Source organism: Aquisalimonas sp. 2447 (assembly GCF_012044895.1).
Classification (GTDB): domain Bacteria; phylum Pseudomonadota; class Gammaproteobacteria; order Nitrococcales; family Aquisalimonadaceae; genus Aquisalimonas.
Map to the genome: position 1 here is coordinate 3,691,576 of NZ_CP050695.1, position 113,140 is coordinate 3,804,715.

Genomic DNA, 113,140 nt, shown 5'->3' on the forward strand with positions numbered 1-113,140 from the left:
CGCCAAGGGATCAACGGGGCTCGATATCCGCCAGGTGCCGGCCCACGGCCAGCCAGGAGCCGCAAAGGCCCAGCGCGATCCCGGCCGCCCACAGGGCCAGCGTGCCCTGCAGCCCCAGTCCGGTGAGCAGCGGGCCGGTCTGATACAGGGATGCCAGGCGCTCCAGCGGCCCACTGAGCAGCAGGCGGCCACCCTCCACCAGCACCGTTGCCAGCACGCCGCCGATGATTCCGTACCAGGCGCCCTCGTAGAGGAACGGCCGGCGGATGAACGCGTTGGTGCCACCGATGAGCTTGGTGACCACGATCTCCTCGCGCCGGTTCTCGATGGCCAGGCGAATGGTATTGCCCACGACCATGATCACCGCCGCGGCCAGGAGAATGACCACCAGCCACGCGGCCCGCCGTGAGAGCTCCATGATCGCCTGCAGCCGCTGCACCCACTCCAGGTCCAGCCGCGCCGTGTCCACGGCCTCGTGCTCCCCCATCTCCGCGGTGAGTGCCTCGATCTCGTCCGCCGGCGTCCCGGTGACGGGGTAGACGATGACCAGCGGCGGCAGCGGGTTCTCGTCCAGGAACGCCAGTGCGTCGTCCATGCCGGCCACCGCCTGGAACTCCTCCAGCGCCTCGTCCGGGCTCACCACCTCCGTGCGCCGGATCGATGTGCGCTCGGCCAGGGAAGCGGCCAGGGCGGCCTGGTCCTCCGGGGACACGTCGGCCTGGAGGAACAGCGACACCTGGGCGCCGTCGTCCCAGTCGCCGGCGTGGCGCTCCAGATTGTCCAGCAGTAACAGGAAGGCGGCAGGCAGTGCCAGGGCGATGCCGAGCACGCCGGCGGTCATGATGCTGGCCACGCGGCTACGGGCCAGCCGCCCCAGGGCACCTACCGCGGCGCGGCCATGATCCGACGCCCATACGGTCAGGCGCGCCCCCATGCGGCTGCCGCTGCGCTGCTTGCGTGCCGGTGCCCCCATGGCTCAGCCCCCGCCCCCGGTGTCGCCCACCAGCCGGCCTTCGGCAAGACTCAGATAACGGTGGCCAAGCCGGCGGATCAGCCCCAGGTCGTGACTGGCGATGAGCACCGTGACACCGACGCGGTTGAACGCCTCGAAGAGCCCCATGATCTCCTCGGAGAGTTCGGGATCCAGATTCCCGGTGGGCTCGTCGGCCAGCAGGATGGGCGGGCGGGTGACCACCGCCCGGGCAATACCGACGCGCTGCTGCTCGCCACCTGACAGGGTGATGGGATAGGCGGTCTCCCGGTGCAGCAGGCCCACCTTGTCCAGCGCCGCGCGTACACGGCGCCCCAGGTCCCGGTGCGGGACCCCTGCAATCACCAGCGGCAGGGCCACGTTCTCGAACACGGTGCGATCGTAGAGCAGGCGGTGGTCCTGGAAGATCATGCCCACGCGCCGGCGCAGGTACGGGATGCGACGGCTGGACAGGCGGCCGAGATCGATGCCATTGAGCACGATCTGGCCGCGGCTGGGCCGCTCCAGCACCGGAATGAGCTTCAGCAGCGTGCTCTTGCCCGCCCCGGAGTGGCCGGTGAGAAACACCAGCTCGCCCTGCTCGATGCGGAAGGACAGGCCGCTCAGGGCCTCGTAGCCCCCCGGATACTGCTTACCGACGCTATCAAACTGGATCATCGCCTGTCCGATCTACCTTCCATGGCCGGTCACTGCTCCAGCGCCTCGCCCAGCAGGGCATCCACGAACTCTTCGGCGTGGAACGGCCGCAGGTCCTCCGGCCGCTCGCCGACGCCGACGTAACGGATGGGCAGGCCAAGCCGGTGGGCGATGGCGAAGATGACCCCGCCCTTGGCGGTGCCATCGAGCTTGGTGAGGATGATGCCGGACACACCCACGGCGTCGTGGAAGTGCTGGGCCTGGGACAGCGCGTTCTGGCCGGTACTGGCGTCCAGCACCAGCAGGACTTCGTGGGGCGCTGTCTCGTCCAGGCGACCCAGAACACGACGGACCTTGCGCAGCTCCTCCATGAGATTGCCCTGGGTGTGCAGCCGCCCGGCGGTATCGGCGATGAGCACGTCCACCCCGCGGGCCTGGGCGGCCTGATGGGCGTCATAGATCACCGAGGCGGAATCGGCACCGGTGTGCTGGGCGATCACCGGGATACCGGTGCGCTCGCCCCACTGCTGGAGCTGTTCCACGGCGGCGGCACGGAAGGTGTCACCGGCGGCGAGCAGCACGGAGCGGCCTTCCTCGCGGTAGCGGCTGGCCAGCTTGCCAATGGTGGTGGTCTTGCCGGCGCCGTTGACGCCAACGGTGAGCAGCACGAAGGGTCCGCCGTCATGTTCCGGCACCAGTGGCGCTTCGCAGGGGGCCAGCACGCCGATCATGTCCTCGCGCAGGGCCTGCATGAGCGCATCCAGGTCCGTCAGCTCCTTGCGGCGGACACGCTCGGTCATGCTCTCGATGATGCGGGTGGTCGCTTCCACACCGACGTCTGCCATGAGCAGCCGCGTCTCCAGCTCCTCCAGCAGGTCATCGTCGATGGTCTTGCGGCCGAGAAAGGCATTGGCCAGCCCCTCGGTGAGTCCGGAGCGGGTCTTGCCCAGGCGCTCGCGCAGACGCCCGAACAGGCCCGGCTTCGCCGCCGCCTCGGTCTCCCCGGAGTCAGGGCGCGCGTCGTCGCCCTGTTTATTCTTTCTGAACCCGAACATGGTTGTGATGGTCACTCCATGAGTGAGTGGTTGGCGTACGCGCCCGTGGCAGATAACTTACCATTGTGCGCGCCACGAAAGGTCGCCTCCAACGCCGCAGGCGAAGCGTGACCCTACCACTCATGACGCCGTCGGCTCACCACGTGTGAGCCACTGACAACGAACACCAACGAGCGACCCTGACCATGATGCGATCCTGCCTCGCCCTGCTCACCGGGGCTGCCCTCTACGCCGGCGCCGCCGCGGCGACCACGCCGGACATCCACAGCTTCGAGCTGGACAACGGCATGAAAGTCATCGTCAAGCCCGACGAGCGCGCACCGGTTGTCATCAACCAGGTCTGGTTCCCGGTGGGCTCCAGCCATGAGCAGCCGGGCACCACCGGCGTGGCCCACGCCCTGGAGCACATGATGTTCAAGGGCACCGAGACCCGTGAGACCGGCACGTTCTCGCGCACCATCTCCGAGGAGGGCGGGCAGCTCAACGCCTTCACGGGTCGGGACTTCACCGGCTACTACGAGGAGCTTGGCGCGGACCGCCTGGAGATCGCCATGGAGCTGGAGGCGGACCGGCTGGAGAATATCGTCTTCGACCAGGACGAGTTCGAGCGCGAGATGGAGGTGGTCCAGGAAGAGCGCCGCCTGCGGGTGGACGACAACCCCATGGGTGTGCTCCGCGAGCGCTTCAACGCCGTCGCCTGGCATCACAGCCCCTACCGCCAGCCCATCATCGGCTGGAAACGGGACATCGACCAGCTGACCCTGGACGACATCGAGGCGTTCTACGACGACTGGTACGGGGTGAACAATGCCATCCTGGTGGTGGTCGGCAACGTGGATCCGGACGAGGTGCGCGCTCTTGCGGACAAACACTTCGGCCCGCTGGAGCCCCGGCCGACGCCCGACATCAAGGATCGCGAAGAGGTCGAGCCACTGGGCGAGCGCCGGTTGACCGTTCACCACGACAACGCCAACCCCTTCCTGATGATGGGCTATCACGTCCCTTCACTGGCGACCACGGACGACCCGGGCGAGACCTACGCGCTCAGTGTACTCAGCCAGGTGCTGGACGGCGGCCGCAGCGCCCGACTGCCCACCGAACTGGTGCGCGGACAGGAACTGGCCGCTGGCATCGGCACCAGCTACCGCAGCATGGCCCGGCTGGATACGCACTTCGCCATCCACGCACGGCCCACGGGAGAGGTGGAACTGGACGAGCTGGAAGAGGCGGTGCGCGCGGAGGTCGAGCGCGTCCGCGAGGATGGCATCACCACCGAGGAGCTGGAGCGGGCCAAGGTGCAGCTGCGCGCCGACTACGTCTACCGCCTCGACTCCCTCTCCGGTCAGGCCATGGAAATCGGTCTGCTGGAGACAACCGGCATCGGCTATCAAGCCATGGAGGAGTTCGAGGAGCGTCTGGAAGCCGTCAGCCGCGAGGATGTCCAGGAGGTCGCGCAGCGCTACCTGCAGGACAAGCGGCTGACCGTCGGTCATCTGCTGCGCAGCGAGGACGCGGACGACACCCCCACGCTGCCCGGCATGACCCCCGGCGCCGACGCCACCGACGACACCACCGGATACTGAGGAACCGACATGCTCGCGATCCGACACACCCTGCGCCGTTCGCTGCTGCCGCTTCTGGGCCTGGCCGTCACCACAATGGCGAGCCCTGCGCATAGCGGCCCCGACATCGAGCACTGGACCACCGACCAGGGACTGGACGTCTACTACGTGCACAGCCCCACGCTGCCCATGGTGGATTTGCGGCTGACTTTCGACGCCGGCTCCGCCCGTGACGGCGACACGCCCGGCCTGGCTTCGCTGACCAGCAATCTCCTCAGCGAGGGCGCGGGAGGCCTCGATACCGGCGAACTGGCACGGCGCTTCGAGGATCAGGGCGCCCGCTTCTCCACCGACAGCGGCCGCGACACCGCGAGCATCAGCCTGCGAAGCCTGAATGACCCGGACACCCTGAGCGCCGCGGTGGAGGCACTGACCCTGGTGATCAGCGAACCGGACTTCCCCGAGGCCGCCGTGGACCGCGAGCGGCGGCGCATGCTGGTGAGCCTGCGCAACAGCCGCCAGGATCCCGGGTCTCTGGCCCGGGAGACGTTCTGGGAGGCGCTCTACGGCGACCACCCCTACGCCAGCCGCCCCGGCGGCAGCGAAGAAAGCCTGGAGGCCATGGACCGTGACCAGGTAACGGCCTTCTTTGATGATTACTACGTGCGCGAGAATGCCGGCCTGGCCATCGTCGGCGACCTGAGCCGCGCCGAGGCCGAGGCGGTGGCCGAGCATCTGGGCGGTAGCCTGCGCAGCGGCTCCGCCCCGGAGCCACTGCCGGAACCGGAACCCTCGGCGAAGGCCGGGGAGACCATCCACATCCCCTTCGGCACCAACCAGAGCCACGTGCTCATGGGCCAGGTGGGTTACCCCCGTGGTGACGACGACCACTTCGCCCTGTACACCGGCAATCACATCCTCGGCGGCGGCGGGCTGGTCAGTCGCCTGGCCGAAGAGATGCGCGAGGAGCGGGGCCTGTCCTACAGCATCGGCAGCCGCTTCTCGCCCATGAAGCAGTCCGGTCCGTTCCTGATCAGCACCCAGATCCGCAGTGACCGTACCCAGGAAGCGCTGGACGTGTTGCAGAACACGGTGAACGATCTCCGGGACAATGGTCCCGGTGAGGACGAATTGCGACGCTCGGTGCGCAATATCACCGGTAGCTTCCCGCTGCAGCTCGCCGACAACCGCAGCATCCTCGGCTACGTGGCTACCATCGGCTTCCACGGGCTGCCCCTGGACTACCTTGACCGTTTCCCGGAGCGCATCGAGGCCCTGGATGGCGAGACCATCCACGACGCCCTGCAGCGCCGGCTGCAGCCGGACGATTTCGTCACCGTCATTGTCGGCCCCCAGGACGAAGACGGCGAGGAAGCCGACGAGGACGAACTGGAAGGCGCGGATTGATCCCGCTACAGTCCGCCCATGGCAGCCAGGGCGCGTAACGAACTGCGTATCATCGGCGGCGAATGGCGGGGCCGCCGGCTGCGCTTCGCCGACGGTGCCGGCCTGCGTCCCACGGCGGACCGCAACCGCGAGACGCTGTTCAACTGGCTGCAGGCCGTGGTGCCGGGGAGCCACTGCCTGGATCTCTTCGCCGGCAGTGGCGCCCTCGGCTTCGAGGCGGCGTCCCGGGGCGCCGCGTCCGTGCTGCTGGCCGAGCGCAATCGCAATGCCATTGCCCGGCTGCGGCAGAACATCGGCTTGTTGCAGGCCGAGGCGCGAATCCACGTCCATGCCGGTGACGCCCTGTCGTTACTGCGACAACCGCCGGACCGGCCAGTAGACATCGTTTTCCTGGACCCACCCTTTACCGGCGGCCTTCTCGAGCCGGCATGCCAGGCACTGAGCGCTGGCGACTGGCTTCACGCGGACAGCCGTGTGTACCTGGAACATGCCCGGCAGTCGCCGCCGCAGCTGCCGCCGGGCTGGAAGATTCTGCGGGAGCGCACCGCGGGCGATGTGTGCTTCCTGCTGGTCGCGCCCGAAGGCCGCCAGATAACAGCTTGATTGATTGCGGGCGCGGCCAATGGTTTGATGTGTTGCTCCTTACAAGAAACAACCTCACAGGACCGCGAGATGACCGTCACAGCCATTTACCCGGGAACCTTCGACCCCATCACCAACGGCCATATTGACCTGGTGGAGCGGGGCGCGAAGCTGTTCGATCGCCTGATCATCGGCGTGGCCGCATTTCCCAGCCCCAGCAAGAAGCCGGCGTTCTCCAATGAAGAGCGGCTGGAAATGGCGCGCACTGCGTTGGCACACGTTCCCAACGTCGAGGTCACGGGCTTTGACACCCTCCTCGCACATTTCGTCGCCGCGGAAAACGCTCAGGTCATCCTGCGCGGGCTGCGCGCCGTCTCCGATTTCGAGTACGAGTTCCAGCTCGCCAGCATGAACCGCCAGCTCATCGAGAATGTGGAAACGGTGTTCCTCACCCCGTCCGAGCAGTACGCGTTCATTTCCTCCAGCCTGGTGCGGGAGGTCGCGGCACTGGGCGGCAACGTCGACAAGTTCGTGCACCCGCAGGTGGCCGAAGCCCTGGCCGCACGCCTGCAGAAGTAATATCCGGAGCTCCCAATGCTGCACCGTTTCACCGGGACGATTCTTGGTCTGTGCCTGCTGCTGACCTCCCTGACCGCAGCGGGCCAGACGCCACCCGGCGCCGCCGTGGCCACCGCGCATCCCCTGGCCACCGAGGCAGGCATCGAAGTCCTGGACCAGGGTGGTAACGCCTTCGATGCCGCCGTTGCCGTCAGTGCCGCCCTGGCGGTGGTGGAACCCTACGGCTCCGGCATCGGCGGCGGCGGCTTCTGGCTGCTGCACCGGGAAGCGGACGACCAACAGGTCATGGTGGACGGTCGCGAAACGGCCCCCGGCGAGGCGACCCGGGACATGTACCTGGACGACGAGGGCGAAGTCCGCGACCGGGACTCCCTGGACGGCCCCAGGGCGGCAGGGATCCCGGGCACCCCCGCCGCCCTGGTACACCTCACCGAGGAGTACGGTGAGCTGAACCTGGCCACCAACCTGGCGCCGGCGATCCGTTATGCCGAGGAAGGCTTTCCGGTGGGCCCCCACTATCAGCGCATGATCCGCTTCCGGCTGGATGCACTCCGCGAGTCGCCGGCGGCCGCTGATATCTTCCTCGACGACGGCGAGATTCCCGAGGAAGGCGAGCTGATTGTCCAGACGGACCTGGCCTTGACGTTGCAACGTCTGGCCGATGAGGGCTTCGACGGCTTCTACCGTGGTGACGTCGCCGAGCGCCTGGTCTACGGCACCAACGAGGCCGGCGGTCTGTGGCGCATGGACGATCTGACGGACTACGAAATCCGCGAACGGGAACCGGTCCGGGGCACCTACCGCGGCATGCGGATCACCAGCGCTGCGCCGCCGTCGGCGGGCGGCATCGGTCTGGTGACGATGCTCAACATCCTCGACCAGCACGACCTGCACAACCAGCCCGAGGCGCAACGGATTCACCTCAAGGCCGAAGCCATGCGCCGCGCCTACCGCGACCGCCCCGTCTACCTGGGCGATCCCGATTTCGTCGACATCCCCGTGGACAAGCTCACCAGTCGGGAGCACGCCGAGACCGTTGCCGCGGACCTGGACCCGGAGCGGGCAACTCCCAGCGAGGACCTGCCCACAGGGCGCATCGGCGGCGAGGACACCACCCACTTCTCCGTGATCGACGCCGACGGCAACCGGGTGGGCGCAACCCTGTCCATCAATTACCCGTTCGGCTCCGGCTTCATGCCGCCGGGCTCCGGGGTGCTGCTGAACAACGAAATGGACGACTTCGCCAGCCAGCCCGGCAAGCCCAACGCCTACGGCCTGGTGGGCGGCGAGGCCAACGCCATCGAACCCGGCAAGCGCCCACTGTCCAGCATGACGCCAACCTTCCTGGAGACCGAGGACCGCGTTGCCGTGCTCGGCAGCCCCGGTGGCAGTCGCATCATCACCCAGGTGCTGCTGGGCACCATCAGCTTCGTCGACCGCCTTGAACCGGAGCAGTGGGTGTCACGGCCGCGCTTCCACCACCAGTACCTGCCGGACCGCATCCAGCACGAACCCGGCGCCATCTCCGTGGAAACCCGCCGTGCACTGGTGGCCAAGGGCCACACCGTACGCCCCATGATGCGGCGTTACGGTGACATGCAGGTGGTGTTCTGGGACCGGGACGAGGATCGCATGGAGGCAGTAAGCGACGAACGCGGCGGCGGTGAAGGCCGGGTGACGCAGGAGTAGTCACTCGCCGGCGGGATTCAGGCGTAGGTATCGATGTGATGCTCCCCCGGCGGGGTATCGTTGCCCCCGGTCCGGTCCTGATCATCCCGGGGCGCACCGGCATCCCGGTCTGGAACCTCCTGCCGCCGCTGCTGCGGCTTCTGCAGGACATCGCGGACGCGGACATCCACCGCATCCCGGCCCGGGGTATGATCGCGTTCCTGCAGCCCCTGATCCGCGTAGCGATAGGGCTGCTTCACCTGCCCCACCTGGCGCGGTGGCTGCAGCGAGGGGCTGCGCGGGTAGTATACGTAGACGTCGAGCATGCCCGTCTTCCTGCTGTTGGTACTTGACGTCAGTATAGATCGATCCAGTCACACATGATATCCAGGGGAAAAGCTTTTGGATCAAATGGATAATGGCGAATGAACACCATGTTTCGTAACGGCGTGGTCACACTGGCGGTGCTGGCTGCACTGCTGCTGACACCATTGCAGGCCGACACCGCCACGCCCGAGCGCGTCGTCCGGGATACCTTCGATGCGTCCCTGGATGCCCTCCTGGAGCACCACGAAGCCATCGCCGAGGACCCCCGCCTGGCAGAGGAACTCATCGACGAGATCCTCGCGCCCAGAGTGCATTTCGAGCTCATGAGCCGCCTCATCCTCGGGCGCTACTGGGGCGAGGCGGACACGGAGCAGCAGGAGCGCTTCGTCAAGGCGTTCCGCGAGAATCTCATCCGCACCTATGCCCGCATGCTCGCCAACAACATCGATGACGCCCTGGCCATGGTGGAGGGGCAGGACAACATCCTGCGGGTAGACCGGGTCACGGAGCCCGACGACCGCGGCCGCGTCACCGTGCAGACCCGCCTGCAGTTCCGCGACCAGTCTCTGCCGGTGTATTACCGGCTGATCCGCACCGGTGATGACTCCTGGAAAGCCTACGACGTGGTAGTGGAGAACATCAGTTTCGTCACCAATTACCGCCAGGAATACGGCAGTGCGATCAGGCGCGGCGGCGTCGAGGACCTGATCCAGCGCCTGGAGGCCCGCACCCGTGGCGGCGGGTCCGCGGAGGAGTGATGGGGCGCCTGCTGATGTTGCTGCTACTGCTGGTCACCCTCGCGTGGCTCACCGGTTGTGCCGCGTCGCAGCCCCAGCGTGCCGACAACATCTGCACCATCCTGGACGACAATCCGCGCTGGTACGACTATGCCCGCGAGAGCGAGGAACGCTGGGGCACCCCCATGGCCACCCAGTTCGCGTTCGTACGCCAGGAGTCCTCGTTCCGCCACGACGCGCGACCGCCACGGACGCGACTGCTGGGTTTCATCCCCTGGCGGCGGCCGTCCACCGCCTACGGCTACGCCCAGGCCCAGAACCCCGTCTGGGGCGAGTACCTGGAGGCCGAAGGCAGCTTTTTCGCGCGGCGCACGCACATGAAACATGCCCTGGATTTCATCGGCTGGTACAACAACAACACCCACCAGCGCCTGGGCATCAGCAAACAGAACCCCCGCCACCTGTACCTTGCCTACCACCAGGGCCACACCGGATACCGGCGGCGGAACTGGGAGAACAACAGCACTCTGCTGCGCGCGGCAACCCGCGTGGAGCGCACCGCGCAGAACTACGCGGCGCAGCTGCAGGAATGCGAGGAACGCTTCCAGTGCCGCCGCTTCTGGCAGTTCGGCCCCTTCTGCGACGCGTGACACGCCGGCCCGGCCTTTCCCTCCTGCGGCTCCGGTGTGCGGACAAAAAAAACCCCCGGGAAACCCGGGGGCAAGGTTCACGCGTCAGGGTGGGCAGACGCGCTGCCTGACGGCCACCGGTGATGGGTGCGCGGGACACCGATGGCCGCGCTGTCGTCGTGGTAGCAGGGCACACGCTGAGGCAGGCCACGACGACCAGGCGATGGCACGACAAAGAGTGCATTGGTCGTGCCACCTGGAGCATAGACTATGCAATCAGGCAGTTACAGAATGGACGAACGCAATCGGCACAGAAAACCGTAACCACCTGGCGACACCTTAGCGGCAAAATAACGCAAAATACTGATAAAAAAGAAGAAAAAGATGTCTCTTCATGGCAACAGTCGCCATACGGGTCAGTCGTTGTCAGGCGAACTCTCGCGATAGGCGATCTGGAGCCGCTGCAGGTACCGTTGCAGCAGGGTACTGCCCCGGGTGGACAGGCCCTGAAAAGCGACTCCGAGCCGGCGCCCCACGGTGCCATCCCGAAAGATGTGCCGTGACACGTTGCGGACTTCCAGCCCCACCGCCAGGGGCGTCTGCCCCGGAACCCGAAGCTCCGCATCATTGAATACGTCTCCGATCCGCAGTGACAGCTTCATGGTCGCGTCAACGATGCCGACTCCGCCCAGACTCATGTCCGTGACCCGGAATTCATGCACCTCCCCGGTATCGTTGGCAATCCGGCAGAGCACCGGACTGGACACCGGCATGGGCACGCGGAAAAACTCCCGGCGCTGAAGGCGGTACAGGCTCTCGGGCAGGGGCGCCCGGAACACCGGCCCGTCATCGCGACTTGCGCGCTGCAACCCCTGCAAGCGGAATTTGACGCTGACGTTGTTCTCCCGGGTCATGCAAACCAACTGGCCCGCCGCCAGGGCGCGTCGGTTGATGGCGTCATCAGGCCCGTGATCCAGAATCAACTCCGCGGTCTCGTGATCCACGTCCAGCACGGCGGTCACGAGGCTTTCGCGGCCCTGATTGAAATAGGCGGTGATCAGTTCCGGGCGCCGGCCGAGCTGGCGCAGCACAGCGACAATGTCACGGCGGCTGGTGAGCTGGAACTGGTTGTCATCGTGCTGGTGGCCGGAGTCCGACACGCCATCTCCCCGTTTGAGCGCTACTACGCCTTGCAGCCAGAGTTTTCCCCGGCCGCGGACAGCGCCTATACTCTTGTTAGCAACGTCGACGAACGACAGAGCCATGATAAACGATTCGGGAGAGGGCATGTTGCAACGACTGACAGGCAGAACGGTCACCCTGGGGCTGCTCACCGCGGCACTCGGGCTTGGGGCACAGGCGGCATTCGCGGACGAGGCCGCGTACGAGATCTGGGCACTGGACCAGGGAACACACAAGGCCCACATCTACGACCAGGATCTCAAGGAGGTCGCGCGCATCAACCTGGGCGCCCACGGCGTGCGCGTCCCGCACATGGTGGAGTTCAGCTCCGATCACCGCTACGCGGCGGTGGCCAACGTCGGCACCGGCAACGTGGCGGTGATCCGCACCGAGGACTACCGGGTAGTGGATATCATCGAGACCGGCCCGCGCACGCACATGGCCGGCTTCACTCCGGATGACAGCGCCATTCTGGTGGACGTCATCGGCTCGCCGGACGTGGACCGGGACGGCATGGTGGTCGAGGTCAGCGCCGATCTGGATGCCGAGGAGTTCCGCGTCAGCCGGGAATTGATCATTGCCAATGACCCGGTTTTCGAGGCCCGCGCGGACGACTTCAACGACGTCGCCGCCATCTGCCACGACACCACCGCCGACGGCGGGCGCGCCTTCGTCACCCTGGGGCCGAGCCTGGACGACGGCGGACTGGTGGTGGTGGATACCGAGAGCATGACCCTGGACGAAGTGTTCTCGCCCAATGAACTGCAGACCAACTGCGGCACCATGCTTACACCGGACGGCGAACACATGATCGTCAACGGCGGCGGTCCGCAGACAGGGATCTGGTACGCCCTGGACGTGGAGACGCTGGAGGTGGTGGCGTCCGACGTGAGCCAGGGCATCGACGCCCACGGCGTGCGCAACGTCCCCAACGGCGAGGCCATCTGGATGGTCAACCGCGGCTCCTCGGACGGTATCGTCATCGACCCTGAGTCGTTCGAGATCACCGCGACTATCCCGGACACCGGGCCCACACCGGACATTCTCGACTTCTCGCCGGACTCCCGCTACGCGTTCATCACCCTGCGGGGCCCGAACCCGGTGTCCATGCCTCACATGGCCGAGGGCGAAACCCCCGGGTTCTCCGTGCTGGACGTGGACACACGGGAAATCGTCGACGTTGTCGAGCCGGCGCAGGGCAATCCCGACAGCGATTTCCACGGGATTGCCGTGCGCGTACTGGATTGAGCCGGATCGTGTCGTGTCCTGCAGCCCCGGGGGGCCCGCGCGCGGCGGGCTCCCCCGGGGGCGCTTGCTGATCCATGAGTCGTTACCGCCCCCCACAACCGAAACGGTCCGCGTACATCACCCGCGAGGGTTGGCGTACGCTGGAGCGTGAACTGAACTGGCTGTGGCGCGTACGCCGGCCCGAGGTCACCCAGGCCGTCAGCGAGGCGGCTGCCATGGGCGACCGCTCCGAGAATGCGGAATACATCTACGGCAAGAAGCAGTTGCGGGAAATCGACCGGCGCGTGCGCTATCTCAGCAAGCGCCTGGACGAACTCACCGTGGTGCAGGAGCGCCCGTCAGACCCGAGTCGCATCCGCTTCGGCGCCTGGTTCACGGTGGAGGACGATGCCGGACAGGAGACGCGCTACCGCATCGTCGGGCCCGACGAGTTCGATCCCGGCCAGGGCCTGATCAGCGTGGACTCACCCATGGCCCGGGCCGTGCTCGGCAAGACGGAGGATGACGGGGTGAACGTGGCGCTTCCGGCAGGCACTACGACCTTCGTGATTACCCGGGTATGGTACACAACCGGCGAACCGGACGGAGGCTGACCCCGTCCGGTTCACGCCTTACACCGCCGCCGTCAGTCGTTGCCGTAATAGTCGCCGGATGCCCGTTCGCCCGAATTCCGGGCGGACTGATCGAAACCGCCACTGGGCGCCTGGTTCGCCGCATCGGTTCCAAAGCCGGCACCGGTGGTCGTCTGCGCTTCGGGTTGGGCGTCATTGGTCTGGAACGTGCCCCAGGCCACGTAGCCGCGGGCGTTGGCAGTCACCGGGTCGTTGACAACCACGCTCTGTGGCACCTCCGGCCGGAGATAGCGCTCCAGCACATGGGCGCCACCGCCGGTGAGCAGCACGGAGTCATAGTCGGTGAGCTGCCACAGGGACTGCATCTCCACCATCAGCTTGGTGGCCACCTCGCCGAGGATCTGATCCCGCAGGTCGGTGATGTCCACGCGCCGCCCGGAGACATTGATCTCGCCATCGATGACGGCCTGGTCCAGCGTGTAAGTCTCGCGTTCAAGACCGTACTGGGTGGCCAGGGCCGATGACAGGGCGTCATACCCGGTGGAGATGCCCAGCGGGACCGTGCGGCTCCAGGCCGGGGCGTACTCGCCCTCGACGATAGTGGCAAAGTCGCTGGTGCGGAAGCCGACATCAATGATGCCGACACGCCCCTCCAGCAGCCGGGAGTCACCACGCAGTTGGCCGCGGCCATCCAGCACTTCGGCCCAGAACGTCCCCAGGGGCTGCGGCACGACCTCGATGTTGTTCAGGCGAATGCTGAGATCCTGGCGATTGCGCCCGACATGGCGGGTCACGGTATGGTCGCCACGCATGCGCGAGACCAGGTCATCCGCCAGGTGCATACGCCCCGGCGGCAGGCCCGTGACCACGGAGAAGTCGTTCATGGATTCGCGGCAGAACATGCTCAGTGCACCGAGGAACAGGATGCGCAGATCATCCCCTTCGGCGCGGGTTGCCGAGAGGCCGCGGTGGGCGATGCGGGAATGACGGATGGCCAGATCCCCCAGGAAATAGGTCTTGCCACCCACGGTGATGCGAATGTCGCTGGTCGGATCCGGCTTCTGGAAGCCCAGCGACATGGGGCCGCCGCCACTGCCATCACCGACCACACTGGGGAAGCGTACCCCGTCACGGCCATCGTTGGCCTTGACGAAGCCGTATCCCATATCGAGTCCGATTACACGTTCCACAGCGCTACCCCCTGCATTGGTCTGCTTCCGTTATCTCTCGCGACGGCGCACGGGAAGCCCGCGACACTGAAGGCCGGGAGCAAATGGGCCCTGACGCCGATCCTAAACCCCAGTGCCGCTCAGCGCCACCGCCGCTGATTCTCTGCCACCCGGTCCTGCCGGTGTTCGGGTTCGCTCTGCTCGAAGGCCACCGTCGGTTCACGACCGTCGTGTTCGTCGTCGGAGCCGGCAACCTGCTCGTCGATCCCGGTGACCACCGGCTCGTCCCCATCGAACTCGTCCGTGGTGGCGTGCACCACCGGCTCGGGCTCAGGTTCAGGCTCGGGTTCCGGCTGGGCCTCGGCCCGGAAAGCCGGTTGATCCGCGCCGACACCTTCCTGGCTTTGCCAATGGCCGAGCTGCGCCACGGATTCCTCGTCGGTGGAGCGGCTTTCGCCGACAAACTGCCCACCGGGCTCAATGACGAAGCTGCGGCTGGAGACCTCCCCCAGAACACGTCCCTTGTTGACGATCTCCAGGCTGTCGCACTCGATGCGACCGCGTGCATAGCCGCTGACCACCATGCGGTGCGCCCGGATCTCGCCTTCAAAGCTGCCCTCGGCACCGATGGAAACGTCACTGGCAGAGTCGATCTGACCCTCGATACGGCCATCGATATGGACGTTGCCCTCGGGCGACAGGTCACCCACCAGCGTGGTACCCGCGGCAATGATGGTGGTGCCGCCACCGCGGCGCTTGGCCGGTTTGCTCTTGCTTCCGAACAATCCCATGCTGTTTCGGCTCCTCACATCGTGCGACCCGTTCTCCCCCGCGGGCGACCGGTCGGCGCAGTCGTTAGTTCCCCACACGGTACGCGCTTTGCAGCGTCCGGACTGTGGAGTACATCACACGCACCCCCGACCATTGCCCCGGCCGCCCCTCCCTAATGTTTCCCTAACGCTGACACCCGGAACAATAGCAGGTGCTGCGCTGGCCCACTTGAATCAGGCGCAGCGGGGCGCCACAGGCACGACAGGGTTGGCCGGCGCGGCCGTACACGGACAGCGACTGACGGAAGTAGCCGGGACGACCGCCACTGCCGACGAAATCCCGCAGCGTGGTCCCACCGGCATCGATGGCTTCGGTCAGCACGGCCTGCACCGCAGCCGCCAGTTCCCCATAGCGCCGGCGGCTGACACGCCCGGCAGCCCGGGCCGGGTGGATGCCCGCACGAAACAGGGCCTCGGCGGCATAGATGTTGCCAACACCGACTACCGTCGCTGCATCCATGATGAAGGCCTTGACCGCCTGTCGCCGCCCACGGGAGCGCTGGTAAAGCCACTCCCCGGTGAAGCCGTCGCCCAGCGGCTCCGGCCCCAGCCGGGCCAGCAGAGGGTGGCTGCCGCCATCGCCGGGGGCCAGGTGAACGCTGCCAAACCGACGGGGGTCGGTGAAGCGAAGCACCTGACCGTGCGAGAAAACCAGATCCAGGTGCGCATGGGGCTCGGGGGGCGTTCTGGCAGGGACCAGGCGGAGACTGCCGGACATGCCCAGGTGCAGTAACAGGGTGTCAGCGTCGAGCCGGAACAGCAGGTACTTGGCGCGCCGATCGACTGCGCTGACCTGGCGCCCCCGCAGCCGCTGCGGCAGGTCCTCCGCCACCGGCCAGCGCAACCGGTGGTCGCGGACCACGACGTCGCTGATGGTGGCGCGGCTCACATGGGGCGCCACGCCCCGGCGCGTGGTCTCCACCTCGGGCAGTTCGGGCATGGTGATGGCTTTCCTTTCAGGGCTCCCGCCCGGTGACCAGGTATTCGCGCAACTCCTGGTTGAAGACGTAGGCGACCCCGGAGTCCAGGTCCACCAGGCGGATCTCGCCATCCTCCTCGGCCCGGACGAAACGCCGCTGGCTACCGTCCGCCATGGTGATCGTGACCTCCGGTTCCGCCTCCGGCGGCTCATCCAGCGGGCGTGCCACCAGAGCCTCGACACTACGCCAGTCCGACATCAGTTCGGCAGCGTCCACACCGACGGCATCGCCTTCAGTGCGCCAACCGTCACCGTCCTGACGAATACCGAGCCCCGGCGCTTCCAGCGCCACCGGCTCACCGCGGTCGCCGATGACATGGCGGTCGAGGAAATTCCACCACGGCCCGCCGATCAGCGGCATCAGATCGTCCGGCACCAGGTGGATCCGCTCATCCACCATGGCGTAGCGCAGCCCGTCCACCGCATCCGTCTCGCCCAGGCCGACCCCGGTGCCGTTGAAGGCCAGCTTCACCTCCGGGGGGAACAACCCCACCCGGTCCGGATCGATCTCGTCCATGGCGTAACTGGCCTGGGCCGGGGCCCGGGTGAGCTCCAGCAGTTGCTCGACATGGAAATCGCTGGCGCGGGTCTCCACTGGTTCGGTAATCCACCAACCCTCATCACGACGCTCCATGCGCAGGGTGCGGCCGTCCTGTTGCTGCAGGCGGACGACCTGAACCTCTGCCGGCGTGAGCTCCGTCAGGCGCGGCGTGGCGTTGTCGCGCTGCAGATCCAGCCAAGCCACCGCTGCGAGCCCCGCCGCCAGCAGCAGGATGACAAGATTGATGGCCAGCCGGCGCCGCATGTCCGCCTCAGCCGCGCCGGCGGCGCCACCAGGCCCAGCCGGCGGCGCCCAGCCAGACCGCGGGAATGGCGACAAGAAAACCGAAACCGATGACGATCATTTGCGCGCTGCTGAGCTCCAGGGTCTGGTCGGGCGCGGCACGGGCGGGTACAGCGCCGGCGCCGGAACCGTCGGTGAGCCAGTCCACCAGCTGCAGGCCCAGTTCCATGTTGGCACCGTTGCCTACATAGGCGTTGGCGAGGAACTCGGCGTTGCCCACGACGGCCACCCGCTGTTCCCGTGTCTCATCCAGGGCGCGTGTCAGGGTGAGCCCCAGAGTGACCGGGCCCCGCCGGTCTCCGGCATCGGCGTCGAACTCGGGGCTGTCCGGGTCACCCGTCTCGACCCAGTGGCGTTCCTCGCTGCGCAGCAACTGACTGATCTGCCAGCGCTCGTCGGCGGCGTCGGTGAGTTCCAGGGCGCGGGCACCTACGAACAACGACACGCCTTCCAGGTTGTCTACCACCGGATGCCGCGGATGATCGCCGAGGACCAGCAGGCGCGGATTATCCACGCCCAGCAGCTCCTCGGCCCGCGGCTCCACCACCTGACCGGGCAGAATCTCGATGGCCAGCGCCTCGGCCAGGAAGTCCAGCCGCTCGCGGTCGCCATCGTCCACCAACCAGAGCAGATTCCCGCCCTGCTCCACCCAATCGGTTACCGCAGCTTCGGCGCCGGGAAGCCAGTCACTGCGCGGCCCGGCGATCACCAGCACACCGGCCTCCTCGGGCACCCCGTCCTCCAGCGCGGTAATCGCCTCCAGTGCGTGTCCCTGGTCACCCAGGTGCTGCCCGAAACTGCCCAGATCGTGATTCGCCTCCCCCCGCAGGTCCCGCTCCCCATGCCCCTGCGGATAGACCACTGGCCGGCCGTCGGTACCGGCAAGCGAGGCAATGGCTGCACTCAGGCGCGGTTCACTCGGCGCGGCCACGCGCTCCTGGCGGCCCTGGTACTCCACCACCATCTCGCCCTGCCCTTCGACGCCGAACTGGCGCACCAGATCCGGGCGGGCATCGGGGTTGATGGCGCGAAAGCGTAAATCGGAGTGATGGCGCTGATAGCGCTCCACCAGTCGCTCGATGTGGCCGGCGAGGAAGTCGTCAGGGCGCACGAAGGCAACGATGTCCAGCCGGTCGTCGAGCTCCTCCAGCAGTTCGATGCTGCCATCCGCCAGCTCACCCCGGCCGGCGGTGGACCACTCCGTGGCCAGGGTGTAACGGGTGCTGAGCCAGGCAACCAGCGCCAGCACCAGGACCAGGGCGATGCCGGTGGCGGCGCTGTTGAGATGCAGCCACAACCGGGTGTGTCGATCAATACGCATATACGAACCTGTCCCTGTTCATCCCGCCTGCAGCCGCAGCCCGTCCAGACGCTTGATGGTAAAGCCGAGAAAGCCGGTGACCAGCACCAGGAAGTAGACAATATCGGTGGACACTACCCGGCCCTGCACCAGCGTTTCGTAGTGAGGTAGCAGCGCCAGATAGCCGGTGAGCGGGTCGTCGCCGTCCACCACTGCGTTGATACCGAGCAGCGCCAACATGATTCCCGCCGTCAGCACCACGGCCACGGGCGGCTGAATGGTGATACTGGAGGCGAACAAGGCCACGCTGGCCATGGTGGCTGCCAGCAGCAACAGCGCCAGGCCGGCGGCCGCCAGACGGCCGAGATCCAGCTCGGTGCCCAGCATCAGGGCCAGCGGCATGAGCAGCCAGGTGGCCACCAGCACCAGCAGGAACGCCAGGGCCGCCAGGTACTTGCCCAGCACCATCTCGGTGACCGAAATCGGTGAGGAATACAGCAGCCGCAAGCCTCCACTGCGCCGCTCCTCGGCCAGCAGCCGCATGGCCAGCAGCGCCGCGGCCAGCAGCAGCATACCCAGCACCACGACACTGCCGAAGAACGGCATGAGCACCAGATCGGTAACACCCATGGGGCTGTTGGTGCGCACCAGCATGGGCTGGTAATGGGCCTGGAACTGCTCCACCAGCGACAGGAACCACCAGGCACTGACCGCCTGGCTCACCGCCAGCACGATCCACGGCAGCGGTGAGGCGAACAACATCCGGAGTTCCCGGGCAGCCAGGGAAAACGTCATCATGCGGCTGTCTCCTCTGCCGCCTCGGTGAGGTCCAGGAACACCTGCTCCAGCGTGCGGCGCTCGCGGCCAAGTTCCCGCAGCCCCCATCCCTGGCGCACACTCTCGGCCAGCACCCGGTCCAGCACCTCCTCGCCGGCAAGCTCCAGCAACACCCCGCCGACGGGGGCCGCCTCCACTGAAAGGACGCCGTCCACGGCGGCCAGAACCTGCTGATCCGGTGTCGCCTGGAAACGCGCGAGGTAGCGCGGTTGGCCGCCCCCGGTCTCGGTGGCTGCACCACTGTAGATGGCCCGGCCGTGGTGCAGGATCGTGACCCGATCCGAGACCGCCTGCACCTCCGCAAGAATATGGCTGGAGAAGATAATGCCATGTTCCTGCCGCAGATCGGCGATCAGCTCCCGAATCCCCTGGACCTGACGCGGATCCAGGCCCACCGTAGGCTCATCCAGCACGATCAGCGCCGGCTCGTGAACGATGGCCTGGGCAATGCCCACCCGTTGCTGGTAACCCTTGGAGAGGTTGCGGATCACACGGTCAGCAACGCTCTCCAGGGCGCAGCGCGCGAGCACGCGCTCCACCGCCCCGGCGATCCGTGCCCTGGGCAAGCGGCGCAGCCGCGCCGTCCAGGCAAGGTAGTCACGGACCCTGGCGTCGGCCTGCAGCGGCGGAAGCTCAGGCAGGTAGCCCAGGCAGGCCTTGGCGCTGCGCGGGCTGTCGAGCAGGTCGTGACCCGCGACAACGATGCTGCCCGCGGTGGGCGCCAGCACGCCACAGAGCATCTGCAAGGTGGTGGTCTTGCCGGCACCGTTGAGGCCCAGCAGCCCGAGCACTTCCCCTCGGCACAGCCCCAGATCCACGCCCGCAACGGCGGTACGGGGCCCGAATCGGCGTTCCAGGCCGCGGGCCTTCAGCAAAATATCGGACATACGGTCACCGTTCCCTCTGGTGCATGTCACCGGTGGCAGGTCGGCGCTACCGCGGCGAGCCACCGGTTCAGGCGCTGTACTGCTCGAGCACCGTGCGCGTCCAGTCAATGGCGTCCAGATAAGCCTGCAGCACGGTGTCCGGTGTATGCTGCCGGAGCTCCAGCCAGTCCCAGTCGCCAGCCTCGTAGTGGAGGACGCAATCGAGCACCTGCCCGGCAGGGCCCTGACGGTGCAGCAACGCCTGGTGGACATCCTGACTCAGGGGCAGTTCCGCGACCACTTCGGCCAGAGGCACATCCAGCACCGCGTCCAGCCCGGAGAACAGGCCGACGGTGAAGAATGTATCCCCGTCGCCACCATGGAGCTGGCGCCCGAGCAACTCGCACATCCGCGCACGAACGGTGAGCATGGATATCAGTTCCGAGGGCTTGTCGTCCACTGCCGCGATGGCCATGAGAGACGCCCAGCGGCGCAGCTCGTTGAGCCCGAGATAGAGAATGGCCTGGCGTATGGAATCCAGCGGGCGTTGCAACTGATAGTAGGCGGAGTTGAGGTAGCGCAGCAGACGGTAACTCAGCCCCACGTCGGTACCGATGATGCGCTCGAGCTCGGCGACCTCCAGTTCCGGCTTCTGGATCGCCGCCAGCAGGCGCACGGTGGGCAGTCGGCTCGACGGAATCGCCGCGCCGCGGACGGTGCGCGGCCGGCTGAGGAAATAGCCCTGGAAATACTGGAAGCCGAGGTCCAGACAGTCCCGGAACTGTTGCCGGTCCTCGATCTTCTCCGCCAGCAGCCGCACCCCCGGGCGCTTGATCTGCTCAACGATCCGGGCAATCTCCCGCGCCGAGCGCCCTTCCACCTCGATCTTGACGATATCGGCGTACTCCACTAGGGGCAGGGTCTCGGGCGTGGGCTCGAAGTCGTCCAGGCAGATGCGCACCCCCGCCTTGCGCAGGGTCGCCAGCGCAGCCAGCACCTCCGGGTCCGGTGTTACCGTCTCCAGCACCTCAAGGATAACGCCGCGGGTCGGGAGCGAGCGGTTCGCGGCCTCCTGCAGCAGGAACGCGCGCCCCACATTGACAAGCGCCGGATTGTGGCCGACCAGCTGCTCCAGACCGATGACCGTGAAGGTATTCATCAGCAGCTGCCGGGTGGCGACGTCCTCGTCCAGCACCTCGGCGCGCTGATCACCTTCCGCCGCGCGAAACAGGAGCTCGTAGCCGAACAGCCGCATATCACGGGTAAATACAGGCTGACGGGCAACAAAGACCGGCGTCATTGCCACCCTCCGGGGCTCCGTCCCGGGCGGACAGGCCGCGGCCGGCGCCCGCCGTCAGTCACCCGGGAGAAGCGGCATTTGTACACTGCCGGTACGGCCATGATCGAGGGACATCCTTCGGAACCAGGCGTCAGTACACTCGCCGGGCCTGCCCATTGCAACGGGGCGGGCCGACTTCAACGAGGGTTCAACCGTACCACGGCTGACAGGATCTGCATCCCTGCCGGTGCCGGAAAATCCCGGTGACCGCCCAAACGAAAGGGCCCGCATCCACCAGGGACACGGGCCCTTCGCCGTCAGGAGACCGCTATCCTGCCTGACGTTACTTGATCTTGGCTTCGCGGTAGAGAACGTGCTTGCGCGCTTTCGGGTCAAACTTTTTCATTTCCAGTTTGCCCGGGGTGTTGCGCTTGTTCTTGTCGGTCGTATAGAAGTGACCGGTTCCCGCAGTGGATACCATCCGGATCTTGTCGCGCATGACCGACCTCCTCAGACCTTTTCGCCGCGACCGCGGAGCTCGGCCAGCACCGTGTCGATGCCCCGCTTGTCGATGGTCCGCAGCCCCTTGTTGGAGACGCGCAGACGCACCCAGCGCTGCTCGCTCTCCACCCAGAAACGATGAAATTGCAGATTCGGCAAGAACCGACGCCGCGTCTTGTTGTTCGCGTGGGAAACATTGTTCCCCACCGCCGGGCGTTTGCCCGTTACCTGACACACCTTGGACATTGGGATTCCGCCTCCTGAATTCGGCACGCCGCCCCTGCGGGCGGAGAGTCGCGTTTTATACCAGTAACGACCTTCGGGATCAAGGCGAGCGGTATTTTTTGCCGGGCACTTGAAACCCGCCCGAGCGCCCACATCTAAGGCAGCAGAGGTAAGTGTTTCGACAGACAAATCAGGAGGTTGACCATGAACATCCGTCGCTATGAACCCTGGAGCGTGCTGAATCAGCTCAGCAACGAAATGAACTCCCTGTTCGCCAACAGCGGCCAGCAGCTTGGTGATCCGAGCACCATGGCCACCAGTGACTGGGTACCGGCAGTGGACATCCAGGAAGAGCAGGACCGCTACCTGATCAAGGCGGACGTCCCCGGTGTGAAACCGGATGACATCGACGTGCAGATGGAGAACGGCATACTCACCATCAAGGGTGAGCGTAGCGCCGAAGATGTCCGCGAGGACAACGGCTACCGCCGGGTCGAGCGCATCCGGGGCGCATTCCATCGCCGCTTCACCCTGCCCGACACCGCCGATGCCGAGAACATCACCGCCACCAGTCGGGACGGTGTGCTGGAGGTGGTGATTCCGAAACAGGACAAGGTGCAGCCACGGCGCATCACGGTGAAGGGGTAATGCGACACGGCGTACGCCGCGGGCTCCCTGCGGCGTACGCGGTAACGCACCTGGAACAATGAACCGGCACGTAACGACGGCTGCGAGGTGATGCGCGCGTATGGAATACAAGGATTACTACAAGACGCTGGGCGTTGACCGCAACGCCGGCCAGGACGAGATCAAGAAGGCGTACCGGCGTCTTGCGCGCAAGTATCACCCGGATGTCAGCAAGGAAAAGGACGCCGAAGCGCGGTTCAAGGAAGTCAGCGAGGCCTACGAGGTGCTGGGTGACCCGGAAAAGCGGGCCACTTATGACAAGCTCGGCAGCAGCTGGCACCAGGGCCAGGACTTCCGGCCACCGCCCGGCTGGGAATACCGCACTGGTCGCGGCGGTGCCGATGCGGACTCGGTGTTCAGCGATTTCTTCGAGTCCATCTTCGGCGGCGGCGACCCGTTCGGGGCGGGCGATCCCTTCGGTGGTGGCGGCCGTGCCCGGGGATTCCATGCCCGTGGCGGGCCAGGGGGACGCAGCCAGGGGTTTCGTACCCGCGGCGAGGACCAGCACGCCACCATCACCATCTCGCTGGAGGATGCCTACCACGGCGCCGCCCGGACCCTGAACCTGCAGACGCACAAGGAGGACGGCACCGTGGAGCCACGACAGGTGCGGGTGAAGATCCCGCCGGGGGTGACCCAGGGCAAGCAGATCCGGCTCGCCGGCCAGGGCCCGCCCGGCATGGGCGGCGGCCCACGGGGTGATCTGTACCTGGAGGTCAACATCGCCCCGCATCGGCAGTACGAACTGCGGGGCAGGAACATTCACCTGCAGTTGCCCATCACGCCCTGGGAAGCGGCCCTGGGCGCCACGGTGAAGGTGCCGACGCTGGGCGGATGGATTGACATGAAGATCCCTCCCGGGTCGCAGAACGGTCAGCAGCTGCGGCTCAAGGGCCGCGGCCTGCCCGGGAAGTCACCGGGGGATCAGCATGTGGAGTTGAACATCGTGACACCGAAGGCGGACACCGAAGGCGCCCGGGAGCTCTATGAACGCATGAGCCGGGAGATGCCCATGAATCCGCGCGAGAATCTGACCGTCTGAGGCAGGTGAGGCCATGAGGACATTCGAAGAACTGAGGCAGGGACTGGAACACGCCTGGGATCAGGTCACCGAGGGTTGGCGTGACCTGCGGGAGCGCGCCGGCGCGGCGCTGACCCGGTTCTATCCACTGCGCCGGGAGGGCGAGGTGCAAACCCGCGAAGAAGCGCATGCCCGCAGGGGCGCGGCCTGGGGCCTGATGGCCGCCGAGGTGCTGGAGGACGACCAGGCGGTGGAGGTCCGCCTGGAGGCACCCGGCATGCAGGCGGATGACTTCGACCTCTCCGTTCACGAGCAGACGCTCATCATCCGGGGTGAGAAGCGCGTGAACCGGCAGATCGACAACGGCCGCTTCCATCTCATGGAGCGTGCCTACGGCGCCTTCCAGCGCAACGTGCCGCTGCCTTCGCCGGTGGACGACAGCCACGCGGAGGCCAGCTATCACGACGGCGTGCTGGTGGTGAGGCTGCCGCGCACGGAGAATACACGGCGGCGGCGAATCGCCGTCAGGAGCGGGCAATGAAGGCGCTGCGGCGGGTTACCGCCGCTCTGCTGCTGATCTACGCCACCACTGCCGCGGCACAACTCCCCGCCGAAGTGGAGGGCGAACCCCTGCCCTCCCTGGCGCCCATGCTGGAGCGCACCACGCCGGCGGTGGTGAACATCGCCACCACCGGGCGCGCCCTGGTGGCGGAGAACCCGCTACTCCAGGACCCGTTCTTCCGCCGCTTCTTCGACCTGCCGGAACGGCCCCGGGAGCGCCGGACCCAGAGCCTGGGCTCCGGCGTCATCGTGGATGCCGAGGCGGGCTACATCCTCACCAACCACCACGTCATACGGCGCGCGGACCGCATCACGGTCACCCTCGCCGACGGGCGTGAACTGCCCGCCACAGTGGTGGGCAGTGACTCCGAGACCGACGTGGCGGTGATCCAGGTGGAGGCCCGCGATCTGCAGGCGCTGCCCCTGGCCGATTCGGATCAACTGCGGGTAGGGGATTTCGTGGTCGCCATCGGCAACCCCTTCGGCCTGGGGCAGACGGTGACGTCGGGCATCGTCAGCGCCCTGGGGCGGTCCGGTTTGCGGCTGACCAGCTACCAGGATTTCATTCAGACGGACGCCTCCATCAACCCCGGCAATTCCGGCGGTGCGCTGGTGAACCTGCGCGGTGAACTGGTGGGGGTCAACACCGCCATCCTCAGCCCTGCCGGGGGCAACGTGGGCATCGGCTTTGCCATCCCCACCAACATGGCGCGCTCGGTGATGGAGCAACTGATCGAGCACGGCGAGATCCAGCGCGGTCAGCTGGGCGTCAGCGCCCAGGATCTCACCCCGGACCTGGCCGAGGCCTTCGACCTGCGCGAGCGCTCCGGCGTGGTGATTACCCGGGTGGAAAGCGGTTCACCAGCGGATCAGGCCGGCATCGAGACCGGGGATATCGTGCTGGCGGTCAACGGCCGCGGTATTCGCCAGGTCAGTGATCTGCGCAACGCCATCGGGCTGCTGCGGGTGGGTGAAACAGTCACCCTGCGGGTTAGCCGCGAAGGCGAAGTGATGGAACTCGCCGTGCCGATCCAGGAGCCAGCCCTGACCACGCTGGACGGGGGTCGCATCCACACCCGCCTGGAAGGGGCCACTTTCGGCGATGTACAGCAGCGCGTACGCGCCGACAGTGTGCAACGGGTGGTGGTGCGCAACGTGGAACCGGGCAGCCCCGCCCAGCGGGCCGGACTACGGGACGACGACATCATCCTGTCGGTGAACCGGCAGTCCGTGGGCACGCTGGAGGAATTCCGCGACCGGGTCCGCGGTGCCGGCGAGCTGCTGCTGCACATCCAGCGCGGCAGCGGCGCCCTGTTCCTGGTGCTGCGGTAGCGTCAGCGGCTGAACCGGACCGGCAGCTCGAATTCGTAGCTGTCGTCCGGCAGGTCATCAGGAACCCCGGGCAGCGGCGAAGCCCGGCGCAGCAGATCCTCCACTTCATCGTCCAGCAGGCTGTAGCCGGATGATTCGAGGATCTCGTAGTCGAGGACTTCGCCGTCACGGGTGACGGTAAAGCGCACCAGCACCTCACCCTCCTGGCGCCGCATCTGCGCCTGGCGCGGGTAGTTCTTGCGTCGGTCCAGATACGCACGCAGTTCGTCGCCGTAAGAGGCGATGGCATCGGGGTCGCCCTGGATCGCCGCCTCGGTCTCGGTCTCGTCGTCCTCGAGTTCGGCGTCCTCGTGCCCTTCCGGAGCCTCGTCCTCCGGTTCTGGTTCCGGTTCCGGTTCTGGTTCCGGTTCTGGTTCCGGTTCTGGTTCCGGTTCTGGTTCCGGCTCTGGTTCCGGCTCTGGTTCCGGCTCTGGTTCCGGCTCTGGTTCCGGCTCTGGTTCCGGCTCTGGTTCCGGCTCTGGTTCCGGCTCTGGTTCCGGCTCTGGTTCCGGCTCTGGTTCCGGCTCCGGTTCCGGCTCTGGTTCCGGCTCTGGTTCCGGCTCTGGTTCCGGCTCTGGTTCCGGCTCTGGTTCCGGCTCTGGTTCCGGCTCTGGTTCCGGCTCTGGTTCCGGCTCTGGTTCCGGCTCCGGTTCCGGCTCCGGTTCCGGCTCCGGTTCCGGCTCCGGCTCGGGCTCTGGTTCGGGCTCCTCGGCACCGTCCGGCTCGCCGGCCGTCGGGGTCAGGGTGACTTCGATACCGGCGGGCTGCTCCTCCTCCGGTTCCGGGCTCGCCTGACGATACAGGCCGAGCACCGCCAGGTGCAGGAGACCAGCGACAAGCAACGCGAGCAGCCAGTGATGCCAGCGCAAACGCCCCATTACTCCGGCGCCTCCGTCGTGAGCAGCAGCAGGCGCTCCGCGCCGGCGTCGCGGAGGCGATCCATAACGTCCAGCAGTCGACGCGATGCGGCATCACCATCGGCCTTGAGCCGCAGCTCCAGCTCCGGCGCGCCCTCCAGGCGACGCGCCACCGTACTCTCCAGTTCGTCCAGCCCCGCCAGTTCCTCGCCCTCGAAAGCCAGCGCGCCATCGGCGCCGAGCAGCACGATGCCTTCATCGTCGTCGGCGGCGGCACCGCTGCGCGCCTCCGGCGGATCCACCGCAAAAGGCTCCGGCGTGGTGAAGGTGCCGGCGAGCATGAAGAAGATGAGCAGCAGGAAGACAATGTTGATCAGGGGGATGACCGGTTCGCCCACCTGTCGGCGTCTGGGTTGCGGAAGGCGCATGGTCACTCCTCCCGCTGCAGGCTGATACGGGTGCCCCCCGCTGCGTTGAGCCGCTCCATCACCGTCACCACCCGCTGCAGGCGGACGTCGTCTCCGGGCCGCACGATGATGCCCCGTTCCGGTTCGGCGTCCACGGCGGCGCCAACACGCTCCACCAGGGCGTCCAGGCTCAGGGGTTCGTTATCCAGCCGCAAACCGTCAGCCACCACGCTGACAACCAGCGGCGCCGGTCGATCCGGATCCGGCGCGGTCGCCTCGGCGGGCACGGCCAGTTCCATGGCGCGCCATTGGGTGAAGGTGGATGCCAGCATGAAGAACACCAGCAGGATGAACACCACGTCGATCAGCGGTGTCAGCGAGACCAGCCGGCGGCGGCGGGGCGAGGTGCTTTCAAGTTGCATCGGCGCTGCGGCGGCCCTCCAGCCGGGTCACTTCTCCCTGCTGTGCAGATTCACTGTGCATGGCCACCGGCCTCTGGGTGAACACCCGGGTCACGGCATCTTCCATCCGGTGGCGGAACCGCTCCACCCGCCCTTCCAGCCAGTTGAGCAGGATCACGGCGGGGATGGCCACGGCGAGACCCACGGCGGTGGTCAGCAGGGCCTCCCAGATGCCACCGGACAGCAGCGCGGGATCCACCTGACTGCCGGCACCCTCGAGCTGGCGAAAGGCATCGATCATGCCCAGCACCGTGCCCAGCAGCCCGAGCAGAGGGGCCAGCGAGCCCACGACTTCCAGACCGCGCAGGTAGCTGCGCAGGGAATCCAGATAGCCGGTGGCAACGCGGGACACTTCCTCGCGCACCAGCTCCTGGGGCATGTCCGGGTCACGGCGACCGCGCACGGCCACTTCCATGACCCGGGCAATGGGATTGCGCTCGGTGGCCAGACGCTTGAGCGCTGCGTCGTCATCACCCTGGCGGAGGGATTCCAGGCACCCGGAAACAAAACCCTGCCGCCCGAGCCGGAGTGAGTGGAACTGCCAGAGCTTGAGCAGGGCGATGGCGATGGCGACCACCGACATGAGCATCAGCAGCACCACCACCGGCCCACCCAGGTCCAGGAAGGCCTCCAGACGGCCGGCAAAATCGGCAAGTGACCCGGCGTCGACCATGACGCGTTCAACTCCGTAATAATGTAACGCAGGGGGATCTGATGCTAATCTAATTGCGAATCATTTGCAACGGGGCAGCTCCTACGTCTCTCCCGCCTCAATCGCACGGGCGGCATCATACTGTTCACCGGTGAAGAGTTCATTTCTGAGCATCGCATCCTGCTCCCGGATCAACGCCTTCTCCTCCTCGCTGAAGCGCTCGGGATGGTCGCGGATTATCCGTGGCTCCGGTGCCCCGGGGCCAGCAACAAGGCGCTGCCGTCATCCATCCTGGATAGCCGGCTGACCGGGCTGCAAGACGCACCGAGGAATGCGTTACTCCAGAACTTCCACATCGGCTGGAATCGCGCCTTCCTCGCGGAGTTCGGCGGTCCTTTTCGTATACCGCCCCGGATCCCCGTCGGCCTCCTCGGCCTGGGCTTCGCGGACGATGGGAAAGTAGAGCGGCTCGTCCTCGTCACAGAACGGGCCTCCGCACCATACCTCCCACCACAACCGGGCACGACCGTCTCCGGAGTACCCCGCAAGCAGCATATGCTGGTAGTGCTGACTACGCGGGTAGTCCCGGTACCACTGCAGCACACGCTCCTCCAGATCCTCCGGCAACTCGATGTCGAGTTCGTAGAACGTCTGCTCGCGAAACGAGAACCAGCGTGCTGTCAGCCGATCGGGAATGGGCACGTCGCCCAGAACGGCTGTCTTCCCACCGTCAGGCGGCTCGTCCCAGGAGCGATCACTGACCGATCCCCCGGAGATGCTAAACGCGCCCCAGAAGATCTGGTCCTCGACCCACACCGGCCAGCCATCCGGTCCGCCGCTGATGGCAATTGAATACGGGTAGGTCCTTGGCTCCTGGTACTTCCCCCACCCCCACCAGCCGAGCCACACAAGCCCCACCGCCAGCATCAGCAGAAGAACCACGTGCCCCGGCCCAAGCCGGCCACGCCACTCGGCCAGGCTCACTTCAACGACTCCCGCCGCAGCATCGCATCCTGCTCGCGGATCAACGCCTTCTCCTCCTCGCTGAAGCGCTCGGGATGGTCACGCAATACGCGGGGATCTGGTGCACGCTTCCCGGGCATTCGGCCGGCCAGCTCCGGGCGGTTGAAGTGCTCGGTGCGTTCGAACTCCGGCGCCGGGGCATTCACTACGTCACCAAAGCGGTGCGAGGTATGGATGTAGTGCCCCAGCAACCACCGCTCCCGCGCTTCATCCAGTGGCTCGCCGGCGTTCTGCCAGACCTCCAGGGCCCACTGGAAGTGCTGCGGCAGCCGATAGCCGGGCTCGGTGGGATCAAGCGCCCGTAAAGGCACACCAGCAGCCTGCGCCTCGTCATACATCCGGTGTAGGTAATAGATTGAGAGCGCCTTATGGGTATGACGCTGCTCCGTTCGCACCTCGATCAGTTCCGAACCCAAGGCGTAGAGGGTGTGCCCCTCGCGCTCCGCCCGATGTTGAATGATCTGCCTGCGGTCTCGCTCCCACGGGGCCACCGGATGCCGGGCGACGAGGACGGGGACATGCTCGATATTGTCACTGTCCTCCACCGGGTTCTCGTAGCCACCACCCACGTTGGCGTGCACGCCGGGCACTGCGATCTCGGTGCAATTGTCCGGCAGGTTGCCGTGGGCATCCGCGATGCGCGTCAGCGGGAAAAAGCGGCGGATCTCGTGGTGGGCGGTGAAATGCACCACCCGCTCGGCGCTGCCCGCACCCAGGTTGAGATTGAACGCGCCATGACGCCCGTTGGCCGGCCAGTAGAGACTGGCCACGGTATCGAACAGGCCCACGAAGCGCACCTCCATGGGGATCTCGTGGGGCCAGCGGTCCGGGTGCCAGTCGGTGGGCGCACCCGTGCCCAGCACGTTCACCAGGTGGCGGGCTATCGCGGCACCCCGACTGAAGCCGAACACGTCGAACACCACGCGCTCGTGCTGGTCCGGATCCAGACGGCGCCGAATGTCCTGCATCGCATCATCAACACGCGCACGTGCGCCGGTGCCCCCGATCCCCATTGCGCCACCGGGGGCGTCGGTATCCGCTTCGATCTCGCCGTTGTCATCGAGTTCTCCGGGCTCTATGCCGACTCCCGGGACGTAGACGGCCTCCTGGTTATCTGGCCTGTCGTCGTAAAGGTCCCACAGCTTCACGACATTGGAGACATCGCGGTCCGTCCGGTTGCGGTCCACGTCCCGGTGCTGCCAGGTGCCGTCACAGAACACGCCGATGTAGAGCGTCTCCTTGACGATCTCCTCCTCTTCTTCCTCCTCCACGGGCATAGCGTCCTGTTGTGCTGCCCGGAGTGCTTCCGGTACCTCGGCGGTGTCGGGCGTGGGCGGGTGCTTCGAGCGCAGCTCCTTCTTGTAGAACGCTTTCCAGGATTCGAACCACCCCGCCTCGCCACGGAACTCGAAGGCCACCTCGGCGGCAAGACGCTGCCTGGCGTGCAGGTCGAACCCCTTCATGGGGGTCTGGAAGATGCGCGCCATGAGCGCCTCGCTCTCACCGGGCGCGGGCTGGTTCTCGACCCGAGTATTGTCACCAATGCGCACGTTCCCCGAGCCACTGATGATGGTCCCGCCGCAGTGGATGGCGTCACCCATGCGGGCCGCCGGCAGGCCGTTGATCCGCACCGCCTTCGAGCCTTCGGCCACAAAGCGGTTGTGGGTGCTGGCACCGGACTTGGTGTGGGGCACGGCCTCGTCGGTGACCCGCGCCGCCGGCTGGCCGTTGACGGTCACATTGGGGCTGCCCGTCATCAGCGGGGTGTCGGGATAGCCGTTGTGGCCGCCGGCGATGTCCTTCAGGGCACGCCCAGCGGGGCGTCCGGTCCCTTTGCCTGCCATGGATCACATCTCCCTGTGCAACTGCCGGTGACTTGCCTAACTGTTGAGATCGGTCTGACCGGTCGCCACGGCAAGCCGGCTATCGTGACGGGTCTCGGAGAACGCGGTGAGGGTGTAGCTGAAACCCCCGGAGAGCGTCTCCGCGCCCTGGAACCCCTCGGCGATCAGGACATCGTCACCGAGATGCGTCTGGATGCGGTGCAGCAGAGTGGTCTGGCTCGAGCGCGCGTCGGCGAGCGACATGGGCAACCTCCGTGTGCCGGGGCATGCATACTCCCTATGCATGGTGGTCTGGGAAACGGCAAGGCCGTAGTCGCGGAATTCTGTTCGGGGCGCCGGCGCCTGTCAATGCATTGGCCCCATGAGGGTTACACCTCGTGATCAACGGGTCGCCGCCACATCACTGGGCGAGCCCGGTGAATGCCAAGGGCATGATCACGCAGCAACGGAACCTGGCAAAGTACCGAAGATAATGAGTAGTATTGCGTTGCCCGGGATCAGCAGACGGAGTGTGGGATGAGCGACATGAATGTGGAACAGGCGCGCTTCAACATGGTGGAGCAGCAGATCCGCCCCTGGGAGGTCCTCGACCCCCGTGTGCTGCAGGTGCTCGAGGAGACGCCACGGGAGCGTTTCGTGCCCGACCACCTGCGCAATCTCGCCTTTTCGGACATGAACTTGCCCATCGGCCACGGCGAGGTAATGCTGTCACCGAAACAGGAAGGCCGCATGGCCCAGGCCGCCGAGCTCGACGAGTCCGAGCAGGCGCTGGAGGTCGGCACCGGCAGCGGCTATTTCACCGCATGCCTGGCACGCCTGTGCGCCCACGTGACCAGCGTCGACATCCACCAGGATTTCCTCGATACCGCCGCCGAGCGGCTCAAGCGCGAGGCCATCCGCAACGTCACTCTCAAGCAGGGCGACGCGGCCCGGGGCTGGGACGATGGCAAGCGCTACGACGCCATCGTGGTCACCGGCGGGCTACCGGAGCTGCACCAGGGCTTCCATCACTCGCTGACCGTGGGCGGGCGACTGCTGCTGATTGTGGGCGAAGCGCCCATCATGGAAGGCCTGCTGATCACCCGCGTGGGTGGCGATCAATGGTCCACCGAAAGCCTGTTCGACACCTGGCTGCCACCCCTGGTGAACGCACCCCGGACCCGCCGGTTCGATTTCTAAGGCGTTCCCGGGACAACGCCCGGAAGCGGCCGCCAGGCCACCCCGAGCACAGCGGGAGGCAGCCATGAACGACGAGGCAGAGGTCATCATTGTCGGCGGCGGCATGGTCGGGGCCAGCCTCGCCTGCCTGCTGGGCCGCGAAGGGGTGGATGTCGCCCTGGTGGAGGAACACCCCCCGTCCGACGACGATCCCACCAATGCACCACCGGACCTGCGCGTCTCCTCCGTGAACCTCGCCTCCGCGGAGCTGTTCCAGCGCGCCGGCGCCTGGGACGGCATGACCCGCCGCCGGGTATGCCCCTTCCGCGGTGTACTGGCCAGGGACATGAGTGGCGCCGAAACGCGCTTCGATGCCCGGGAAACCGGCCACGACTGGTTCGGCTGGTTCATCGAGAACCAGGTCATCCTGGCGGGGTTGCACGAGGCGCTGGCGGAACTGCAGAGCGTTCGGTGGATCACCCCCGCCCGCCCCGACGCCATCGCCACGGGCTCCGGTGGAGCGACCCTGACCCTGGACGATGGCAGCCGCCTGAGTGCCCGCCTGATCATCGGCGCCGACGGGGCCGGCTCGACGGTGCGCCAGCTCGCCGGCATCGACACCACGGGCACGGATTACGGTCTGCGCGCGCTGGTCACCAACGTCGCCACGGAACTGCCCCGGCAGGACGTTACCTGGCAGCGGTTCACCCCCACCGGCCCCCAGGCCTTTCTGCCGCTGCCCGGTCACCGGGCGTCACTGGTCTGGTACAACGACCCGGACACGGTGGCGCTGCTGGAAACCCTGGATGACGAGACCCTGGCGGGTGAGATTGTTGACGCCTTCCCGGAGGACCTGGGCGGCATCACGGCGATACTCGGCCGCGCCAGCTTCCCGATACGTCGGCAGCACGCCGCAAGCTACACGGCCAGCCGCCTGGCGCTGGTGGGTGATGCCGCCCACGCCATCCACCCGCTGGTGGGCCAGGGGCTGAACCTGGGCCTGCAGGGCGTGGAGACGCTGGCCGGCACGCTCCTGGGCGCACGTACCCGCGGGCGCGACCCGGGCACGGGAACGGTGCTGGCCGAGTACGAGCATCGCCACCGTCCCAGGGTACTGGCGATGATGGTGGCGACGGACAGCTTCCATCGCCTGTTCACCCGCGAACCCGGTCCGTTGACGCGGCTGGCCAGCGGAGTACTCAGGCTGGCGGACAAGGTGCCAGTGGGTCGCCGCCAGGTCATGCGCCACGCCATGGGATTGCCGCTGTGGAGTGACGGCCGCGGGTAATCCGTCGCCGGCAGGCAACCTGCCGCCGGCGACCACCCGCGGGCATCGGCCCGTCGCTCACCCTGCAGGCAGGAACTCTTGCACCAGCGCCAGCACCTCCTGGGTCGCGCCGCGATTGGCCTCAATGAGCGCATGGGCCCGGCGCCCCATCTCCGCGCGACGCTCGGGGCGCTCCAGAAGCTCGATGACGGCATCCGCCAGATGATGGTGATCCGCCACCTGATAGGCGCCACCGCGGGTGACCAGCTGCTGCACGATCTGCTCGAAATTGAAGGTGTGCGGGCCCACCACCACCGGCAACGCCAGGGCGGCCGGCTCCAGCACGTTCTGGCCACCCAGAGGCACCAGGCTGCCGCCCACGAAGGCAACATCCGCGGCAGCGTAGAACACCGGCATTTCGCCCATGGTGTCGCCAAGTAGAATGTGGGTATCCGGGGTACAGGCGTCGCCGCCACTGCGGGTAACGTATACGTAGCCGCGCTCCCGGCAGAGGCTGCCGACCCGCGAGAAGCGATCCGGATGGCGTGGGACGAGCAGCAGCAACGCGTCGGGGATGCTGCGGCGGACTTCCTCGAAGGCATCCAGCACCTGCTCCTCCTCGCCCTCCCGGGTGCTGGCCGCGATCCACACCGGCCGCTCAGGGCCCAGCGTCGCCCGCAGCGCCTCCCCCTGCTCCCGGGCACTGGCAGGCACCGTGACGTCGAACTTGAGGCTGCCAGTCACCGACATGCGCTCCGCCGGCGCACCCAGGTGGATCAGTCGCCGGGCGTGTTCGCGGCTCTGGGCGGCAATGGCATCGGGGCATTGCAGCACGCCGGCCATGAGCCGGCGCAGGCGGCTGTAGCCACGGGCGCTGGCGGCGGACAGGCGGGCGTTGACCAGCAACAAGGGAATTCCGCGGCGACGGATGGCGGCGAACAGGTTCGGCCACAGTTCCATTTCCACGATCACCGCCATGCGCGGCTGCACGGCGCGCAGGAACAGCGCCACGGCGTGCGGGTAATCGAACGGCAGGTAGGCGTGGTGGACGCCTTCCCCGAACAGGCGCTGCACGTGGGCGGCACCGGTGGGCGTCATGGTGCTCACCACCAGGGGGACATCGGGGTACGCGGCACGGAGCTCCCGTATGAATACCGCCGAGGCCTGGACTTCCCCCATGGAGGCCGCGTGCAGCCAGATCGCTCCCTTTGGCACGCGCGGTGCCCGCAGGCCGAAGCGCTGGGGCCACTGCTCGCGGTATGGTGGTTCGCGCCGGGCACGCCAGGCGAGATAGGCCAGAAGTCCTGGCGTAACCAGATACCACAGCACGCTGTAGAGGTGTCGCATCAGGCCTCCGGCCGACTCCGCTCTGGGGGCAGCAGCCGCTGTCCGGCTGGTGTCTGCAGCAGTGTAGCCAGGCGCTCGAGGACGTCATTGACCTGGATCAGGGCCATGGCATCCGCCTTGCGGACCCGCCGGCCCCAGGAAATGTCGCTGACGTCCCGGCCCAGCTCCGCGCGCACGGCGTCCGGGTAGCGGTTCACCACCCATTCGCGGCCCAGATACGGCCCGGTGCGGTCCGGGTTGGAGGTGGCGTAGAGGCCGATCACCGGCGTCCCGGCGGCCACGGCCATGTGCGCGGGCCCGGAGTCCGGCGAGACCAGCACCGTGGCGCGTTCCAGCAGGGCAAAGAGCTCCTTCAGTGACGTGCGGCCAATACAGTCGGTGACCGGCACCCCGGCACGAGCCGTGATCGCCTCGGCGTAAGCGCGCTCCTCGTCGCTGGGGCCACCGGTGAGGATCACCCGCATCCCGTGACGGCGCACCGCCTCGGCAGCCACGGTGGCGTAGCGGTCCGCCGGCCAGTTGCGGAAATTGTTGAAGCGCTGGCTGCTGCAGGGGCTGATGAGCAGCGTGGGCTGGTCGTCGGGGATCAACTCCTGCGCGCGGACACGGGCAGCATCGGGGATCGGCACATCCCAGCGCAGGTGGCGCTCGGTCACGCCCAGGGCCTGGATGAAGTCAAAGAAACCCTCCATGACGTGGGCCTGCGGGCGTGCAGCGATGCGGCGGTTCACGAACAGGCCGTGGAGGTCCTTGCTGCGGGCGCGATCGAACCCCACCCGCAGCGGCGCGCGCACGGCGGTGGACGCCCAGCCGGCGCGCAGGGCCACCTGCATGAGCAGGAGGGCGTCGAACCGGCAGCCGCCGAGCTGGGCCCGCAACGCCCGGCGGCCGGCACGCTTGTCGAAGGTGATACACTCCACGCCGTCGAGATCACCAAGCAGGGCCGCCTCGGTGCGGCCGATGATCCAGGTCAGCCGCGTCTGCGGCCACACGGCCTGGAGGGTCCGAATCACCGGCACCAGGTGGCAGCAGTCACCAATGGCGGAGAGGCGGAACAGGCACAGCCGCTCAGGGGGTTCAGCAACGGGTACCGACGGGTTATGAACCATCAGGTTGTGCAACGCCATGGCTCGGATCATTCCATTCACGACCCACGGTTCGTGGATCCCCTGCCGACCTGGCTGTTCGACGCGGACGCACTCGCGGCCGAAGGCCTGGTTGCCGGCACCAGCGCGGGTCGCAGCAGCGCCTGGTTCTTCACTTGGGCAGGCGAGCCCCTGGTGCTGCGCCACTACTGGCGGGGAGGCATCGTCGCGCGTTTCTCCAGGGATGTCTATGTCTGGACGGGGCGCGAGCGCACGCGGGCGTTCCGGGAGTATCGCCTGCTGGCCCGACTGCGGACACTCGGCCTGCCGGTGCCGGCCCCCGTCGCGGCCCGGGCGCAACGTCGAGGCCCCGTCTACCGTGCCGATCTCGTCACCGCTGCGATCCCGGAGTCCGAGCCACTGGATGACCGACTCCGCAGCGGCACCGTCGCCACGGAAGCATGGCAACGCGTGGGCATTGCCATCCGTCAGTGCCATGAAGCAGGCGCCTGCCACGCCGATCTCAACGTCCGCAACATCCTGCTCGACAGCCGCGACACCCCCTGGATCATCGACTGGGACCAGGGCCGGCTGAGGCGGCCCGATCCGCGCTGGCAGCAGGAAAACCTGGACCGGCTACGGCGCTCGCTGGCCAAGGATCCGGCACTGGACGCGGCGGCTGACAATGGCTGGGAGGAATTGCTGGCGGGGTATCGGGGCGAATAGCGGTGACGCACGGTGCACCCAGCCAACCGTAGGGCGGACCTTCAGACACGTAGGGTGCATCTTGATGCACCTTCTCGTACCGAGATGCCGCCCGAGGTGGTTCATCGAACGCCGTTTGCGGTGCATCAAGATGCACCCTACGCGCCGCTACGGCCCTCGTGCACCCCCCCGCGTGTAGGAGCGGCGCAAGCCGCGACCCACCCACGCCTACGCCGGATCCACCCCGCTCCGGATCCGCGCCACGATCCCGGTGGTCGACACCCCGTCGACGAAATCCAGCACCACCACCTCGCCGCCATGGGCGCGCACCACGTCCGCACCGATAATGCTGTCCGGATCGTAATCCCCGCCCTTCACCAGCACATCCGGTACGATGTCCCGGATCAGCCGCTCCGGCGTGTCCTCGCCAAACGGCACCACATAATCCACGGCGGCCAGCGCCGCCAGCACCTCCATGCGCTGCTGCAGCGGCGTCACCGGGCGCTGCGGACCTTTCAGGCGGGCAACGGAATCATCATCGTTCACGGCAACGATCAGTCGATCCCCCAGTTCCCGGGCCTGCTGCAGATAGGCCACGTGACCGGCGTGCAGCAGATCGAAACAGCCGTTGGTAAACACGATGCGCTCGCCCCGGGCGCGGGCGCCTTCCAGCAGTTCCCGCAGGCGCTCGTCGGTGACCGGCCCCTGATCGGCCTCGCGCAGGCCGTGCAGGGCGTGGCGCAGCTCGGCCTGCGTCACCGTGGCCGTGCCCACCTTGGCCACCACAAGGCCGGCGGCGATGTTCGCCAGCGCCGTGGCCACCGGAAGCTCCGCCCCCGCCGCCAGGGCGGCGCCGAGCACGGAGATCACCGTATCGCCGGCGCCCGTCACGTCGTAGACCTCGCGGGCATGGGCGGGCAGGTGGAGCGCCTCCGCATCCGCGGCGACCAGGCTCATGCCGTGCTCACCGCGGGTCACCAGCAACGCGCCGAAGTCGAGCTCCTGCAGCAGGGCCAGCGCACGCTCCTCCAGGGTGGCGTTATCCGGACACGACCCCGCCACCGCCTCGAACTCAGCCAGGTTCGGGGTGACCAGATCCGCACCCCGGTACCGCGAGAAGTCCGTGCCCTTCGGGTCCACAAGCACCCTGCAGCCGGCGGAACGGGCCGCATCGATCATGACGGAGGCCTCGGTAAGCGCCCCCTTGGCGTAATCCGAGAGAATGACCACCGAGGCGTCACTCAGGGCGGCCTGGAACGGCGCGACCAGGCCGGCCCGATCACCGACCGCAAAGGGCTCTTCGAAATCCATACGCAGCAGCTGCTGGCGACGGCTCAGCACACGCAGCTTGCAGATCGTCGGGTGCCCAGCGACGCGTTGGAGCAGACACCCCACGCCCTGCGCCTGGAGCGACTGCTCCAGCGTATCCGCGGCGGTGTCATCCCCGGTGAGCCCCAGCACCCGGGCATGCCCCTGCAGCGCCGCGACGTTCAGGGCCACGTTCGCCGCCCCGCCCGGGCGCTCCTCGGTACCGCCCACGTGCACCACCGGCACCGGCGCCTCCGGCGAGATACGGCTGGTCTGCCCGTACCAGTAGCGGTCCAGCATCAGGTCCCCGGCCACCAGAACGCGCGCCTGGGAGAAATCCGGTAATGTGAGTTGCATCCGCAGGTTCCAGCCGTGGAAAATACGCAGCATTTTACAGAAACGGACGCCTCGCTGGGCGATCCTTGTATCTTCCCGGATCGAATCGGAGCCCGTGTGGCGAAACGCAAGCGCAAGAAGCGCCAGCATTACCCCGAACACCCCGCGCACCCGCACAACTGGTCGCAGACGGTCACGGTCACGGCCCTGTGGCTGCTGGCAAGGCTGCCGTACCAGGCGGGGTTCGTCGTGGGCGGCGCCCTCGGCGGTCTGGGCTATTATCTGGCCCGGGAGCGACGCGCCATCGCCCGGCGCAATCTGGAGCTGTGCTTCCCGGAGAAAAGCGCGATGGAGCGGGAGGCGCTGGTGCGGGAGAACTTCCGCGCCACCGGCCGCTCGGTGGTGGAAACGGCCCTGGCCTGGTTCGGCGGACCACAGGTGGAGCGCATCCCGGTGGAAATCCGCGGGGAGGAGCACATCCGGCAGGCACTGGAATCCGGTTCTCCGGTGATCGCCCTCTCCGGGCATTTCCTCAGCGTGGAACTGTGCGCCCGGCGCCTCCCGGATGACCTGCCGATGGTGGCCATGTACAAGCCCATGAACAAGAAGAAGGTCATGGACCGGGCCATGCTGAACGCCCGGCGCCGCAACGTCACCGATGCCGTGTCCAAGGACGACATGCGCGGCTTGTTACGCACCCTGAAAAAGGGATTGCCGGTCTGGTACGCCGGCGACCAGGACTACGGCCGCAAGCACAGCGTGTTCGCGCCGTTCTTCGGCGTGCCGGCCGCAACCATCACCGCGCTGAGCCGGCTGGCGAAGATGAGCAAGGCCACCGTCGTGCCGCTGTTCTTCTTCCGACAGGCCGACGGCAGCTACCTGATCGAGTTTCAGCCGGCCCTGGAGGGGTTTCCTTCAGGGGACGACATCGAGGATGCAACGCGGATGAACCGGATCGTCGAGCAGGCGGTGCGCCGCTACCCTGAGCAGTACCTGTGGATGCACCGGCGGTTCAAGCGGCAAGAGTCACGAGGCACAACGTTGTATGACTAATAGTCCGCCCTCTCAAACAACGACTCCAGCTGTTCCGGGCATCCGTCGATGGATCGGGATCCTGGGGCTGTCGCTGCTGGCGCTGGGTATCGGCCCTTCAACGGCGGCAATCAGTCTTGGCTACGGACTGCTGCTCCTGTTCGCACTGTCGAGCTGGCGGGAAATCACGGTTCTTTGGCATGCGGGATGGGCCTCGAAAGCGCTCTTGCTCCTTACGCTGTATGTGCTCATCCAGGGAGTGACGATCGGTCTCGCCCAGGATCGACCGGCGTTCTCAGGCGATGATCTTCAGCATGTGGTCCGTACGGTGTCTTTGGGCACCGTGCTGGCGGGCTGGGCGATTTACGCCTGTCGCGTATCACCGCGACTGCTTTGCGGCCTCTTTGTCGCCGGCCTTGCAATTGTCACCGTGGAAGCATTCCTGGAGCACGGCTGGAACCTCTTCAGCATGCGGCGGATGCACTATCTCCGTAGCCCGAATGAAGTCGGGCTGTTCGGCGGCACGATCTTCCTTGTGGGGTTATTGGTCGCCGGCGCGGCCTCGCTTCACTATTGGCATCATCGGCGCAAGCCTGTCCTCCCTGCCACGCTCGGACTTCTCGCCTTCCTGCTGGTGCTCAGTGGCCTCTGGTTATGGCTGCAGTCCGGATCACGTTCAACCTGGGTCGGCCTGGTCGTCGCACTCAGCCTCGTCACCGCAGCCGGCGGTTTCATGGTTCTGCGGCAGGGGCGTGGCGCGGTGCCTTTTGCCGTGGGGGCCGTCGTCGCTGCAACAGTCATCGCAGTCCTTGGTACCTACTACGCGGACGACATCCGGCCGAGAATCGAACGTGAGCTGCCCAGCATCGCAGCGATCGCTGAAGGTGATACGGAATCCCTGATGGCAGGCCGGGACGCCGGTCACAACGCCCGCTTCAAGATCTGGGCAGTCGCCATCAACGAAATCCGGGAACGCCCCTTGGTCGGCTGGGGCAGCGGATCGGTCACCTCCCACTTCGATAACGCCGTGGAAGACGGGAAACTTCGCGACGGCAGGGACCACTATCACAACCTCTATCTGCATCTTGCGGTTTTCATTGGCCTGCCCTTTGCCGCCCTGGGGCTCGCCGCTTACGGCTCCGTATTCGGGCGAGCGGCGGCTTCGCTGATCCGCGAATCAGGCAGCAGAGCAGGTGTCGGCTGGTTCATCATAACGTGGGGGATATTCTTCGCGGTCACCAGTCTGTTTCAGGTACGCATGCACAGCGCATACGGGGCTGCGTTCTTCATCCTGTTCACCGGGATGGCGTACGGCCTGTATCTGCAGACACGATTGTCCGAACAAAGACGTGCAACCGAGCCCGAGACCGATTGACATGAGCGCCATCGTCCACATCGGCTACCACAAGACGGGGACAAATTGGTTTCAGCGCCACTTCTACCCGCACGCCAGCAGCCACACCTATATCAGGCGCCCCGTGGTCCGCGACGCGTTGCTGGATGTTGGCGCGTTCAAGTTCGATCCCTCCCGGGCCGCAGACATTCTGGGTTTGGACGACGGGGTTCCCTCCATACTATGCGAGGAGGAACTCAGCGGTAACATCCACACCGGAGGTCTTGCAGGTTGCCTGAGCAAAGACATGGCGTACCGGATTCACTCCGTACTGCCGGAAGCAACCGTGGTGATATTCATCCGCAATCAGGTCTCCATGATCGCTTCGGCATACAAGCAGTACGTGCGCGAAGGCGGGACTTACAACGCCGAACGCTACCTGAACGCGCCGCGCTACTGGCACAACTCCGGCTTCCGTCCGGCCAAGGCGCCCCATTTCACGTTCGACCACTTCGACTACCTGCCGCTGATCCGCCACTACCGCGATGTGTTCGGCGCACACCAGGTACGTGTATACCCATTTGAACAGTTCGTCACGGACGGAGAGGGATTCGCGCAGCGCTTTGCCGAGGAGCAGGGACTGGAGGTGAACTGGAGCGCTGTACGTTACGAGACGGTGAACGCCCCGTATCGTTCCACGGCCTTCCGGCTGGCAAAGATGCTAAACCGATTCACGTACCGGGATGTCGCCTACAAGCGCTACTGGATCAACGTCCCGGGCCTCTACCGCAAGCAGGGCAAGCTGCTGCGCGCCCTGAACCGCACGCGCCTTGCCGGCAGCAACCTGCCGCCGCACAAACTCCTGACTCCGCAGCAGCTCGAACAGATCAACACCCGGTACCGGGATTCCAATCGAACGCTGGCGGAGTTGCTGGAGTTGCCACTGGCTGAACTCGGATACCCCGTATGACGACCCGGACATCCCCTGCCACGTCCGGGTTCGGTATTGAGTTTCTGGGATTGCCCGGAAGCGGCAAAAGCACGCTCGCCGGGCACTTCATAGCCAGCGCGCGACAATCCGGCCTGGCTCTGGACACCGTCCGCGCGGCCGGGCGCCGCGCCATGCGCCAGAGATTGCGCCGATCGCACGCGCGCTTTAGGACACTGCTGACCTTCGCCGCCGGAGCCGCATTCCTGCGCTCCGTCTACCCGGTGTCCAAGTACGAGATCGGCGCATACAACCGCTTCTGCATCCTTCACCCGGAACTGGCCCATGCCGCGCTCCAGGCCATGTCCTTGCACGCGGCGGACCCCGCCAGGCAGGACAAGGCCGGCAAACTCTGGTTCAAGCATTGTCTGCGGTTCCAGCTTATCCGCGAAGAACAGGGAGACGCGAACCACGTGGTCGCTCCAGAAGGGTTTCTGCAGAAAGCCCTTTCCCTATTCGGCTACGGCGCAGAACCGACCTTGGGGCTGGAGACCTATCTGAAGTTGGCCCCCCTGCCGGCAGCGCTTGCGGTACTCCGGCTGGATCCGACAGAGGCTGCCCGCAGGCTCACTGCGCGGCCGCGACAGACACCCTACCCCCTGTCGAGCATGCCCCCTGATCAGCAGTTCAGCACACTGGCCCGCTGGGCAGAATTGCAGGAGCGCGTGGCGGCTGACGCTGCATCACGAGGCGTCACTGTCATCGACGTCCCTTCGCACAGGGAGTCTTCAGAAGGGGCTCGAATTCTGCTTGAGCAGATCCCGGAGGATGCGCTTTGCTCACAGGGCAGGGACAAGCGGCCATGAACACGCCGAAGAAAAAGCTGATCCTGCATCTCGGGCTGCACAAGACCGGCACGACCTACCTGCAGCGCGCGGTCTGGCCACGGTGGTCCGGCGTTACCTACGTGGGGAAACCGGCGCCGCGACCATTCGCAAACCCCTGGGACGCGCTGGACCAGCTGCCCGGAGACACGTTCCTGCTATCCAGCGAGGGGCTCACCGGCAGCCTGACCCGTTCTTATCTCCAGGGCGAATCCTGGCTGGCGCTCTGCCGACGGAACCTCGAGACGCTCGCCGAGCGAATTCGGGGGCGCTTCGACGTGCGCCCGATCCTGTCTCTGCGCTACCCGGAGGCGTGGGCGCTTTCCATCTACAAGCATTACCTGAAGTACGGGGGCGTGGATGACATCGACGAGTTCTTCGGTGTCGTCGAGGGTCGACCGGCAACCCTGCCTCTTGAGGAACTGCGACTGGAACCACGGCTGGACGTGATCGCGCACTGCCTGGGTAGACGGCCCTTCACGTTTCACGTGGAGGACATCCGCCACCGGCCAACGGACCTCGGGCGCGATCTTTCGCTATTCTGCGGCGTACCGACAGAACCAGGGTTCCCTGAGATCTCGTACAACGAAGGCGTGGGACAACGCGGCAAGGCATTCTGCCTTGCCTACAATCGCTGGATCAGCAACCGTGGCCACAGAGGCACCGGACACCTTGCCCGGACGTCGTCAGGGGCGGTGAGGTGGCTGCGTATCGGTCGAGCACTCGGACTCCTCAAGGGCGAGCAAGCGTTAGAGCTTCCTGCCGCAATCAGACAGCGACTGGAACTCAACGACCGGAACTGAAAGGGTGACAGGCATTGAGCGCCCACTCCATCAACCTCGTTGACTGCACGCTTCAGGACGGCGGCTATCACAACGACTGGAATTTCGATCGTGATCTCGTCGTGCGCGACTCGGAGGCCATGGAAAGGAAAAGACGTTTACTGCGACATCGAAGCAAGTCTGCATCTACGCCGGCCCTCCGGATGCTCTGCGCGCCTACTCAGCATTTACTGACAAGACGCCCCTGAAGCGATTGAAGATATCGAGATTCTCCGCTTTCTCGAACTCGGACACGAGGTACGCATGATCGCGGTCTCCCGAAGCTCGGTGGCAGTGGATGCGCCGGAAGACGTGGGTCGCGTGCTCGCTCCGGGCATCCACCGGGATCTTCTCCCTAATTTTCGCCATCACCGAAATCGGCACCCCAAGTTCATCAGGTTGGCCCGGATTTTCCGTTGTGAACGGCCCCTTGGCATGGGCAAATCAGTTGGTTACGTTCGTAATTCCCGAGAAGGCCTGTTGTGCCAACTCTTGCGCTCCTGGACACTCGGCCCCGTTACTGGAACCATTAGGCGAAGTCACCGGTAAAACCGAAAAACGGCGGCTTACGGGCTTTTACTCCAGCCTTGAAAGGCGCTGTCGTGCCAACTCTCACCCTACGCCCCGCCTAATCAATGGTTTATCGCTGCGGCCTATGAACTTCGGGGCACCGCAGCCGAATACGTCATCAGTGGTATAGGCCTTATGGACCGTCACAAGTACCTGAACACGGAGTTCGTCAAGGGACAAAAAATGAAAGCTCATCTCTATGCTGATGAGAGATTGCTGCGACTGTTGTCGAATCGCTACCGCACATTGACAACAGAGACGGAGTTGATACACATCGTGTCACCCGTTTCAGACAGCAGTCACGCTCACGCCTGATCCCTACCACAGCCGGTCGAGACTCGACCGAACCGGTTGTATCGACTCGAAAGAATACCCAAAAATCTTTAGGTCCTTATGGAAGAGGGTCGCCACCATCTCCACATGCCGCTCACTGTAGAGGTTACGGTAATCGCTCTCGGTGTTCTTCGAACGGTTCGTGTGCTCCAGCTCAACAGAAACCCCGAGCAGCTGCGACACCCGCTCCAGGTGGCCCTGAAAGCACTCGTACCTGCCGACAAGCGCGGCGCCGTAGACCTGTTCGCCCCCCGCGAAGAAATCAATCTGTGGCTTCATGAGCGCAAGGCCTGCCAGCCAAGTGTCGCCGTCGTACGCTCGCTCGACGTAATCCTGGAATGTCCCCAGTTGCGGAATATCGCGACGGGAACGCCGCTTGTCAACGAGATAGTAGTAACTTGACGCCATCCGATCCCATGGGTCTCTGACAAAGCCAAACAGGGTAAAGGATTCCAGAGAACGGACGTTGCGTCGAAACAGGGACGCGCGCTTTCTCCAGTAACGACCAAACTCCCCCGCGGTCTCGTGTTTGGTGCCGGACCGCTTGAGATCCTTCCTGTTGCCAGGCAACCGCTTTAGGGCATTGGCAATGCTCGTGCCCGCCACCTTGGGAACATGAACGAACACGAAACAATACCTATCATTCACAACCATGGGATATGCGCTCTTGCGGCCTCATTGGGTGACGCTCATTGTCACATCGAACAGGTCGTCGATGGACGCTTCAGCGGTTGCTAGGTATTCGTTGATCCGCCGCAACTCCTGATCCGAGTAACCGGGAGACTCTGTCGACGGAGCTGTTGTAACAAGGCGCTCACGATTAATACCCACATCGAATAATAGGGCTTCCGACTTCCAGGTATTCGACGAAATGACGAAAACGGGAACCCCTGCCCTAAGGCAGAAACAGAAAGCATGGAAACGGCCTGTCACCACATACGGAGCACTCGCGAGGAATGAGCCAAAGGAAGAAAAATCCGCGATGGAACAGAGGCCGGCTCCCGCTGTTGGTACTCGAGAAAAAAACCTCCGCAAAAAACTTCGGCGCGGATAATAACGCGCACACCCGCCACCCCCCTTCTTCATGGTAACGAATATGCCGCTCGCCTTTGCAGCCCAAGCCTCTACTTTTTGATTATCTCTCTTGTTAACAGAATCGACAAAAACTGGATTTTTCCTTTCGGGACTCCAGTGCGGCATCGACTGATAAAGAGAGAAATCAGGGCAGAGAGACGCCTCTATTCCGAAAAGCGCCATCTCCTTTACGGAGTACGATTCTCGAGCCCAGACACCGGAAAAATCCCCGATATCCCGCATGATTCGCTCGGAGTTGGACTGTACCGTGCAGTTCACGAGGAAGCCCGGAATTCCGTGCTTGCGGCAGTATGGACCAATCCTGGCCAGACTGGCTGCCCGCTCGGAAGAGTGATGGATACTTCCCTCGCCGTTCACAAGCACGACATCGGCGGCTTTGATCGCCGCTAGCGCGTCCGCGTCTTCTTCCCAGCCCCGACCCACCGGGTGACGATAGACAATCTCGCCACCACGTCGGGTAACGGAATCCTCGATTGTCTTGATCACCGCATCACACCCGAAATGCCCCGATGAGGACGTGTCGTTGAACAGCGCTACCTTAGTTGGCAATCCCATACGCGATGATCTTTTCTAGGAGTCCCTGCCTACGGCGGACCAAGAGGGAGTGTCGCCATACCGGAAGGTCTCGAAATCCACCGCGTACAGGCGCCGCACGATATCCAGACTTTCCGGGCAATATACGTTCGTCAACTGATCTTGGGCCTGGGTTCTGTGTGGATCCCACGTGTCCGACAGGGTATCGGCCGCCCCGTCATGAATACTTTCCGCGAGCGCACCATAGTCACTCTCGAAACGCTCGACACGCCCAACAAAATCAAGCTGATGTACCGGTAAGGGAACAAATGCAACCTGAGGAAACCAGTGGGGGTCCGCATACAGTCCGTTCTCATCGAGATACCTGCAGAATTCCAGAAAAGTCATTGGTTCTGACAACCGCTTCTGGTATCCAGCTAACACTGCCGACTGTCGCCCCTTCAGCCTAGCGACTTTGTCCAAGTATGCCGACGCTATCCGCGCGTACGGATCCCTGACAAAAGTAAACAGGAAGTAGTGCTCTTCCAGGTGCGCCACCTCGTCCCCGGTCAGGTCGCTGCCACGCATAAACGAACGCTTGGCGTCATCGGCGTTATCGATTGCGGGGTCTTTCTGCCGGGCGAGCCGGTAACAGATCGTCGAATTCGCGGCCTTGGGGATGCGGAAGTAGATGAAGCCGCGCTCACGGTCCACGGCCATGCGGCGGTCGACATGGTCCATGACGAAATCCGACCTGGATGGGTACGTCCTGTGAAAAGGGGTGCGGCGGAGGCGCCAGTTTTTGAGCAGTCGCATGGGCTCTCGTCGTTCCTGCCGAAGCGCGGCAATTCAGTGGCGTCGATGGTACCGGCACCTTGCAATGATTTCACTAGCGGGGCATGGTTGCGCCACTGTCCCGACCCGATCGTGGACGCGTTCCTGGAGCGCCGCCCGTGAAACGGCCCGACATTCTGACCAGCCGGGGCCGCACGTTGCTGCGGAGTCGCCTTTCCCGTGTCATTGCCCGCACGGTCGGACGCATTGCCGACGGTGAGCGCGAGGCGCAGTGGGCGCGCGAGCACACACGCATGCGCGATGAGGTGGTCGCTCCGGCGAGCACCGAGCCCCAGCGGGCGCGCCACAAGGATCTTGAAACCCACATCGACTCCCTCCGCCCGGAGTTCACCGGCCGCTCCGAGCTGGCGCTGCACCATGCGCGGCTGTGCGTGAAGGCCCGCCGGGGGCTCGACCCGGTGGATACCATTGATGAGTTCCTGCATCTGTGGCAGGCGCAGTCCGATCATCTCGTACAGGCGCTTAACTCACGCTGGCTGCTCTCGGCTGTGGATACGTTCGCCGATTACGGCACTCCACAACAACGAGCCATCGCCGGCATGCTCACCGCGTACTTCAATGCCCTGAAGATGGCCGAGACGGAGAACGCCACGCTCCACGGCATCCCAGGCAAGGACGCGCTGGCGAACGCGCCGGAGCCGGATCCGGAGGATTTCTGGGACGGTATCGAGGGGTTCCGGTTCCACAATGGAGACATGCTGCGCAATCTGATTGAGCGCATGGACCGCATCGCTCGCGACGATGTGGCGCTGCACGCGATTTTCCGCACCCTGGTGGAGCGTGCCTACGAGTACAACTCCCCGCTCGGGCGGATGATGCGGGCGAACCGCCACTTCGGCGACGGTCCCTGGCCCAAGTAGTCGCGCACCGGGCTCAGGCGGGCTGCCCTTCCTTGAGGGGAGCGACGGCCTGCTGGGCTGCCGCGTTGGCCGCCTGTTCGAGCGCATCCCGGGAGAACCCACCGCCGTTCTGGAAACGCCGGTACCAGTGCAGATGCACCCAGCGCACGTCGGCCACCACTCCATCCAGGTTCAGGAAATGCGCCAGCGCGAAGCGGTGGTGGCCTTCCCAGGCCTTGACGAACCGCCCATGGCGGTCGACGGCCACCCCGATCTGGTTATCACTAACCTCGGCCCGATATCCCTGCTCCTGCAGATTGCGACACAGGCCGCCGTAGTTGCTCATGTAGTAGTCGATGCGCCGGTCAGCGTGGGCACGCGCTGCTGGTTCATCACGCCCGCGCTCGATGTAGTACTGCACGAGCGGCTCGTAGCAGGAATCGGCGTCGAAACCGTTCCGGTACAGCGTCGCCATCAAGCGGTAGGTGGGATGCTCGGGCACAGGGAAGACCCTGCGATCCCAGCCACCACGGCGCAGCATCGGGTGCAGCCCGAGCCCGTTCCAGGCAAACAGCGCCTTGGCCGAGCGGGTCCGCCGGGAGAAGACAGTCTCGACACAGCGAGGGGGAATTTCGACCTGGGGGTACTCACGCACGTAGTGATGCTCCACGACTTACGCCGGCGCCTGTTCGCCGGTGGCGCAGTCTACCCACTCCGAACGCGGGCGTGAATCTCGGTGAGTATGGCTTCGTAACCGGCGGCGTTTCGCTCCATGGTGTACTCGGCCGTTGCCTCCTGCAGCGTGGCTGCCGGCAGCGGTGCGTCCAGGGTATGCCGAATGGCCTCGGCCATGGCCTGAGCGTCTCCGGGTGGCGTGAGGCACCCGTACCGCCCCCCTTGAAGGATCTCCTGCGGCCCACTGGGGCAATCAGTGGACACCACCGGCGTGCCAAGCGCCAACGCCTCCGTGAGCACATTGGGCGAGCCTTCCCAAAGCGACGAGAGGACGAACAGGCTGGCATGCTTCATCCACGGGTAAGGGTTTTCCACGAAGCCCGGCAAGGCCACGTCATCCACGACACCCATGGACCGCGCCTGCGCGCCGAGTGCACCCTCGAGATGCCCCGTGCCGAGGATGATCAACCGAACCTCGCGATCGCTCCTGACGCGGGCGAAGGCATCAACCAGGGTCGCGAAATCCTTCTGCCGCCGTAGTCCCCCGGCACCCAGCAACACTGGCGGCTCGCCGGGCATCAGCCATGAATGAGGCGGTTCGCCCGTGGCTGCACCATGAAAATCCGGCGTGATCACGGGGTTGCGCACGAGGAAGATCTTCGCAGCGGGCACCCCGGTGATATCGGCAATGTCGTCCCGGACCCCGGTGGAGTTGGCGACGATACCGTCCGCAGCAGCATAGATCCGCCGCAGCGCGCGATAGGTTCGCCAGCGCTTCCACTTGCTTCGTTCGGCGAGACGGCGCGAGATGGTGGTTCCCGGCCGTACGATCACGCGCACGTTGGAGCGGCTGCGGCGCCTCGCCGCAAGCGCCGACGCCGCATCGTCATCCTTGCCGACGATGACGAAATCGCACTGTTCATCCGCCATGTACGTTGCAAGCGCACGGCGCCGGGCCCGGGAACCCATGGGCAGCGGTCGACGGCGAATGGATTCAGGCAGACCATCCAGGAAGGCGCCATCCGCCGGACACAGGTAGTCCACCTCGTGACCACGCTCGGCGAGACCGCGGGCGGTGTTGATCAGCATGCGCTCGACACCCCCCTGCCCGTACTGGGAAAGGAAAAACGCGATCTTCATGGGTGTGCTATTCTCTGAGCCCTTCGCGCTACCAGCGGGGTCGCCCAGCCTAGCAGGCCAGGCTCCGGAGAACACGCACAACGTCTGCCCCACGCCCGCGGGAACGGAATGACCGACGACAGCCCGCACATCGCCGTCTTTCTGGCAACATCAGGCCACAGCGGGGTCGACCGGATCATGGTCAACATGATTCCCGAGATGGCCCGTCAGGGGGCACGTGTCGACATCCTGCGGGTGGAAGAGCACGGACCTTACTTCACCGAGCTCCCTGAAGGCGTCAGGATCATTCCTCTCGGCCGTCGCCACGCCAACACCAGCCTTCTCAGCCTGGCCCGGTATCTGCGTCGCGAACGCCCTCAAGCGCTGTTGTCCGACAAGGATCGTGTGAATCGCACTGCGATCTGGGCAACCATGCTTGCCCGTGTATCAACCCGGAACGTTGTCCGGCTCGGGACAACGGTCTCGATCAATCTGCGCGACAAGAACCGCCTGGAGGCCTGGGCACAACGGTTCTCCATCCAGCGGTTCTACCGGCGCGCCCACAGGATCGTCGTCCCCTCCCAGGGCGTCGCCGATGACCTGGTGACTGTTTTCGGGCTCCCCGCCTCCCGCATTCGGGTATTGAAGAGCCCTGTCCTGACCGAGAAACTTGATGCGCTGGCAACCCAGGAACCGGCCCTCCCGTGGAACGACGGCATCCCCTACGTCCTAGGGGTGGGGCACCTGTCCGCCCGCAAGGACTTCAGCACACTCATTCGAGCGGTGGCCTTGGCTCGCAGGCAGCGTCGCTGCCGACTCGTCATCCTGGGCGAGGGTCCCCAGCGCAGGGAACTGGAACGCCTTGCGGCGGCGGAGGGGCTCGGGGACGACGTGTTCATGCCGGGCTTCGTGTCGAACCCGTATGCCTACATGGGCAAGGCAGGGGTGTTCGTCCTGACCTCACGCTGGGAGGGGATGCCGGTGGTGCTTGCCGAAAGCCTGGGACTTGGCACCCCGGTTGTGGCAACGAACTGCCCGAGTGGCCCGAGTGAACTGCTGCAGAACGGACGTCTGGCGCCGCTGGTCGCCATGGGTGACGTGGATGCCGTCGCCCGGGGCATCGAAGACGTCCTCCGGTCCCCTCCGACACGGAGAGATTTGATAGAAGCGGTACACGAGTACCGGGTGGAAACAAGCACGCGTGCGTATCTGCGCGTCTTGCTGGACCAGGAGGGAGACGATCCCCCAAGGAGTACGCCTTGGCCTTGAACACCTCATCCAACAACAACCGCTCCCGGCCGCCCGTGATCGTCATCGGCATGCATCGCGCAGGCACCAGCATGCTCACCCGGATCCTGCAGGGCTTCGGCTTCTTCATGGGGCGCAACACGACCCGAAACGAGGAATGCCGATGGATGAACGCCCTCAACTACTGGGTGTTCGACCAGGCGAGTGCGACCTGGGAACGGCCGTCCGGCGTCGATACCATCCTTACGGATCAGCGTATCCGTCAGCTCGCCGTTGACTACCTCGGCGGGATTACAGACGGACCGGCAAGCATTGGTTATCTCGGATGGACGCGTTGGCTTCGGCATCGTTCGATGCACCACCAGCCGCACGCGTGGGGCTGGAAAGACCCACGCAACACCTACACGTTACCCCTTTGGCTGGAGATATTCCCGAACGCGCGAGTGCTGCATATCACACGCCATGGCGTCGACGTTGCGGAAAGCCTCAGGGTACGCCACAGGACCGCCCTCAACGCGGCGGCGGACCGTTACCGGCGTCGCCGTTGGTTGTACGTCAACAATCCCCTGGCGCCCAAACGCAGTGGCTTCGCCCACGCCGCAAGTGTCGACGACCTGGGTTACGGCCTTGATCTCTGGAAGGCCTACACGGAGCGCGCACGCGCACATACCCGGTCACTCGGCGATGGCGCACTGGAACTGCGCTACGAAGACCTCCTGAGCAACCCGGAACACCACCTCGGTAACATCGTTCAATTCTGCGAACTCCGAGCTGACCACTCCGAGATCCGTCGACAGGCAGAGTATTTCCGCCCCAACCGCATGTTTGCATATCAGCACGATCCGGAACTTATCGACTTTGCCGATTCGCGGCGCGAGACATTGGAAGCGCTCGGTTACAATGCTCGCAATTAACGGCGCCGATACCGTTTGCCCTCGCACAACCAAAGGACAACTGCAATGAAGGTCATCTATCTGGTGGGCATGGGCCGTAGCGGCTCGACGCTCCTGGATATTCTCCTGGACTCGCATAGCAACATTCGTGCCCTCGGCGGCGTACGCCGGCTCGCTCACTACGCGCGGAAGCACCCGTGTCCCTGTGGCGCACCGAGCTTCTGGGAGTGCAAGTTCTGGTCGGACGCGAACCAACGGCTTAGCGAAAAGAACGGGCGCAACCTTGAGACCGCCGACGTCCATGCACGCGACGAAGCGAGTTTCCGCTCCGAAAACAGGGCAGTGTTCGAGGCGGCGGCCGAAGCAGCCGGGGTCGAGTACGTCACGGACAACTCCAAGTCGGTGGTGCGGTTAAAACGCCTCATGGACGCACCGGATATCGACGTCATTCCGATCCACGTCCACCGTGACGCGCGCGGCAGGGCGCAATCCATCCGCAAACGCAAGGGGCAGAGGTACATCCCGACCTTCACGTACAGCCATCGCTCCCTGCGGCTTTACTTCCTGCTGCGCAACAAGCCGCACATCGTGGTGGACTACGAGACACTGGCTGCAGATCCGGAGGGCGAACTGCGCAAGCTCATGCAACGTATCGGGCTGGAGTTCGAGCCACAGCAACTGCAGTGGGCTGACATCCCGCACCACAACATCGGCGCGGCGGACGTCCTGCGCAAGACCGAGGGCAGCACCATCAGGCCCGATGACGGCTGGAAGACCGCACTGCCGGACTACATGCAGACCATCATCAAGCTCATCGCACTGCCGGGCCGGATCGCCAACGAGGCCAAGGCCCGCCGCTGGGGGTTATGACTGCGCCGGACCGCCTTGCCGTTCTGGTCGCCTTTACCGGAGACGGGGGCGTCGAGAACATGATCACCAACCTGCTGCACGGTTTTGTCGCCGCGGGGGTGGAGGTGGATCTCATCCTCTTGAAGGCCCGGGGGGGCCACCTGGAACGGATTCCGCCCGAGGTGCACGTCGTGCGACTGGATGTCAGCACGTCCCTGTTTGCCCTGCCGGCAGTGGTCCGCTACCTGCGCCTGACCCGACCGAAAGCCATGCTGGTCGCCAAGGACCGGGCCAGCCGTATTGCCCTTATCGCACGCCGGATCGCGCGCGTGGACACGCGCCTGGTTCTGCGCATGGGCATGCACCTGAGCGGTTCCCTCGCAGGAAAGAGTGCGTTGCGGCGGTGGTCACGGTACCTGCCAGTCCGCTGGTTCTATCCCTGGGCGGACCGCATCGTCACGGTAAGCGAGGCGGTGGCCGATGATCTGTCCACCATCGGCCGCATGCCCCGGGATCGATTCACCGTGATCCGCAATCCGTCCATCCCCGATGATCTGGACACGCGCGCCGCCGCCCCGGTGGATCACCCCTGGCTGCAAGCGGACTCGACAAAACCGGTGATCCTTGGCGTGGGGCGGCTCGCGGAACAAAAGGACTTCACCACCCTCATCCAGGCCTTCGCGATGGTCCGTCAGCAGCGGGCATCCCGGCTCATCATTCTCGGCGAAGGGCCGCAACGCCAGGCACTACAAGGGCTCTGCGCGAGGCTTGGTATCAGCGACGCCGTGCACCTGCCGGGCTTTCAGGCCAACCCTTACGCATGGATGGCCAGAGCGTCCTTGTACGTGCTCTCGTCGCGCTACGAAGGGTCGCCGAACGCACTGGTGGAGGCAATGGCGCTTGGCACGCCAGCTATAGCCACGGACTGCCCCAGCGGGCCAGGAGAAATAACGGACCGTGGCCGGATTGCGCCACTTGTGCCCGTGGGCGACCCGGACGCACTCGCGGCTGCGATGCTGCGCACCCTGGAGGCTCCGCCTGACGGCTCGGTGCTACGGAAGGCGGTGGCAGATTACCGGGTACCCGTGAGTGCGGGACACTACCTGGAGACCCTGGGCTATCAGGTATAATCACGCCCTTTGGCGCCGAACGCGGTCCCTGGAGGCGGGATGCTGATCTCCTACAGCAGGAATTTCCTGTTCGTGCACATTGCGAAAACCGGGGGAACGAGTGTTCGCGCGGCCCTGCGCCGTTACCGCTGGGGCGGCTGGTACAGCGTTCCCCTGGGGCTGGCCAGCCTCGCCAATCAGATAACCCGCCCACGCCACAAGCTTGGCCTGAAGTTCCCGCGGCACGCCAAGGCCGTGGCCGCACTCGAGATGCTACCCACGGATGTCTACCAGGGCTTCTTCAAGTTTGCCATCGTGCGAAACCCCTGGGATCTGCAGGTCAGCTCCTACCACCACATCCACCGGGAGAAACCGGAGGTCCTTGCGGGCGTCACGAGTTTCGAGGACTTCCTGAAGCTGAAGTTCGACCCGGAGCGTGACTACGACTTCATGCTGGACATCTCGGCGGAGCTGCAGCACGAGTACCTGGTCGACCTTCAGGGCAACGTCATCGTCGATTTCATCGGGCGCTACGAGAACCTGCAGACGGACTTCGGCTCCATCTGCCAGCGCATCGGGATTCCCGCACCGGAACTGCCTCACCTGCGGCGCGCGGAAGACCGTCGGGACTACCGCAGCTACTACACCGACGAGCTAGCCGAACTCGTTGCTCACCACTACCGGCGGGATCTCGAGATCCTCGGCTATACGTTCGACGGCGCTGACGGCCCGCTCTGACAGGCCATGGATACGGAGGCGCTCGCTCACCGCCGGTTCGATCTCAGAGGCCATGGAGCGCTTCACACCGGTCATCTGATCCACCAGTACCCTGGGAAGCGGGCTCTATACCGTGGCTCCATGAACGGTCAGCCGGTGGTCGCCAAGTTCTACCTCCGGCCCTTACGCACGGCTTGGGAATGGTGGCGCGGCGCACGGGGCGCGCGGATCCTCCAGCGTGCGGGTATTCCAAGCCCGGCCGTGCGGTATGCCGGGCTCGAACGCGGCACACGCACCTGGCTCACCGTAGTGGACTGGATCGAGGCCGACAGCGCCTGGCCGCCCTTACGCAATCCGCTACCGGCACACGTCCACGAGTTACTGCTGCGGACACTTGTCACGCATCACGAAGCCGGCGTGGTCCAGAACGACCTGAACTGGGCCAACTTCATACCACGAGACGACGTGCTGTACTCCATCGACGGTGACCGGGTGCGCCAGTATTCAGCACCGCTGTCCTATCGCCGAACACGACACAACTTGCGACGCCTCTACGGCTCCAAGACGCACTTCAGCGAAGGCGAAGTCCGCCGCGGGTGGCGGGATTACTGGCAACTGCGAGGTCAGCCCGCCAGCGCTGCCGGGACGCGCGCCTTCGTCTCCGCAGTACAGGTGCATCGTCGGCACGTAGGCGAGCAGGTCAGTCGCCGCAAGCTCGGTGGCTGGAAACATTTTGTCCGCGAGCGGGATTCCAGGACCCTGCTTGTCGCCCATGGCCGCCATATGGATCCCGAACAGCGCCTGCGGCTACGCAGGTTCACGGCGGACCCGGGACGCCATAGCGGTCAAGATTCGTCGCTGGGATGGCAGACCGAAGCCGACACGCTGTGCGTGGGACCAGGCCGAGTGCAACACCACACCGGGTCCGCCTTTGAACGCCTCCGCAACGGTCGGTCACCGCAAGCGGTCTGGTACCGTGCGGCGGTCGCCGCGCGGCTGCGACTGCCGGTGGAACCGCCCATTGGATTCTTCCAGGCCGCGGCGGGACCCTTCGCCCGAAGCGGTCGTGTTGTCTTTCAGGCGCGTGCACGGCAGAGCCTTGCTGACGCCCTGGACACCGGCTCTATCGCCGGTGACACAGTAATGCGCCAATGTCGAGACCTCCTGGAATCCCTGGCAACTGCGCGAATGCCCCACCGTTGCCTGGAGCTGAATGGGCTTGGCTGGGACGGCGAAAAGGTCATCCTGTTGGATGTCCAGGGACTACGCCTGGAAGCACCCTGGCGCGGAGCGCCAGCCTTCCCGCACCACATTCCTCTGTTCCAGGACCTCGGGACGAAACTGGGTCGATCAGTTACGGAGATCCGGCGGGAACTCATCGGCTGACCGAAGCCATTGGTTCAATGGCATGAGCAAGGCGGGCCGCGTAACATACCCCACGTTCCGCGATTCACACCGCGACCCCGAGGCAGGATGTCCACAGAACACGAAGCGAAACGGCAGATCAAGGGCGCCGGCGGGCGGCAGCTGCTGGCGGCGGAGTCAGTCAACATCTACTGGCGCATCCTGGTCTACGTCAAACCATACTGGCGCCTGGCGATCATCGCCGTGATAGCGATGATCATGGCTGCCGCAGGCAACGCCGCGTTCGCCTGGATCGTGCAGCCCCTGGTGGACGGTACGTTCATCGAGCAGGATCCCCAGGCACGAATCTGGGTGCCTGCGGCCATTGTGGGTATTTTCCTGTTCCACGGACTGAGCATGTTCGCCTCCGACTACACCGTGGCCTGGGTGGGCCGTAACGTGGTCGCGGACATGCGGCTGGATGTCTTCCGCAAGTACCTGGAACTCCCAAGTTCTTTCTTCGACAAGGGATCTCTCGGTTTTCTCAAGGCCAAGCTCACGTACAACGTGGAGCAGGTAGCCAATGCCGCCTCCAAGGCGCTGGTCACGCTCATCCGGGACACCTTTACGGTCATCTTCCTGATTGCCTACATGGTCTGGCTGGGCGGCTGGCTGGCGCTGGTTTTCTTCGTGGTCACACCGTTGGTGGGAGGCATCATCCTCTGGGCCAATCGGCGATTCCGCAAGATCGCGACGCGGATGCAGAATGCCATCGGTGGGATCGGGCAGGTGGCCGAGGACACGCTTCGCGGCCACGCGGAAGTCAAGGTCTTCGGCGCCGCAGGTTACGAGAGTGAGCGCTTCCGGCGCATCAACGATCGGCATAAACACCAGCAATTGCGTTACACGGCCGTCAAGGCCATGAGCCAGCCACTGGTGCAACTGGTCGCCGTCATGGCCCTGGCGTTCGTGCTTTTCATCACGACCAGTGAAGCAGTCATGGAAACCATCAGCCCCGGCGGGTTGCTATCGTTCATTACGGCCATGACGCTACTGCTGAACCCGCTCAAGCAGATCGTCAAGGTCAACTCGGAGATCCAGCGCGCCATTGCCGCCGGCGAAAGCCTCTTCGAAGTGCTGGATGTCCCCTCAGAACGCGACGACGGGGATGTGCCTCTGGATCGAGCCAGCGGGCACGTCATCTACGACCATGTCTATTTCCGCTATGAGGCCAGCAAGACATGGGTGCTTGACGACATCTCCTTCGAGATCCGGCCTGGCGAGACGGTCGCCCTGGTCGGGCGTTCCGGCAGCGGCAAGTCCACCATTGCCAGTCTGCTGCCGCGGTTCTACGAGCCCACGGAGGGCGCGATCCGGCTGGATGGCCGCTCCATCGACGAGTACCGGCTGAAGGATCTGCGCAACCAGATCGCCCTGGTCACCCAGCAGGTGGTGCTTTTCAACGACACGGTGGCGAACAACATCGCCTACGGCATGCCGGAGAAGGCAACGAGGGAGCAGCTTGAGGAAGCCGCACGATCAGCGAATGCGCTGGACTTCATCGAGGCCCTGCCGGACGGGTTCGATACCGTCATCGGCGACGATGGCGTGATGCTCTCCGGCGGCCAGCGGCAGCGGCTGGCCATTGCTCGGGCGCTGATCAAGAATGCGCCCATCCTGATTCTCGACGAGGCCACCTCGGCGCTGGATTCGGAGTCGGAGCAGATGATCCAGGACGCGCTGGATCGGCTGATGAAATCGCGGACCACCCTGGTGATTGCGCATCGGCTGTCCACCATCGAGGATGCGGATCGGATCGTGGTGCTGGACGGGGGGCAGATCGTGGAGACGGGAACCCATGCGGAGTTGCTCGCCCGCAACGGGCATTACGCGTTCCTGCATGGGCAGCAGTTTCAGGAGGCGTAGGGAAAAGCCCTGTAGGGCGGACCTTCAGGTCCGCCATTCACGCTTCGTTAAGCCGGCTTGGGTTGGATGTTTGTTGACCGCGGACCTGAAGGTCCGCCCTACGCGGGCTAAGGAACGCGGTCAGGCGTCCCGCCGCCCCAGTCGTTCGATTTCCGGGTCGTTTCGGTCGAAACCCTTGAGGACGAACTCGGCGCCGCAGTAGGGGCACTTGGACTCGCCCGTTTCGTGGATGGGCAGGTAGACCTTGGGGTGGGAATTCCACAGGTACATGCCCGGCATGGGGCACGACAGCGGCAGATCCGCCTTGGTCACCTCGTAACGGTTCTCGGCGTTGGGCTGGATCAGGTCGTTGCGGTCGTGGGTCTGTGGGTCGGCCACGGTCGTTCCTCCCGGTGTCGGTTCAGACGAAGGTCAGCCACTCGTCGTAGGCGTCGCGGCGCCCTTCGACCTGGTCGAAGTACATGGACTGCAGCCGCTCGGTGATCGGCCCGCGCTTGCCGTTGCCGATGGTGCGGTTGTCCAGTTCGCGGATGGGCGTGACTTCCGCCGCGGTGCCGGTGAAGAAGGCCTCGTCGGCGGTGTAGACCTCGTCCCGGGTGATGCGCTTCTCGCGCACGGGCAGGTCGATATCCCGGGCGAGCTGCAGCACCGTGTCGCGGGTGATGCCTTCCAGGGCCGCAGCCAGCTCCGGCGTGTAGAGCACGCCGTCGCGGACCATGAAGAAGTTTTCGCCGGAGCCCTCGCACACGTAGCCGTCGGTGTCCAGCAGCAGCGCTTCGTCGAAACCGGCGTCGGTGGCTTCCTTGAGCGCCAGCATGGAGTTGATGTAATTGCCATTCGCCTTGGCGCGGCACATGGTGGAGTTAACGTGATGCCGGGCAAAGGAGGCGGTCTTGATGCGGATGCCGCGTTCGATGTTCTCCGCGCCGAGGTACGCCCCCCACTCCCAGGTGGCCACCATGGTATGGGTCTTCAGACCATCCGCGTGCAGGCCCATGCCCTCGGAACCGAAGAAACACATGGGGCGGATGTAGGCGCTATCCAGGCCATTTTCGCGAATGCACTGAACGCTGGCCTCGGTGATCTCCTCCGGGGTCTGCGGAATCGTCATGCCGAGGATCTTGGCGGAGTCGAACAGGCGCTTGATGTGCTCGCGCAGGCGGAAGACGGCGGTGCCGCGCTCGGTCCTGTAGGCGCGGATGCCCTCGAACACGCCCATGCCGTAATGGAACGTGTGGGTAAGCACGTGCACCTTTGCCTCGCGCCAGGGGACCAGTTCCCCGTCCATCCAGATGATGCCGTCGCGATCATCCATGCCCATTGGCGGATCTCCTCGCACTGTTCTGCCCGCGCCTGAAGGGCGGGATAGCGTTAGTCTATCGGCACTGGCGCCGTGGCGACGCCGGCCGTGTATCAATCATCCATGACGCGATGCCAGATCGCGGCGACTTCGCCACTGAGTTCCCGGAAGGTCTCCTCCGGCACGACCGCAGGCTCTTCCTGCAGTGTCAGGTGATGCACCCTTGAGCGGTAGGTGCGATAGGCGTCGACCAGCAATCCCGCGTCGTCCTGCGTCATCCAGCCCGCATCGCTGAGTTCGCCGAGCAGACGGATGTTATCGGTATACCGCAAAAGTCGGGGCGCACGCGCAGCGCCCAACAGGACGCCATATTGCACCATAAATTCGATATCCGCGATACCGCCCCGGTCCTGCTTGATGTGGAACGCCGTCGCGTCCTTGCTGCCCTTCTGCTCCCGCATGCGCTCGCGCATGTCGCGCACTTCACGGCGAAGTTTGTCGGGGTCGCGCTCCCGGGTGAGCAGCTCCCGGCGGATGGCGTCAAATCCCTCCCCCAGCGCCGGTGACCCGGCCACGAAGCGTGCCCGCACCAGGGCCTGATGTTCCCAGGTCCAGGCCTGCTCGCGCTGGTACTCGTGGTAAGCGTCCAGGCTGGTCGCCAGCAGCCCTGCGCGACCACTGGGCCGCAGACGGGTATCCACCTCGTAGAGCACGCCGCCCGCCATGGTCGCCCCGAGGATGTGAATGATGCGCTGGGCGAGCCGCATGAAGAAGACGTTGTTGTCCACCTGGCGTTCGCCATCGGTGACCTGCCGCTCGCCGCGGCTGTCGTGGACGAAGACCACGTCCAGGTCCGACCCGTAGCCGAGTTCCAGGCCACCGAGCTTGCCGTAGGCGATGATGGCGAACCCCGGGTGACAGGTCTCGCCATCCACCACGCAGGTGGGTTTGCCGTGCCGGGATTCCAGATGACTCCAGGCGAGATCCAGCACCTCGTTGAGCACGACTTCGGCGATGTCCACCAGGTGGTCGCTGACCACCATCAGCGGCGTCACGCCGGCCACGTCCGAGGCGGCGACACGCAGGGTATTGGCCTGCTTGAACTGCCGCAGCACCTCCATGCGCTGCTCCAGGTCGTCACCGGGATAGGCGTCCAGCCGCTCGCGCAGCTCCTGGGCCAGCGCCTGGCGCCGCAGGGGCGCATACAGGGTGCGCGGGTCGAGCAGTTCATCCAGGAGCATGGGGTAGCGGGCCAGGTGGCGGGCGATCCAGGGGCTGGCCGAGCACAGTTTCACCAGCTGGGACAGTGCCATGGGATGCTCCACCAGCAGGGCCAGATAGGCCGTGCGGCGAACGATGGCCTCCAGGAGGTCCAGCACCCGCGCCAGAGTCGCATCCGGGCGTTCGGCTGCGGCGGTGGCACCCAGCATCAGAGGCATCAGGCGATCCAGTCGGCCGCGGCCGGTTTCCGTCAATGCGCGGCAATGGGAGCCGTTGCGGAATGCCTCCAGGCGCTCGAGGGACTCCGCGGGCCGGGCGAAACCGTTGGCCTGGAGCGCTTCGGTGGCGCGCTCTCCGGTGACGGCCTGGCCCCAGACGTCGCCGATGTCCACCTCGTCGTCGGTGCCGCCGCCGTCATGCTCGGCCTGGGGGGCGGCGAAGACCTGCTCGAAGTGGTCATGAACATGCCGGCGGACGGTGTCGAGGCGTTCCTTGAAGCTTTCCCAGCGATCGAAGCCCATGCCGTAGGCGATGCGCTGCTGCTCCAGCGTTTCTTCCGGCAGCTCATGGGTCTGTTTGTCGTTAATGGCCTGCAGGCGGTTCTCCGTGCGCCGCAGGAACTCGTAGCCCTCCAGCAGTTCGCGGACGGCAAACCCGGGAAGTTCATTATGCTGCCCGAGGTATTCCAGTACGCGGATGATGCTGCGCTCCTGCAGACCGCGCTCGCGGCCGCCGCGGATCAGCTGGAAGGCCTGGCCGACGAACTCCACCTCGCGGATGCCACCGGCGCCGAGCTTGATGTTGTGTTCCAGGCGCCGGCGTTTCACCTCGGCGGCGATCATGGCCTTCATCTCGCGCAGGGACTCCAGCGCCCCGTAGTCCAGATAGCGGCGGTAAACGAACGGGCGAAGGGCCTTGAGCAACGCGTCGCCCGCCTCCTGGTCGCCACCGACGACCCGGGCCTTGATCATGGCGTAACGCTCCCACTCGCGGCCCTGGGACTCGTAATAGGTCTCCAGCTGATCGCTGTGCATCACCAGTGGCCCGGAATCGCCGTAGGGGCGCAGGCGCATGTCAACGCGGAAAACGAAGCCGCTCACCATGCGGGCGTTGAGGGAGTTGATCAGCTTCTGCCCCAGGCGGGTAAAGAACTGCTGATTGTCCAGCGGCTTGCGCTCGCCGTCCGTCTCACCCGGTTCGGTGAAGCCGAAGATCAGGTCAATATCCGAGGAATAATTCAGCTCGCGCCCCCCGAGCTTGCCCATGCCCAACACATAGAACCCCACGGGTTCGCCGTTGGCATCCCGCGGCGTCCCGTGCCGCTCCTCCAGCCAGGCCCGGTGCCAGGCCAGCGCACCGTCAATGCAGGCATCGGCATGATCGGACAGTTCGCGGAGAGTCTCCTGCAACCCGGCCCAGCCCGCCAGGTCACGCCAGGCGATGCGTACCATCTCCCGGCGTCGGAACCGGCGCAGGGCGCCGTTCAGTGCATCCTCATCGGCAACATCGCGGAGCTGCCCGGTCAGTCGCGCAGCGTACTCGCCGTCGTCGTAGTGGCGCTCGAGATCCCCGCTGGCCACCAGTTCCGCGAGCATGTCCGGATCCCGCATGCAGGCGGCGGCAACAAAGGGACTGCATGCCCAGACCGTCGGCAGGGACTGCAAGGCCAGGTCGGAGTCCGGCAGCTCGCCCACATCCTGATAGTCCGCCAGCCACTCGGCCACCTGCTTGCGCAGGTTCTGCGGCAGGCGGGACATGGCGCGGTCGATGAGTTCTCGGGTCTGGCTCACGGACGGACTCCTGGTTGGGTCGGGGTGCGCAGGAGACGGCGGCTCCATGCCTGGATCGTACTGGCCCGACTGCAGGGGAATCCACCCTTGGGCGGGGAATACGCCAGCGACACCGGTAGAAACGTGGACTGCCGCGTCGCTTCGCTCCTCGCAGTGACGGGTGGCGTGGTCGCCGCGCGCAAAAAAAAGCCCCGCCGGAGCGGGGCTTTCAGGGCTACGGGCGCTGGGCGCCGAGCGGCTTACATCATGCCGCCCATGCCTCCCATGCCGCCCATTCCGCCCATGCCACCCATGTCGTCACCGCCACCCTTATCTTCCTCGGGGTGGTCAGCGATCATCACCTCGGTGGTGATCATGAGCGCGGAGACCGAGGCGGCGTTCTGCAGAGCAGTACGCGTCACCTTGGTGGGATCGAGAATGCCGAACTCGATCATGTCACCGTATTCGTCGGTCTGGGCGTTATAGCCGAAGTTGCCTTCCTTCTCGAGGATCTTGTGCAGCACCACGGCACCGTCGATGCCGGCGTTGCCGACGATCTGGCGCATGGGCTCCTCGATGGCACGGCGCACGATGCTGATGCCGGTGGTCTGATCGGCGTTATCGCCCTTCAGGCCTTCCAGCGCCTTGATGGTGCGGATCAGGGCGACACCGCCACCGGGGACGATGCCCTCTTCCACCGCGGCGCGGGTGGCGTGCAGGGCGTCCTCGACGCGGGCCTTCTTCTCCTTCATCTCCGTCTCGGAGGCGGCACCGACCTTGATCACGGCCACACCGCCGGCCAGCTTGGCCACGCGCTCCTGGAGCTTCTCGCGATCGTAATCGGAGGTGGCGTCCTCGATCTGCGCGCGGATCTGGTCGACACGGGACTTGATGTCCTCGTTACGGCCGGAGCCGTCGACGATGGTGGTGTTTTCCTTGGTGATGTTGGCCCGCTTGGCGGAACCGAGGTCGTCCAGGGTAGCCTTCTCCAGGCTCAGGCCCACTTCCTCGGAGATCACCGTGCCGCCGGTGAGAACGGCGATGTCCTGCAGCATGGCCTTGCGACGGTCACCGAAGCCGGGCGCCTTCACCGCGGCCACCTTGACGATGCCGCGCAGGCTGTTGACCACCAGCGTGGCCAGGGCTTCGCCCTCGATGTCCTCGGCCACGATCAGCAGCGGGCGGCTGGCCTTGGCAACGTTCTCCAGCACCGGCAGCAGTTCGCGGATGTTGGAGATCTTCTTGTCGCACAGCAGGATGTAGGGGTCATCCAGCTCGGCGCTCATGCTCTGCTGGTTGTTGATGAAGTACGGGGAGAGGTAGCCGCGATCGAACTCCATGCCTTCCACGACATCGAGCTCGTTCTCCAGGCCGGAGCCTTCTTCAACGGTGATGACGCCTTCCTTGCCGACCTTCTCCATGGCCTCGGCGATAATCTCGCCCACGGCGCTGTCGGAGTTGGCGGAGATCGTGCCCACCTGGGCGATGGCCTTGCGGTCCTCGCAGGGCTTGGAGAGGTTGCGCAGCTCCCCGGTGGCCGCGGTCACGGCCTTGTCCACGCCACGCTTGAGATCCATCGGGTTCATGCCGGCGGCCACCGCCTTCATGCCCTCGCGCAGGATGGCGTGTGCCAGCACGGTGGCGGTGGTGGTGCCATCACCGGCGACGTCAGAAGTCTGCGAGGCGACCTCTTTGACCATCTGCGCGCCCATGTTCTCGAACTTGTCCTTGAGCTCGATCTCCTTGGCCACGGACACGCCGTCCTTGGTCACGGTGGGAGAACCGAAGCTCTTGTCCAGCACGGCGTTGCGGCCGCGGGGGCCCAGGGTGACCTTGACGGCGTTGGCCAGGGTGGTCACGCCGTGCATCATGCGCTGCCGCGCGTCGTCACCGAAACGAATGTCTTTTGCTGCCATGGTTCGTTATTCCTCTTGCGCTGCGTTATCCGGTAATACGGGTGGCGGCGTCTCGCCTCAGCCCTCGATCACGGCCATGACGTCTTCTTCACGCATGACCAGCAGGTCTTCACCCTCGACCTTGACCTCGGTGCCGGCGTACTTGCCGAACAGCACCTTGTCGCCGACTTTCACGTCCAGCGGGCGGACCTCACCGTTGTCCTGGGCCTTGCCCTTGCCGACGGCCACGATTTCACCCTTGATGGGCTTCTCGGCGGCACTGTCGGGGATCACGATGCCACCCGGCGTGGTGCGCTCTTCTTCCATACGCTTGATGATCACGCGATCATGCAAAGGACGGATATTCATCGACCTCTCTCCTAATGAGTTGGCGGGCGAATGCCCGTTTGCCTACCTAGTGTTGTTAGCACTCTATCCAAGTGAGTGCTAATGATAATCACGACTGCCAGTCAGTCAAGGGTTCGGGCTGCGCCCGGCGCATCGGCATACCTCTAGCTGGCTGGTGGCGCAGTGATGGGGGCTGCACTGGTACAATTCAACGCCACACCGGAAACACGGCCTGCTGAGGAGGGACAGAACATGGACAGCGAACACTTGATGGCTTTCTGCACCTGCCCGAACCCCGAGGTAGCGAGCGAGATCGCGGAGACCCTGATCGGCGACGGCCACGCCGCCTGCGCCAACATTGTCCCCGGCCTCACGTCCGTGTACGCCTGGAAGGGCGAGGTGCACCGGGACGCGGAGACGCTACTGATCATGAAGACCACCCGGGTCGCCTGGCGGCGGCTGGAGGAGACCATCCTGCGACTGCACCCGGACGAACTTCCGGAGATCATCGCGGTCCCTGTGACGCGGGGGCTGAACGATTACCTGGCCTGGGTGACCTATCAGACGGATGGCGGAAACAGGGACTAATAAAGGATGAAGCGCGCGCTTGTCTTCCTGTGCCTGCTGGCACTGCTGCTCAGCACGCCTGTTGCGGCGCAGGAACGTGGCGGACTGGCCGGACTGTTCGGCGGTGGCGGCAATAGCGGCGGGCTGCTGCCGCCGGAGGAAGCATTCCCGTTCTCGGCGGAACTGGTGGCCGAGGACGTCATTGTCGCCCGCTGGGACACCGTTGAAGGCTACTACCTCTACCGTGACCGCTTCGACTTCGAGCTCCAGGACAGCGACAACGACATCGCCGGCTTCGAGCTGCCCGAGGGCCATGTGGTGGACGACCCGAACTTCGGGCGCATGGAGGTCTACTACGAACCGGTGGAGGTCTACCTGCGTCTCGACAAGCCCGCCGGCGAGTCGCTGACCCTGACCGCCCACTACCAGGGCTGCAACGAAGACACCGGGGTCTGCTACCCGCCGCTGTCCAGTGACTTCTCCCTCGCCGGCGGTGTCAGTGATGCCGGCATCGGCGCGGGCGCCGGGGGCGGCGGCCCGCCAGCCGCGGGGGGTGGCGACCCGCTCAGCCAGCTCCTCTCCGGCGGCAACCTGTGGCTGATCCTTGGCGGTTTCTTCGTCGCCGGACTGCTGCTGGCGTTCACCGCCTGCATGTACCCGCTCATCCCTATCCTCTCGGGGCTCATCGCCGGCGAAGGCGAACGGCGCAGTGCGACCCGCGGCTTCTGGCTGTCCCTGGTGTTCATCCAGGCGACAGCCATCACCTATGCCATCGCCGGCGCCGCCGCCGGCATGACCGGCGCCGCCATCCAGGCGGACCTGCAAAGCCCCTGGGTGCTCGGCAGCTTCGCCGCGGTGTTCGTTCTGCTGGCCCTGGCCATGTTCGGGCTCTACGACCTGCGCATGCCGGCGGGCATTCAGACGCGGCTCGACGCCATGTCCCGCCGTCAGCGTGGCGGCAGCTTCCTTGGTGCCGGCGTCATGGGGATTCTCTCGGCCCTGATCGTGGGTGCCTGCTCGGGACCGGCACTGATCGCCGCGCTGGTGTTCATCAGCAACACCGGGGACGCCCTGGTGGGTGGCCTGGCGCTCTTCGCCATGGGGAACGGCATGGGCCTTCCCCTGCTGGTAGTCGGCACCGCGCTTGGCCGCTGGCTGCCGCGCTCAGGCCTCTGGATGGTGCGCATCAAGCAGCTCTTCGGGGTCGTCTTCCTGGCCGTGGCGCTGTGGATGGTGGACCGTTTCCTGCCCGGCCCCATCACCCTCGGCCTCTGGGCCGTGCTGCTCGTCGGCGTCGCCGTGTGGCTGGGTGTGCTGGACCGCAGCGACGGCGACGCCGGCCTGCTGCGCCGCGGTCAGCAGTTTGCCGGTGTACTGCTGGTGATCTGGAGTATCGCCCTGCTGCTGGGGGCCGCAGCCGGTGGTTCCCGCTTCTGGCAACCGCTGCAGCCATTGACCCAGGGGGCGCCAGCCTCTTCCGAGCAACAGAAAGCCGGGTGGGAGGACGTGGACAGCCTGGGCGAGCTCGAGGCCGCCATCAGCGAAGCCGGCGCCCGCGGGCAGGCCACGGTGGTGGATTTCTACGCCGACTGGTGTGTCTACTGCGTGCAACTGGAAGAGCGCACCTTCCCGGACCCGGACGTGGTCGCAGCGCTGGCCGACAAGCAGCTCCTGCGCGTTGACGTCACCGCCATGAACGACGACCACCGCGAGCTCCTGCAGACCCTGGACGTCTTCCTGCCGCCGGCGGTGCTGTTCTACGACACTGATGGCAATGAGCACCGTGAGCAGCGGGTGGTGGGCTTCCTGTCCCCCGACGATTTTGTCGATCGTACCCGCAACGCTTACGGCAACAGCCAACCTTGAACCACTGACCGCTGATAAACCATGCCTGAGACCAGCACACCCCGCAGCCACCGCTGGCTGTTCATCGCAGCCATTGTCATCGGCCTGGCCGCCGCCGGCGGCGGCGTCGCCACCTGGCAGCTTTGGTTCCAGCCGGAGATTCGCCCCGCCTTCACGCTGCCGGATCTCGACGACGAACCGCGCAGCATCACGGAGTGGGATGGCGACCTGATCGTGCTGAACTTCTGGGCCACCTGGTGCCCGCCCTGCGTCAAGGAGATCCCGGTGTTCACGGCACTGCAGGAGGAGTACCAGGACCAGGGGGTGCAGTTCGTCGGCGTGGCCATCGACCGGCTGGAGGACGCGCGGGAGTTCTATGATGAACTCGACATGAACTACCCCAGCCTGTACGGCGTCAACGACGCCATGGACATCAACGAGGCCTACGGCAACGAACTGGGAACCCTGCCCTACACGGTGATCATTGGCCGCGACGGTGAGATCCTGCACCGCTTCCCCCGGGAAGTGACCCGCGAAGAGTTTGAACCGGTCCTGAGGGAGTACCTCGAATAGGTTGCAGCCGCGCCGCGGGGAAAAACCGGGAACTGCGTCGAAAATCGCAAAATACGCCGGATCTCGTGGACACACGGGCGCCATTGATTCACAATCCGCCCCATTGCTCCCCGGCCGAATCGGATTCCGCCGGCCGAACGTCGTGATCGGCGCAGGAGCACACCGTCAGCGGGGGAACGGATGGCTTCCATTCTGGTGCTCAACGGGCCCAATCTGAATCTGCTGGGCCAGCGGGAGCCCGGCCTGTACGGCACGGAGACACTGGCAGGCATCGAGCGGCGGCTGGCCGAACAGGCCCGCGCCGCCGGCGCTGAACTGGCCTGCATGCAGAGCAACCACGAAGGGGAACTGGTGGATCGGGTGCACCGGGCCGGCACCGACGGCACCGGCTTCATCATCATCAACCCGGCGGCCCTGACCCATACCAGCGTGGCATTGCGTGACGCCCTGCTCGGGGTCGGCATCCCATTCATCGAAGTTCATCTGTCCAACGTGCACGCCCGCGAGCCCTTCCGGCAGCACTCCTATCTGTCGGATGTGGCCGTGGGCGTCATCAGCGGCCTCGGGGCTCGCGGTTACGAGCTGGCGCTGCAGGCAGCGCTCGGACACATCACAGACAACGCGGGATAACCACATGGACATTCGCAAGATCAAGCGCCTGATCGAGCTGCTGGAGGAATCCGGCATCAACGAGATCGAGATCAAGGAAGGCGAAGAGTCGGTGCGCATCAGTCGTGGCGCGCCGGAAGCACCGCCGCAGATCCAGGCGGCAGCACCCCAGGCACCGGCCCCGGCGCCAGCATCTGCTCCGCAACAGGCGGCCGTGCCGGAGCCTGCGGAGGAACCAGCCAAGGATGCGCTGCCGGACGGTCATGTGGTGCGCGCCCCCATGGTGGGCACCTTCTACCGCGCGCCCAGCCCGGGCGCCAAGACCTTCGTGGAAGAGGGCCAACAGGTGAAGGTGGGTGACACCCTGTGCATCATCGAGGCCATGAAGATGTTCAACCAGATCGAGGCGGACAAGGCGGGCACCGTCGCCGCCATCCTGCTGGAGGAAGGACAGCCGGTGGAGTACGACCAGCCGCTGTTCGTGATCCAGTAACGCTGACTCCGGGGTTCCCTGCTCATGCTGGAAAAAGTTCTCATTGCCAACCGCGGCGAGATCGCCCTGCGCATCCTGCGCGCCTGCCGCGAACTCGGCATCCGCACCGTCGCGGCGCACTCCACCGCCGACCGGGACCTCAAGCACGTGCGCCTGGCGGATGAAACAGTCTGCATCGGCCCGGCCTCGTCCACCGAGAGCTACTTGAACATCCCGGCGCTGGTGAGTGCCGCCGAGGTGACGGCGTCCGACGCCATTCATCCGGGCTACGGCTTCCTGTCGGAGAACCCGGACTTCGCCGAACGGGTGGAACACTCCGGCTTCACCTTCATCGGCCCGCTGGCGGAGACCATCCGCGTCATGGGTGATAAGGTCGCGGCCATCGAGGCCATGAAGGCAGCGGGCATCCCCTGTGTTCCCGGCTCCGACGGCCCGCTGGATGATGATGAAAGCCGCAATCTCGAGCTGGCGCGGAACATCGGCTACCCGGTGATCATCAAGGCGGCAGGCGGCGGTGGCGGCCGCGGCATGCGGGTGGTGCACAAGGAGGCCGACCTCCTCGGCGCCATATCGGTGACGCGTAACGAGGCGCGCTCGTCCTTCGGCAACGCCACCGTATACATGGAAAAGTACCTGGAGAATCCGCGCCACATCGAGATCCAGGTCATCGCCGACCACCACGGCAACGCCATCCATCTGGGTGAGCGGGACTGCTCCATGCAGCGCCGCCACCAGAAGGTGATCGAGGAGAGCCCCGCACCCGGGCTGACCGAGGAACAGCGCAGTGAAATCGGCGAACGCTGTGCGCTTGCCTGCCGGGAAATCGGCTACCGCGGCGCCGGCACCTTCGAGTTCCTCTACGAGGACGGCAACTTCTACTTCATCGAGATGAACACACGCATCCAGGTGGAGCACCCGGTCACCGAGATGGTCACGGGGGTGGATCTGGTGCGAGAGCAACTGCGGGTGGCATCCGGGGCGCCGCTGTCCTACCGGCAGGAGGACATCGTCGTGCGTGGTCACGCCATCGAGTGCCGCATGAACGCCGAGGACCCACGCACCTTCGTACCTTCTCCCGGCAAGATTTCCCAGTACCATGCGCCCGGCGGCCCGGGGGTGCGAGTGGATTCGCACATCTACTCCGGCTACAGCGTACCGCCCTATTACGACTCCATGATCGGTAAGCTGATCACCCACGGGGACAGCCGCGAGTCGGCGCTTGCACGCATGCGCACGGCGCTGGCGGAGATCGTCATCGGTGGCATCAAGAGCAATATCGCCCTGCACCAGGAACTCCTGCTGGATCCGAATTTCCAGGCGGGCGGCACCAACATTCATTACCTGGAGAAGCGCCTGGCGGAGCTCTGACGTCCACCGCCGACACTTGCTACCACCGGGGCGGTCGGCGTCTAATCGGCCTCGCCCGGGCGTGGCCGGCACTTGGCCACGCGTAAACCACGCTGATCAGGCAGGAGAGCACCATGCTGCGTCGCGTCCTTCTGACGCTCGTTCTCCTGGGCACCGCAGGCAGCCTGCAGGCCCAGGAGCTGGAAATCGCCCTCAGTGACGAGATGGCGGAAGCGATCCTCGCCGATCGCACCTCGCAGGGACGCAATCAGAGCGCCCGCTACGGCGGTGGCGTGCTCTACAACGAAGACAAGGACCTCCTCGGCCACCTGTTCCTGACAGTGAACAACGAGGTGGAAGGGCGCTGGCAGCCGGTGACCTTCGGCGTGGGCGTCAAGCTGTACGGCGCCGATCTGGACCGCTCCGAGGAGACCGTGGCGGCGCTGGCCGTCGGCGGCAACGTCGGCATCGGCATCCCGGCCAACATCCCGCTGGCCGTGGTCCTTCAGGGCTACATTTCCCCCAACATCACCACCGGCGGCGATGCCGACCGCGTCACCGAGGGGCATGTGCGACTGGAGGCCGAGATCGTCAGCGGGGCCCACGCCTTCGTCGGCTACCGCCAGATCAAGTTCCACATGGACACCTTCCGCGACGAGCGGGTGGACGACGGGCTGCATGCGGGGTTGCGGCTCCAGTTCTGAGCCCGGTGGCCAACACCGGCGCTAACCAATCAGCAGGCGCAGGGCCACCAGCACCAGGAGGGCCGCGAACAGCCGGCGTAGCAGCTCGCCTGGCAGCCGATGTGCCAGGCGAGCGCCCAGCGGCGCGAAGAACACGCTGGCGAGCGCCAGGCCTGCCACCGCCGGCCAGTAAACGTAGCCCGTGGCCAGCGTCGGTAGCTCCGGGCGCCCCCAGCCGGTGATCATGAACCCGGCCGCCCCCGCCAGGGCGATGGGCAACCCGCAAGCGGCTGACGTTCCCACTGCGTGGCGCATGGTGACGCCGGCCCAGGTGAGAAACGGCACCGTCAGAGTCCCGCCACCGATCCCCACCAGCGCCGAGAGGCCACCGATCACACCGCCAACACCGCTCAGCGCCGGCGTTCCGGGCATGCGCCCGGAAGCCCGCGGATTGAGTGAAAACGCCATCTTCACCGCCACGGCCAGGATGAAGACCGCGAAGACATTCTGAAGTGCGCCGGAGGACAGATGGTCCGCAACCCAGGCACCGAGAAACGCGCCCACCGCAATCCCGCCGACGAGGCGCAGGAACACCAGCCACAACACCCCGCCGAGCTGATGATGAGCGCGCACCGACGACAGCGACGTCACGACGATCACCGCCAGGGAACTGCCCACCGCCATGTGCATCATCACCGCCTCGGGCACACCCTGGGCAGTGAACACCAGCAACAGCACCGGCACCATCACCACGCCGCCACCCAGCCCGAACAGGCCGCCGATGAGCCCCGCCACGGCCCCGGCCAGCAGATAGATCAGCAATGCCTCCAGCATGGACGCCTCCCGGTCCGAGATCAGCGCACAGGGTACTGACTTGCCGCGCCCCCTGCATGTGAAAGGACATCGAAGCCGACGCAAGAGCGTGGCTCTTGGTAGACTTGCGGCACACGATCCATCCTTCCGGAAGAGGAGCGGCAGTTCATGACGCGCATGCAACGGGTCTGCATCCTGGGCGGTAGCGGTTTTGTCGGCCGCCATATCGCCAATCGCCTGCACGATCGGGGCATCCATTCCCGTATTCCCACCAGTTACCGCGAGCGCACCAAGCAGATCCTGGTGGTGCCGGGACTGGAACTCATCCAGGCCAACGTTCACGAGCCGGACCGGCTGCGCGAACTCTTCGACGAGTGTGACGCGGTCATCAACCTGGTGGGCATTCTCAACGAGAAGGGCTTTGATGGCAGCGGCTTCCGTCGCGCCCACGTGGAACTCACCGACAAGATCATCGCCGCCTGTCGGGAAAGCGGCATCCGGCGGCTGCTCCACATGAGCGCGTTGGGGGCCGACGCCGAGAACGGGCCGAGCTACTACCAGCAGACCAAGGGCGAGGCAGAGCAGCACGTGCTTGCCGCCGACGATCTGGACGTCACGGTGTTCCGGCCGTCGGTGATCTTCGGCCCGGAGGACAACTTCTTCAACCAGTTCGCAAGGCTGCTCAAACTCTCCGCGGGGGTGTTCCCCCTGCCCACGCCGAAGGCGCGCTTCAGCCCGGTCTACGTCGGTGACGTCGCCGAAGCATTCGTCACTGCGCTGCAGGACAGCGACACCTTCGGCAAAAGCTACGACCTGTGCGGGCCGGAAACGTACACCCTGGAGGAACTGGTGCGCTACACCGCGGAAACCGCCGGCATTCGCCGCGTCGTCTGGCCCTGCAGTGACCGGCTCAGCCGCCTGCAGGCGAAGGTGTTGCAGCGCGTGCCGGGCAAGCCCTACTCCATGGATAACTACCTGTCCGCCACCGTGGACAACGTCTGCGCGGTGAATAACCTGCCGCAGCTCGGCATCGAGCCTACCGGCATGAATGCCGTCGTGCCCGGATACCTGGGCAAAAAGACCGAGCGACAGCGTTACAATCAGTTCCGGCAGATGGCCCGGCGCTGAACCTTGGCTACGGGCAGGGACAGCAACACTGACGGCCTGGACGTCTACCTGGTGGGCGGGGCGGTGCGCGACGAACTCCTTGGCCGGGAGGTCACCGAGCGGGACTGGGTGGTCACCGGCGCCACCCCCGAAGACATGACCGCCCGGGGTTTTCGCCCCGTGGGCAAGGACTTCCCGGTGTTCCTCCACCCGGAGACCCACGAGGAATACGCCCTTGCCCGCACGGAGCGCAAGACCGGCCGCGGTTATCATGGTTTCAGCTTCCACGCCGCGCCGGACGTGACACTGGAGGAGGACCTGGCGCGGCGGGATCTCACCGTCAATGCCATGGCCCGGCACCCCGACGGCACCCTGGTTGACCCGTTCAAGGGCCACGACGACCTGCAGGCCCGGCGGTTGCGCCATGTCTCCGCGGCCTTCCAGGAAGACCCGGTGCGCATCCTGCGCCTGGCCCGCTTCACCGCCCGCTACGCGCCGCTGGGCTTCGCACCCGCCGACGACACCGTGGATCTGTGCCGGCGCATGGTGGACGACGGCGAAGTGGATCACCTGGTACCGGAGCGCGTCTGGCAGGAACTGGACAAGGCGCTGACCGAACCCCGGCCTTCGGCGTTTTTCGGCGTCCTCCGGGGGTGCGGCGCCCTGGCGCGAATCATGCCGGAGGTGGACGGGCTGTTCGGCAACATGCGCACCACACTCAACGGCGAGCAGATCGACGCCGGGCACTATGCCATGAAGGCACTGGATACCGGTGCCGCCCATGATAGCGATCCACAAGCCCTGCTCGCCCTGACTCTGCAGGATCTGGACGCCATCCACGGCGCCGGGGCCATCGCCGGTCTCGCCGACCGGCTGCGCATCCCCAACGCCTACCGCGACCTGGCCCAGGCGGCCGCCGCCCATTTGCACAGCGTCCACCGGGCCCGCAGCCTGACGGCGGGCGAGATCCTCGGCTTGCTGGAACACGCGGACGCCTTCCGCCGACCGGACCGCTTCCACCAGTTGCTGCGCACGGCGGAACTCGACGCCCGGGCAAGCCAGGTTGTGGTGCCGGAGACAGGTTACCCGCCGCGACTGCTCCTGGAACGCTGCCTCCACTCGACCCGCCCCATCACCGGCGGCGAATTCGCCCGCCAGGGCCTCAAGGGCCCCGCCATCGCCAACGCCGTCCGCGAAGCCCGCCAGCAGACCATCGAGGAGCTATTGGCCGAATCGTAGGGTGGGCCTTCAGGTCCACCAGCGAGCCCTTAAGAACCGCTGCATCGCGAGCACCCTCACCGCCCCAGCCGCCTGAATTGGCAACACGCCCCCCGAAACATCCTGCGTCATTCCTCATGCACCGCAACAAACACCAATAGTGCCGCACTGCCGCATCACACAATCTTCTTGACTCATTGCTCAACGGACGTTTTAAATCGGACAGGATTTATTGAAACGGAATTCCGCCAAGCAGAACAAAACCCTTTCAATACAGAACAAATCTCCGGAGGAGAACCACATGGTGGACAAGCGACTAGCCTCGGTATTCGGACTGGCAACCGTCAGCGCGCTTGCACTGACGGGTTGTTTCAGTAGTAGTAGTGATGACGACGACACGGTGGAAACCGCGGAACGCGAACATGACGAGCGAAGCTTCAGTGTTGAAGAGTCTCTTTCTTTCGAGGGCGACGCCGAAGGAGCCAACGAAGCCGTACAGAGTGCGATGCGCTACTGGGGGACGTACGACGGCATTCAAGGGGAAGCGGGGTACACCGTGGAGATCCCCGAAGGCTGGGATGGCGACGGGCTGATCATGTGGACTCGTGGTTTCGGCGGTGAAGGCGAGGAGCTCCCCGGGGTCGTCCCCAGAGTGGCATTCCGGAACGCCGTCATCGAAGCCGGTTACGCATGGGCGGCGTCGACCTATTCGGCGAATTTCTACGACGTCCGCGCGGCGATAGAGGATACCAACACTTTGGCCATCAACGTGGTCGATTTTATCGAAGCCGACGGTGGCCCATCTTACGACGAGCCGGCACAGTTTTTGATTGCCGGTAATTCTCTGGGTGGTCACACTGCTGCGGCCGCAGTCGAGCGGGAGACGCTCGAGAGAGCCGCCACGCCAGTGGCGTACGAGGGTGCACTACCCCTTTGCCAGGCGGAGCAGAACCAGTTCCAGTGGCTCGGCGACTACACCCGTGTCGCCCACCTACTGGCCGGCTTCGATGACGCCGAGCACCAGGATTTTCCGGAAGATCTGCCCATGGTCCTGGCGGCTCTTTTCGAACTCGACGGCGACAATAATCCGATTTTCTCCGAACCCACTGACCAGGGCGAACGGCTGAAGCAAGTCGCTAGAGAGCTGACAGGCGGTGACCGGCCGATCTTCGAGGAAGGCTTCGCGCAGTCCACTTGGCAGTTCGCGGTCCTGGGAACCGGCGGCGGTGACGGCACGGTAACCGGCATCCTTGCCCGCAACATCTACGACAACACCGATCGCACCTACGCCGACGAAGTAGTCGATATGGAAATCACCCGAGTGGCCGCCGACGACGGCGTCAATCCGCTTCGTGATGACGGGGTACGCTGGCTGCCCCTGATTAAGGGCGAATTCGACGTACCGGTCCTAACCATGCATACGCTGGGTGACTTCTTCGTTCCCTTCGAGCATCAAAAACTCTACCGGCAACGGGCCGAAGACAACGGTAACGGGGATATGCTGGTGCAGCGGGCCATTCGGGCACCCGGCCATTGCGATTTCGCTGATCCAGAGATCGAAACCGCCGTCGCTGACTTCCTCGGCTGGGTCAACGATGATGATGAGCCGGCCGGTGACCCGATGGACGAGGCGTCCATCGCCGACGATGATTATGGTTGCGAATTTACGGCGATCGAACGCCCGGGACTGCCACAATGTAGCGAGGGGTAAAATACCCAACCTCTTTGTAGGCGCGGCCGAGAGCAGATCGCTGCTCTCGGTCAGCGTCTTCTGGCTCATGGGCCTTGCAACTCCTCTCCCCCTCAATGCTCAACAGCCACGGCAACTGTATTGGGCATCTAAGCAGTGTGCCTCCTGATGCATTGGTGTGTCGTTCACTAACGTCATGAACAGACCGGCCAGGTAGCTGTAGGGCGGATCTTCAGATCCGCCTTCTTTCGTGCTACGACTTTGCCTCGCCAGGATCGGCGGTAGCACTTGGCCAACCAGCCGCCACATCTAATCCTTTCCAGAAGACACCGCCGTGAAGGCACCCCATGCGGGATCACACCCGGTGGATCTGAAGATCCACCCTACGGGTCTGTTCATCATCGCCGTAAGCGGCCGGGCTAGGTAGGGCGGACGCGTAGGGTGGACCTTCAGGTCCACCTTCCCCCGGCTTGCAAGCCAAGGCGGCTCATTGACGCATGCACGGTGGACCTGAAGGTCCACCCTACGTCTACGTCGAATTTGTCAGCCGGTTGCTGTGTGGCCGGTCAACGCTCGCCGGCGGTTGCCGGGGGATCCCCCTCGAGGCGGTAGAGGGTGATGGCCTCGTTGAGGCCGCGGATGTTGGCGGTGCGGGGCTCGATGCAGGTGAATTCGCCGCTGCCGTTGATGGCCTGGCGTACAGCCTCCGAGACGACGATGTCACCCGGGCTGGCCCAGCCGCACAGGCGGGCGGCGAGGTTCACGGTGTTGCCGATGACGGTGTAGTCGAGGTGCTCGCCGGTGCCGATGTTGCCCGCCACAACGGGACCCTCGTGGATGCCGATACCCAGGGGAATGGACAGCTCCTCGGCCTGCATGGCCTGGTTCGCCTGGATCATCTCCAGCGCGCAGGCGCAGGCGTCCTCGGCCATGGCGTTACCGTCGAACACCGCCATGATGCCGTCACCACCGAACTTGTCCACGTAGCCGCCGTGGGCATAGACCGCCTCCACCTGGCTGCCCAGGTGACGGCTCACGGAGGCGAACAGCTGCGACGGCTGGATGCTCTGCGCCAGGGCGGTGAAACCGCGGATGTCGGAGAACAGAATGCACACGTGCTGCTGCTCCGGTGGCGGCAGGCCGGCGCCGGGTGAGGCCTCCTGGACGATCTGCCGCAGCCGCGGCGAGACGTAGCGGGCCAGATTGGCGCGCACCCGCTCCAGTTCCTGAGCGTAGTCGGCCTTCTCCAGCAGGTTCACCAGCCGGGCCCGCACCACCACGGGTTCCAGCGGCAGGCGCAACAGGTCATCGCAACCGGCGGCAAAGGCCGTCTGCCAGGTGGCGCGATCGTTGGCGCTCGCCGTGAGCAGGATGGGTGACAGATAGTAGCCCGGCTCGTCGCGAAGCTGCCGGCACAGGGCGATCCCCTCCTCGCCGTGGTTTTCCACGTTCAGCAGGAAGGCGTCGTAGTTCTCACGTCGGGCGAGGTCCAGTGCCGAGTCCGGATCCGTGGCGTAGTCCACGAGGAAACCCGCCGGCTCAAGAATCTCTCTCGCCGTCGGACCGCTCTCCGTGGGCGCGCCGGCGAGCACGAGAACCCGGCGCTGGGACGCCGCTGCCATCATCATCCGCTTCCTGTTGCCTCATGCCGTACTGTGACGGAGTTCATAGACTTTCGAGGTGATTATAAAGCGAAAACCCCGATGGCGTCGGCATTCCTGATGTCCCCGCCGCCAGAACCCGGAAACGCTCGCCCATTCCGCCGGGCAACAGCAGCGTCTTTGCCTGCTGGGCCATCTGCACCTGGGCCATGGCATCGCCCCCCTGCCGCGCCTCCATCAACGCCGTGACGCCGGCGCCCATCAGGAAGTGGGCCTGGGTGGCATAGCCCAGCACCGCCAGCCCGGCATCCTGCGCACCCTGGGCCGCTCCGGTGAAGTCGACGAAGGCGCTGACATCCTGCAGCCCGGGGACCAGAAGCGGATCCCAGTGGGCGCGGTGGCGGTAATGGCACACCAGGGTGCCCTGGCTGCGCTCGGCGCGGTAGTAGTCGCGGCGGGCATAGCCGTAATCCACCATCAGGAGCAGGCCGTCGGCGAGGCATTCCGCGAGGGTTGCCATGAATCCGGGCAACTGCAGGCAGAGCTCGGATTCGTAGCCCGTCGGCAGGGCGGCCCCCACGTCACGCTCGATGGCCTGGACGGCAGCGGCCACGGCATCCCGAGCGGGAACAACAGCCCAGCCGAAGGCATCCCCGCTGACGGTGACATGGAATTCGGAGATACCACCGGCATCCCGGCGGAAGCGTACCACCGGCAGGGCGTCCATGACCTCGTTGCCCAGAATCACCCCACGCAGCGGGGCATCCGGCAGTGCATCCAGCCAGCGCACGCGGTCGACCAGATGGGGCACGCTGGACTGCAGCCGCTCGTGCTGCCGCTGCCGCAGGCTGCCGCTGCGCTCCAGCAGCCAGTACTCCCGCGGAAGCCGCCGCTGGCGCTCCAGCTCGGCCAGCAGGTCCGCCGCCAGCGCGCCGTCACCGGGGCCCAGTTCCAGGATGACGTCACCCTGACTCGCTTCCAGTGCTTCCGCGCACTGCCCCGCCAGGCTCCAGGCAAACAGGGGCGAAACCAGTGGGGCGGTAATGAAATCACCGGCAGCGCCGAACTTCTCCTGACCCGCGCTGTAATAACCCAACCCCGGCTCGTAGAGCACGCCCTCCATCCAGAGGTCGAAGGGCATCGATCCGCGTGTTTCCATGCGCTCGCGCAATCGCGCGGACAACTCCCGACTCAGGGCCAGAGCATCCGGATCGGGAGCCGGCCAGTCGGCGGGCAGACCGGTTTCAGCCTGAACACCCTGACTCATCCGGACTCCATGTCGTCCAGTGACACCCGGCGCAGCGGCTGGTCGCGGGCATCAAACGCTGCCCACAGCTCGGCATAGGTCCGTCCGAGCTCCGGGTGCTGTTCGTCGCCGGCGATGTCCGCCAGCGGGCGCAGCACGAAGGCGTAGCGGGTGATCTCGTCCCGGGGCAGGATCAGTCGCCCGGAGCGCACGGACTGGTCACCATAGGTGAGCGCATCCAGGTCCAGGGTCCGGGCAGCGTAGCGCTCCGGACCGCGCACGCGTCCGTTGGCGTCCTCGATGCGCCGCAGGCGCTCGGCCACTCCCTCCGGGGTATCGCCGGTATCGAAACCCACCACCAGATTGAGAAAGTCGTCGCCGTCGAAACCCACGGCAGCGCTGGCATAGACCGGAGACACCTGCAGTTCGTGGAACTCCCGGCGCAGGTCCTGCAGGGCCCGGCGCACATGACGGGCCGGCTGAATGTTGGAACCGACACTGACGTAGACACGCACCATCACCGCGACTCCTCGCCGCGGGTAATGGACACCCCTACCGCCCGCGCCCCGGGCACGGCGCCGGGCTTGGCCACCCGGATGCGCAACCAGGGCACTCCGAAGGCGCGCTGCAGTTCCGTGGCCACCCCTTCGGCAACACCCTCCACCAGCTGGCAGCCCGCATTGGCCACCCACTCGGCGACGTGGCGACGCACGGCGTCGTAGTCGACGGCATCGTCCACCGCGTCGGTGGCCGCCGCTGCCGCAGCATCACAGCCGAGCTCCAGGTCGAGCACCAACGTCTGGCGCACCCGGCGTTCCCAGTCGCGCACACCAATTACGGTGTCCACTTTCAGTTCCTGGATAAAGACAACATCCATCGTCCTGCTTCCGTCGTGGCGAACGGCGATGATAGCGCCCCGGCCGCCTCCCCGGCCACCGGCGACTTGACCCGGCCGGGCGCAACCCATTCAATACCGGCCATGATCATTGATGCCGTCATCATCATCGCCGCCTACCTGTTCGGCTCCGTCTCGGCAGCCATCGTCACCTGCCGGGCCATGGGGTTGCCCGACCCGCGCAACGAGGGATCGCGGAATCCGGGCGCCACTAACGTGCTCAGGGTAGGCAACCGCACCGCCGCCGGAATCACCCTGCTGGGGGATTTCCTCAAAGGAGTGATCCCGGTGGTGCTTGCCGTGCTGCTGGGACTGGACCCCGTGACGGTTGCTCTGGCCGGACTGGCTGCCTTCCTGGGACACCTCTATCCCGTTTTCTTCGGTTTTCAGGGTGGCAAGGGTGTGGCCACTGGTCTGGGGGTGCTGCTGGCCTGGTCATGGCCGGCGCTTCTGCTGACGGTGGGCACCTGGCTGCTGATCGCCGCCCTGTTCCGCTACTCGTCGCTGGCCGCGCTGGTGTCGTTCCTGCTTGCGCCGTTCTACCTGGCCTATCTCGGCGCGCCGCAGGCCATCCTCTTCGGCATGCTCGCCGTTACCGTCATCACTTTCTGGCGCCATCAGGGAAATCTGCAGGCGTTGTTGAACGGCACCGAGAAAAAGATCGGCGAAAAGGACTGATCGGCGGGAACGACGCCCGGCGAACGGAACTCAGCCGACATTCTCTCCCGCGGGCGGGATCAGCCCTTCAAGTGGCCAACGCGCCGTGACATCGAAAGCCGCGGCGGACCGCTCGCCGGCACTCAGACGCAGATAGCCGCAGTACGCGATCATCGCGCCGTTGTCGGTACACAGCGCCAGACGCGGATAGTGGACTGTGGCATCCTCGGCCTGCGCCATGACCGCGAAACGCTCACGCAGTGCTCGGTTGGCACTGACTCCCCCGGCCACCACCAGCCTGCGCACGCCGGTCTCCCGAAGTGCTCGCCGGCACTTGATGGCCAGCGTGTCGGCCACGGCGTCCTGGAACCCGCGCGCGATGTTGGCACGCACCTGCGGGTCATCGCCGGCATCGCGGACCAGATTCCGCGTGAAGGTCTTCAGGCCGCTGAAGCTGAAATCGAGCCCGGGGCGGTCCGTCATAGGACGCGGAAAACGGTACGTATCCGGCTCACCCCGGGACGCCAGACGCTCCAGCTGTGGCCCGCCCGGGTACGGCAGACCGAGGAGTTTGGCTGTCTTGTCGAAGGCCTCGCCGGCGGCATCGTCCACGGACTCCCCCAGCAGGCGATAGCGGCCTACCCCGGCGACCTGCACCAGCATGGTATGGCCCCCGGAAACGAGCAGGGCCACGAACGGGAACGCTGGCGGGTCATCCTCCAATAGCGGCGCCAGCAGATGCGCCTCCATGTGATGCACACCCAGCGCCGGCAGTCCTCGCGCCCAGGCGAGACTGCGCGCCACGGCAGCACCCACCAGCAACGCACCCACCAGCCCGGGGCCGCGGGTATAGGCGACGGCATCGATGTCCTCGCGCGCCAGGCCGGCCTCCGCGAGCACCTGCTCCGTCAGCGGCAGCACGCGGCGGACGTGGTCCCTGGAAGCCAGTTCGGGGACCACGCCGCCATAGGTGGCGTGCAGGTCCACCTGACTGTGCACCGCGTGGGCAAGGAGTCCGGCGCTGCCGTCGTAGATGGCAACACCGGTCTCATCACAGGAGGTCTCGATCCCCAGCACCCGCATCCAGGCTCTCTCTCGTTCCATGCCGGCGGGCATTCTAGCAGGCTCAAGCGATCCGTTGCGTGAGCGGGGCATTGCCCTTCTTGTGTTCGCCGCGGTTGCTGGCTAGAATACCGCGCCCGCTGTGGAATCACTGCATTCCACCGATGGTCCATACTGAATCGAAGGAAGGTGAGTCGCTGCATGCCGATCGTCAAGGTACGGGAAAACGAGCATTTCGAAGTCGCCCTGCGCCGTTTCAAGCGCTCCTGTGAAAAGGCGGGCATCCTCTCCGAGGTGCGTCGCCGCGAGCACTACGAGAAGCCCACCCAGGTGCGCAAGCGCAAGCAGGCTGCGGCGGTCAAGCGGCACGCCAAGAAGCTCCAGCGCGAACAGCAGCGCCGCGAGCGCATGTACTGAACACCGTCGGGATCGCACCCATGACTGACAGCGCCCTGAAGGACCGCATCAACACGGCGGTGAAAGAGGCTATGCGCGCGCGTGACAGCAAACGCCTGGCAACCCTGCGCCAGGTCACCGCGGGCATCAAGCAGCACGAGGTGGACCAGCGCACGGAACTGGCTGACGCCGACGTGATCGCCATTCTCAGCAAGATGGTGAAGCAGCGGCAGGAGTCCATCGAGCAGTATCGTACAGCGAACCGCGGCGATCTTGCCGAGCAGGAAGAGTACGAACTGGCGATCCTCCAGGAGTTCCTGCCCCAGCCGCTCAGTGACGACGAGGTGGATGCGCTCATCGACGAGGCCATCGCCGCGAGCGGGGCCGAATCCCTGCGGGACATGGGCAAGGTCATGGGGCTGCTCAAGCCGCGCCTGCAGGGCCGCGCTGATCTGGGTCAGGCCAGCGCGCGCATCAAGGCGCGCCTGCAGGGCTGATCCGCACGGGCCTGGCACACCTCCGGGGTCCGCCCCACCAGTGTCCCGTCCCAGAGGTGCCCGCCATGGCTGGACGCATTCCGGATCAGTTCATCGACGACCTGCTTGCCCGCGTGGACATCGTCGAGCTGATCGGCTCGAGGCTGGCCATCAAGAAAGCCGGGGCGAACTACCAGGCCCTGTGCCCCTTCCACACCGAAAAAACCCCGTCGTTCACCGTGAGCCCGAGCAAGCAGTTCTACCACTGCTTCGGCTGCGGTGCCCACGGCACGGCCGTGCGCTTTCTCATGGAATACGACCGCATGAGCTTCCCCGAGGCGGTGGAGGCGCTGGCGCGGCAGGTGGGCATGGAACTGCCCAAGGAGGCGCGGGCACCGGCCAACCCGGAAGCCGCGAGCCTGTATCCGCTGCTGGACAAAGCCGGCAATGCCTATCGCCAGTGGCTGCGGCAACACCCGGACCGGGAGCGGGCCGTGGCCTACCTGCGCCGCCGTGGTCTCAGCGGCGACATTGCCGCCCGCTACGGCATCGGCTTCGCGCCCCCGGGCTGGGACAACGTGTTGCGGGAACTCGGCCATGAGGAGGACCTGATCCGTGCCGGGCTCGCCATCCGCAAGGACTCGGGTAGTGTCTATGACCGCTTCCGTGACCGCATCATGTTCCCCATCCGCGACCGGCGCGGCCGCGTCATCGGTTTCGGCGGTCGCGTGCTGGACGACGGCGAACCCAAGTATCTGAACTCCCCGGAGACGCCGGTCTTCCACAAGGGCCGGGAGCTCTACGGCCTCCACGAGTGCCTGGAAGCGCAGCGCCACCCGGATCCGATCCTGGTCGTGGAGGGGTACATGGACGTGGTGGCACTGGCTCAACAGGGACTGCCCAATGCCGTGGCCACTCTGGGCACGGCGACCACCACCGACCAGGTGGAACGCCTGTTCCGCGCCACCCGGAACGTAGTGTTCTGCTTCGACGGCGACCAGGCCGGCCGCCAGGCGGCATGGCGCGCCCTGGAGAACACCCTGCCGGCGCTGCGGGACGATCGCCAGGCGCGCTTCCTGTTCCTGCCCGACGGCGAGGACCCGGACTCCCTGGTCCGCGAACAGGGCGCCGAGGCGTTCCAGGCGCTGGTGACCGACGCCGAATCCCTGTCGCAATTCATGCTGCGGGAACTCGGCCGCGACGCGGACCTCTACACCGTGGACGGACGTGCGCGGCTGGTGGAACGCGGCGCGCCGGTGATCGCTCGTGCACCACAGGGCGTGTTCCGCGACCTGCTGGTGGACGAGCTGGCGCGGCATGCCCGGGTTGACCGCGCTCACGTGGAACGCGCCGTGGCGGGTGATGCCGCGCCCGCCACGACATCACACACGCCGCGCCGCCAGGCACAACCGCAGCGCCGCACGGCCGTGCGGGTCGCCATCGCGCTACTGCTGCAGCATCCGGAACTGGCAGAAAAGGGCGGCGAACCCGAGCGTTTCCGCGACCTGGACCAGCCGGGCGCGGACCTGCTGGCGCAGGTCCTTGAATTGCTGCAGGAACAGCCGCATTTAAAGACTGGAGCAATACTGGAACGGTTCCGCGATGATCCGTTCGAGTCCGCCCTGTGGAAGCTCGCCGCCTGGGACCACCTGGTCCCCGAGGGAGGCGCGGAAGCCGAGTTCAAGGGGGCGATGAATCGTCTGGACGGATTGCTGAACGAACAGCGCCTGCAATACTTGCATCAACAGTGGGAAAGCGGGCGGATGACCGAGGACGAGCAGGCGGAGTGGCTGGAGTTACTGCGTCGGCGCAAGGGGCCGACAACTTGACACGGGCTGGAAAATTATGCGCGAAGCGCTATAATGGCCGGTTCATTTTGCGTGGGGCAATACGCCAACCATCCAGGTAGCGAGTGGGTATGAGCCAGGATCAGCAGTCTCAGATTAAACAATTGATCGCCAAAGGCAAGGAGCAGGGCTTCCTGACCTATGCCGAAGTGAACGATCACCTGCCGGATGACATCGTCGACCCCGAGCAGATTGAAGATATCATCAGCATGATCAACGACATGGGAATCACCGTCCACGAAGTGGCGCCGGATTCCGACGAGCTTCTGCTGAACGACTCCGCAGTGACCAGCCCGGACGACGAGGAAGCCGCAGAGGAGGCGGCGGCCGCCCTCGCCGCCGTGGACGCCGAGTTCGGCCGCACTACCGACCCGGTGCGCATGTACATGCGCGAAATGGGGACGGTGGAGCTGCTCACCCGCGAGGGCGAGATCAAGCTGGCCAAGCGCATCGAAGAAGGCCTGGATCAGGTGGTCACCGCCCTGGCCGCCTACCCCGAATCCGCCCGCTTCCTGCTCAAGGGCTTTGATCGGGTGGAGAACGAGGAGCAGCGCCTGGCCGATCTGGTGGCCAATTTCCGCGAGGCGGGCGAGCCGCAGGAAGAGTCCACCCGTGAAACCACCCTGGAAGACACAGCCGGCGACGATGATGACGGCGATGACACCGCCGCCGCGGACACCGGCCCCGACCCGGAACTGGCCCGCGAGGTATTCCAGCGCATCCAGGAGCTCTACGACGAGACCCAGGAGATTCTTGCCAACGAGGGTGTAGACAGCCCCCGGCTGCAGGAAAAGCGCGAGGAAATGGCGGAGTTGTTCCTGCGCATCAAGTTCCCGCCGCGCATCCTGGAGGCCATGGTGGACCAGCTGCGCAAGGCCGTGGAGCGCATCCGCCGCCAGGAGCGGGTGGTCATGGAGTCCTGCGTGCGCAAGGCAGGCATGCCGCGCAAGGTGTTCCTCAAGAGCTTCCCCGGCCGCGAAGCCGACGGCAGCTTCTTCGAGGAGGTCAAGGTCCGGGACGACGTGGACACCGACAAGCTCATGGAACTCCAGGACCAGGTCTACTATGCCCAGGAGCAGATGCGCGAGTTGCAGAACCTCTCCGGGCTGGACGTGGGCGAGATCAAGGAGATCAACCGCCGCATGTCCATCGGCGAGGCCAAGGCCCGCCGCGCCAAGAAGGAGATGGTGGAGGCCAACCTGCGCCTGGTGATCTCCATCGCCAAGAAGTACACCAATCGCGGCCTGCAGTTCCTGGACCTGATCCAGGAAGGCAACATCGGCCTGATGAAGGCCGTGGACAAGTTCGAATACCGCCGTGGCTACAAGTTCTCGACGTACGCCACGTGGTGGATCCGCCAGGCGATCACGCGCTCCATTGCGGACCAGGCGCGCACCATCCGCATCCCGGTGCACATGATCGAGACCATCAACAAATTGAACCGCATCTCCCGGCAGATGCTCCAGGAGATGGGTCGCGAGGCGTCACCGGAAGAGTTGGCCGAGCGCATGGAGATGCCCGAGGACAAGGTGCGCAAGGTGCTCAAGATCGCCAAGGAGCCGATCTCCATGGAGACGCCCATCGGCGACGACGAGGACAGCCATCTGGGCGACTTCATCGAGGACATCGGCGTCATGTCGCCGGTGGACTCCGCTACCCGCGAAGGGCTGAAAGAGGCCGTCCGCGGGGTTCTCGGCGGCCTGACGCCGCGGGAAGCCAAGGTGCTGCGCATGCGCTTCGGCATCGACATGAACACCGACCACACCCTGGAAGAGGTGGGCAAGCAGTTCGACGTCACCCGCGAGCGCATCCGCCAGATCGAAGCCAAGGCTCTGCGCAAGCTGCGCCACCCGACCCGCTCGGAATCCCTGCGCAGCTTCCTGGACGAACAGTAAGGCTGACGCCCGCAACACCCGACGCTATACTGCCGCCCTGCGGTTTTCCGCAGGGCGGCGTTGCGTCGGCCGCCCGCAAACGCCTCCGCGACAGGAAACGACGGGCCTGTAGCTCAGTGGTTAGAGCAGGGAACTCATAATTCCTTGGTCGCTGGTTCGAATCCAGCCGGGCCCACCACATTCGCGTTTCAAGCCATCCCCGAAAGTCCAAACCCCCACCTGAAAATCCCCTGAAACCCCCGCCATGCGGGGATTCTTCGTTCCAATGTATCCATTAGCGTCCCATGTAGTGTAGCCTCAAACACGGGGTATCGCACAGGGGAAAAAGCCCATCTGCGAAGCCGATACCCCGGGAAAGGGTATCGCGTGAACGCCTCAATACCCCCAAACAAGGAACAGACGCCGGGCCCTGCAAAACGTGGGGTAACCGGGGTAACCAAGGTAACCGCCGCGCCATACGGGCGTTTCAGCGGTTACCCGAGAAAATGCCCCGGGGTAACCGGGGTAACCGGAGGCAGTATGGCCAGGGGACTGAACCAGCTAACGGCCGGGGAGTGTAAGGCGGCGAAGTGCCCGGCGGGACGCAAACAGGCGAAACTCTACGATGGTGGCGGGCTGGTCCTGGTGGTGAGGCCGGACGGGCGGAAGACGTGGCAACTCCGATACACCCGCCCCAACGGCAAGGCGACGGCGGCCGGGCTGGGGAGCTACCCCGAAACGACACTAGCGACGGCCCGGGAGAAACGCGACGAATACCGTGCCCTACTGGCCAAGGGTATCGACCCGGTGGCCAGCCGACGCGCTGAACGCCAGGCAACACGGCGCGCCCACGCCAATGACTTCGCCAGCGTGGCGGCCGAATGGTGGGACACCGTCTACCGTAAGAAAGTCACCGACTCCCAGGCCAAGCGGCAGTGGCGACGGCTGGAGCAACACGCTTTCCCGGAGTTTGGCCGGCGCCCGGTATCGGAGATAGAGCCGCCCATAGTGCTGGAGGCGTTGCGCAAGGTGGAGCGAACTGGACGGATAGAAACGGCCGTACGGGTGAAATCCGCCGTTTCCGCCGTCATGAAGTACGCCATTGCCACGGCGCGGGCCAAGCGTGACCCCACGCTAGACCTGCAGGGAATGCTAGCCACCCCGAGGGCAAACCATTACCCGGCGATTGTGGACCCCACCGAACTAGGGGCGGTACTCCGCGCCGTGGACGGCTACCGGGGGCAGTACACCACAAGGGCCGCCCTGCAATTGTTGCCCATGCTGTTCTGCCGCCCTGGCGAACTCCGCAACATGACGTGGGATTCGCTCGACCTGGAGGCGGGGACCTGGACCTATACGGTATCCAAAGGCGGCGAAGGCCGGGTAACCCCACTGCCGCCCCAGGTGGTGGCCATCCTTAAGAGCCTCGACCCCATCACCGGGCGCGGGCCCTTTGTTTTCCCATCCGGACGCACCAGTGAACGCCCCATGTCGGAGAACACGCTAAGCGCGGCGCTGAAGCGTATGGACTACGGCGGGGAAATGGTCGCCCACGGATTCCGGGCGGCGGCGCGCACCATTCTGGTTGAGCGGTTGGGGTATTCGGCGGAACTGGTGGAGTTCCAGCTAGGCCATGCCGTCAGGGACATGCACGGCAGAAGCTACAACCGCGCGCATTGGATGGAGCAACGCCGGGACATGCTCCGGCATTGGGCGAGCTACCTGGACGAACTCCGCGACGGCGGGGGGACGGTGACTCCAATCCGAGGGAATTACCGATGACTTCCAGACCTTGCCGGGCACGCAAAAAATATCCAGAAGCCCGGCGGGACACTATGACACCCTTGGGGAAGGTGCTCACCGGGGCTGCAATAATCGCGCGGCACTACAACCTGTTGAGTTCATCTGTGATAGGCGCGCCGGAAAGACTGGCGGGCGGCACGAATACCACAACCTGTTGAGTGCGGCGATGGGACGCTAGCGCAAGCCTTGGGCAAAACCGGACGAGATGGAATGTTCTACCATGCACCGCCGCCAGTGGGACGCTACAGAAAGTCTCGGCAAGTCGAGGGTAGTAACAAGAGTTAAGGCGCTGATAGTATCCGAGCTGTGCTTACATACAGCACAAAGAGAAACCCCCGGACGGTGCTGCAACACCCCGGGGGAGACATGTAAACCCGCGCTAGGCGAGCGGATAGTTAGAACTAGCAGCGATAACCTAGGTTATCGCACTGAAGATGCTACCGCGACGGTGACGGCCGGAACAAGCACCTCTTGTTCTTTGGCGACTAGTCGTGACTGGTCGCCAGTGGTCTGCACTGGTCGCGGTGGCTCAACAACCGCCCTGCCTAGCGCCTTCAACTGGAGGCGTTTTCATGCCTGAAAGGGTCGATCACCCAGCCACCCCCGACCGCATCATGCGGCTGCCCGAAGTCTCGCACGTCACCGGTAAAGGCCGCTCCAGCATTTACCGGGACATGGACCAGGGCACCTTCCCCATTGGCATCAAGCTGGGGCCCCGTGCCCGAGGCTGGTGGGCGTCATCCATTTACGAATGGCTGGCGAACCGCCCCACTGCCGCGTCCGGCGAGTGAGGGGGGCAAACCATGAGAAACGAAAACGCCCGGGGGGCACCGGGCGATAAGGGGAAGCTACGTGCTGATTATACCGCCCCTGACGCCCTGCCCGCCATAGCCCAGGCCATGGAAGCCTACGGCGTCACCCCCGCCAAAGGGGTGGACGCGCTAAAGGCTGACGGCCTCTTGCACCGCTACAGGGTAGACGGCGACAAGCCCGGCACCCTCAACGGCTGGTGCGTCATCCACCTGGACGGCATACCGGCTGCCGTGTTCGGGAGTTGGAAAGCGGGAGTCTCCGCCACCTGGCGAGCCCGTGCCCCGGGGACAGAAGCGGAGCGCGAACAGGCCCGTCAGCAAATGGCGGAGGCCCGAATGCAGCGGGACGCCGAACAGGCCGAACGCCACCGCCAGGCAGCCGACAAGGCCCGCCGTCTATGGGCGAGGGCGAAGCCTGCCAACCCATCCCATCCTTACCTTGCCCGCAAGGGCGTACCACCGCTCAAGGCCCGCCAACTGGGGGATGCCTTGGTACTCCCGCTGTTCACCCTCGCCGGCGCCCTGGCGTCGCTGCAATTCATCGACGGCGACGGCGGGAAGCGCCTGCTATCCGGTGGCCGGAAGCAAGCATGCGCCATCCCCGTGGCAGGCAAAGGGGCCAACGCGCCCCGCCTGCTTATTACTGAAGGATGGGCAACAGCGGCGAGCGTTCACGCCCTGGAGCCGTACGCGCTGGTGCTGGCGGCCGTCGACGCCGGGAACCTAGCAGCCGTCGCAATGGCGGCCCGAAGCCGGTGGCCGGGGCTGCCGATTGTGCTATGCGCCGATGCCGACCCCGTGGGCGAGAAGGCTTCACGGGCGGCGGCGCGGGCAGTAGGCGGAACGGTGGCCATGCCACCGACCGGGGACTTCAATGACTACGCGCAAAGGGGGCAGGCATGAGCGAAGACGACCAGGGGAACGTGGCCCGCATCGAAGGGCACGACCCAACCGAGACCCCGCCACGTTATCCGTCCGAACCAGAGATAGAGCGGCCGGGGTACGCGGTGCATGACGACTGGTTCACCGTGAGCGGAAAGCGGCGACAGCCCGGCTTGTACTGGCACCAGCGCGGGCAGGGTGAAGACAGCGATCCCGTAGACACTTGGATTGCCCGGCCAATCCATGCTGTAGCGCGAACAGACGACGAAAACGGCTGTTCGGCCGGGCGGCTTCTGCGGTTCCTCGACGATTCCGGCCGGTGGCGGGAATGGGCCATGCCGAAGCGCCTTCTAGGGGGCGACGGCACCCGGATTCGCGAAGAGCTGTTAGACATGGGTTTTGACATCAACTATCGCCACCGGGCGCGGTTCCTGGAGTGGTTGAGCGCCCAACACCCGCGTGACCGAATCATGGCAGCAAGCCGCACCGGCTGGCACGACATAGAGACCGGGCGTTGTTTCGTACTGCCCGGCCGCACCATTGGGGCGGAGAACGTCCGACACCAAACGGAAAGCCCCGGAGTTGACGACTTCCGTCAAGCCGGAACGCTCCAAGGATGGCGGGAGACGGTGGCGGCGCCCTGCCGGGGTAACCCTGTCCTAATACTAGCGGTATCCGCCGCGCTGGCGGGCCCGCTGCTCAAGGCAGCCGCCCAACGCGACGCCGGAGGACACGGGTTTCACCTGGTGGGGGACTCCAGCAAAGGAAAGACCACCGCGCTACAGGCGGCGGCGAGCGTTTGGGGCGGCCCCGGATTCGTCCGCACCTGGCGAGCCACCGGGAACGGGCTGGAAGCTACGGCGGCGGCATTGAATGACGCGGCCATCATCCTGGATGAAATCAGCGAAGCCGACCCCGGCGAAATCGGGGGCGTTGTTTATGCCCTGGCCAACGGGCACGGGAAGCAACGTGCACGCCGGGAAGGCGGGAGCCGCCAGGCAGCGCGGTGGCGCGTTGTCGCCCTTTCGTCCGGGGAGCGAACCCTAGCCGGGCACATGGGCGAAGCCGGGGGCCGGGTGAAGTCCGGGCAAAGCGCACGACTTCTAGACGTTCCAGCCACCTGGCAAAGCCACGGCGCCTTTGATGAATTGCACGGCCACCCGGACGGCCGGGCATTTGCCGACGCCCTCAAGCAAGCCAGCGAGCGCCACCACGGCCACGCCGGGCCCGCGTTTGTTGAGTGGCTGATAGACCAGGATCACGACTTGCCTGAAAGACTAGCCCGAACCCAGGCGCATGAATGGTTTCAGGAACCCGGCGAGCTAGCAGGGCGGGCAGGTTCCGCGTTCGCGCTGGTGGCGACGGCCGGGGAGCTCGCCACGGAAGCCGGCATTACCGGCTGGAAAACGGGGGAAGCCCTGGAAGCGGCCGCGTTCGCGCTGGATGGTTGGGCGGACTTGCGCGGCGGGGGACACGGCGAAGACCAGCAAATCCTGAACGCCGTTCGCGACTTCCTGGACCGCCACGGCGATGCCCGATTCTCCAGCCTCGATACGTCGGGGAGCGGGATACGGGACCGGGCCGGCTACTGGCGGGACACGGAAAACGGCCGCGTCTGGTACTTCACGGCCGGGGCGCTACGCGAGGCCGCCAGCGGATTCGAAACGCGCCGTATTGCAGACGCCTTAGAGGCAGCGAGGTGGCTGGCAGCGGCAGACCCGGGCAAACGCTCGAAGCGCATCAAGGTGGAAGGCCGAACCGCCGCCCTGTACGCCATCGACCCGGAGGGCGGCGACGATGACGCTTGAACAGGCCTTAGCCAAAGCCGCTAACCGTGAGCGGCCCCGGAGAGCCCGCCCAGTTACCCCGGTTACCCGAGGCTACCCCACTGAGGTAACCGAAAAACCACCGCAAAAACAGCACAGTAACCCCGGTTACCCCAGTAACCCCGCAAACGTCACGGACGAAGCGGCAAACGCCGAAGGCGCCACCCTGCTAGCGGGACTGCAGAGCCTGGTGGCGGCGGCCAATCAAGCCGGATGCTGTGAGCCCCTGTCCACTATGGCGTGGGAGTTTCGCGAAGACCTGGAGCCCATGGGGCGCGGAGCGTGGCCGGTGGAGGCATTGGCCCTCGCGGTGGAGACGATTGGACGGGCGGACGGCTGGCAATTCAGGGGGACGTATGACTGAACAGACCCTAAGCAAACGACAGCGCAAGGCGGCGGAAATCGCACGCGCCCGCGAGTGGCTGGCGGAGCAGTTCCCGGCCGTGTTCGGCGGCAAAGGGGGCGTCCCCATTGCCATCGGCGGCCACCAGCAAGCACACGACGCGGCGAAGGCCGAAGACGGCCCGCCGTCATGGGCCATACAAGGGGCGTTGCGGAAGTGGACGCGCCACCCTGCCTATCTGGAGGCCCTGACCACCGGGGCAACCCGGTACAACCTCGACGGCACGCCAGGGGGTGCGGTAACCGCCAAGCAAGCCGAAAAGGCCGCTCATCAACTGGCGGAGTTTCGCCGGAGGTGGAAGGCAGAGAAGGCCGCCAAGGCAAAGAGCGGCGCCAAGCGGCCGTTTCTGACTCTGAAAAAGGGGGCGAAGCAATGACAGCGCAACTTGCGGCATGGGGACGGCTGGGCAATGAGCCCCGGGCCCTGGAGACAAAAACGGGTAAGCCCATGACCGTGGCGTCACTGGCGGTGGAAGTCGCCGAAGGCGGCGAGGCTGAATGGTTCGGGCTGGTCGCATTCCGCAAACAAGCCGAGCAACTGGCCAGCCATTCCAAAGGCGACCGGCTGAGCGTGGCCGGGCGGCTCCAGCGGCAGGAGTGGAAGGGCCGCGATGGTGAGGACCGGCAACAACTCCAGGTCATCGCGGATTCACTGGTGAGCGCCCGCACGGTTCGCCCCGGAGGCAAGAAACGCAAAGCGCCCGCTAATGGCGAGGGACTGGAACAGGCCCGGGAACTCTACCAGGCACCGGATTTTGACGACGAATTACCCATCTAGCGGGCGGTGCCGGCTTCAACAATTCTCAACAGGGTGCACCATTGACCGAAACCATTAAGCTACCGGACCTGATGACGCCAGGCGAGCGGGCAGCGCATGACGCCCGCCACGCCGTGGTGGAGATAGCCGCGGCAACGGAACGGCTGCGCACGGCGAAGCGCCACGCCAGCGCGGGCGTAACAGTGGGAAGACTACTGCGAGCGGCTGGGGCTGCCGAAGGGCACCCAACGCCGATTCGTGCAGGCAGCGCGGAATCCGTGGCGTGTATTCCGGCAACGGGCCGGATGCCGCCTACTGAGCAAAAACGAGAGGCCCTAACAGTTGGGCCCCTGGCGTCACGGCGCTGGCCCGGGAGTGCGTCGCCACCATGGTTCGCGGCGGTTTATTGCCCTAAAAGAGGGCCAAAACCTGAAGAAACCTAAAACCGAACTAACTATGTGCGTGCCTCCCCTCAACGGTCCCACCAGTTTAGCCCTGAGAAATTTTCGGCAGCGGGAAGAAGGGACCCCGTTTCCCGTCGTCAGAAACGGGCAAAGACCGCCCCTTGAAGCAACCCCAAACCCTGGAGCGCGAGAGGGACCCCAAGCCATCACCCCGGCACCGACCACTTGCGGCTGTTCAGCCGTAACCATTACCGCCAGCCCACGGACTTTGGCCACGCCCATTGGTGCCAATGCTGGCAATCATCCGGGGGCCAGGGCCCGCAGGGGAGAGTAATCGTTTTTCACTCAGCGAACCTTTTTTCTCGTAAGAAAGCAAAGCGCGACCCTCACGCCGGTCTCATGGGCGCGAAGCTGGCGACTTCGCCACGCCCCTACCCCCGTACAGCCGGCACCAACTCGGAAAGTTATTTTGGAGACATCGAAGATTGACTCCCTCCAACGGTTTCCGGGGCATCGCGGTCATACTTTTGACCACCCCTGCCGGAACGTGATTTCCCGCACCGACGCGATGCCGGCACGGGCCTAACCTGAAGGTGCGTTGTTACCAGACGCAAAGGTACTTCTCATGGTTCGCCTTACTTGCCCCGGTCTCCCGGGGTTTTTTTCCTGAGCTTCCGGCGATTGCGGCTGAGGTGTTGGTTTTTGTTGGGATGACGACGCTTCGCCCGTGCGCGTACTGCGCCGAAAACCCCACAGGAAACAGAAACGCCCTGCCGGCGTTCTGTGGCTAGGGCGATAACGGCCCTCGAAGCACCCGCACGCCATCAGACGCGGAGAGGACCCGAGTGTGCCCCCGGTTCCGATATCCCCGGGAGGCTGCACCAGACGCGGGCAGGTGTTCACGCGATGGCGGAAGCCGAACCGGCCGCGTGGCGTTGTCGTGAATGGCGGTGGGACTGCCCTCGAATACCCCGCAACGCTTGGCAAGGCGTCAAAGGACCCGCCCTTTTTTATCGAGCGGGAAAACTCGGTTTGTGGCCATGGGTGCGCCAATTAGACGTGATAACGTGAGGCCAATGGGGTGATCGTCTAAGTGACCAGTAGTGTGAAGCTCATGCTTGTAGCTTGTCGGAAAATTTAACACACAAGGCTTTCTGGCCAAGTCGACAAAGAAGCCAAAGCATTGTTTCTTGGGTAATTATATTTTCTTGTAGGGTTTTTGCATGCTGATGAGATGGTGTCTTTTCCGCAGGAGATAAACAGAATGAAAAATCGGTTCGAGTGCCCGGTTTGCCGGCGCCATGAATGGGCAGAAATCGAAAGCTATGACTTATCGGTGCGCGATTCCCCGACGTTCTCAGCGAGAAGACGTAAGGTCGAGCTCGGCATGATTGCGGCACGTATTCTTTTCCTGGCGCGACCAGCAACCAAAAAAATAAAAAGAAGATTCTTAAGCAGGGGAGAGCGAATCCGTCAAGAGATCTATAGGGATACATGGAAAGGAGATGAAACATTAACATCCGTTCTCTGTGAATCCTGCGGATTCGTGTGTTATGCGCCTCGACCTACGACAGAAGATGTTGCCGCGAAATATAATCGGCTAAAGGAATACAATCCGAGCATCGGTGGTCAAGACCTCGGTGACCAGAAAATTATAAAAATGGACAGGGATCGCTCGTACGTCCTGTATCAAAAGCTTTCCTCGCACATGCCTGATGGCGCCGTTCTCGACTACGGTGGCGGAAACGGAAAACTCATGCACGCTTTTTTGGAGCACGGTAGAAGCTGCTACTTGGCGGACTACTCAGAGAAACAGTTGCCGGGGGTCAATAAGATTGCTGACGACATAAGTAGCCTCGAGGGTACGTATTCTGCAATCGTTCTGAGTCATGTACTAGAACATGTTGCTGAACCGGGCGAGCTTGTTGCCGGTCTACATCGACACCTCAAAGACGATGGCGTGCTCTACGCCGAGATTCCAATTGATATGCTCGGTGGCTTACGCCTTGAAGGCGATCCGGTCACTCATATTAATTTCTTCACATACGACAGCCTAGGCTCATTACTCAATCATAATGGATACATTATAATTGATGGGCAGACGGAATTCGGCACTTACGGTAAGCAAGAGCTTGAAGTCGCTTGGGTAGTTGCGAAGAAGGGGAGCGAAGATCCAACATACAAACCGGAGTCCGCCAAGAAGCTCTTGTGGCCTTCTAGGCCGTATGCTTTCCGAAAACTTCTCGTGGAAGCAAGAAAAGGCTAACCGCAGGGTTACACTCACAACGACGGCCCACTCTAGCAGAGTGGGCCGTCGTCCTAGAGACGGTGGGCATTGAAAGGCTACAAAGCACCCAAGGCTTCACCCTCTGTTTGATGGCAGAGCACTGCGGTCAGTTTGATTTTTCTCCGTAAACATTGCCTGTAGCATTTCCAACGCCTCCTGGTAATGGCGGTAATCTGCCCTAGCGTATTCCCTATCTTGGTAGCCGTAGTGTTCGGCCCATTCGCTGAACGTGTGCATACTGACCCCCTTTCGCATGGTTTGAAGGCGACGCACCGGACATTCAGGGGTATTTTTTAGGGGATCGGGAAAGCCACCTTCACCATTTATTACTCTAATTCAGTGGCTTATAAACTTAATGTGAGGGCAGCCGGGCCCACCACCCTCGCTGCCCCCCTACCCGACCGGTTTCGCCCATCCGCGATCATGACTCCGCGGTGACGGCCTTGTATGGTGTGCGGGCGCACCAGGCGCTGCGATGGCATCACCGGACCGATGACGCTTTACCGACGAGTATTCCCCCTCGAATCCCGCACGTTTCCCGGAAAACGCTGGGTGGAGACCGGTCTGCGCACTCTCCACCTCATCGGCACGGCGGGGATCGGCGGCGGCTTTCTATGGGGTGCGGATCCCTCGCAATGGATGCCGTTCCTGTGGCTGACCGTCGTCAGCGGCGCGGCCATGGCCGCTCTGCAAGTATGGGGAAACGGCATCTGGCTCATCCAGATCCGCGGTCTGGCGGTATTCGCGAAACTGATCCTGCTCGCTGTCATGGCGCTCGCAGGCACCCGGGCCGACCTGTTCATCCTGGTGATCGTAATCTCGGGAATCGTCTCCCATGCACCCGCCAACCTGCGTTATTTCTCGCCATTGTTCATGCGGCGCATCGAGCATCTGTAAGGGCGCTTGAGCGGGATGCCTGGCCTGATTCGGTATACTGGGATCTTGCTGACTCCGGAGGAAGTCGCCGATGCTCGATCTCTTTCTCGAGTATCAAAACCTGTTCTGGTGGATGGCGGCAGCGTCGATGCTCATGCTGGTGGCCGGTGTGTTCATCGTGCCATGGGTCGTGGTGCGCCTGCCCGCCACCTACTTCGCTCACCGTCACCGCGATGAGCGCGTGGTCGGCCGGCGTCACCCAGTGGTAGGGGCTGTGATTCTGGTGATCAAGAACACGGTGGGGCTGGTCCTGGTCCTGGCCGGTATCGCCATGCTGGTACTCCCTGGCCAGGGCATCCTGACCATTCTGGTGGGGCTGACGCTGCTCAACTTTCCGGGCAAATACCGCCTGGAACGGTGGATCGTGACGCGCCCGGCGGTGCTGGAGCCCATCAATTGGCTGCGCAGGCGCCGGGGGCGGCCGCCGCTGGAGTTCTGAACCTACGCTGTGATGTGCTCCAGCGCGAGATTCGCCTGATCGGAGAAGTGCAGCACGCTCTGCACCGCTTCGCCATCCAGCAGACGCCGGCTGGGAATGCGGTCGGTGTAGATGACGCCGATCTCCCGCTTGCGGATCACCAGGGGCGCCAGCACTGCATCCAGGCCACCGATGCGGCGCTGGAACAGTTCTGCGTGATACCGTGCCTGTTCTTCGGTGCCCAGGTTCATCAATTGCAGCACGCTCTGGCCATGCAGTGCGGCGCGCACGACGGCCATATCCGCGCCGGCGAGATCACCTCCCAGAGTCTCTGCCACAGCATCCACCTGGTCCCCCACCGCGTAACGCACCTTGAGCGCCGTCCGTTCCTGGTTGTAGATGGCGATGAGGGTGCGGTCCATACCGACGCCGCGGTGCAGACCTTCCAGAATCATCTCCAGCACGGTGTGGGTGCTGGGGCGCTCGCGCATCGCTACGGAGAGCTCCCGCAGGATCTTGAGCTGGAGCACCGGGGCGGGACGATGGACCCGAACCGCCGCCTCATCCTCCGCAGACGCGGCGGCAGTTGCCGGCGCCGCGGCAGCCTCCGGAATGCCAAAGGCCTCGGCGATGCGTACGCTCTCCTCGCGGGCCTGCCCCAGAAGAGAACGCACGCGCGCCGTGGTGACGCCGCATTGGTCCACCACCACCTTGACCAGATCCGCAACCGCATTCGACTGCCAGCCGTGCTGGCGAACACCGGCCTCGATACGATGCCCAAGACGAATGCAGCCAACCTGCCCCTTGGCGACATCGCGGCGGGACTGCAGGGTGTGCTCGATGAGATCTCCGAGGCGCCAGGAGCGTGCCAGGTAACCGGATAGCTCCTGCAGCCGGAACCCCAGCACCTCGCGCTCCAGCAACGCCGAGGGCTGATCCTCGCGCGCCAGCCCCTGCTCCATGGCGCGCGCCTCCGCCTCATCGCAGAAGCACCAGAAGGCCATTTCGCCAAGGCGCAGCAGCAGGGCGGCAACAAAGACCTGCTCGGTCCCGGCCATGCCCTGCTCCCGTGCCAGCAATCGCGCCTGGGTCGCGGCGAACACGGACTCCCGCATGATCCGCAGCAGGCGCTCCCGCGTGGAGCCGCGCAGCAGGGTATCGATCACCGACAGCGATATACCGATGGTGCGCACGGTGTCGAACCCCAGCAGCACCACTGAGCGGCTGATGGTGCTGATCTCCTGGCCGGTGCGGTTGAACAGGGCGCTGTTAGCCGTGCGCAGCACGCCGGACGTCAGCGCCGCGTCCTGCAGGACCACCGTGGCCAGTTCCTGGGTGGAGGCGTCGGTATCGGCGGCGATTTCGCACAGTCGCTGCACGGTCCGGTTGAGGATCGGCAGATCCTCGTTGTCCAGCCGTGCCAGCCAGCGCTCCAGTGCTTCAGTACTCGATATTTCGGTGGTGCGTGCCATGGCCGTATTGTATGGAGCCAAGAGCGGGGCGACCGGACCTGATTCACACCCGTGGCCGACAGAAGGCACGGGCCACCACCACAGCAACAGCGGTGTTACGCTGTTTATCCTGGTGGTATCACGGCATCCGATGAGGGCAGGCACCCGTAATGATTCAGGCAAGCGACCCGCTGCTTCCACCGGGAGTCGCCGAGAGAATCCTGCAGCACACCTCGGAGGGCGTGCTGCTCAGCGATTACCGGCACCGGATCTATTGGGTCAACGAGGCCTTTACCCGCATCACGGGCTACCCGCTGGAGGAACTCCGGGGGCAGCCGATGACCATTTTTCGGAGCGGACACCACGACAGCGCGTTCTATGAGGCCATCTACGCGACCCTCATGCACCAGGGCTACTGGGAAGGGGAAATGTGGCGTCGCCGCCGCGACGGCCAGATCTCGCCGTTATTCGTCAACGTCACCCGAATCGAGGGAAAGACGCCGGAAGACACCTATTTCGTCGATTTCGTGACCGATCTCGCGGACTACAAGCGGCATGAGCGGCGTGTCGAATTCCTTGTGGGCCATGACGCGCTCACCGAACTCCCCAACCGTGTTCTGTTACAGGATCGCCTCGAGAGTGCTCTGGGGCGAGCTCACCGCCACGGCAGAAAACTGGCGATCCTCTTCGCTGACCTGGACAACCTCAAGGAGATCAATGACTCCTACGGACACGCTGTGGGTGACGCCGTGCTACGGGAGGCGGCCTCCCGGCTTCGCAAAGCAACACGGGAGGAAGACACCGTCGCCCGCATGAGCGGGGACGAGTTCGTGGTCCTGCTGGAGAATCTGGATAATCCCGCGGACGCGGAGCGTGTCTGCGAAACCATCCACCAGGCATTTACCCGTCCGCTGAAACATGAGGGCAACCAGCTGCGCATGGCCATCAGCATCGGAATCAGCCATTATCCCGGTGACGGCGCCGACACCGACACCCTCCTCGCCCACGCGGACGCGTCCATGTACCGGGCGAAGCGGGCCGGAGGTGATGGTTGGGATCGCGGCGCGCCGGAGACCAATAACCAGCAATAGCCCCAAAGGCGGAGAGCCATGTCGGACACAGTCAAATTCCTCCTGGATGAAACGCGCATCCCGCGCCACTGGTACAACATCAATGCCGACCTGCCGGAGCCCATGGCGCCGGTGCTCCACCCGGGCACCCAGCAGCCGGTGACGGCGGACGATCTGGCACCGCTATTCCCCTACGGCGTGATCGAACAGGAGATGAGCACCGAGCGGGAGATCGAGATTCCCGGTCCGGTGCGGGATGTCTACCGCCAGTGGCGCCCGGCACCGCTGTACCGCGCACGCCGCCTGGAACAGGCCCTGGGGACGCCGGCACGCATCTATTACAAGTACGAGGGCGTGAGCCCCACCGGCAGCCACAAGCCCAACACGGCCGTCGCGCAGGCCTTCTACAACAAGCAGGCGGGGGTGAAGCGCATCACCACCGAGACCGGCGCGGGCCAGTGGGGTTCGTCGCTGGCCCTGGCCGGCGCCATGTTCGGTCTGGAGATTGCCGTGTACATGGTCAAGGTGAGCTTCCAGCAGAAGCCCTATCGGCGCGCGTTAATGGAGAGCTTCGGCGCGACCTGCATCGCCAGCCCCAGCGACACCACCCAGGCGGGCCGCGACGTCCTTGCGGAGCACCCCGACAGCACCGGCAGCCTCGGGATCGCCATCAGCGAGGCGGTGGAGATGGCCGCCCAGCGGGACGACACCCGCTACGCCCTGGGCAGCGTGCTCAACCACGTCCTGCTGCACCAGACGGTCACCGGCCTGGAGGCAAAGGAGCAGCTGGCCATGGCCGGCGACGATCCGGACATGATCATCGGGTGCACCGGCGGTGGCAGCAACTTCGCCGGCATCGCCTTCCCGTTCATCGGTGAACACCTGCGCGGCGGCCGCCAACGCGAGATCATCGCCGTGGAGCCTTCGGCCTGCCCGACGCTGACCAAGGGCAAGTTCGCCTACGACTTCGGCGATACCGGCCATCTCACACCGCTGACCAAGATGCACACGCTGGGATCGGGGTTCGTGCCACCGGGCTTCCACGCCGGCGGTCTGCGCTACCACGGCATGGCACCACAGATCAGCCATCTGGCGCACCTGGGCTACATCAACCCGCGCTCCTACAACCAGCTGGAGTGTTTCGCCGCAGGCCTGGAATTCGCCCGCGCAGAGGGCATCATCCCGGCACCGGAGGCCAATCATGCCGTCAAGGCCACGCTGGACGAGGCCATCCGCTGTCGTGAGAGCGGGGAAAGCAAGGTCATCCTGTTCAACCTCTGCGGCCACGGCAATTTCGACATGCAGGCCTACACCGACTATCTGGCCGGCAACCTGAAGGACCTGGAGTACGCCGAGGATGAAGTCGCCATGGCGCTCTCCGGCCTGCCGTCGGTCAACAGTGGCTGATCATGGCTGAATTACTGGTCATCGCTGCGATCCTGGCCGTTGGTGGCGTGGTCTTCTGGCTGCGCCAGCGCAGCGGCCGCGTGATCGACGAGCACAACGACGCCCTCACCCGCGCCTGCTCCGGTGACCGTGAGCAGGCGCGGCGCCTTGAGGATCTGGAGCACTCCCGGACCAGTGAGCCGCTGTCCCGCAAGGAGGCCCGACAACGCGCCCTGGAGCGGTTGATCGACGATCGCTCCATCTGATTGTCTTCAAAGGTTCACGTAATCGTCACGGGCTTGTAACGCGCACCCGTTTCGGGCACGCTTGCGGCGGCTCACGTACAAGGGTGCTCGACCACGCATGGCCCACCCCGACTCGTCACTATCCGACCCTCTCGATTCCGCTCTGTCCCGCGCCCGGCAATCCCCCGAGGCGCCTGCCTGGATGCGGGGCCTGTACGCCGGCCTGTGCCTCTACCTGTTCCTGTCCGCGCTGAACATCATGAGCGGCGGTCTCGGCGTTTTCGGGGACCAGACCGATTTCATGGAGCGGATGTTCGCCTACGGCGAGAATCCCTTCATTGCGCTCATGGGAGCCGTACTGGTCACGGTGCTGGTGCAGAGTTCGTCCTTCACCACGGCACTGATCGTCACGCTGGTCGCCGGCGGCGACATGCCGCTGGGCACCGCCGTGTACGCCATCATGGGCGCCAACATCGGCACCTCGGTCACCGGGGTGATCGTCTCGCTGGCCAACATCCGCATCCGCAGCAACTTCCGGCGCTCGTTCACCGCCGCACTGCTGCATGACTTCTTCAACCTGCTCACGGTGGCCCTGCTATTCCCGCTGGAGTGGATCTCCAGCCTGTTCCACGAGCAAGGCAGGGGGCTGATCACGCGGCTCGCCAACACGCTGAGCGACTGGATCGGCATGGAGGAAGTGGCCAACCCCAACAGCCCGATCAAGGTGATCACCCGGCCCATGGTGAACCTGTTCGACTGGCTCACTGGCCTGGTCATGCCCACCACCATGGCCCATGGGCTGCTCATGGCGGGCCTGGGGCTGCTGCTGATGTTCGTCGCCCTGGTGTTCATGGTGCACAACCTCCGTGGCGCGCTGCTGCGCCGCATGGACGGCCTGTTCCGCACCTACTTCTTCCGCACAGATCTGCGGGCCTACCTGGTCGGAGTGTTCTCGACGGTGATGGTGCAGTCCAGCACCATCACCAGCAGCCTGATGGTACCGCTGGCCGGCGCCGGGGTGGTGCCCATGATCCGCGTGCTGCCGTTCATGATCGGCGCCAATCTGGGAACCACCGTCACCAGCATTCTCGCGGCCACTGCGAACCCGGTATCAGCGGCCATGACCGTGGCGTTGTTCCATGTGTGCTTCAACATCATCGGCAGCGCCATCTGGTATCCGCTGCGCCGCATCCCCACCGGCATGGCCATGTGGTACGGCAACCTGGCCGCGGAATCACCCAGGTACGCCTTCCTGTTCCTGGGCCTGATATTCTTTGTCATACCGGTTGCCGGCATTGCGCTGGTGGAACTGTATATAATCCACGGATAATGCCCCGAGGGGTCACGGAATGTTTCGACAGCTATATACGGCGCTGACATCGGACAACAGCCTGGATCAGGCCTTCTCCGAGCTCACCGAAATGCTCGACCACGCGTCGTGGATGTTCATCCGCGCCAACAACGTCCTGCACAACTCGGTGCCGGCGAAAGACGTGCGCGACAGCATCTACTCGCGGGACCGCGCCATCAATGAGCTGGAACGCTCCATCCGGCGCAAGATCCTGCGCCACCTCACCGTCAATCCCGGCTACGACGTGGCCATCAGCCTGGCGCTGATGAGCGTGGCCAAAGACGCCGAGCGCATCGGTGATTACTGCAAGAACGTCTTCGAGGTAGGCCAGTTCTACACCCAGGGCTTCCATGTGCCGAAGTACCAGGAGCCGCTGGACCAGGTGGCGGATCACACCATCGAGATGTTCCGCCTGGTCTCCCACGCCTGCCACTCCTCGGATGAATCCAAGGCCCGGGACGCCATCGCCAAGGTGCGGACCATCCGCCAGCAGTGCGACTGGGTGATCCAGGAGCTGTTCGCCGACGAGAACGAGATCGAGTTCCACGAGGCCGTCGCCTACTCCCTGCTCGCCCGCCACTACAAGCGCGTCGCAGCCCATCTGGCGAATATCGCCACGGCAGTGCTTGGCCAGCTGGAAGACCTGGACTTCTACGACGAGGACTAGTGTCCTGCGACCCGGGTTTGTTGCAGTCCAGCGCCTTCGCGGCGCCGGGGCATGGCGCGGCTCGATTGATTCCGTTGAGGGCGCCGATAGACCCACGCCATCAGGTTTGCCGATAGCATCGAGACCCTTTACCGTATCCATCCACTGGCCGTTCTGGTTGCCGCCGGGTTTCCCCCTCTACCCGGCGTCACCTCTCACTCCGACCGACGGCCGCATGCCAGAGCGCCACACCCACGGGAGCGACCCATGCGCTACACCGCCAAACAAGGTTTCCGACACGATGACACCCCCCGACTCGGCGTGCTGGTTGCCAACCTGGGCACGCCGGATGCGCCGGATACCCCGTCACTGCGCCGTTACCTGGCGCAGTTCCTGAGCGACCCCCGGGTGATCGAACTGCCGCGGCTCTACTGGCGGGCGATTCTGCACGGCATCGTCCTGCGGACGCGGCCAAAGAAGTCCGCAGCCGCCTATCGCGAGGTGTGGACAGACGACGGGTCTCCACTGCTGATCACCGGCAGGGCACAGACCAAGGGCATCGGCGAACGTCTGGCGCAACGGCTGGAAGGACCAGTCGCGGTGGAGCTGGGCATGCGCTACGGCAGCCCTTCCATGGCCGAGGCACTCCAGACGCTGCGGGATGCCGGCGCCGAGAGGCTGGTGGTATTACCGCTGTACCCGCAGTACTCGGGCAGCACCACCGCATCCACCTTCGACGCGCTCGCCGACGAACTCAAGCAGTGGCGCTGGATCCCGGAACTGCGTTTCATCGGCCAATACCACGACGACGCGCGCTACATCCGCTGCCTTGCCAACAGCATCCGCGAGCACTGGGAGCAGCACGGCATGGGCGAGAAGCTGCTGTTCACCTTCCACGGCACGCCCAAACGTTACCTGCTGGATGGCGACCCGTACCACTGCCAGTGCCACAAAACCGCCCGCCTGGTGGCGGAGGAGCTGGAGCTGCCCGACGACAGGTGGATGGTCTCGTTCCAGTCCCGGTTCGGCAACGAGGAGTGGCTCAAGCCCTACACCGACGAGACAGTGATCGACTTCGCCAAGGGCGGCATGAAGACCCTTGACGTCATCTGTGCCGGTTTCTCGGCCGACTGCCTGGAGACGCTGGAGGAGATCGAGGGCGAAAACGCCGAGTACTTCGAGGAAAACGGCGGCGAGGAACTACGCTACATCCGCTGCCTGAACGACCGGAGTGACCACCTGGACATGCTCACCGAGCTGCTCATGGAGCACGTCCAGGGCTGGCCGGAGGCGGGCGGTCCGCCCCGGGGACTGCGCGACCCGGACGCAACCATGGAACGGGCCAAGGCGCTGGGCTCCGAAGTGTGATCAACGTCCCGCCGCCAGGACGAGACGCTTGCCCGGAACCGCGCTATGCAGGCACGCTTGCAGCGAATGTAAAGGATGGCCTATGAACACTGGTTCTTTCGCAAAGCTGGCGGCATCGTTAATCCTTGGAGGCTGCGTCACAGCAGGGTCGGCAATGGCCGGGTCGCTCACGGTGAGCGGCGGGCTGGCTGCCTACGAAGATGACGCTCTAACCGATGTCGTCTTCGGCCCCACACTCGCCATCAACGGACGCATGGATAACGGTCTGTACCTGCGAGCTCAGGGCATGTATCTGGAGAACAGCCAGAACGAAGAGCGGTTCGACGACGACCGCGCCCAGGCGTTCCGCGGCGACATCGAGGCTGGCATCGCCCGCCGCGCCCACCCCTGGTTCGATGTGATCATGGCCCTGGAAGGCGCGCACATCGACCGGGACTGGGCACGCAGCCGCACCGATGGCGGTGCTTCCGTTGGTTTCCGTGCACAGCGCGACGATCTGGAAACCGAGGTACAGGCGCTCTATCGTTACCCGAACCGCGGCGACGAATCCGGCCAGGCGGGGATTCGCTTCCGTACTGGCGGCGTGATTCAGGACTCGGGCTGGGGTGCCGGCATCGAAGTCAGCTGGCTGACTGACGAAGTGTTCGGCTCCGCCGTTGTCCACCGGCGTTTCTAGGCGCCTTCAAGCCGCGGAGTCCCGGAATCCATGAAGTGGCTCACGCAGATGATGACCCTTGGGGCAGGTTTGCTCCTGGCGGCAACCGTATCGTCGCAGGTGTCGAAGAGCGATAGCACGCCTTCCCGCGACGACGCCCCCATCCTGACACTGATTCAGGACCGGGAACGCCACCAGCGCTCCCTCCGGGACATCGAGCGCGAACACCAAATGTACGATGTGGAACTCCGCCACTTCGAAGGCCTGGAAGGGGTCTTCACCGGCGTCAGGCTGGACCGGTTCCTGGAGGCCGAAGGCCTGGACGAGGCGCGGCGCATACGCTTCATTGCCGCCGACGAGTACACCATCTTCCTCACCCCGGAGGAGATCGCCGACAAGGGCTTCCTGCTGGTGACCCGGTTCGACGGCGAGCCGCTGCCCGCCGACAACCTCGGCCCGCTGCTGCTGGTGGTCCCGGAGGAGGAAGAGGCCGTCCTCGCCGGCGAAGTCACGCCAACACACTGGATGTGGTCCATCATCGAAATGCGGGCGCGCTAAATGCGCTCCCCTGGCGCGTTCCGGGCAGCCCTGCTCGGCTGTTTCCTGTTGCTCACGGCGGTGGTGGTCACGGTCACCTGGCTGTTCGTGAGCAACGCCGGCAAGCACATGGGGGCGGATTACACCGCCTTCGCCAGCAACCTCGTACGCGGCCAGTACGAGACGGCGCTGCTCAGGCGCTCCACCGAAGCGTTTCTCGATCACCCCAATGCGTTTCACCAGGAACGGATCCTCCGCACCCTGGATACCATCCGCAGCCGCGAGGGCACCACCCGCGGCAACCTGGAGCGGCGGGAGCTGGACCAGGAGCGGTATGAGGACATTCTGGCCGAGTTCGATCATGTCAACGAGCTGCTCCCCGAACTGCGCCAGCTCACTGAGGAAGCCCTCGCCGACCCCGATCGGCACGACGAGCTGGAGCTGGTGGCCATGGAGGTGGAAGACACCCTCGCCTTCATCTACAGCCAGCTGCACGCCCTGAACCACGACGCCTCCGGACAGCACCTGCAACTGACGCGCTGGCTTTCGGCAACGGTAATCGGTCTGGCGGCCCTGGTCCTGGTGGTGATCGCCGGCCTGCTGTGGACCATGGACAAGGTGGTGCGTCAGCGCGCGGCGCTGGAACGGCTGACGGTGACCGACACCCTCACCAATCTGCCCAATCGCCGCGCGCTGCTCCAGCGCGTGGACGACGCCCTGGCACATGCCGAACGGGCCCGGGAACCGGTGAGCCTGGCGCTGATCGACATCGACTACTTCAAGGCCATTAACGACGCCCATGGCCATCCGGCGGGCGACGTCGTACTGCGACATTTCGCCGCACAGTTGCGGGACCTGGTCCGGCGCAGTGACACCGTGGCCCGCCTGGGCGGGGAGGAGTTCGGGCTGCTCATGCCGGACACCGACGAGCGCGGTGCCCGCGAGCTATGCGAACGCATCCGGCGACGGGTCGCGGAGACACCCCTGCCACTGCCCGGCGCCGGTCAGGCGCTCACTGTCAGCATCGGCCTGGCCGCGGTTGGCCCGGGAGAGGCGGCGAGCTTCAACACACTTTATGTGCGCGCCGACCAGGCCCTTTACGAGGGCAAGCATGGCGGGCGGGATCAGGTGGTGACTCGGAGCTGAAGGTGGATGATCAAAGCCCGTCATGGTGGACCTTCAGGTCCACCATCGCGGGCTTTAGCGAGCCATCTTGGCAGGCATGTCGGAAGAAGGCGGACCTGAAGGTCCGCCCTACGACCTACGGCTTCTGGCGGGTCAGGCGCAGGATGCCGGCCAGGGCGATGAACATGCCAACGAAGAGCGTGGCGTAGGCGCCCATGGAGAGGAACAGGCTGGCCGGCAGGGCGTCGGCAACCATGGCCAGGAGAACCGCCAGCGCGGCCAGCGCCAGGGCGGTGCCCAGCAACAGTCGCAGGATACCCCCGAACACGAACACCCCCTACCGGTGCAGCCAGCAGGCGGAGTAATGCTGCCGCCGCGGCTCCAGCAGGCCCGGGTCGTGCACATCGCAGGTGCCACTCATGAACTGCGGGCAACGGGGATGGAAGCGGCAGCCCGCCGGCGGGTGCAACAGGCTGGGCGGCTCACCACTGGGCACATCCCGCATCTGCTGCGCGTTGGCCGCGTCCACATCGGCGATGGCCGCCAGCAACGACTGGGTGTAGGGGTGCTGGGGATGCGCCAGCAGCTCGTCCACCTGGGCCTGCTCGACAATGCGCCCGGCGTACATGACAAAAATCCGGTCGGCGAAATGGCGCACGGTGGAGAGGTCATGGGTGATGAAGGCGAGCGTCAGCTCGCGCTCCGTCTGAATGCGCCGCAGGAGATTGAGGATCTCCACCCGCACCGAGGCGTCCAGCATGGAGACCGGCTCGTCGGCGATGATCATGGACGGTTCGAGCACCAGGGCGCGGGCAATCACCACCCGCTGCTGCTGACCGCCGCTCAGCATGTGCGGGAACTTGTTGAGAATGGTCTCCGCCGGCCCAAGCCGCACCTCGTCCAGCACCTGGCGGATGCGCCGCTCGCGCTCGCCGGCATCGGTGACGCCGTGCACTTTCAGCGGCTCGCCCAGCAACCGGCGCACATCCATGAACGGCGGCAACGCACCGTACGGGTCCTGCTGCACATAGCCGACACTGGCGCGGTACCACTGCATATCCTTACCTTTGAGGCCTTGCAGCCGATGGCCCTGGAAGGTGACTTCACCGCCGGTGGGCCGGTGCAGGCCCAGCAGCGTGCGGGCCAGGGAGCTCTTGCCGCAGCCGGACTCGCCCACGAACGCCACTGACTCGCCCCGCGCCAATTCGAAGCTCACGCCGTCCACGGCGCGCACCGATCCCACCCGCAGGAACCCCCACTGGCGCAGCTCGAACCAGGTCTGGAGATCGCGGACGGACAGCAGTGGCCGGCTATCGGTCTGCGGTTGCGCTGCGCTCATCGGTTGCCTCCTCCGGCTGCCTGACTGCCCCGGGCGTGGAGCCAGCAGCGCACCGAATGCCGGTCACCCACGCGAATGGGTTCCGGGTCCCGGGCGCAGCGATCGAAACGCTGCGGGCAGCGGTCGGCAAACCGGCAGCCCCCAGGCAGATCCATGAGATCCGGGGGCTGGCCGGGGATATGCGTCGGCTCCTCCCGCTGGCGCAGCCGCGGCACACTGGCCATGAGCATCTGCGAATAGGGGTGGGCCGGGTCATGGAAGAACTCGTTCGCGTCGGCCACTTCCACCACCTGACCGGCATACATCAGCGCCACCCGGTCGGCGATCTCGCTGGAGGTGGCGACGTCATGGGTGATGAGCATGAAACTCGTACCCTGCTCGCGCTTGATGCGCTTGAGCACATTCATGATGCTGGCCTGGGTGAGCACGTCCAGCGCGGAGGTGGGCTCGTCGAGGATCACCAGCTCCGGCTCGGTGACCAGCGCCATGGCCAGCACCACCCGCTGGCGCATGCCGCCGGAGAGCTCGAAGGGGTAGCGCTGCAGGAAGTCGGTGGACACGCCCACCTGCTCGAAGGTCTGCGCCACGCGCTCCAGGGCACGCTGGCGCGACCAGCCCAGGTGCACACGCAACGGCTCGGCCACCTGCTCGCCCACCCGCACCACCGGGTTCAGGGAATTCATGGCGGCCTGCATGACCATGGACACCCGCGTCCACTGCACGTCGCGGCGGAAGGCCTCCTCACTCAGGCGCATGATGTCCGTGTCGCCCAGCATCACCTGGCCGGAGAAGCGGTGAACGTTGCGCGGCAGCAGCCGCAGCAGCGCCTTGGCCAGGGAGCTCTTACCACAGCCGGACTCCCCCAGCACCACCAGCGCCTCGTTGGCGCGAATGTCGAAACTCACACCATCCACGGCCTGAGCCACGCCGCGCCGGGTCTGGTAGGCCAGGCGCAGGTCGTTCACGCTGAGCAGGGGCTTCTGCACCATGGTTACTGCGTCCTCAGCCGCGGATTGAAGACACGGTCCAGGGCGAAGCCGAGCATGGCAAAGCCCAGACCGGTGAGCATGAGCAGCAGCGCCGGCGATACCACCCAGTAGTAGAAGCCGTTGTAGAGCGCGCTCTGCACCTGGGCGTCATTAAGCACCTTGCCCCACGTGGGCAGGATCGGGTCGCCCAGCCCCAGCACCGCCAGGGATGCCTCCAGGAACACGTAGGTGGGGATCAGGGTGACGAAGGTCGGGATCAGCACCGGCAGAATGCGCGGGATCATGTAGCGCATGATGATGCGCGTGTTGCTGGCGCCGTAGGCCCGTGCCGCCTCGATGTACGGTGCCTGGCGGATGGGCAGCAGCATGGCGCGGTACATCTTGATACCGGCGCTGAAGATGCCCAGCGCGATCACCACTCCCAGCATCAGCCAGATGCTGGTGGAGTACAGCGTCCCCACCATGACAAGGATGGGCAGCAGCGGCAGAATGATGTTCACCTCGGTGAGCCGCTGGATGGTGGCGTCCACCAGGCCGCCGAACCACACCCCGGTGGCGGCGATCACCAGTGTGGTAATGGTGGTGCCCACCGCCGCCAGAAGCCCGAAGGCCAGCGCCACCGGCGTTCCCCAAAGCAGCGCTACCATGAGATCCCGCCGCTGGTGGTCGGTGCCGGCGATGCCGTGGACGCGGCCGTAGACCACCAGGTCCGCCTCCAGCGAGGCATCCTCGCCGAAGAGAATCGCATCCACCACCAGGCGGTACTCACCGGGGACGGCGCGAGGGTCATCGGCAGTGGGGTCATCGGCCAGCAGGGCGATGTGCGGCGGCGCGCCCAGGCGGCCCTCCAGGGCCCTGTTCTGGGAGATGGACACCCGATCCTGCTGGGCCACGCGGCGGCCACCCAGGGGGATGGTGTCGCCATCGGGGGTTTGCCAGCTCAGGCGCACGAAGGCCTCGCGCTCCGTGTCCCTGGTCTCCAGGAACAGGTTGATCTCGCTGGGGAACTCGCCGTATGGGTAGTCGAAGGCCAGCGGCATGCGCACCTGGCGCCCGCCCTCGAACGGGGCGTCACGCACCGGTGCCTCGGCGCCGCTGACGGTGATGGTCTCGGGCTTGTCACCGCCCATCAGCCGGTCGGCCCACACAGGGCCGGCGTTCACCGGATGCTTGTTCCATTCGTCGCCGCCACGCCACAGCTCCAGGGCCTGGCTGTAGGGGATGGCAATCACCGTGTAGATGGACAGCGCCACCAGGAACACGATCAGCGCCATGCCACCCATGGCGGAGGGATACTGTCGCAGCTCCCGCAGACCTTCCAGCCAGCGCCTCATCGGTTATCCCCCTCGATGCCCACCCGCACCCGCGGGTCGAGAATGGCGTAGAGGATGTCCAGCAGGAACACGGTCACCGCCAGCAGGTAGGCAAAGATCACCACCGAGCCGATGATCACGGGGGTGTCCCGGTGGCCGATGGCCTGGAACAGCAGCGTGCCCAGGCCCGGCCAGTTGAACACCTGCTCCAGGATGATGGCGCCGCTCCACAGGCCGATGAGCATGAGCGCGAAGCTGGTGATGATGGGCGACAGGGTCGGTCGCAGGATATAGCGTCGCTCGATCAGTCCCGAGGGCAACCCCTTGGCACGGGCCATCTCCACGTAGTCCTCGCTGGAGTGGATCAGGAAGAACGTGCGCCAGGAGTAGATGGAGATGAAGATGGACGACACGAACATCGCCAGCACCGGCAGGATCATGTGCTCCATGACGCTGAGCGCGTACGCCCAGCGACTCTCCGGCGGCGGGATCTCTACCATCCCCCCCGGTGGCAATACCGGGATCAGGAAGGCGAAGATCAGGATCAGGAAAATACCGTAGAACCACCCGGGGGCCGCGGAACTCGGCGCCAGGGCGATCACGGAGCGATCGGTGGCGCTGCCGTAGCGGCGCGACAGCCACAGGGCCGCCCACACCGAGACGAAGAACACCAGCAGGTTGGCGGTGCCGAACAGCAGCAGCGTCGCCGGCAGGCGCTCGACGATGATCCAGTACACGTCGCGGGCGCCGCGGTCGCTGTGCATCTCCTCGGCGCGGCCCAGGTCCAGCACCATGGCCTGCTGCAGGTAGTCGACACTCCTTAGCAGGAAAGGCTCGTCCAGGCGCCGGCGCTCCACCTCCCGCTGCACCTGGGTTTCGATGAGTTCGTTGCGCTCCTCCGACGGAAGATCGAAAAACGCGGGATCGGCGCGCACCTGCTCGGCGACGTTGGACCGGATCTGGATCTTGCGCAGGTCATCCACTTCGCCGCCCATGTTGGCGATGAAAATGGTCAGATAGACGCCGATCATCACCGTCAACAGGAGCGCGATCAGGCGTTTGCCGGTGAACACGACAATGCGCCGCAGATCGCGGAGCCAGCCGGTGCGTGCCGGTGCGGTGACCGTCAAAGTTCGTCCTCCAGCGTCGCGGTACCGGGCGGCACGGTGGCGAAGGCGTGGGAGGCGAAAGCCGGCAGCGCCACCTGGGAGGACGTCACCGCCACCTCCAGGCTGTTGGCCCCGGTGCCCAGCTCGGCCACCTCGTCGGCGCTGAGGTCAACATCCCAGCGGCCGTCGCTGCCGGGACTCGCCGTACCGCGGTGACGGAGTCTGCCCTCGCCGTCAAACAGCAGGTACTGCACCTGCTCGATATCGCCGGCATCGTAAGGGGCCCCCTCGAAGGTCACTTCCAGGCGAAACCGCGCCTCCTCGCCCATCTGCACCATCATCGGCCCGTCAAGACTGACCTCCGGAATCCGAGGCCGGGAAAAGCGGAGCCATTTGTCGGCAGGATCCGGGAAGTCCTCGTAACGCCGCAGGACCACGGTGCGCTCCACCGGATAAACGGCATGCAGGTAGAAGGGACCATCGCCGACCCAGAAGTGGTTGCGCTGCTCGTACCAGTCGCGCACCGCGGCGTAGCGCTCCCGCGGCTCGTCATCGCGCAGGTAATCCTCCAGCACCTGGGCGTAGGGAACGAAACCACTCTCCTCGGCAGTTCCCAGGCGCCGCTCCAGGACGTTGAGGCTGGGCCCGGCAATCATGCTCATCCAGTCCACTTCCATGCGATCGGCCTTGTCCGAGGAGAACGCCAGCTCGCCGCTACGCTCGGCAAGAATCCCCAGCGAAAGGGTATGCCATGGCTGCGCGGAAGGCGTGCGCTGGGCAACGATGGTCTCCGCATCCGGGTAGATCTGATCGCTGTAGATCTCGATCTCCAGGGGGGCCGTGGAAATGATTCGCCAGCCCCGGAAGTGGCGCTGAAACACCTCGAACAGCGGAACATGGCTGGGGTCAAAAAGGCTGCTGCTCTCGTCGGCACGGGCAAACGTCAATATCCAGGGCAGCACGACATCCGCCACGGACACCTGCGAGCCATCATGCCAGCGCCGCTCCAGGTAGCCATCCTCGTAGCGGATGCGGGTCCGGGTGCGGGCCGTGATGCCGTCCTGATGCTTCTCGCCGGCGGTGATGAACCGCCCGCGCTCACCGTCCCAGTCGATCCAGGTATCCTCGGGAACCGTAATCTCGGATTCGCGCTCCAGCGTCAACCAATCGTGGGTGCGCTCCACCGGCACGTCGTCCTGCACCGTCACCTCCGCGCCGGCGATGCGCTGAGGCCAGTAAAGGCCGGTGAACGGGTCCGGCAGCACGGCGGTGTCGCTCAGCGAGCGGTTGATCATGGAATCGAATAGCCAGTTGCTGCCAGCCACCGGGTTCCAGGGCTCGGTGAGCAGACTGGGCGCGGCGAACACGACCCGTCCGCCGACCCGATCCCGGAAACGCAGCGTGTAGGGCCACAGTCGCGAGCCGGCGATGCCGCCGGCCAGGTCCGCAGCCATTTCCACATTGGCGGCCCGGGGGATCAGGTTGGTCTGGTCCACCAACCAGATGCGCGCCGAGTCCTTCATGGCCAGTTCCATGCCCCGGGCCATCATCTCCTGGCGCTCTTCGCGGGTCGTGTAATCCCGCCGTTGCAGACGCTCGGCAATCTCATCGAGTTCCGGATCCGGGTCATAGGCCTGCCACAGCGGGTCGGGCCGCCCGCGGGGGGTGTAGTAGAAGCTGAAGTTGTCGGAGACGTCGCGGTTGATGGTGGTCGAGATCCAGCTGCCAGTGTAGACGTGCCAGCGCCCCGCACCGGGGTCGCTGCCGATCCAGATACGCGAGGCCTCCTCGGCGGTGCGGTACTGCCGCTCAACCCGAAATCCTTCGTCTTCCAGCAGGTTGGCCACATAGTCGCCAACCCGCTTCCGCGCATCCTCGGAGCGGATCAGCACCCTGAGGCGGACGGGCCGGCCCTCGAACACCCATTGCCCGTTGTCCAGCTCGGCACCGAGTTCGCGCATCTCCTCGCGGATGACCCGCCGCGCACGCTCGGGGTTGTGTCCGTACTCCAGCTCCAGGGCACGGGCGGTGTCGGCCATGCGCGCGTAGTCGGGAAAGGCGGTGTTCACCGGCAGGAAGCGCGGCACTGCCAGGCCGCCGTACAGTTCCTCGGCCACGTGACGCCGGTTCACCAGCCAGTTCATGGCCTCGCGAATGGCGCGCACGGCAAAGGGGTTGAGATCGCCGTTGGCAAACTCCGGGCCGGCGGGGTTCAGCGTCAGCTCCACCGAGGTGCCATAGGCTTCCTCGTAATCCGCCTTGCTGGAATCACGCAGGCGGTGGAACACCGTGGTGTTGGTAATGCCCTGGGCGAAGACGTGGTGCGTGCCACCCTCGATGAGCCCGGCCACCTTGCCAACATCCGTCTCCTGGGTGAACACCACCTCATCCACCAGGGCGCCCCGCCGGTCGCTCAGGTCCCCGGCTTCACGCCCGGATTGCGCCGCGCCCTCATCCGGCCCCGAGGGACCACTCCCCAGCACCGCCGCGAGAATCACGGCGACGAGCAGGGCCACGGTGAGGAGCAGAAAGGTTCGCATCAATGAATCGGATCCTGACAGGCGGAGCATCGTTCCGTTGAACCGGATGCGGACACATTATCCGCACGGCGGGTATGGCGTCCATGCCCGGCACGCCAGCCCCGGACAAGCATTGCGCAATTCCCGGTCCGCGATGGTATTCTAAGGCCATGAGTGAACGAAGCCACGGTTTTCCACTGGAGCGGAATGATATCAAGGCGATGCTGGAGCGCTTCGGCATTCAGCCGACGCAGCAGCGCATTGATATCGCCCACCTGCTCTTCCAGCGCCCGCAGCACCTGTCTGCCGACCAGGTTCTGGCCCAGGTGAATGCGGCCTACGGGCACGTCTCCAAGGCAACGGTGTACAACACCCTGAACCTGTTCGTGCACAACCGGCTCATCAAGGAAGTGCTGATCGAACAGGATCGCACGCTGTACGACTCGAATACCTCTGACCACCATCACGTCTACAACCTGGACACCGGCGAACTGTCTGATATACCGGCCGGCCGACTGGCCATCCGCGGCGATCTGGGCCTGCCGGAAGATACCGAAGTCGAAGGGATGGACGTCGTAGTGCGGGTGCGCAGCCGTCAGGAACAGGCCAGGGGATAGCCGACGTTTGCCGCCCTCTCGCCAAAGCGGCTCAAATCCTCTAGACTGAGTCTAACTTGCATTGGGCGAGCCGGAGTCGGGTCATGGAATATCCCCAGCTGAAAAGAGCCGGTCTGAAAACAACCCTGCCGCGTGTCCGCGTGCTGGAGCTGTTGCAGTCGCTGCAGAACGAAGACGGTCCGC

At 65.2% G+C, this 113,140-nt stretch carries 112 protein-coding genes and 1 tRNA gene (1 of these 113 cut by a window edge); 65 read left to right on the forward strand and 48 right to left on the reverse strand.

Features of this window, described 5'->3' with window-relative positions:
• Positions 1–10 precede the first annotated feature (10 nt).
• The 3 genes from ftsX to ftsY are packed head-to-tail and all read right to left on the reverse strand — an operon-like array spanning position 11 to position 2,682.
• A complete protein-coding gene (ftsX, locus tag KU884_RS17505; protein ID WP_254432107.1) occupies positions 11–973 on the reverse strand; it encodes a permease-like cell division protein FtsX in 963 nt (320 codons plus the stop codon).
• A gap of 3 nt (positions 974–976) precedes the next feature.
• Positions 977–1,648, reverse strand: a complete 672-nt coding sequence (gene ftsE / locus KU884_RS17510) for a cell division ATP-binding protein FtsE (RefSeq protein ID WP_167783819.1) — start codon at positions 1,646–1,648, stop codon at positions 977–979.
• A 29-nt stretch (positions 1,649–1,677) separates the two neighbouring features.
• Positions 1,678–2,682, reverse strand: coding sequence for a signal recognition particle-docking protein FtsY (gene ftsY / locus KU884_RS17515; protein ID WP_167783820.1), 1,005 nt, complete (start codon positions 2,680–2,682; stop codon positions 1,678–1,680).
• 185 nt (positions 2,683–2,867) lie between these two features.
• Between ftsY and KU884_RS17520 the strand changes: the two genes are divergently transcribed.
• From KU884_RS17520 to ggt, 5 genes are all read left to right on the forward strand, one after another.
• On the forward strand, positions 2,868–4,265 hold the full coding sequence (locus tag KU884_RS17520; protein ID WP_254432108.1) for a pitrilysin family protein: 1,398 nt from the start codon (positions 2,868–2,870) through the stop codon (positions 4,263–4,265).
• A 9-nt stretch (positions 4,266–4,274) separates the two neighbouring features.
• Positions 4,275–5,651, forward strand: a complete 1,377-nt coding sequence (locus KU884_RS17525; RefSeq protein ID WP_254432109.1) for a pitrilysin family protein — start codon at positions 4,275–4,277, stop codon at positions 5,649–5,651.
• A gap of 18 nt (positions 5,652–5,669) precedes the next feature.
• Complete coding sequence (gene rsmD / locus KU884_RS17530) at positions 5,670–6,254, forward strand: 16S rRNA (guanine(966)-N(2))-methyltransferase RsmD (RefSeq protein WP_167783821.1); 585 nt, start codon at positions 5,670–5,672, stop codon at positions 6,252–6,254.
• A gap of 69 nt (positions 6,255–6,323) precedes the next feature.
• Positions 6,324–6,812: a pantetheine-phosphate adenylyltransferase gene (gene coaD / locus KU884_RS17535; RefSeq protein WP_167783822.1), complete on the forward strand. Its 489-nt coding sequence runs from the start codon at positions 6,324–6,326 to the stop codon at positions 6,810–6,812.
• Positions 6,813–6,827: 15 nt separating this feature from the next.
• Positions 6,828–8,501: a gamma-glutamyltransferase gene (gene ggt / locus KU884_RS17540; protein WP_167783823.1), complete on the forward strand. Its 1,674-nt coding sequence runs from the start codon at positions 6,828–6,830 to the stop codon at positions 8,499–8,501.
• 17 nt (positions 8,502–8,518) lie between these two features.
• Here the strand turns inward: ggt and KU884_RS17545 are convergent, their stop codons facing one another.
• Positions 8,519–8,806 carry a hypothetical protein gene (locus tag KU884_RS17545; protein WP_167783824.1) on the reverse strand — a complete coding sequence of 96 codons (288 nt, stop codon included), beginning with the start codon at positions 8,804–8,806 and terminating at the stop codon, positions 8,519–8,521.
• Positions 8,807–8,905: 99 nt separating this feature from the next.
• On the opposite strand from KU884_RS17545, the gene KU884_RS17550 reads away from it, so the two are divergent.
• Both KU884_RS17550 and KU884_RS17555 read left to right on the forward strand, forming a co-directional pair.
• Positions 8,906–9,565 (forward strand): phospholipid-binding protein MlaC, encoded by a 660-nt coding sequence (locus tag KU884_RS17550; protein WP_167783825.1) that lies wholly within the window; start codon positions 8,906–8,908, stop codon positions 9,563–9,565.
• Positions 9,565–10,194 (forward strand): lysozyme-like domain containing protein, encoded by a 630-nt coding sequence (locus tag KU884_RS17555; protein ID WP_371807943.1) that lies wholly within the window; start codon positions 9,565–9,567, stop codon positions 10,192–10,194. Before KU884_RS17550 ends, KU884_RS17555 begins: the two co-directional genes overlap by 1 nt.
• Positions 10,195–10,589: 395 nt before the next feature.
• On the opposite strand, the gene KU884_RS17560 is transcribed toward KU884_RS17555, so the two are convergent.
• Positions 10,590–11,333, reverse strand: a complete 744-nt coding sequence (locus KU884_RS17560) for a flagellar brake protein (RefSeq protein WP_167783827.1) — start codon at positions 11,331–11,333, stop codon at positions 10,590–10,592.
• Positions 11,334–11,460: 127 nt separating this feature from the next.
• Between KU884_RS17560 and KU884_RS17565 the strand changes: the two genes are divergently transcribed.
• Both KU884_RS17565 and greB read left to right on the forward strand, forming a co-directional pair.
• Entirely contained in the window at positions 11,461–12,603 is a 1,143-nt protein-coding gene (locus KU884_RS17565) for a YncE family protein (protein ID WP_167783828.1), read from the forward strand.
• Positions 12,604–12,677: 74 nt separating this feature from the next.
• A complete protein-coding gene (gene greB / locus KU884_RS17570; protein WP_167783829.1) occupies positions 12,678–13,196 on the forward strand; it encodes a transcription elongation factor GreB in 519 nt (172 codons plus the stop codon).
• 32 nt (positions 13,197–13,228) lie between these two features.
• Here the strand turns inward: greB and KU884_RS17575 are convergent, their stop codons facing one another.
• The 10 genes from KU884_RS17575 to rpmB form a co-directional block, all read right to left on the reverse strand.
• A complete protein-coding gene (locus KU884_RS17575) occupies positions 13,229–14,365 on the reverse strand; it encodes a ParM/StbA family protein (protein ID WP_167783830.1) in 1,137 nt (378 codons plus the stop codon).
• Positions 14,366–14,484: 119 nt separating this feature from the next.
• Positions 14,485–15,135, reverse strand: coding sequence for a polymer-forming cytoskeletal protein (locus KU884_RS17580; protein ID WP_167783831.1), 651 nt, complete (start codon positions 15,133–15,135; stop codon positions 14,485–14,487).
• A 163-nt stretch (positions 15,136–15,298) separates the two neighbouring features.
• Positions 15,299–16,114 carry a bifunctional DNA-formamidopyrimidine glycosylase/DNA-(apurinic or apyrimidinic site) lyase gene (gene mutM / locus KU884_RS17585; RefSeq protein ID WP_167783832.1) on the reverse strand — a complete coding sequence of 272 codons (816 nt, stop codon included), beginning with the start codon at positions 16,112–16,114 and terminating at the stop codon, positions 15,299–15,301.
• Between the two features lie 16 nt (positions 16,115–16,130).
• Entirely contained in the window at positions 16,131–16,958 is an 828-nt protein-coding gene (locus tag KU884_RS17590) for a hypothetical protein (protein WP_167783833.1), read from the reverse strand.
• A 7-nt stretch (positions 16,959–16,965) separates the two neighbouring features.
• Positions 16,966–18,318: a Gldg family protein gene (locus KU884_RS17595; protein ID WP_167783834.1), complete on the reverse strand. Its 1,353-nt coding sequence runs from the start codon at positions 18,316–18,318 to the stop codon at positions 16,966–16,968.
• A gap of 18 nt (positions 18,319–18,336) precedes the next feature.
• Positions 18,337–19,095 carry an ABC transporter permease subunit gene (locus KU884_RS17600; protein ID WP_167783835.1) on the reverse strand — a complete coding sequence of 253 codons (759 nt, stop codon included), beginning with the start codon at positions 19,093–19,095 and terminating at the stop codon, positions 18,337–18,339.
• On the reverse strand, positions 19,092–20,021 hold the full coding sequence (locus KU884_RS17605) for an ABC transporter ATP-binding protein (protein WP_167783836.1): 930 nt from the start codon (positions 20,019–20,021) through the stop codon (positions 19,092–19,094). Before KU884_RS17605 ends, KU884_RS17600 begins: the two co-directional genes overlap by 4 nt.
• Positions 20,022–20,088: 67 nt before the next feature.
• On the reverse strand, positions 20,089–21,300 hold the full coding sequence (locus tag KU884_RS17610; RefSeq protein ID WP_167783837.1) for an EAL and HDOD domain-containing protein: 1,212 nt from the start codon (positions 21,298–21,300) through the stop codon (positions 20,089–20,091).
• A gap of 322 nt (positions 21,301–21,622) precedes the next feature.
• Positions 21,623–21,778 (reverse strand): 50S ribosomal protein L33, encoded by a 156-nt coding sequence (gene rpmG / locus KU884_RS17615; RefSeq protein ID WP_167783838.1) that lies wholly within the window; start codon positions 21,776–21,778, stop codon positions 21,623–21,625.
• An 11-nt stretch (positions 21,779–21,789) separates the two neighbouring features.
• Positions 21,790–22,026: a 50S ribosomal protein L28 gene (gene rpmB, locus KU884_RS17620; RefSeq protein ID WP_167783839.1), complete on the reverse strand. Its 237-nt coding sequence runs from the start codon at positions 22,024–22,026 to the stop codon at positions 21,790–21,792.
• A gap of 183 nt (positions 22,027–22,209) precedes the next feature.
• Between rpmB and KU884_RS17625 the strand changes: the two genes are divergently transcribed.
• The 4 genes from KU884_RS17625 to KU884_RS17640 all read left to right on the forward strand — a co-directional run bounded on the left by KU884_RS17625 (position 22,210) and on the right by KU884_RS17640 (position 25,606).
• Positions 22,210–22,653: an Hsp20/alpha crystallin family protein gene (locus tag KU884_RS17625; protein ID WP_167783840.1), complete on the forward strand. Its 444-nt coding sequence runs from the start codon at positions 22,210–22,212 to the stop codon at positions 22,651–22,653.
• 100 nt (positions 22,654–22,753) lie between these two features.
• The gene (locus KU884_RS17630; protein ID WP_167783841.1) at positions 22,754–23,734 is read left to right on the forward strand and encodes a DnaJ C-terminal domain-containing protein; all 981 of its coding nucleotides are present in this window, start codon (positions 22,754–22,756) and stop codon (positions 23,732–23,734) included.
• A gap of 13 nt (positions 23,735–23,747) precedes the next feature.
• A complete protein-coding gene (locus KU884_RS17635; protein ID WP_167783842.1) occupies positions 23,748–24,254 on the forward strand; it encodes an Hsp20/alpha crystallin family protein in 507 nt (168 codons plus the stop codon).
• Entirely contained in the window at positions 24,251–25,606 is a 1,356-nt protein-coding gene (locus KU884_RS17640; protein ID WP_167783843.1) for a DegQ family serine endoprotease, read from the forward strand. The genes KU884_RS17635 and KU884_RS17640 overlap by 4 nt, the downstream gene beginning before the upstream one ends.
• Before the next feature lie 2 nt (positions 25,607–25,608).
• Here KU884_RS17640 and KU884_RS17645 read toward each other — a convergent pair whose 3' ends face one another.
• The 7 genes from KU884_RS17645 to KU884_RS17675 all read right to left on the reverse strand — a co-directional run bounded on the left by KU884_RS17645 (position 25,609) and on the right by KU884_RS17675 (position 31,132).
• A complete protein-coding gene (locus KU884_RS17645) occupies positions 25,609–26,523 on the reverse strand; it encodes an energy transducer TonB (RefSeq protein ID WP_167783844.1) in 915 nt (304 codons plus the stop codon).
• On the reverse strand, positions 26,523–26,930 hold the full coding sequence (locus tag KU884_RS17650; protein ID WP_167783845.1) for a biopolymer transporter ExbD: 408 nt from the start codon (positions 26,928–26,930) through the stop codon (positions 26,523–26,525). Before KU884_RS17650 ends, KU884_RS17645 begins: the two co-directional genes overlap by 1 nt.
• Before the next feature lie 2 nt (positions 26,931–26,932).
• Positions 26,933–27,331 carry a biopolymer transporter ExbD gene (locus KU884_RS17655; protein WP_167783846.1) on the reverse strand — a complete coding sequence of 133 codons (399 nt, stop codon included), beginning with the start codon at positions 27,329–27,331 and terminating at the stop codon, positions 26,933–26,935.
• Positions 27,321–28,043, reverse strand: a complete 723-nt coding sequence (locus KU884_RS17660; RefSeq protein WP_167783847.1) for a MotA/TolQ/ExbB proton channel family protein — start codon at positions 28,041–28,043, stop codon at positions 27,321–27,323. Before KU884_RS17660 ends, KU884_RS17655 begins: the two co-directional genes overlap by 11 nt.
• 315 nt (positions 28,044–28,358) lie before the next feature.
• Positions 28,359–29,006, reverse strand: coding sequence for a DUF2931 family protein (locus KU884_RS17665; protein WP_167783848.1), 648 nt, complete (start codon positions 29,004–29,006; stop codon positions 28,359–28,361).
• Positions 29,003–30,889 carry a phospholipase effector Tle1 domain-containing protein gene (locus KU884_RS17670; protein WP_167783849.1) on the reverse strand — a complete coding sequence of 629 codons (1,887 nt, stop codon included), beginning with the start codon at positions 30,887–30,889 and terminating at the stop codon, positions 29,003–29,005. The genes KU884_RS17665 and KU884_RS17670 overlap by 4 nt, the downstream gene beginning before the upstream one ends.
• A 36-nt stretch (positions 30,890–30,925) precedes the next feature.
• Complete coding sequence (locus KU884_RS17675) at positions 30,926–31,132, reverse strand: hypothetical protein (RefSeq protein ID WP_167783850.1); 207 nt, start codon at positions 31,130–31,132, stop codon at positions 30,926–30,928.
• Positions 31,133–31,405: 273 nt separating this feature from the next.
• Between KU884_RS17675 and KU884_RS17680 the strand changes: the two genes are divergently transcribed.
• Both KU884_RS17680 and KU884_RS17685 read left to right on the forward strand, forming a co-directional pair.
• Positions 31,406–32,068: a protein-L-isoaspartate O-methyltransferase gene (locus KU884_RS17680; protein ID WP_167783851.1), complete on the forward strand. Its 663-nt coding sequence runs from the start codon at positions 31,406–31,408 to the stop codon at positions 32,066–32,068.
• A gap of 64 nt (positions 32,069–32,132) precedes the next feature.
• The gene (locus tag KU884_RS17685; protein WP_167783852.1) at positions 32,133–33,335 is read left to right on the forward strand and encodes a UbiH/UbiF/VisC/COQ6 family ubiquinone biosynthesis hydroxylase; all 1,203 of its coding nucleotides are present in this window, start codon (positions 32,133–32,135) and stop codon (positions 33,333–33,335) included.
• Between the two features lie 57 nt (positions 33,336–33,392).
• Here the strand turns inward: KU884_RS17685 and waaA are convergent, their stop codons facing one another.
• A complete protein-coding gene (waaA, locus tag KU884_RS17690) occupies positions 33,393–34,661 on the reverse strand; it encodes a lipid IV(A) 3-deoxy-D-manno-octulosonic acid transferase (protein WP_167783853.1) in 1,269 nt (422 codons plus the stop codon).
• Positions 34,661–35,788 (reverse strand): glycosyltransferase family 9 protein, encoded by a 1,128-nt coding sequence (locus tag KU884_RS17695; RefSeq protein ID WP_254432110.1) that lies wholly within the window; start codon positions 35,786–35,788, stop codon positions 34,661–34,663. Before KU884_RS17695 ends, waaA begins: the two co-directional genes overlap by 1 nt.
• Between KU884_RS17695 and KU884_RS17700 the strand changes: the two genes are divergently transcribed.
• A complete protein-coding gene (locus tag KU884_RS17700) occupies positions 35,762–36,472 on the forward strand; it encodes a 3-deoxy-D-manno-octulosonic acid kinase (protein ID WP_167783854.1) in 711 nt (236 codons plus the stop codon). The genes KU884_RS17695 and KU884_RS17700 overlap by 27 nt on opposite strands.
• Before the next feature lie 207 nt (positions 36,473–36,679).
• On the opposite strand, the gene hldE is transcribed toward KU884_RS17700, so the two are convergent.
• Positions 36,680–38,116, reverse strand: a complete 1,437-nt coding sequence (gene hldE, locus KU884_RS17705; protein ID WP_167783855.1) for a bifunctional D-glycero-beta-D-manno-heptose-7-phosphate kinase/D-glycero-beta-D-manno-heptose 1-phosphate adenylyltransferase HldE — start codon at positions 38,114–38,116, stop codon at positions 36,680–36,682.
• Positions 38,117–38,212: 96 nt separating this feature from the next.
• Here hldE and KU884_RS17710 point away from each other — a divergent pair, with 96 nt between their 5' ends.
• The 5 genes from KU884_RS17710 to KU884_RS17730 are packed head-to-tail and all read left to right on the forward strand — an operon-like array spanning position 38,213 to position 43,075.
• Complete coding sequence (locus KU884_RS17710; protein WP_167783856.1) at positions 38,213–39,148, forward strand: lipid A biosynthesis acyltransferase; 936 nt, start codon at positions 38,213–38,215, stop codon at positions 39,146–39,148.
• A complete protein-coding gene (locus KU884_RS17715; protein WP_167783857.1) occupies positions 39,141–40,502 on the forward strand; it encodes an O-antigen ligase in 1,362 nt (453 codons plus the stop codon). The genes KU884_RS17710 and KU884_RS17715 overlap by 8 nt, the downstream gene beginning before the upstream one ends.
• A gap of 1 nt (position 40,503) precedes the next feature.
• A complete protein-coding gene (locus KU884_RS17720; protein ID WP_167783858.1) occupies positions 40,504–41,430 on the forward strand; it encodes a hypothetical protein in 927 nt (308 codons plus the stop codon).
• On the forward strand, positions 41,427–42,254 hold the full coding sequence (locus tag KU884_RS17725; protein ID WP_167783859.1) for a hypothetical protein: 828 nt from the start codon (positions 41,427–41,429) through the stop codon (positions 42,252–42,254). The genes KU884_RS17720 and KU884_RS17725 overlap by 4 nt, the downstream gene beginning before the upstream one ends.
• Positions 42,251–43,075: a hypothetical protein gene (locus KU884_RS17730; protein WP_167783860.1), complete on the forward strand. Its 825-nt coding sequence runs from the start codon at positions 42,251–42,253 to the stop codon at positions 43,073–43,075. The genes KU884_RS17725 and KU884_RS17730 overlap by 4 nt, the downstream gene beginning before the upstream one ends.
• A 906-nt stretch (positions 43,076–43,981) precedes the next feature.
• On the opposite strand, the gene KU884_RS17735 is transcribed toward KU884_RS17730, so the two are convergent.
• The 3 genes from KU884_RS17735 to KU884_RS17745 all read right to left on the reverse strand — a co-directional run bounded on the left by KU884_RS17735 (position 43,982) and on the right by KU884_RS17745 (position 46,345).
• Positions 43,982–44,650, reverse strand: a complete 669-nt coding sequence (locus KU884_RS17735) for a sulfotransferase family 2 domain-containing protein (RefSeq protein WP_167783861.1) — start codon at positions 44,648–44,650, stop codon at positions 43,982–43,984.
• A gap of 21 nt (positions 44,651–44,671) precedes the next feature.
• On the reverse strand, positions 44,672–45,577 hold the full coding sequence (locus KU884_RS17740) for a polysaccharide pyruvyl transferase family protein (protein WP_167783862.1): 906 nt from the start codon (positions 45,575–45,577) through the stop codon (positions 44,672–44,674).
• Positions 45,578–45,661: 84 nt separating this feature from the next.
• Positions 45,662–46,345 (reverse strand): sulfotransferase family protein, encoded by a 684-nt coding sequence (locus KU884_RS17745; protein WP_167783863.1) that lies wholly within the window; start codon positions 46,343–46,345, stop codon positions 45,662–45,664.
• 212 nt (positions 46,346–46,557) lie between these two features.
• Here KU884_RS17745 and KU884_RS17750 point away from each other — a divergent pair, with 212 nt between their 5' ends.
• Positions 46,558–47,319 carry a hypothetical protein gene (locus tag KU884_RS17750; RefSeq protein WP_167783864.1) on the forward strand — a complete coding sequence of 254 codons (762 nt, stop codon included), beginning with the start codon at positions 46,558–46,560 and terminating at the stop codon, positions 47,317–47,319.
• Between the two features lie 13 nt (positions 47,320–47,332).
• Here the strand turns inward: KU884_RS17750 and KU884_RS17755 are convergent, their stop codons facing one another.
• Both KU884_RS17755 and KU884_RS17760 read right to left on the reverse strand, forming a co-directional pair.
• Positions 47,333–47,953: a hypothetical protein gene (locus KU884_RS17755; RefSeq protein ID WP_167783865.1), complete on the reverse strand. Its 621-nt coding sequence runs from the start codon at positions 47,951–47,953 to the stop codon at positions 47,333–47,335.
• A gap of 50 nt (positions 47,954–48,003) precedes the next feature.
• Complete coding sequence (locus KU884_RS17760) at positions 48,004–49,113, reverse strand: glycosyltransferase (protein WP_167783866.1); 1,110 nt, start codon at positions 49,111–49,113, stop codon at positions 48,004–48,006.
• Between the two features lie 108 nt (positions 49,114–49,221).
• Here KU884_RS17760 and KU884_RS17765 point away from each other — a divergent pair, with 108 nt between their 5' ends.
• The 7 genes from KU884_RS17765 (at position 49,222) to msbA (ending at position 57,178) form a co-directional block, all read left to right on the forward strand.
• Complete coding sequence (locus KU884_RS17765; RefSeq protein WP_167783867.1) at positions 49,222–50,361, forward strand: glycosyltransferase; 1,140 nt, start codon at positions 49,222–49,224, stop codon at positions 50,359–50,361.
• The gene (locus tag KU884_RS17770) at positions 50,352–51,254 is read left to right on the forward strand and encodes a sulfotransferase (RefSeq protein ID WP_254432111.1); all 903 of its coding nucleotides are present in this window, start codon (positions 50,352–50,354) and stop codon (positions 51,252–51,254) included. The genes KU884_RS17765 and KU884_RS17770 overlap by 10 nt, the downstream gene beginning before the upstream one ends.
• Positions 51,255–51,299: 45 nt before the next feature.
• Positions 51,300–52,103, forward strand: coding sequence for a sulfotransferase (locus KU884_RS17775; protein WP_167783868.1), 804 nt, complete (start codon positions 51,300–51,302; stop codon positions 52,101–52,103).
• Entirely contained in the window at positions 52,100–53,212 is a 1,113-nt protein-coding gene (locus KU884_RS17780) for a glycosyltransferase (protein WP_167783869.1), read from the forward strand. The genes KU884_RS17775 and KU884_RS17780 overlap by 4 nt, the downstream gene beginning before the upstream one ends.
• Positions 53,213–53,251: 39 nt before the next feature.
• Positions 53,252–53,929, forward strand: coding sequence for a sulfotransferase family 2 domain-containing protein (locus tag KU884_RS17785; RefSeq protein WP_167783870.1), 678 nt, complete (start codon positions 53,252–53,254; stop codon positions 53,927–53,929).
• 120 nt (positions 53,930–54,049) lie between these two features.
• A complete protein-coding gene (locus KU884_RS17790; protein ID WP_167783871.1) occupies positions 54,050–55,294 on the forward strand; it encodes a hypothetical protein in 1,245 nt (414 codons plus the stop codon).
• An 87-nt stretch (positions 55,295–55,381) separates the two neighbouring features.
• Positions 55,382–57,178: a lipid A export permease/ATP-binding protein MsbA gene (gene msbA, locus KU884_RS17795; RefSeq protein ID WP_167783872.1), complete on the forward strand. Its 1,797-nt coding sequence runs from the start codon at positions 55,382–55,384 to the stop codon at positions 57,176–57,178.
• A 120-nt stretch (positions 57,179–57,298) separates the two neighbouring features.
• Here the strand turns inward: msbA and KU884_RS17800 are convergent, their stop codons facing one another.
• The 5 genes from KU884_RS17800 to groES all read right to left on the reverse strand — a co-directional run bounded on the left by KU884_RS17800 (position 57,299) and on the right by groES (position 63,732).
• Positions 57,299–57,556: a zinc-finger domain-containing protein gene (locus tag KU884_RS17800; protein WP_167783873.1), complete on the reverse strand. Its 258-nt coding sequence runs from the start codon at positions 57,554–57,556 to the stop codon at positions 57,299–57,301.
• 22 nt (positions 57,557–57,578) lie between these two features.
• Positions 57,579–58,499 (reverse strand): branched-chain amino acid transaminase, encoded by a 921-nt coding sequence (locus tag KU884_RS17805; RefSeq protein ID WP_167783874.1) that lies wholly within the window; start codon positions 58,497–58,499, stop codon positions 57,579–57,581.
• 92 nt (positions 58,500–58,591) lie between these two features.
• Positions 58,592–61,456, reverse strand: a complete 2,865-nt coding sequence (glnE, locus tag KU884_RS17810) for a bifunctional [glutamate--ammonia ligase]-adenylyl-L-tyrosine phosphorylase/[glutamate--ammonia-ligase] adenylyltransferase (RefSeq protein WP_167784334.1) — start codon at positions 61,454–61,456, stop codon at positions 58,592–58,594.
• Positions 61,457–61,728: 272 nt separating this feature from the next.
• A complete protein-coding gene (gene groL / locus KU884_RS17815) occupies positions 61,729–63,384 on the reverse strand; it encodes a chaperonin GroEL (protein WP_167783875.1) in 1,656 nt (551 codons plus the stop codon).
• A gap of 57 nt (positions 63,385–63,441) precedes the next feature.
• Entirely contained in the window at positions 63,442–63,732 is a 291-nt protein-coding gene (gene groES, locus KU884_RS17820; protein WP_167783876.1) for a co-chaperone GroES, read from the reverse strand.
• A gap of 231 nt (positions 63,733–63,963) precedes the next feature.
• Here groES and cutA point away from each other — a divergent pair, with 231 nt between their 5' ends.
• The 7 genes from cutA to KU884_RS17855 all read left to right on the forward strand — a co-directional run bounded on the left by cutA (position 63,964) and on the right by KU884_RS17855 (position 69,849).
• A complete protein-coding gene (cutA, locus tag KU884_RS17825) occupies positions 63,964–64,299 on the forward strand; it encodes a divalent-cation tolerance protein CutA (protein ID WP_167783877.1) in 336 nt (111 codons plus the stop codon).
• 6 nt (positions 64,300–64,305) lie between these two features.
• On the forward strand, positions 64,306–66,144 hold the full coding sequence (gene dsbD, locus KU884_RS17830; RefSeq protein ID WP_167783878.1) for a protein-disulfide reductase DsbD: 1,839 nt from the start codon (positions 64,306–64,308) through the stop codon (positions 66,142–66,144).
• A gap of 21 nt (positions 66,145–66,165) precedes the next feature.
• On the forward strand, positions 66,166–66,696 hold the full coding sequence (locus KU884_RS17835) for a TlpA disulfide reductase family protein (RefSeq protein WP_167783879.1): 531 nt from the start codon (positions 66,166–66,168) through the stop codon (positions 66,694–66,696).
• A 180-nt stretch (positions 66,697–66,876) separates the two neighbouring features.
• Entirely contained in the window at positions 66,877–67,326 is a 450-nt protein-coding gene (gene aroQ, locus KU884_RS17840) for a type II 3-dehydroquinate dehydratase (RefSeq protein ID WP_167783880.1), read from the forward strand.
• Positions 67,327–67,330: 4 nt separating this feature from the next.
• The gene (accB, locus tag KU884_RS17845; protein WP_167783881.1) at positions 67,331–67,798 is read left to right on the forward strand and encodes an acetyl-CoA carboxylase biotin carboxyl carrier protein; all 468 of its coding nucleotides are present in this window, start codon (positions 67,331–67,333) and stop codon (positions 67,796–67,798) included.
• A gap of 24 nt (positions 67,799–67,822) precedes the next feature.
• On the forward strand, positions 67,823–69,166 hold the full coding sequence (gene accC, locus KU884_RS17850) for an acetyl-CoA carboxylase biotin carboxylase subunit (RefSeq protein WP_167783882.1): 1,344 nt from the start codon (positions 67,823–67,825) through the stop codon (positions 69,164–69,166).
• Between the two features lie 113 nt (positions 69,167–69,279).
• The gene (locus tag KU884_RS17855; RefSeq protein ID WP_167783883.1) at positions 69,280–69,849 is read left to right on the forward strand and encodes a YfaZ family outer membrane protein; all 570 of its coding nucleotides are present in this window, start codon (positions 69,280–69,282) and stop codon (positions 69,847–69,849) included.
• Positions 69,850–69,870: 21 nt separating this feature from the next.
• On the opposite strand, the gene KU884_RS17860 is transcribed toward KU884_RS17855, so the two are convergent.
• The gene (locus KU884_RS17860) at positions 69,871–70,662 is read right to left on the reverse strand and encodes a sulfite exporter TauE/SafE family protein (protein WP_167783884.1); all 792 of its coding nucleotides are present in this window, start codon (positions 70,660–70,662) and stop codon (positions 69,871–69,873) included.
• A 147-nt stretch (positions 70,663–70,809) separates the two neighbouring features.
• Between KU884_RS17860 and KU884_RS17865 the strand changes: the two genes are divergently transcribed.
• From KU884_RS17865 to KU884_RS17875, 3 genes are all read left to right on the forward strand, one after another.
• Positions 70,810–71,769 carry a complex I NDUFA9 subunit family protein gene (locus KU884_RS17865; protein ID WP_167783885.1) on the forward strand — a complete coding sequence of 320 codons (960 nt, stop codon included), beginning with the start codon at positions 70,810–70,812 and terminating at the stop codon, positions 71,767–71,769.
• Positions 71,770–71,772: 3 nt separating this feature from the next.
• Positions 71,773–72,987, forward strand: coding sequence for a multifunctional CCA addition/repair protein (locus tag KU884_RS17870; RefSeq protein ID WP_254432113.1), 1,215 nt, complete (start codon positions 71,773–71,775; stop codon positions 72,985–72,987).
• A gap of 280 nt (positions 72,988–73,267) precedes the next feature.
• Complete coding sequence (locus KU884_RS17875; RefSeq protein WP_167783886.1) at positions 73,268–74,677, forward strand: alpha/beta hydrolase; 1,410 nt, start codon at positions 73,268–73,270, stop codon at positions 74,675–74,677.
• A 545-nt stretch (positions 74,678–75,222) separates the two neighbouring features.
• On the opposite strand, the gene KU884_RS17880 is transcribed toward KU884_RS17875, so the two are convergent.
• From KU884_RS17880 to folB, 4 genes are read right to left on the reverse strand one after another with little or no spacing between them, the layout of a single operon-like run.
• A complete protein-coding gene (locus tag KU884_RS17880; RefSeq protein ID WP_167783887.1) occupies positions 75,223–76,284 on the reverse strand; it encodes an adenylate/guanylate cyclase domain-containing response regulator in 1,062 nt (353 codons plus the stop codon).
• A gap of 37 nt (positions 76,285–76,321) precedes the next feature.
• Positions 76,322–77,524, reverse strand: a complete 1,203-nt coding sequence (locus KU884_RS17885) for a class I SAM-dependent methyltransferase (RefSeq protein WP_254432114.1) — start codon at positions 77,522–77,524, stop codon at positions 76,322–76,324.
• Positions 77,521–78,021: a 2-amino-4-hydroxy-6-hydroxymethyldihydropteridine diphosphokinase gene (gene folK, locus KU884_RS17890; protein WP_167783888.1), complete on the reverse strand. Its 501-nt coding sequence runs from the start codon at positions 78,019–78,021 to the stop codon at positions 77,521–77,523. The genes KU884_RS17885 and folK overlap by 4 nt, the downstream gene beginning before the upstream one ends.
• On the reverse strand, positions 78,021–78,380 hold the full coding sequence (folB, locus tag KU884_RS17895) for a dihydroneopterin aldolase (protein WP_167783889.1): 360 nt from the start codon (positions 78,378–78,380) through the stop codon (positions 78,021–78,023). Before folB ends, folK begins: the two co-directional genes overlap by 1 nt.
• A 102-nt stretch (positions 78,381–78,482) precedes the next feature.
• Between folB and plsY the strand changes: the two genes are divergently transcribed.
• The gene (gene plsY, locus KU884_RS17900; RefSeq protein WP_167783890.1) at positions 78,483–79,076 is read left to right on the forward strand and encodes a glycerol-3-phosphate 1-O-acyltransferase PlsY; all 594 of its coding nucleotides are present in this window, start codon (positions 78,483–78,485) and stop codon (positions 79,074–79,076) included.
• A 30-nt stretch (positions 79,077–79,106) separates the two neighbouring features.
• Here plsY and tsaD read toward each other — a convergent pair whose 3' ends face one another.
• A complete protein-coding gene (gene tsaD, locus KU884_RS17905) occupies positions 79,107–80,138 on the reverse strand; it encodes a tRNA (adenosine(37)-N6)-threonylcarbamoyltransferase complex transferase subunit TsaD (protein ID WP_167784337.1) in 1,032 nt (343 codons plus the stop codon).
• Positions 80,139–80,318: 180 nt separating this feature from the next.
• Here tsaD and rpsU point away from each other — a divergent pair, with 180 nt between their 5' ends.
• The 14 genes from rpsU to KU884_RS17975 all read left to right on the forward strand — a co-directional run bounded on the left by rpsU (position 80,319) and on the right by KU884_RS17975 (position 95,258).
• Positions 80,319–80,534: a 30S ribosomal protein S21 gene (rpsU, locus tag KU884_RS17910; protein WP_167783891.1), complete on the forward strand. Its 216-nt coding sequence runs from the start codon at positions 80,319–80,321 to the stop codon at positions 80,532–80,534.
• 20 nt (positions 80,535–80,554) lie between these two features.
• Positions 80,555–81,010: a GatB/YqeY domain-containing protein gene (locus tag KU884_RS17915; protein ID WP_167783892.1), complete on the forward strand. Its 456-nt coding sequence runs from the start codon at positions 80,555–80,557 to the stop codon at positions 81,008–81,010.
• A 65-nt stretch (positions 81,011–81,075) separates the two neighbouring features.
• The gene (gene dnaG, locus KU884_RS17920) at positions 81,076–82,818 is read left to right on the forward strand and encodes a DNA primase (RefSeq protein WP_167783893.1); all 1,743 of its coding nucleotides are present in this window, start codon (positions 81,076–81,078) and stop codon (positions 82,816–82,818) included.
• 89 nt (positions 82,819–82,907) lie between these two features.
• Positions 82,908–84,731 (forward strand): RNA polymerase sigma factor RpoD, encoded by a 1,824-nt coding sequence (gene rpoD / locus KU884_RS17925; protein WP_167783894.1) that lies wholly within the window; start codon positions 82,908–82,910, stop codon positions 84,729–84,731.
• A gap of 102 nt (positions 84,732–84,833) precedes the next feature.
• A tRNA-Ile gene (locus KU884_RS17930) sits at positions 84,834–84,909 on the forward strand.
• A 341-nt stretch (positions 84,910–85,250) separates the two neighbouring features.
• A complete protein-coding gene (locus KU884_RS17935; protein WP_167783895.1) occupies positions 85,251–86,492 on the forward strand; it encodes an integrase arm-type DNA-binding domain-containing protein in 1,242 nt (413 codons plus the stop codon).
• Between the two features lie 593 nt (positions 86,493–87,085).
• Positions 87,086–87,304: an AlpA family transcriptional regulator gene (locus KU884_RS17940; protein WP_167783896.1), complete on the forward strand. Its 219-nt coding sequence runs from the start codon at positions 87,086–87,088 to the stop codon at positions 87,302–87,304.
• Between the two features lie 12 nt (positions 87,305–87,316).
• Positions 87,317–88,228, forward strand: coding sequence for a toprim domain-containing protein (locus KU884_RS17945; protein ID WP_167783897.1), 912 nt, complete (start codon positions 87,317–87,319; stop codon positions 88,226–88,228).
• Positions 88,225–90,015, forward strand: a complete 1,791-nt coding sequence (locus KU884_RS17950) for a DUF927 domain-containing protein (protein WP_167783898.1) — start codon at positions 88,225–88,227, stop codon at positions 90,013–90,015. Before KU884_RS17945 ends, KU884_RS17950 begins: the two co-directional genes overlap by 4 nt.
• A 374-nt stretch (positions 90,016–90,389) precedes the next feature.
• Positions 90,390–90,812 (forward strand): ProQ/FinO family protein, encoded by a 423-nt coding sequence (locus KU884_RS17955; RefSeq protein WP_167783899.1) that lies wholly within the window; start codon positions 90,390–90,392, stop codon positions 90,810–90,812.
• Positions 90,809–91,213 carry a single-stranded DNA-binding protein gene (locus tag KU884_RS17960; RefSeq protein ID WP_167783900.1) on the forward strand — a complete coding sequence of 135 codons (405 nt, stop codon included), beginning with the start codon at positions 90,809–90,811 and terminating at the stop codon, positions 91,211–91,213. Before KU884_RS17955 ends, KU884_RS17960 begins: the two co-directional genes overlap by 4 nt.
• A gap of 1,647 nt (positions 91,214–92,860) precedes the next feature.
• The gene (locus tag KU884_RS17965; RefSeq protein ID WP_167783901.1) at positions 92,861–93,862 is read left to right on the forward strand and encodes a class I SAM-dependent methyltransferase; all 1,002 of its coding nucleotides are present in this window, start codon (positions 92,861–92,863) and stop codon (positions 93,860–93,862) included.
• Between the two features lie 573 nt (positions 93,863–94,435).
• The gene (locus KU884_RS17970) at positions 94,436–94,780 is read left to right on the forward strand and encodes a hypothetical protein (protein WP_254432115.1); all 345 of its coding nucleotides are present in this window, start codon (positions 94,436–94,438) and stop codon (positions 94,778–94,780) included.
• Between the two features lie 70 nt (positions 94,781–94,850).
• Positions 94,851–95,258 (forward strand): PGPGW domain-containing protein, encoded by a 408-nt coding sequence (locus KU884_RS17975; RefSeq protein WP_167783903.1) that lies wholly within the window; start codon positions 94,851–94,853, stop codon positions 95,256–95,258.
• 2 nt (positions 95,259–95,260) lie between these two features.
• On the opposite strand, the gene KU884_RS17980 is transcribed toward KU884_RS17975, so the two are convergent.
• Entirely contained in the window at positions 95,261–96,709 is a 1,449-nt protein-coding gene (locus tag KU884_RS17980; protein WP_167783904.1) for an HDOD domain-containing protein, read from the reverse strand.
• A gap of 149 nt (positions 96,710–96,858) precedes the next feature.
• Between KU884_RS17980 and KU884_RS17985 the strand changes: the two genes are divergently transcribed.
• From KU884_RS17985 to KU884_RS18025, 9 genes are all read left to right on the forward strand, one after another.
• Entirely contained in the window at positions 96,859–97,779 is a 921-nt protein-coding gene (locus tag KU884_RS17985) for a GGDEF domain-containing protein (protein WP_167783905.1), read from the forward strand.
• Between the two features lie 18 nt (positions 97,780–97,797).
• The gene (locus KU884_RS17990) at positions 97,798–99,165 is read left to right on the forward strand and encodes a TrpB-like pyridoxal phosphate-dependent enzyme (RefSeq protein WP_167783906.1); all 1,368 of its coding nucleotides are present in this window, start codon (positions 97,798–97,800) and stop codon (positions 99,163–99,165) included.
• A gap of 2 nt (positions 99,166–99,167) precedes the next feature.
• Complete coding sequence (locus tag KU884_RS17995) at positions 99,168–99,410, forward strand: hypothetical protein (RefSeq protein ID WP_167783907.1); 243 nt, start codon at positions 99,168–99,170, stop codon at positions 99,408–99,410.
• Between the two features lie 97 nt (positions 99,411–99,507).
• Positions 99,508–100,719 carry a Na/Pi cotransporter family protein gene (locus tag KU884_RS18000; protein ID WP_217351392.1) on the forward strand — a complete coding sequence of 404 codons (1,212 nt, stop codon included), beginning with the start codon at positions 99,508–99,510 and terminating at the stop codon, positions 100,717–100,719.
• Positions 100,720–100,738: 19 nt separating this feature from the next.
• Positions 100,739–101,407 carry a PhoU domain-containing protein gene (locus KU884_RS18005; RefSeq protein ID WP_167783908.1) on the forward strand — a complete coding sequence of 223 codons (669 nt, stop codon included), beginning with the start codon at positions 100,739–100,741 and terminating at the stop codon, positions 101,405–101,407.
• A 246-nt stretch (positions 101,408–101,653) separates the two neighbouring features.
• Complete coding sequence (gene hemH, locus KU884_RS18010) at positions 101,654–102,754, forward strand: ferrochelatase (protein WP_167783909.1); 1,101 nt, start codon at positions 101,654–101,656, stop codon at positions 102,752–102,754.
• Between the two features lie 154 nt (positions 102,755–102,908).
• Complete coding sequence (locus KU884_RS18015; RefSeq protein ID WP_167783910.1) at positions 102,909–103,430, forward strand: hypothetical protein; 522 nt, start codon at positions 102,909–102,911, stop codon at positions 103,428–103,430.
• A 30-nt stretch (positions 103,431–103,460) separates the two neighbouring features.
• Complete coding sequence (locus tag KU884_RS18020; RefSeq protein ID WP_167783911.1) at positions 103,461–103,967, forward strand: molybdopterin-dependent oxidoreductase; 507 nt, start codon at positions 103,461–103,463, stop codon at positions 103,965–103,967.
• Positions 103,968–105,092 (forward strand): GGDEF domain-containing protein, encoded by a 1,125-nt coding sequence (locus KU884_RS18025; protein WP_167783912.1) that lies wholly within the window; start codon positions 103,968–103,970, stop codon positions 105,090–105,092.
• A 115-nt stretch (positions 105,093–105,207) separates the two neighbouring features.
• On the opposite strand, the gene KU884_RS18030 is transcribed toward KU884_RS18025, so the two are convergent.
• The 6 genes from KU884_RS18030 to KU884_RS18055 are packed head-to-tail and all read right to left on the reverse strand — an operon-like array spanning position 105,208 to position 112,361.
• The gene (locus KU884_RS18030) at positions 105,208–105,399 is read right to left on the reverse strand and encodes a hypothetical protein (RefSeq protein ID WP_167783913.1); all 192 of its coding nucleotides are present in this window, start codon (positions 105,397–105,399) and stop codon (positions 105,208–105,210) included.
• Positions 105,400–105,408: 9 nt separating this feature from the next.
• A complete protein-coding gene (locus tag KU884_RS18035; RefSeq protein WP_167783914.1) occupies positions 105,409–106,410 on the reverse strand; it encodes an ABC transporter ATP-binding protein in 1,002 nt (333 codons plus the stop codon).
• A complete protein-coding gene (locus tag KU884_RS18040) occupies positions 106,407–107,399 on the reverse strand; it encodes an ABC transporter ATP-binding protein (protein WP_167783915.1) in 993 nt (330 codons plus the stop codon). The genes KU884_RS18035 and KU884_RS18040 overlap by 4 nt, the downstream gene beginning before the upstream one ends.
• A gap of 2 nt (positions 107,400–107,401) precedes the next feature.
• Positions 107,402–108,733, reverse strand: coding sequence for an ABC transporter permease (locus tag KU884_RS18045; RefSeq protein ID WP_167783916.1), 1,332 nt, complete (start codon positions 108,731–108,733; stop codon positions 107,402–107,404).
• Positions 108,730–109,842 (reverse strand): ABC transporter permease, encoded by a 1,113-nt coding sequence (locus KU884_RS18050; RefSeq protein ID WP_167783917.1) that lies wholly within the window; start codon positions 109,840–109,842, stop codon positions 108,730–108,732. The genes KU884_RS18045 and KU884_RS18050 overlap by 4 nt, the downstream gene beginning before the upstream one ends.
• Positions 109,839–112,361, reverse strand: a complete 2,523-nt coding sequence (locus tag KU884_RS18055) for an ABC transporter substrate-binding protein (RefSeq protein ID WP_167783918.1) — start codon at positions 112,359–112,361, stop codon at positions 109,839–109,841. The genes KU884_RS18050 and KU884_RS18055 overlap by 4 nt, the downstream gene beginning before the upstream one ends.
• Before the next feature lie 149 nt (positions 112,362–112,510).
• Here KU884_RS18055 and KU884_RS18060 point away from each other — a divergent pair, with 149 nt between their 5' ends.
• Both KU884_RS18060 and fur read left to right on the forward strand, forming a co-directional pair.
• Positions 112,511–112,957, forward strand: coding sequence for a Fur family transcriptional regulator (locus KU884_RS18060; RefSeq protein ID WP_167783919.1), 447 nt, complete (start codon positions 112,511–112,513; stop codon positions 112,955–112,957).
• An 83-nt stretch (positions 112,958–113,040) separates the two neighbouring features.
• A protein-coding gene (fur, locus tag KU884_RS18065) for a ferric iron uptake transcriptional regulator (RefSeq protein ID WP_167783920.1) crosses the window boundary here: on the forward strand, positions 113,041–113,140 show its 5' end (the start). Its footprint extends 362 nt past the window's final position; 100 of the gene's 462 nt are visible here — the first part of the coding sequence; the start codon lies at positions 113,041–113,043; its stop codon lies off the right edge, out of view.

Excerpts from the sequence above, each read along its gene's own strand:
- ftsX (WP_254432107.1), bottom strand. The coding sequence starts at position 973 with ATGGGGGCACCGGCACGCAAGCAGCGCAGCGGCAGCCGCATGGGGGCG.
- ftsE (WP_167783819.1), bottom strand. The coding sequence starts at position 1,648 with ATGATCCAGTTTGATAGCGTCGGTAAGCAGTATCCGGGGGGCTACGAG.
- ftsY (WP_167783820.1), bottom strand. The coding sequence starts at position 2,682 with ATGTTCGGGTTCAGAAAGAATAAACAGGGCGACGACGCGCGCCCTGAC.
- KU884_RS17520 (WP_254432108.1), top strand. The coding sequence starts at position 2,868 with ATGATGCGATCCTGCCTCGCCCTGCTCACCGGGGCTGCCCTCTACGCC.
- KU884_RS17525 (WP_254432109.1), top strand. The coding sequence starts at position 4,275 with ATGCTCGCGATCCGACACACCCTGCGCCGTTCGCTGCTGCCGCTTCTG.
- rsmD (WP_167783821.1), top strand. The coding sequence starts at position 5,670 with ATGGCAGCCAGGGCGCGTAACGAACTGCGTATCATCGGCGGCGAATGG.
- coaD (WP_167783822.1), top strand. The coding sequence starts at position 6,324 with ATGACCGTCACAGCCATTTACCCGGGAACCTTCGACCCCATCACCAAC.
- ggt (WP_167783823.1), top strand. The coding sequence starts at position 6,828 with ATGCTGCACCGTTTCACCGGGACGATTCTTGGTCTGTGCCTGCTGCTG.
- KU884_RS17545 (WP_167783824.1), bottom strand. The coding sequence starts at position 8,806 with ATGCTCGACGTCTACGTATACTACCCGCGCAGCCCCTCGCTGCAGCCA.
- KU884_RS17550 (WP_167783825.1), top strand. The coding sequence starts at position 8,906 with ATGAACACCATGTTTCGTAACGGCGTGGTCACACTGGCGGTGCTGGCT.
- KU884_RS17555 (WP_371807943.1), top strand. The coding sequence starts at position 9,565 with ATGGGGCGCCTGCTGATGTTGCTGCTACTGCTGGTCACCCTCGCGTGG.
- KU884_RS17565 (WP_167783828.1), top strand. The coding sequence starts at position 11,461 with ATGTTGCAACGACTGACAGGCAGAACGGTCACCCTGGGGCTGCTCACC.
- greB (WP_167783829.1), top strand. The coding sequence starts at position 12,678 with ATGAGTCGTTACCGCCCCCCACAACCGAAACGGTCCGCGTACATCACC.
- KU884_RS17580 (WP_167783831.1), bottom strand. The coding sequence starts at position 15,135 with ATGGGATTGTTCGGAAGCAAGAGCAAACCGGCCAAGCGCCGCGGTGGC.
- mutM (WP_167783832.1), bottom strand. The coding sequence starts at position 16,114 with ATGCCCGAACTGCCCGAGGTGGAGACCACGCGCCGGGGCGTGGCGCCC.
- KU884_RS17590 (WP_167783833.1), bottom strand. The coding sequence starts at position 16,958 with ATGCGGCGCCGGCTGGCCATCAATCTTGTCATCCTGCTGCTGGCGGCG.
- KU884_RS17595 (WP_167783834.1), bottom strand. The coding sequence starts at position 18,318 with ATGCGTATTGATCGACACACCCGGTTGTGGCTGCATCTCAACAGCGCC.
- KU884_RS17600 (WP_167783835.1), bottom strand. The coding sequence starts at position 19,095 with ATGATGACGTTTTCCCTGGCTGCCCGGGAACTCCGGATGTTGTTCGCC.
- KU884_RS17605 (WP_167783836.1), bottom strand. The coding sequence starts at position 20,021 with ATGTCCGATATTTTGCTGAAGGCCCGCGGCCTGGAACGCCGATTCGGG.
- KU884_RS17610 (WP_167783837.1), bottom strand. The coding sequence starts at position 21,300 with ATGACGCCGGTCTTTGTTGCCCGTCAGCCTGTATTTACCCGTGATATG.
- rpmG (WP_167783838.1), bottom strand. The coding sequence starts at position 21,778 with ATGCGCGACAAGATCCGGATGGTATCCACTGCGGGAACCGGTCACTTC.
- rpmB (WP_167783839.1), bottom strand. The coding sequence starts at position 22,026 with ATGTCCAAGGTGTGTCAGGTAACGGGCAAACGCCCGGCGGTGGGGAAC.
- KU884_RS17625 (WP_167783840.1), top strand. The coding sequence starts at position 22,210 with ATGAACATCCGTCGCTATGAACCCTGGAGCGTGCTGAATCAGCTCAGC.
- KU884_RS17630 (WP_167783841.1), top strand. The coding sequence starts at position 22,754 with ATGGAATACAAGGATTACTACAAGACGCTGGGCGTTGACCGCAACGCC.
- KU884_RS17635 (WP_167783842.1), top strand. The coding sequence starts at position 23,748 with ATGAGGACATTCGAAGAACTGAGGCAGGGACTGGAACACGCCTGGGAT.
- KU884_RS17640 (WP_167783843.1), top strand. The coding sequence starts at position 24,251 with ATGAAGGCGCTGCGGCGGGTTACCGCCGCTCTGCTGCTGATCTACGCC.
- KU884_RS17645 (WP_167783844.1), bottom strand. The coding sequence starts at position 26,523 with ATGGGGCGTTTGCGCTGGCATCACTGGCTGCTCGCGTTGCTTGTCGCT.
- KU884_RS17650 (WP_167783845.1), bottom strand. The coding sequence starts at position 26,930 with ATGCGCCTTCCGCAACCCAGACGCCGACAGGTGGGCGAACCGGTCATC.
- KU884_RS17655 (WP_167783846.1), bottom strand. The coding sequence starts at position 27,331 with ATGCAACTTGAAAGCACCTCGCCCCGCCGCCGCCGGCTGGTCTCGCTG.
- KU884_RS17660 (WP_167783847.1), bottom strand. The coding sequence starts at position 28,043 with ATGGTCGACGCCGGGTCACTTGCCGATTTTGCCGGCCGTCTGGAGGCC.
- KU884_RS17670 (WP_167783849.1), bottom strand. The coding sequence starts at position 30,889 with ATGGCAGGCAAAGGGACCGGACGCCCCGCTGGGCGTGCCCTGAAGGAC.
- KU884_RS17675 (WP_167783850.1), bottom strand. The coding sequence starts at position 31,132 with ATGTCGCTCGCCGACGCGCGCTCGAGCCAGACCACTCTGCTGCACCGC.
- KU884_RS17680 (WP_167783851.1), top strand. The coding sequence starts at position 31,406 with ATGAGCGACATGAATGTGGAACAGGCGCGCTTCAACATGGTGGAGCAG.
- KU884_RS17685 (WP_167783852.1), top strand. The coding sequence starts at position 32,133 with ATGAACGACGAGGCAGAGGTCATCATTGTCGGCGGCGGCATGGTCGGG.
- waaA (WP_167783853.1), bottom strand. The coding sequence starts at position 34,661 with ATGCGACACCTCTACAGCGTGCTGTGGTATCTGGTTACGCCAGGACTT.
- KU884_RS17700 (WP_167783854.1), top strand. The coding sequence starts at position 35,762 with ATGAACCATCAGGTTGTGCAACGCCATGGCTCGGATCATTCCATTCAC.
- KU884_RS17695 (WP_254432110.1), bottom strand. The coding sequence starts at position 35,788 with ATGGCGTTGCACAACCTGATGGTTCATAACCCGTCGGTACCCGTTGCT.
- hldE (WP_167783855.1), bottom strand. The coding sequence starts at position 38,116 with ATGCAACTCACATTACCGGATTTCTCCCAGGCGCGCGTTCTGGTGGCC.
- KU884_RS17715 (WP_167783857.1), top strand. The coding sequence starts at position 39,141 with ATGACTAATAGTCCGCCCTCTCAAACAACGACTCCAGCTGTTCCGGGC.
- KU884_RS17720 (WP_167783858.1), top strand. The coding sequence starts at position 40,504 with ATGAGCGCCATCGTCCACATCGGCTACCACAAGACGGGGACAAATTGG.
- KU884_RS17725 (WP_167783859.1), top strand. The coding sequence starts at position 41,427 with ATGACGACCCGGACATCCCCTGCCACGTCCGGGTTCGGTATTGAGTTT.
- KU884_RS17730 (WP_167783860.1), top strand. The coding sequence starts at position 42,251 with ATGAACACGCCGAAGAAAAAGCTGATCCTGCATCTCGGGCTGCACAAG.
- KU884_RS17735 (WP_167783861.1), bottom strand. The coding sequence starts at position 44,650 with ATGGTTGTGAATGATAGGTATTGTTTCGTGTTCGTTCATGTTCCCAAG.
- KU884_RS17745 (WP_167783863.1), bottom strand. The coding sequence starts at position 46,345 with ATGGACCATGTCGACCGCCGCATGGCCGTGGACCGTGAGCGCGGCTTC.
- KU884_RS17760 (WP_167783866.1), bottom strand. The coding sequence starts at position 49,113 with ATGAAGATCGCGTTTTTCCTTTCCCAGTACGGGCAGGGGGGTGTCGAG.
- KU884_RS17765 (WP_167783867.1), top strand. The coding sequence starts at position 49,222 with ATGACCGACGACAGCCCGCACATCGCCGTCTTTCTGGCAACATCAGGC.
- KU884_RS17775 (WP_167783868.1), top strand. The coding sequence starts at position 51,300 with ATGAAGGTCATCTATCTGGTGGGCATGGGCCGTAGCGGCTCGACGCTC.
- KU884_RS17780 (WP_167783869.1), top strand. The coding sequence starts at position 52,100 with ATGACTGCGCCGGACCGCCTTGCCGTTCTGGTCGCCTTTACCGGAGAC.
- KU884_RS17785 (WP_167783870.1), top strand. The coding sequence starts at position 53,252 with ATGCTGATCTCCTACAGCAGGAATTTCCTGTTCGTGCACATTGCGAAA.
- KU884_RS17790 (WP_167783871.1), top strand. The coding sequence starts at position 54,050 with ATGAACGGTCAGCCGGTGGTCGCCAAGTTCTACCTCCGGCCCTTACGC.
- msbA (WP_167783872.1), top strand. The coding sequence starts at position 55,382 with ATGTCCACAGAACACGAAGCGAAACGGCAGATCAAGGGCGCCGGCGGG.
- KU884_RS17805 (WP_167783874.1), bottom strand. The coding sequence starts at position 58,499 with ATGGGCATGGATGATCGCGACGGCATCATCTGGATGGACGGGGAACTG.
- glnE (WP_167784334.1), bottom strand. The coding sequence starts at position 61,456 with ATGTCCCGCCTGCCGCAGAACCTGCGCAAGCAGGTGGCCGAGTGGCTG.
- groL (WP_167783875.1), bottom strand. The coding sequence starts at position 63,384 with ATGGCAGCAAAAGACATTCGTTTCGGTGACGACGCGCGGCAGCGCATG.
- groES (WP_167783876.1), bottom strand. The coding sequence starts at position 63,732 with ATGAATATCCGTCCTTTGCATGATCGCGTGATCATCAAGCGTATGGAA.
- cutA (WP_167783877.1), top strand. The coding sequence starts at position 63,964 with ATGGACAGCGAACACTTGATGGCTTTCTGCACCTGCCCGAACCCCGAG.
- dsbD (WP_167783878.1), top strand. The coding sequence starts at position 64,306 with ATGAAGCGCGCGCTTGTCTTCCTGTGCCTGCTGGCACTGCTGCTCAGC.
- KU884_RS17835 (WP_167783879.1), top strand. The coding sequence starts at position 66,166 with ATGCCTGAGACCAGCACACCCCGCAGCCACCGCTGGCTGTTCATCGCA.
- aroQ (WP_167783880.1), top strand. The coding sequence starts at position 66,877 with ATGGCTTCCATTCTGGTGCTCAACGGGCCCAATCTGAATCTGCTGGGC.
- accB (WP_167783881.1), top strand. The coding sequence starts at position 67,331 with ATGGACATTCGCAAGATCAAGCGCCTGATCGAGCTGCTGGAGGAATCC.
- accC (WP_167783882.1), top strand. The coding sequence starts at position 67,823 with ATGCTGGAAAAAGTTCTCATTGCCAACCGCGGCGAGATCGCCCTGCGC.
- KU884_RS17855 (WP_167783883.1), top strand. The coding sequence starts at position 69,280 with ATGCTGCGTCGCGTCCTTCTGACGCTCGTTCTCCTGGGCACCGCAGGC.
- KU884_RS17860 (WP_167783884.1), bottom strand. The coding sequence starts at position 70,662 with ATGCTGGAGGCATTGCTGATCTATCTGCTGGCCGGGGCCGTGGCGGGG.
- KU884_RS17865 (WP_167783885.1), top strand. The coding sequence starts at position 70,810 with ATGACGCGCATGCAACGGGTCTGCATCCTGGGCGGTAGCGGTTTTGTC.
- KU884_RS17875 (WP_167783886.1), top strand. The coding sequence starts at position 73,268 with ATGGTGGACAAGCGACTAGCCTCGGTATTCGGACTGGCAACCGTCAGC.
- KU884_RS17880 (WP_167783887.1), bottom strand. The coding sequence starts at position 76,284 with ATGATGATGGCAGCGGCGTCCCAGCGCCGGGTTCTCGTGCTCGCCGGC.
- KU884_RS17885 (WP_254432114.1), bottom strand. The coding sequence starts at position 77,524 with ATGAGTCAGGGTGTTCAGGCTGAAACCGGTCTGCCCGCCGACTGGCCG.
- folK (WP_167783888.1), bottom strand. The coding sequence starts at position 78,021 with ATGGTGCGTGTCTACGTCAGTGTCGGTTCCAACATTCAGCCGGCCCGT.
- folB (WP_167783889.1), bottom strand. The coding sequence starts at position 78,380 with ATGGATGTTGTCTTTATCCAGGAACTGAAAGTGGACACCGTAATTGGT.
- plsY (WP_167783890.1), top strand. The coding sequence starts at position 78,483 with ATGATCATTGATGCCGTCATCATCATCGCCGCCTACCTGTTCGGCTCC.
- tsaD (WP_167784337.1), bottom strand. The coding sequence starts at position 80,138 with ATGCGGGTGCTGGGGATCGAGACCTCCTGTGATGAGACCGGTGTTGCC.
- rpsU (WP_167783891.1), top strand. The coding sequence starts at position 80,319 with ATGCCGATCGTCAAGGTACGGGAAAACGAGCATTTCGAAGTCGCCCTG.
- KU884_RS17915 (WP_167783892.1), top strand. The coding sequence starts at position 80,555 with ATGACTGACAGCGCCCTGAAGGACCGCATCAACACGGCGGTGAAAGAG.
- dnaG (WP_167783893.1), top strand. The coding sequence starts at position 81,076 with ATGGCTGGACGCATTCCGGATCAGTTCATCGACGACCTGCTTGCCCGC.
- rpoD (WP_167783894.1), top strand. The coding sequence starts at position 82,908 with ATGAGCCAGGATCAGCAGTCTCAGATTAAACAATTGATCGCCAAAGGC.
- KU884_RS17935 (WP_167783895.1), top strand. The coding sequence starts at position 85,251 with ATGGCCAGGGGACTGAACCAGCTAACGGCCGGGGAGTGTAAGGCGGCG.
- KU884_RS17940 (WP_167783896.1), top strand. The coding sequence starts at position 87,086 with ATGCCTGAAAGGGTCGATCACCCAGCCACCCCCGACCGCATCATGCGG.
- KU884_RS17945 (WP_167783897.1), top strand. The coding sequence starts at position 87,317 with ATGAGAAACGAAAACGCCCGGGGGGCACCGGGCGATAAGGGGAAGCTA.
- KU884_RS17950 (WP_167783898.1), top strand. The coding sequence starts at position 88,225 with ATGAGCGAAGACGACCAGGGGAACGTGGCCCGCATCGAAGGGCACGAC.
- KU884_RS17955 (WP_167783899.1), top strand. The coding sequence starts at position 90,390 with ATGACTGAACAGACCCTAAGCAAACGACAGCGCAAGGCGGCGGAAATC.
- KU884_RS17960 (WP_167783900.1), top strand. The coding sequence starts at position 90,809 with ATGACAGCGCAACTTGCGGCATGGGGACGGCTGGGCAATGAGCCCCGG.
- KU884_RS17965 (WP_167783901.1), top strand. The coding sequence starts at position 92,861 with ATGAAAAATCGGTTCGAGTGCCCGGTTTGCCGGCGCCATGAATGGGCA.
- KU884_RS17975 (WP_167783903.1), top strand. The coding sequence starts at position 94,851 with ATGCTCGATCTCTTTCTCGAGTATCAAAACCTGTTCTGGTGGATGGCG.
- KU884_RS17980 (WP_167783904.1), bottom strand. The coding sequence starts at position 96,709 with ATGGCACGCACCACCGAAATATCGAGTACTGAAGCACTGGAGCGCTGG.
- KU884_RS17985 (WP_167783905.1), top strand. The coding sequence starts at position 96,859 with ATGATTCAGGCAAGCGACCCGCTGCTTCCACCGGGAGTCGCCGAGAGA.
- KU884_RS17990 (WP_167783906.1), top strand. The coding sequence starts at position 97,798 with ATGTCGGACACAGTCAAATTCCTCCTGGATGAAACGCGCATCCCGCGC.
- KU884_RS17995 (WP_167783907.1), top strand. The coding sequence starts at position 99,168 with ATGGCTGAATTACTGGTCATCGCTGCGATCCTGGCCGTTGGTGGCGTG.
- KU884_RS18000 (WP_217351392.1), top strand. The coding sequence starts at position 99,508 with ATGGCCCACCCCGACTCGTCACTATCCGACCCTCTCGATTCCGCTCTG.
- KU884_RS18005 (WP_167783908.1), top strand. The coding sequence starts at position 100,739 with ATGTTTCGACAGCTATATACGGCGCTGACATCGGACAACAGCCTGGAT.
- hemH (WP_167783909.1), top strand. The coding sequence starts at position 101,654 with ATGCGCTACACCGCCAAACAAGGTTTCCGACACGATGACACCCCCCGA.
- KU884_RS18015 (WP_167783910.1), top strand. The coding sequence starts at position 102,909 with ATGGCCGGGTCGCTCACGGTGAGCGGCGGGCTGGCTGCCTACGAAGAT.
- KU884_RS18020 (WP_167783911.1), top strand. The coding sequence starts at position 103,461 with ATGAAGTGGCTCACGCAGATGATGACCCTTGGGGCAGGTTTGCTCCTG.
- KU884_RS18025 (WP_167783912.1), top strand. The coding sequence starts at position 103,968 with ATGCGCTCCCCTGGCGCGTTCCGGGCAGCCCTGCTCGGCTGTTTCCTG.
- KU884_RS18035 (WP_167783914.1), bottom strand. The coding sequence starts at position 106,410 with ATGAGCGCAGCGCAACCGCAGACCGATAGCCGGCCACTGCTGTCCGTC.
- KU884_RS18040 (WP_167783915.1), bottom strand. The coding sequence starts at position 107,399 with ATGGTGCAGAAGCCCCTGCTCAGCGTGAACGACCTGCGCCTGGCCTAC.
- KU884_RS18045 (WP_167783916.1), bottom strand. The coding sequence starts at position 108,733 with ATGAGGCGCTGGCTGGAAGGTCTGCGGGAGCTGCGACAGTATCCCTCC.
- KU884_RS18055 (WP_167783918.1), bottom strand. The coding sequence starts at position 112,361 with ATGCGAACCTTTCTGCTCCTCACCGTGGCCCTGCTCGTCGCCGTGATT.
- KU884_RS18060 (WP_167783919.1), top strand. The coding sequence starts at position 112,511 with ATGAGTGAACGAAGCCACGGTTTTCCACTGGAGCGGAATGATATCAAG.